Annotated in this window: 94 protein-coding genes, 1 pseudogene and 2 riboswitches (1 of these 97 cut by a window edge); of the genes and pseudogenes, 38 read left to right on the forward strand and 57 right to left on the reverse strand. The window is 71.2% G+C overall.

Going from position 1 to position 90,767, the window contains the following annotated elements; genetic code table 11:
* Positions 1-756, forward strand: partial view of a DUF72 domain-containing protein gene (locus ACLJQF_RS30790; protein WP_410613829.1) — the 3' portion only. Its footprint begins 90 nt before the window's first position; 756 of the gene's 846 nt are visible here — the last part of the coding sequence; its start codon lies beyond the left edge, outside the window; the stop codon is at positions 754-756.
* A 99-nt stretch (positions 757-855) separates the two neighbouring features.
* Here the strand turns inward: ACLJQF_RS30790 and ACLJQF_RS30795 are convergent, their stop codons facing one another.
* A complete protein-coding gene (locus tag ACLJQF_RS30795) occupies positions 856-3,651 on the reverse strand; it encodes a BTAD domain-containing putative transcriptional regulator (protein ID WP_410613830.1) in 2,796 nt (931 codons plus the stop codon).
* A gap of 74 nt (positions 3,652-3,725) precedes the next feature.
* Here ACLJQF_RS30795 and ACLJQF_RS30800 point away from each other — a divergent pair, with 74 nt between their 5' ends.
* Positions 3,726-4,655, forward strand: a complete 930-nt coding sequence (locus tag ACLJQF_RS30800) for an o-succinylbenzoate synthase (protein WP_410613831.1) — start codon at positions 3,726-3,728, stop codon at positions 4,653-4,655.
* A gap of 15 nt (positions 4,656-4,670) precedes the next feature.
* Here the strand turns inward: ACLJQF_RS30800 and ACLJQF_RS30805 are convergent, their stop codons facing one another.
* Positions 4,671-5,438 (reverse strand): DNA polymerase beta superfamily protein, encoded by a 768-nt coding sequence (locus ACLJQF_RS30805; RefSeq protein WP_410613832.1) that lies wholly within the window; start codon positions 5,436-5,438, stop codon positions 4,671-4,673.
* A gap of 122 nt (positions 5,439-5,560) precedes the next feature.
* Between ACLJQF_RS30805 and ACLJQF_RS30810 the strand changes: the two genes are divergently transcribed.
* Positions 5,561-5,776, forward strand: a complete 216-nt coding sequence (locus ACLJQF_RS30810; RefSeq protein ID WP_410613833.1) for a PspC domain-containing protein — start codon at positions 5,561-5,563, stop codon at positions 5,774-5,776.
* A gap of 239 nt (positions 5,777-6,015) precedes the next feature.
* Entirely contained in the window at positions 6,016-6,336 is a 321-nt protein-coding gene (locus tag ACLJQF_RS30815; RefSeq protein ID WP_410613834.1) for a hypothetical protein, read from the forward strand.
* Between the two features lie 67 nt (positions 6,337-6,403).
* Here the strand turns inward: ACLJQF_RS30815 and groL are convergent, their stop codons facing one another.
* From groL to ACLJQF_RS30840, 5 genes are all read right to left on the reverse strand, one after another.
* Entirely contained in the window at positions 6,404-8,032 is a 1,629-nt protein-coding gene (gene groL, locus ACLJQF_RS30820) for a chaperonin GroEL (RefSeq protein WP_013230279.1), read from the reverse strand.
* 221 nt (positions 8,033-8,253) lie between these two features.
* The gene (locus ACLJQF_RS30825) at positions 8,254-9,738 is read right to left on the reverse strand and encodes a serine/threonine-protein kinase (RefSeq protein ID WP_410613835.1); all 1,485 of its coding nucleotides are present in this window, start codon (positions 9,736-9,738) and stop codon (positions 8,254-8,256) included.
* A 64-nt stretch (positions 9,739-9,802) separates the two neighbouring features.
* Entirely contained in the window at positions 9,803-10,009 is a 207-nt protein-coding gene (locus ACLJQF_RS30830) for a cold-shock protein (protein ID WP_003085446.1), read from the reverse strand.
* A gap of 112 nt (positions 10,010-10,121) precedes the next feature.
* Positions 10,122-10,745 (reverse strand): AIM24 family protein, encoded by a 624-nt coding sequence (locus tag ACLJQF_RS30835; RefSeq protein WP_410613836.1) that lies wholly within the window; start codon positions 10,743-10,745, stop codon positions 10,122-10,124.
* Positions 10,745-11,422: a TIGR00266 family protein gene (locus ACLJQF_RS30840; protein ID WP_410613837.1), complete on the reverse strand. Its 678-nt coding sequence runs from the start codon at positions 11,420-11,422 to the stop codon at positions 10,745-10,747. The genes ACLJQF_RS30835 and ACLJQF_RS30840 overlap by 1 nt, the downstream gene beginning before the upstream one ends.
* A gap of 73 nt (positions 11,423-11,495) precedes the next feature.
* Here ACLJQF_RS30840 and glp point away from each other — a divergent pair, with 73 nt between their 5' ends.
* The gene (glp, locus tag ACLJQF_RS30845) at positions 11,496-12,689 is read left to right on the forward strand and encodes a gephyrin-like molybdotransferase Glp (protein WP_410613838.1); all 1,194 of its coding nucleotides are present in this window, start codon (positions 11,496-11,498) and stop codon (positions 12,687-12,689) included.
* Here the strand turns inward: glp and ACLJQF_RS30850 are convergent.
* Positions 12,643-13,896: an MFS transporter gene (locus ACLJQF_RS30850; RefSeq protein ID WP_410613839.1), complete on the reverse strand. Its 1,254-nt coding sequence runs from the start codon at positions 13,894-13,896 to the stop codon at positions 12,643-12,645. The two genes, glp and ACLJQF_RS30850, sit on opposite strands and share 47 nt — an antisense overlap.
* Entirely contained in the window at positions 13,893-14,453 is a 561-nt protein-coding gene (locus ACLJQF_RS30855; RefSeq protein ID WP_410613840.1) for a helix-turn-helix domain-containing protein, read from the reverse strand. The genes ACLJQF_RS30850 and ACLJQF_RS30855 overlap by 4 nt, the downstream gene beginning before the upstream one ends.
* Before the next feature lie 73 nt (positions 14,454-14,526).
* On the opposite strand from ACLJQF_RS30855, the gene ACLJQF_RS30860 reads away from it, so the two are divergent.
* Entirely contained in the window at positions 14,527-14,811 is a 285-nt protein-coding gene (locus ACLJQF_RS30860) for a GlsB/YeaQ/YmgE family stress response membrane protein (protein WP_410613841.1), read from the forward strand.
* A 39-nt stretch (positions 14,812-14,850) separates the two neighbouring features.
* Here ACLJQF_RS30860 and ACLJQF_RS30865 read toward each other — a convergent pair whose 3' ends face one another.
* The gene (locus ACLJQF_RS30865) at positions 14,851-15,090 is read right to left on the reverse strand and encodes a hypothetical protein (protein WP_410613842.1); all 240 of its coding nucleotides are present in this window, start codon (positions 15,088-15,090) and stop codon (positions 14,851-14,853) included.
* A 247-nt stretch (positions 15,091-15,337) separates the two neighbouring features.
* Between ACLJQF_RS30865 and ACLJQF_RS30870 the strand changes: the two genes are divergently transcribed.
* From ACLJQF_RS30870 to ACLJQF_RS30880, 3 genes are all read left to right on the forward strand, one after another.
* On the forward strand, positions 15,338-16,063 hold the full coding sequence (locus ACLJQF_RS30870; RefSeq protein WP_410613843.1) for a phosphatidylserine decarboxylase: 726 nt from the start codon (positions 15,338-15,340) through the stop codon (positions 16,061-16,063).
* Between the two features lie 3 nt (positions 16,064-16,066).
* Positions 16,067-17,011 (forward strand): CDP-diacylglycerol--serine O-phosphatidyltransferase, encoded by a 945-nt coding sequence (gene pssA / locus ACLJQF_RS30875; RefSeq protein ID WP_410613844.1) that lies wholly within the window; start codon positions 16,067-16,069, stop codon positions 17,009-17,011.
* A 180-nt stretch (positions 17,012-17,191) separates the two neighbouring features.
* Positions 17,192-19,453, forward strand: coding sequence for an AAA family ATPase (locus ACLJQF_RS30880; RefSeq protein ID WP_410613845.1), 2,262 nt, complete (start codon positions 17,192-17,194; stop codon positions 19,451-19,453).
* Between the two features lie 86 nt (positions 19,454-19,539).
* On the opposite strand, the gene ACLJQF_RS30885 is transcribed toward ACLJQF_RS30880, so the two are convergent.
* Positions 19,540-20,163: a LytR C-terminal domain-containing protein gene (locus tag ACLJQF_RS30885; protein ID WP_410613846.1), complete on the reverse strand. Its 624-nt coding sequence runs from the start codon at positions 20,161-20,163 to the stop codon at positions 19,540-19,542.
* On the reverse strand, positions 20,160-20,468 hold the full coding sequence (locus ACLJQF_RS30890; protein WP_003101701.1) for a DUF3263 domain-containing protein: 309 nt from the start codon (positions 20,466-20,468) through the stop codon (positions 20,160-20,162). Before ACLJQF_RS30890 ends, ACLJQF_RS30885 begins: the two co-directional genes overlap by 4 nt.
* Before the next feature lie 155 nt (positions 20,469-20,623).
* Here ACLJQF_RS30890 and ACLJQF_RS30895 point away from each other — a divergent pair, with 155 nt between their 5' ends.
* Entirely contained in the window at positions 20,624-21,202 is a 579-nt protein-coding gene (locus ACLJQF_RS30895) for a peptide deformylase (RefSeq protein WP_360163991.1), read from the forward strand.
* 73 nt (positions 21,203-21,275) lie between these two features.
* Here ACLJQF_RS30895 and ACLJQF_RS30900 read toward each other — a convergent pair whose 3' ends face one another.
* On the reverse strand, positions 21,276-23,441 hold the full coding sequence (locus ACLJQF_RS30900; RefSeq protein ID WP_410613847.1) for a glycoside hydrolase family 15 protein: 2,166 nt from the start codon (positions 23,439-23,441) through the stop codon (positions 21,276-21,278).
* Positions 23,442-23,642: 201 nt separating this feature from the next.
* Between ACLJQF_RS30900 and ACLJQF_RS30905 the strand changes: the two genes are divergently transcribed.
* The 3 genes from ACLJQF_RS30905 (at position 23,643) to thiD (ACLJQF_RS30915) (ending at position 27,142) form a co-directional block, all read left to right on the forward strand.
* Positions 23,643-24,554, forward strand: coding sequence for a S1C family serine protease (locus ACLJQF_RS30905; RefSeq protein WP_410613848.1), 912 nt, complete (start codon positions 23,643-23,645; stop codon positions 24,552-24,554).
* Between the two features lie 38 nt (positions 24,555-24,592).
* A riboswitch (TPP riboswitch) is annotated at positions 24,593-24,714 on the forward strand.
* On the forward strand, positions 24,708-26,342 hold the full coding sequence (gene thiC / locus ACLJQF_RS30910; protein ID WP_410613849.1) for a phosphomethylpyrimidine synthase ThiC: 1,635 nt from the start codon (positions 24,708-24,710) through the stop codon (positions 26,340-26,342). It overlaps the preceding riboswitch by 7 nt.
* Positions 26,339-27,142 carry a bifunctional hydroxymethylpyrimidine kinase/phosphomethylpyrimidine kinase gene (gene thiD / locus ACLJQF_RS30915; RefSeq protein ID WP_410613850.1) on the forward strand — a complete coding sequence of 268 codons (804 nt, stop codon included), beginning with the start codon at positions 26,339-26,341 and terminating at the stop codon, positions 27,140-27,142. The genes thiC and thiD (ACLJQF_RS30915) overlap by 4 nt, the downstream gene beginning before the upstream one ends.
* 56 nt (positions 27,143-27,198) lie before the next feature.
* On the opposite strand, the gene ACLJQF_RS30920 is transcribed toward thiD (ACLJQF_RS30915), so the two are convergent.
* Positions 27,199-28,209, reverse strand: a complete 1,011-nt coding sequence (locus tag ACLJQF_RS30920; protein WP_410613851.1) for a phosphatidylinositol-specific phospholipase C domain-containing protein — start codon at positions 28,207-28,209, stop codon at positions 27,199-27,201.
* 103 nt (positions 28,210-28,312) lie between these two features.
* Between ACLJQF_RS30920 and thiD (ACLJQF_RS30925) the strand changes: the two genes are divergently transcribed.
* Both thiD (ACLJQF_RS30925) and ACLJQF_RS30930 read left to right on the forward strand, forming a co-directional pair.
* Positions 28,313-29,131, forward strand: coding sequence for a bifunctional hydroxymethylpyrimidine kinase/phosphomethylpyrimidine kinase (thiD, locus tag ACLJQF_RS30925; RefSeq protein WP_410613852.1), 819 nt, complete (start codon positions 28,313-28,315; stop codon positions 29,129-29,131).
* 59 nt (positions 29,132-29,190) lie between these two features.
* Complete coding sequence (locus ACLJQF_RS30930) at positions 29,191-29,994, forward strand: ion transporter (protein WP_410613853.1); 804 nt, start codon at positions 29,191-29,193, stop codon at positions 29,992-29,994.
* Here ACLJQF_RS30930 and ACLJQF_RS30935 read toward each other — a convergent pair.
* The 4 genes from ACLJQF_RS30935 to thiO form a co-directional block, all read right to left on the reverse strand.
* Positions 29,991-30,419 carry a MarR family winged helix-turn-helix transcriptional regulator gene (locus tag ACLJQF_RS30935; RefSeq protein WP_410613854.1) on the reverse strand — a complete coding sequence of 143 codons (429 nt, stop codon included), beginning with the start codon at positions 30,417-30,419 and terminating at the stop codon, positions 29,991-29,993. The genes ACLJQF_RS30930 and ACLJQF_RS30935 overlap by 4 nt on opposite strands.
* A gap of 94 nt (positions 30,420-30,513) precedes the next feature.
* Positions 30,514-31,272, reverse strand: a complete 759-nt coding sequence (locus ACLJQF_RS30940) for a thiazole synthase (RefSeq protein ID WP_410613855.1) — start codon at positions 31,270-31,272, stop codon at positions 30,514-30,516.
* A gap of 1 nt (position 31,273) precedes the next feature.
* Positions 31,274-31,474 carry a sulfur carrier protein ThiS gene (gene thiS, locus ACLJQF_RS30945; protein WP_103336358.1) on the reverse strand — a complete coding sequence of 67 codons (201 nt, stop codon included), beginning with the start codon at positions 31,472-31,474 and terminating at the stop codon, positions 31,274-31,276.
* Positions 31,474-32,547, reverse strand: a complete 1,074-nt coding sequence (thiO, locus tag ACLJQF_RS30950) for a glycine oxidase ThiO (RefSeq protein WP_410613856.1) — start codon at positions 32,545-32,547, stop codon at positions 31,474-31,476. Before thiO ends, thiS begins: the two co-directional genes overlap by 1 nt.
* Positions 32,541-32,646: riboswitch (TPP riboswitch) on the reverse strand. It overlaps the preceding gene by 7 nt.
* Before the next feature lie 31 nt (positions 32,647-32,677).
* On the opposite strand from thiO, the gene thiE reads away from it, so the two are divergent.
* The gene (gene thiE, locus ACLJQF_RS30955) at positions 32,678-33,337 is read left to right on the forward strand and encodes a thiamine phosphate synthase (RefSeq protein ID WP_410613857.1); all 660 of its coding nucleotides are present in this window, start codon (positions 32,678-32,680) and stop codon (positions 33,335-33,337) included.
* Between the two features lie 18 nt (positions 33,338-33,355).
* Here thiE and ACLJQF_RS30960 read toward each other — a convergent pair whose 3' ends face one another.
* Positions 33,356-34,093 (reverse strand): hypothetical protein, encoded by a 738-nt coding sequence (locus ACLJQF_RS30960; protein ID WP_410613858.1) that lies wholly within the window; start codon positions 34,091-34,093, stop codon positions 33,356-33,358.
* A gap of 147 nt (positions 34,094-34,240) precedes the next feature.
* On the opposite strand from ACLJQF_RS30960, the gene ACLJQF_RS30965 reads away from it, so the two are divergent.
* Positions 34,241-35,188, forward strand: a complete 948-nt coding sequence (locus ACLJQF_RS30965) for a threonine/serine dehydratase (protein ID WP_410613859.1) — start codon at positions 34,241-34,243, stop codon at positions 35,186-35,188.
* A 106-nt stretch (positions 35,189-35,294) separates the two neighbouring features.
* Here the strand turns inward: ACLJQF_RS30965 and ACLJQF_RS30970 are convergent, their stop codons facing one another.
* Both ACLJQF_RS30970 and ACLJQF_RS30975 read right to left on the reverse strand, forming a co-directional pair.
* Positions 35,295-36,812: an MFS transporter gene (locus ACLJQF_RS30970; protein ID WP_410613860.1), complete on the reverse strand. Its 1,518-nt coding sequence runs from the start codon at positions 36,810-36,812 to the stop codon at positions 35,295-35,297.
* 90 nt (positions 36,813-36,902) lie between these two features.
* Positions 36,903-37,658 (reverse strand): GntR family transcriptional regulator, encoded by a 756-nt coding sequence (locus ACLJQF_RS30975; protein ID WP_086846871.1) that lies wholly within the window; start codon positions 37,656-37,658, stop codon positions 36,903-36,905.
* Positions 37,659-37,806: 148 nt separating this feature from the next.
* Between ACLJQF_RS30975 and ACLJQF_RS30980 the strand changes: the two genes are divergently transcribed.
* On the forward strand, positions 37,807-38,853 hold the full coding sequence (locus ACLJQF_RS30980) for an SIS domain-containing protein (RefSeq protein ID WP_410613861.1): 1,047 nt from the start codon (positions 37,807-37,809) through the stop codon (positions 38,851-38,853).
* On the forward strand, positions 38,850-39,806 hold the full coding sequence (locus ACLJQF_RS30985) for an N-acetylglucosamine kinase (protein ID WP_410613862.1): 957 nt from the start codon (positions 38,850-38,852) through the stop codon (positions 39,804-39,806). Before ACLJQF_RS30980 ends, ACLJQF_RS30985 begins: the two co-directional genes overlap by 4 nt.
* A 110-nt stretch (positions 39,807-39,916) precedes the next feature.
* Here ACLJQF_RS30985 and ACLJQF_RS30990 read toward each other — a convergent pair whose 3' ends face one another.
* A complete protein-coding gene (locus ACLJQF_RS30990; RefSeq protein ID WP_410613863.1) occupies positions 39,917-40,576 on the reverse strand; it encodes a DUF3159 domain-containing protein in 660 nt (219 codons plus the stop codon).
* 268 nt (positions 40,577-40,844) lie between these two features.
* Between ACLJQF_RS30990 and ACLJQF_RS30995 the strand changes: the two genes are divergently transcribed.
* The 6 genes from ACLJQF_RS30995 to ACLJQF_RS31020 all read left to right on the forward strand — a co-directional run bounded on the left by ACLJQF_RS30995 (position 40,845) and on the right by ACLJQF_RS31020 (position 45,727).
* Entirely contained in the window at positions 40,845-41,660 is an 816-nt protein-coding gene (locus ACLJQF_RS30995) for an SGNH/GDSL hydrolase family protein (protein ID WP_410613864.1), read from the forward strand.
* Positions 41,661-42,118: 458 nt separating this feature from the next.
* Positions 42,119-42,850: an OmpA family protein gene (locus tag ACLJQF_RS31000; RefSeq protein WP_410613865.1), complete on the forward strand. Its 732-nt coding sequence runs from the start codon at positions 42,119-42,121 to the stop codon at positions 42,848-42,850.
* 14 nt (positions 42,851-42,864) lie between these two features.
* Positions 42,865-43,272: a hypothetical protein gene (locus ACLJQF_RS31005; RefSeq protein ID WP_410613866.1), complete on the forward strand. Its 408-nt coding sequence runs from the start codon at positions 42,865-42,867 to the stop codon at positions 43,270-43,272.
* Positions 43,273-43,329: 57 nt separating this feature from the next.
* Positions 43,330-43,806, forward strand: a complete 477-nt coding sequence (locus ACLJQF_RS31010) for a DUF6932 family protein (protein WP_410613867.1) — start codon at positions 43,330-43,332, stop codon at positions 43,804-43,806.
* Positions 43,803-44,756, forward strand: coding sequence for a hypothetical protein (locus ACLJQF_RS31015; RefSeq protein WP_410613868.1), 954 nt, complete (start codon positions 43,803-43,805; stop codon positions 44,754-44,756). The genes ACLJQF_RS31010 and ACLJQF_RS31015 overlap by 4 nt, the downstream gene beginning before the upstream one ends.
* A gap of 305 nt (positions 44,757-45,061) precedes the next feature.
* The gene (locus ACLJQF_RS31020) at positions 45,062-45,727 is read left to right on the forward strand and encodes a DUF4190 domain-containing protein (RefSeq protein ID WP_410613869.1); all 666 of its coding nucleotides are present in this window, start codon (positions 45,062-45,064) and stop codon (positions 45,725-45,727) included.
* Positions 45,728-46,011: 284 nt separating this feature from the next.
* Here ACLJQF_RS31020 and ACLJQF_RS31025 read toward each other — a convergent pair whose 3' ends face one another.
* From ACLJQF_RS31025 to ACLJQF_RS31055, 7 genes are all read right to left on the reverse strand, one after another.
* Entirely contained in the window at positions 46,012-48,771 is a 2,760-nt protein-coding gene (locus ACLJQF_RS31025; protein WP_410613870.1) for a BTAD domain-containing putative transcriptional regulator, read from the reverse strand.
* 421 nt (positions 48,772-49,192) lie between these two features.
* On the reverse strand, positions 49,193-50,095 hold the full coding sequence (gene thpD, locus ACLJQF_RS31030; RefSeq protein ID WP_410613871.1) for an ectoine hydroxylase: 903 nt from the start codon (positions 50,093-50,095) through the stop codon (positions 49,193-49,195).
* A gap of 31 nt (positions 50,096-50,126) precedes the next feature.
* Positions 50,127-50,513: an ectoine synthase gene (locus ACLJQF_RS31035; RefSeq protein WP_410613872.1), complete on the reverse strand. Its 387-nt coding sequence runs from the start codon at positions 50,511-50,513 to the stop codon at positions 50,127-50,129.
* Positions 50,514-50,525: 12 nt separating this feature from the next.
* Entirely contained in the window at positions 50,526-51,779 is a 1,254-nt protein-coding gene (gene ectB, locus ACLJQF_RS31040) for a diaminobutyrate--2-oxoglutarate transaminase (RefSeq protein ID WP_410613873.1), read from the reverse strand.
* Between the two features lie 15 nt (positions 51,780-51,794).
* Positions 51,795-52,349 (reverse strand): diaminobutyrate acetyltransferase, encoded by a 555-nt coding sequence (gene ectA / locus ACLJQF_RS31045; RefSeq protein WP_410613929.1) that lies wholly within the window; start codon positions 52,347-52,349, stop codon positions 51,795-51,797.
* A 179-nt stretch (positions 52,350-52,528) separates the two neighbouring features.
* Complete coding sequence (locus tag ACLJQF_RS31050; RefSeq protein WP_410613874.1) at positions 52,529-55,576, reverse strand: patatin-like protein; 3,048 nt, start codon at positions 55,574-55,576, stop codon at positions 52,529-52,531.
* Positions 55,577-55,689: 113 nt separating this feature from the next.
* Positions 55,690-56,670 (reverse strand): zinc-dependent alcohol dehydrogenase family protein, encoded by a 981-nt coding sequence (locus tag ACLJQF_RS31055; RefSeq protein ID WP_410613875.1) that lies wholly within the window; start codon positions 56,668-56,670, stop codon positions 55,690-55,692.
* Between the two features lie 113 nt (positions 56,671-56,783).
* On the opposite strand from ACLJQF_RS31055, the gene ACLJQF_RS31060 reads away from it, so the two are divergent.
* Positions 56,784-57,143: a winged helix-turn-helix transcriptional regulator gene (locus ACLJQF_RS31060; RefSeq protein ID WP_410613930.1), complete on the forward strand. Its 360-nt coding sequence runs from the start codon at positions 56,784-56,786 to the stop codon at positions 57,141-57,143.
* Here the strand turns inward: ACLJQF_RS31060 and ACLJQF_RS31065 are convergent.
* Both ACLJQF_RS31065 and ACLJQF_RS31070 read right to left on the reverse strand, forming a co-directional pair.
* A complete protein-coding gene (locus ACLJQF_RS31065; protein ID WP_410613876.1) occupies positions 57,140-58,375 on the reverse strand; it encodes a DUF445 domain-containing protein in 1,236 nt (411 codons plus the stop codon). The two genes, ACLJQF_RS31060 and ACLJQF_RS31065, sit on opposite strands and share 4 nt — an antisense overlap.
* A gap of 4 nt (positions 58,376-58,379) precedes the next feature.
* On the reverse strand, positions 58,380-59,165 hold the full coding sequence (locus ACLJQF_RS31070; RefSeq protein WP_410613877.1) for an Abi-alpha family protein: 786 nt from the start codon (positions 59,163-59,165) through the stop codon (positions 58,380-58,382).
* Between the two features lie 73 nt (positions 59,166-59,238).
* Between ACLJQF_RS31070 and ACLJQF_RS31075 the strand changes: the two genes are divergently transcribed.
* The gene (locus ACLJQF_RS31075) at positions 59,239-60,060 is read left to right on the forward strand and encodes a maleylpyruvate isomerase family mycothiol-dependent enzyme (RefSeq protein WP_410613878.1); all 822 of its coding nucleotides are present in this window, start codon (positions 59,239-59,241) and stop codon (positions 60,058-60,060) included.
* Positions 60,061-60,120: 60 nt separating this feature from the next.
* Here the strand turns inward: ACLJQF_RS31075 and ACLJQF_RS31080 are convergent, their stop codons facing one another.
* Positions 60,121-60,540 carry a lipopolysaccharide assembly LapA domain-containing protein gene (locus ACLJQF_RS31080; RefSeq protein WP_410613879.1) on the reverse strand — a complete coding sequence of 140 codons (420 nt, stop codon included), beginning with the start codon at positions 60,538-60,540 and terminating at the stop codon, positions 60,121-60,123.
* Positions 60,541-60,586: 46 nt separating this feature from the next.
* Positions 60,587-61,726: a dipeptidase gene (locus ACLJQF_RS31085; protein ID WP_410613880.1), complete on the reverse strand. Its 1,140-nt coding sequence runs from the start codon at positions 61,724-61,726 to the stop codon at positions 60,587-60,589.
* A gap of 100 nt (positions 61,727-61,826) precedes the next feature.
* Here ACLJQF_RS31085 and ACLJQF_RS31090 point away from each other — a divergent pair, with 100 nt between their 5' ends.
* Positions 61,827-62,273, forward strand: a complete 447-nt coding sequence (locus ACLJQF_RS31090; RefSeq protein WP_410613881.1) for a MarR family winged helix-turn-helix transcriptional regulator — start codon at positions 61,827-61,829, stop codon at positions 62,271-62,273.
* Positions 62,274-62,321: 48 nt separating this feature from the next.
* Positions 62,322-62,702 carry a VOC family protein gene (locus ACLJQF_RS31095; protein ID WP_410613882.1) on the forward strand — a complete coding sequence of 127 codons (381 nt, stop codon included), beginning with the start codon at positions 62,322-62,324 and terminating at the stop codon, positions 62,700-62,702.
* Between the two features lie 117 nt (positions 62,703-62,819).
* On the opposite strand, the gene ACLJQF_RS31100 is transcribed toward ACLJQF_RS31095, so the two are convergent.
* The 6 genes from ACLJQF_RS31100 to ACLJQF_RS31125 all read right to left on the reverse strand — a co-directional run bounded on the left by ACLJQF_RS31100 (position 62,820) and on the right by ACLJQF_RS31125 (position 71,451).
* Positions 62,820-64,364, reverse strand: coding sequence for a benzoate-CoA ligase family protein (locus ACLJQF_RS31100; protein ID WP_410613883.1), 1,545 nt, complete (start codon positions 64,362-64,364; stop codon positions 62,820-62,822).
* A gap of 8 nt (positions 64,365-64,372) precedes the next feature.
* On the reverse strand, positions 64,373-65,794 hold the full coding sequence (gene boxB / locus ACLJQF_RS31105) for a benzoyl-CoA 2,3-epoxidase subunit BoxB (RefSeq protein ID WP_410613884.1): 1,422 nt from the start codon (positions 65,792-65,794) through the stop codon (positions 64,373-64,375).
* Positions 65,795-65,799: 5 nt separating this feature from the next.
* Positions 65,800-67,419 (reverse strand): 2,3-epoxybenzoyl-CoA dihydrolase, encoded by a 1,620-nt coding sequence (gene boxC, locus ACLJQF_RS31110; protein ID WP_410613885.1) that lies wholly within the window; start codon positions 67,417-67,419, stop codon positions 65,800-65,802.
* A gap of 31 nt (positions 67,420-67,450) precedes the next feature.
* The gene (locus ACLJQF_RS31115; RefSeq protein ID WP_410613931.1) at positions 67,451-67,876 is read right to left on the reverse strand and encodes a hypothetical protein; all 426 of its coding nucleotides are present in this window, start codon (positions 67,874-67,876) and stop codon (positions 67,451-67,453) included.
* Positions 67,877-67,969: 93 nt separating this feature from the next.
* The gene (locus ACLJQF_RS31120) at positions 67,970-68,872 is read right to left on the reverse strand and encodes a GNAT family N-acetyltransferase (RefSeq protein ID WP_410613886.1); all 903 of its coding nucleotides are present in this window, start codon (positions 68,870-68,872) and stop codon (positions 67,970-67,972) included.
* 152 nt (positions 68,873-69,024) lie between these two features.
* Positions 69,025-71,451: a beta-glucosidase H gene (locus ACLJQF_RS31125; RefSeq protein ID WP_410613887.1), complete on the reverse strand. Its 2,427-nt coding sequence runs from the start codon at positions 71,449-71,451 to the stop codon at positions 69,025-69,027.
* Positions 71,452-71,546: 95 nt separating this feature from the next.
* On the opposite strand from ACLJQF_RS31125, the gene ACLJQF_RS31130 reads away from it, so the two are divergent.
* Positions 71,547-72,128 (forward strand): TetR/AcrR family transcriptional regulator, encoded by a 582-nt coding sequence (locus ACLJQF_RS31130; protein WP_410613888.1) that lies wholly within the window; start codon positions 71,547-71,549, stop codon positions 72,126-72,128.
* 10 nt (positions 72,129-72,138) lie between these two features.
* On the opposite strand, the pseudogene ACLJQF_RS31135 reads toward ACLJQF_RS31130, so the two are convergent.
* Positions 72,139-72,516: pseudogene (locus tag ACLJQF_RS31135) on the reverse strand (PPOX class F420-dependent oxidoreductase); the annotation flags it as partial.
* 28 nt (positions 72,517-72,544) lie between these two features.
* A complete protein-coding gene (locus tag ACLJQF_RS31140) occupies positions 72,545-73,132 on the reverse strand; it encodes a dihydrofolate reductase family protein (RefSeq protein ID WP_410613889.1) in 588 nt (195 codons plus the stop codon).
* A gap of 90 nt (positions 73,133-73,222) precedes the next feature.
* On the opposite strand from ACLJQF_RS31140, the gene ACLJQF_RS31145 reads away from it, so the two are divergent.
* A complete protein-coding gene (locus ACLJQF_RS31145) occupies positions 73,223-73,678 on the forward strand; it encodes a winged helix-turn-helix transcriptional regulator (protein ID WP_410613890.1) in 456 nt (151 codons plus the stop codon).
* 10 nt (positions 73,679-73,688) lie between these two features.
* Here ACLJQF_RS31145 and ACLJQF_RS31150 read toward each other — a convergent pair whose 3' ends face one another.
* Positions 73,689-74,135 carry a MarR family winged helix-turn-helix transcriptional regulator gene (locus ACLJQF_RS31150; RefSeq protein ID WP_410613891.1) on the reverse strand — a complete coding sequence of 149 codons (447 nt, stop codon included), beginning with the start codon at positions 74,133-74,135 and terminating at the stop codon, positions 73,689-73,691.
* 49 nt (positions 74,136-74,184) lie between these two features.
* Here ACLJQF_RS31150 and ACLJQF_RS31155 point away from each other — a divergent pair, with 49 nt between their 5' ends.
* The 3 genes from ACLJQF_RS31155 to ACLJQF_RS31165 are packed head-to-tail and all read left to right on the forward strand — an operon-like array spanning position 74,185 to position 77,479.
* A complete protein-coding gene (locus tag ACLJQF_RS31155; protein ID WP_410613892.1) occupies positions 74,185-74,652 on the forward strand; it encodes a DUF1579 family protein in 468 nt (155 codons plus the stop codon).
* A gap of 41 nt (positions 74,653-74,693) precedes the next feature.
* Positions 74,694-76,607, forward strand: coding sequence for an ABC transporter ATP-binding protein (locus ACLJQF_RS31160; RefSeq protein WP_410613893.1), 1,914 nt, complete (start codon positions 74,694-74,696; stop codon positions 76,605-76,607).
* Entirely contained in the window at positions 76,604-77,479 is an 876-nt protein-coding gene (locus ACLJQF_RS31165) for an alpha/beta fold hydrolase (RefSeq protein ID WP_410613894.1), read from the forward strand. Before ACLJQF_RS31160 ends, ACLJQF_RS31165 begins: the two co-directional genes overlap by 4 nt.
* Before the next feature lie 267 nt (positions 77,480-77,746).
* Here ACLJQF_RS31165 and ACLJQF_RS31170 read toward each other — a convergent pair whose 3' ends face one another.
* The gene (locus tag ACLJQF_RS31170) at positions 77,747-78,508 is read right to left on the reverse strand and encodes a 2-keto-4-pentenoate hydratase (RefSeq protein WP_410613895.1); all 762 of its coding nucleotides are present in this window, start codon (positions 78,506-78,508) and stop codon (positions 77,747-77,749) included.
* Positions 78,505-79,308: a 2-keto-4-pentenoate hydratase gene (locus ACLJQF_RS31175; RefSeq protein ID WP_410613896.1), complete on the reverse strand. Its 804-nt coding sequence runs from the start codon at positions 79,306-79,308 to the stop codon at positions 78,505-78,507. The genes ACLJQF_RS31170 and ACLJQF_RS31175 overlap by 4 nt, the downstream gene beginning before the upstream one ends.
* Positions 79,309-79,447: 139 nt before the next feature.
* Here ACLJQF_RS31175 and ACLJQF_RS31180 point away from each other — a divergent pair, with 139 nt between their 5' ends.
* Genes ACLJQF_RS31180 through ACLJQF_RS31190 form a run of 3 tightly spaced genes read left to right on the forward strand, consistent with a single transcriptional unit; the run spans position 79,448 to position 81,005 of the window.
* Positions 79,448-79,951: a VOC family protein gene (locus ACLJQF_RS31180; RefSeq protein ID WP_410613897.1), complete on the forward strand. Its 504-nt coding sequence runs from the start codon at positions 79,448-79,450 to the stop codon at positions 79,949-79,951.
* Between the two features lie 56 nt (positions 79,952-80,007).
* Complete coding sequence (locus tag ACLJQF_RS31185) at positions 80,008-80,580, forward strand: hypothetical protein (protein WP_410613898.1); 573 nt, start codon at positions 80,008-80,010, stop codon at positions 80,578-80,580.
* A gap of 23 nt (positions 80,581-80,603) precedes the next feature.
* On the forward strand, positions 80,604-81,005 hold the full coding sequence (locus ACLJQF_RS31190) for a CoA-binding protein (protein WP_410613899.1): 402 nt from the start codon (positions 80,604-80,606) through the stop codon (positions 81,003-81,005).
* 54 nt (positions 81,006-81,059) lie between these two features.
* Here the strand turns inward: ACLJQF_RS31190 and ACLJQF_RS31195 are convergent, their stop codons facing one another.
* From ACLJQF_RS31195 to ACLJQF_RS31255, 13 genes are all read right to left on the reverse strand, one after another.
* Positions 81,060-81,593 carry an NHL repeat-containing protein gene (locus tag ACLJQF_RS31195; RefSeq protein ID WP_410613900.1) on the reverse strand — a complete coding sequence of 178 codons (534 nt, stop codon included), beginning with the start codon at positions 81,591-81,593 and terminating at the stop codon, positions 81,060-81,062.
* Between the two features lie 74 nt (positions 81,594-81,667).
* Complete coding sequence (locus ACLJQF_RS31200) at positions 81,668-82,228, reverse strand: GvpL/GvpF family gas vesicle protein (protein ID WP_410613901.1); 561 nt, start codon at positions 82,226-82,228, stop codon at positions 81,668-81,670.
* A complete protein-coding gene (gene gvpJ / locus ACLJQF_RS31205; protein WP_410613902.1) occupies positions 82,225-82,548 on the reverse strand; it encodes a gas vesicle protein GvpJ in 324 nt (107 codons plus the stop codon). The genes ACLJQF_RS31200 and gvpJ (ACLJQF_RS31205) overlap by 4 nt, the downstream gene beginning before the upstream one ends.
* Positions 82,545-82,808, reverse strand: coding sequence for a gas vesicle protein K (locus ACLJQF_RS31210; protein WP_410613903.1), 264 nt, complete (start codon positions 82,806-82,808; stop codon positions 82,545-82,547). The genes gvpJ (ACLJQF_RS31205) and ACLJQF_RS31210 overlap by 4 nt, the downstream gene beginning before the upstream one ends.
* The gene (gene gvpJ, locus ACLJQF_RS31215; RefSeq protein WP_410613904.1) at positions 82,805-83,062 is read right to left on the reverse strand and encodes a gas vesicle protein GvpJ; all 258 of its coding nucleotides are present in this window, start codon (positions 83,060-83,062) and stop codon (positions 82,805-82,807) included. The genes ACLJQF_RS31210 and gvpJ (ACLJQF_RS31215) overlap by 4 nt, the downstream gene beginning before the upstream one ends.
* Positions 83,055-83,789 (reverse strand): GvpL/GvpF family gas vesicle protein, encoded by a 735-nt coding sequence (locus ACLJQF_RS31220; protein ID WP_410613905.1) that lies wholly within the window; start codon positions 83,787-83,789, stop codon positions 83,055-83,057. Before ACLJQF_RS31220 ends, gvpJ (ACLJQF_RS31215) begins: the two co-directional genes overlap by 8 nt.
* A complete protein-coding gene (locus tag ACLJQF_RS31225; RefSeq protein WP_410613906.1) occupies positions 83,786-84,085 on the reverse strand; it encodes a gas vesicle protein in 300 nt (99 codons plus the stop codon). The genes ACLJQF_RS31220 and ACLJQF_RS31225 overlap by 4 nt, the downstream gene beginning before the upstream one ends.
* A gap of 17 nt (positions 84,086-84,102) precedes the next feature.
* Positions 84,103-84,432, reverse strand: coding sequence for a gas vesicle protein (locus ACLJQF_RS31230; RefSeq protein ID WP_410613907.1), 330 nt, complete (start codon positions 84,430-84,432; stop codon positions 84,103-84,105).
* A gap of 184 nt (positions 84,433-84,616) precedes the next feature.
* Positions 84,617-85,297, reverse strand: a complete 681-nt coding sequence (locus ACLJQF_RS31235) for a response regulator transcription factor (RefSeq protein ID WP_004558522.1) — start codon at positions 85,295-85,297, stop codon at positions 84,617-84,619.
* Positions 85,297-86,685 carry a sensor histidine kinase gene (locus tag ACLJQF_RS31240; protein WP_410613908.1) on the reverse strand — a complete coding sequence of 463 codons (1,389 nt, stop codon included), beginning with the start codon at positions 86,683-86,685 and terminating at the stop codon, positions 85,297-85,299. Before ACLJQF_RS31240 ends, ACLJQF_RS31235 begins: the two co-directional genes overlap by 1 nt.
* Positions 86,686-86,842: 157 nt before the next feature.
* On the reverse strand, positions 86,843-87,559 hold the full coding sequence (locus tag ACLJQF_RS31245) for a type 1 glutamine amidotransferase (RefSeq protein ID WP_410613909.1): 717 nt from the start codon (positions 87,557-87,559) through the stop codon (positions 86,843-86,845).
* Positions 87,552-88,781, reverse strand: a complete 1,230-nt coding sequence (locus ACLJQF_RS31250) for a MurT ligase domain-containing protein (protein ID WP_410613910.1) — start codon at positions 88,779-88,781, stop codon at positions 87,552-87,554. Before ACLJQF_RS31250 ends, ACLJQF_RS31245 begins: the two co-directional genes overlap by 8 nt.
* A 56-nt stretch (positions 88,782-88,837) precedes the next feature.
* On the reverse strand, positions 88,838-89,737 hold the full coding sequence (locus ACLJQF_RS31255; RefSeq protein ID WP_410613911.1) for an NADP-dependent oxidoreductase: 900 nt from the start codon (positions 89,735-89,737) through the stop codon (positions 88,838-88,840).
* A 77-nt stretch (positions 89,738-89,814) separates the two neighbouring features.
* Between ACLJQF_RS31255 and ACLJQF_RS31260 the strand changes: the two genes are divergently transcribed.
* On the forward strand, positions 89,815-90,378 hold the full coding sequence (locus ACLJQF_RS31260; protein ID WP_410613912.1) for a helix-turn-helix domain-containing protein: 564 nt from the start codon (positions 89,815-89,817) through the stop codon (positions 90,376-90,378).
* The last annotated feature ends 389 nt before the right edge of the window (positions 90,379-90,767 follow it).

The following is a 90,767-nucleotide window of genomic DNA, read 5'->3' on the forward strand; positions in this document are numbered from 1 at the left end:
CGGCGGGAACTCGAATACCTCTCGCGGCGGATGAACGCCGTCGAAATCAACGGGTCCTTCTACTCGCTCCAGCGTCCCGAGCGGTACCGCGCCTGGTTCGACGAAACCCCCGCCGACTTCCTCTTCGCCGTCAAGGGCGGGCGTTTCATCACCCACATGAAGCAGCTTCGCGACGTCGAGACCGCCCTCGCCAACTTCTACGCCTCCGGCGTTCTCGCCCTAGGCGCGAAACTGGGTCCCTTCCTGTGGCAGCTGCCGCCGAGACTCGCCTTCGACCCCGATCGGCTCGAGAGCTTCTTCGCTCTCCTCCCGCGCACCACCACCGATGCCGCCCAGCTGGCGGCGAAGCACGACGACAAACTGAAGGGCACGCCGTTCCTCGAAGCCGGGGCAAGGAAACCGCTGCGGCACGCCCTGGAAGTCCGCCACCCCAGCTTCGCCGAACCCGCCGCCAAGAATCTCCTCAAAGAACACGGCATCGCCCTCGTCGTCGCCGACACCGCCGGCAAATGGCCGTTCCTCGAACACCAGACCGCCGACTTCGCCTATGTCCGGCTGCACGGCGCCGAAGAACTCTACGTCAGCGGCTACTCCGGCCAAGCCCTGCGCAAGTGGGCCGGGAAGATCCGGGCTTGGCACGACGGCGGACGGCGTGACGTGCACGTTTACTTCGACAACGACGTCAAAGTGGAAGCTCCCCGGAACGCCGAATGCCTCGCCGATTTGCTCGGCGTCGCCCCGATCACGAGACAGTGAGCGGACAGTGAGCGCAATCGGCTTGAGTGGACTTTCGGGCCGGGCCGGCTTGCGTGCTGCCACTGGGGGTCGGCACGTGAGCCGGCCGGTTCCGAAGACTCAGGCCCCCACCACGACCAGCGCCGCCAGCTTGGCGCGCACGTCGTCCGCGTCCGGGTGCCCCAGCTCCGTCAGCAGGCGCACCGAACGGAGCCAGCACTCGCGGGCCGGCGCCGCGTCGCCGTGGCGGAGGTGGATCGTGCCCAGCTGGGCCAGGACGTCCGCCGCCTCGTACTGCTCGTCCATGGCGAAGAACATCTCCACCGAGTCGCGGATGCACGCGATGCCTTCCGCGAACCGGCCGAGGCCGATCAGGGCCAGGCCGCGCGTGTGCTGGGTGAACCGGGTGTCCACCGGGCGCCCGTCCGATCCGAGGATCGCCAGCGCCGCGTCGGCCAGGCGCAGCGCCTGCTCGTGATCGCCCATCGACGTGCAGATGTCGCCCAGCGCCCGCAGCACGCTCGCCTCGAAGTGCCCGAGCCCCAGCTCGCGGACGATCTCCAGCGCCTGCATGCCGTGTTCGTATGCCCAGGCGCAGTCTTCGAGGTTGTGCGCCGCCATCGCCAGGTTGTACTGCGCCCGCGCCTCGCCCTCGCGTGCCCCGAGCGCGCGCTGGATCGCGAGCACCTGCTCCAGGTACCGCCGTGACTCGGGGTACTGCCGGGCGACGCCGTTGACGACGCCGAGCCCGCTCAGGATTCCCGCCTCGCCCGGCCGGTGGCCGCTCGCTCGCGCGGCTTCGAGCGCCACCGCGAACACCGACCGCCAGTCGTCGAGGCGCGAGCGTGTCATGAAATAGCTCTGCAGGAGCCAAGCCAGCTTCCAGCAGACGTCGTCGCGGCCCCGGCGCCGCGCCAGGTGCACCGCCGCGATGAGGTTGCCGCACTCCTCGCCGAACCAGTCCAGCGCCTCGTGGTACGACCGGAACACCAGCCCGCCCTCGAGGTCGTCGAGTTCCAGCAGCCGGTAGTAGCGCTCCGGCCGCATCAGCCGGGACGCGTTCAGCGCCGACGCCGAGTACCAACCCAGCAACCGGTCCAAAGCGGCGTCACGCTGCGAAGCCGAGTCCACCTGCGAAGCCGCTTCGCCGGCGTACGCCCGGATGAGGTCGTGGAACTGGTAGCGGCCCGGCCGCGGCTGGGCGAGCAGGTGCGCGGCGGCCAGGGTTTCGAGCATCGGCCGGGTCGCGGCGACGTCCAGCCCGGCGACCGCGGCCGCCGCCGGCGCGGTGAAGTCGACGCCGGTGAGCAGGCCGAGCAGCCGCAGCAGCCGGGCCGTCGACGGCTGCAGTGCCTGGTAGGAGTACGAAACCACGGACCGGATGTTGGTGCCTTCGCCGTCGGCGAGGTCAAACGAACCGAGCAGGTCGCTGTCGAGGGAGCCGACGAACTCGTCGAGCGGCAGGTCGGGGAACTGGGCCGCGCGCACGGCGAGGATCCGGATGGCCAGCGGCAGCCCGCCGCAGTACCGCACGAACCGCTCGGCGGCCGCCGGATCGCGGGCGACCCGGTCGAAGCCGATCGTGGCCGCCAGCAGCGCGACGGCGTCCTCGTCGCCGAGCTCCTCCAGCGCGATCCGGTGCGCGCCGTGCGTCGCGACCAGCGCGCGCAGCTGCCAGCGGCTGGTGATCACGACCAGGCAGCCGGGCCCGGGCAGCAGCGGGCTCACCTGCTCGGTGCGGCTGGCGTTGTCCAGCACGACCAGCAGCCGCCGTCCCGCGGTGTGCGTCCGCCAGCTCGCCGCGCGGCCGTCGAGGTCGCCGGGGATCGCCTCGCACGGGACGCCGAGCGCGGTGAGCATGGCCTCCAGCGCCGCCGACGGCTCGACCGGATCGCACGGGCCGTAGCCGCGCAGGTTCAGGTAGACCTGCCCGCCGGGGAACCGGTCCGCGATCTCGTGCGCGAAGTGCACGGCCAGGGTCGTCTTGCCGATGCCGCCCATGCCTTCGACGGACGCGATCGGTGTCGACGCGCCGGCGTCGACCGCCTCCGGCAGCAGCGCGTGCAACGCCTTGAGGTCGCATTCGCGCCCGGAGAAGGTCCGCAGGTCGGCGGGCAGCTGGTGCGGTACCTGCGGCTCGACGCCGAGCCGGTACCGCGCGAGCCGCACGGGATCGCCGTCGTCCGCGCCGGTCAGGATCGCCTGCCGGGTGCGCTGCAGCGACGGCCCGGGATCGAGCCCGAGCTCGTCGGCCAGCACGCCGCTGATCCGGCGGTAGACGTCCAGTGCCTCGGCTTGGCGGCCCGATCGGTACAGGGCGATCATCAGCTGCTCGTGCAGCCGCTCCCGCAGCGGATTTTCCCTGGTCAGCCGGGCGAGCTCGGGGACGACGGTGCCGTCTTCGCCGACTTCGAGCAGCGCGTCCGCCCACTGCTCGCGCACGCGCAGCCGTTCCTCGGCCAGCTGGCCGGCCTCGTCGCGGTGCAGCGCGTCGGACTCGACGTTCAGCAGCGCCGGGCCGCGCCACTGCGCGAGCGCCTCGGCGAAGTGGGTGGCCGCCCGCCGGCTTTCGCCACGGTCCATCGCGGCTTTGCCGCGGACGGCCAGCGCGCGGAACCGGGTCAGGTCGAGCAGGTCGTCGTCGAGCTCGATCAGGTAGCCGCCGCTTTCGGTGCGGATCGCGACCTGGTCGCCGAGGGCTCGGCGCAGGCGCAGCACGTACGTCTGGAGAGCGCCCTTGGAGCGGCGGCGGTCGTCGGTCCACAGCCAGCGGCCGAGCTCGTCGACCGGCACCACCCGGTTCGCGCGCAGCAGAAGGCCGGCCAGCACGATCAGCGGCCGGCTGCCCCCGAGTGGTACCGGGCGGCCGTCGGCCGTGACCTCGGCCGGACCCAGCACGCGGAAATCGAGGACCACGGACTCATTCTTGCCGGAAACGCGCAGTTCGGCACCTGTTTGCGAGCCTCGGCACGGTGGCATGATCGGCCTCGATGAAGGTCTACGCGATTCCCCTGCGCACCCGGTTCCGCGGTATCACCGTCCGTGAGGGCGTGCTGCTGCCCGGCCCGGCGGGCTGGGGCGAGTTCTGCCCGTTCGCCGACTACTCCGACGCCGAGAGCGTGCCGTGGCTGCGGGCCGCACGGGAGGCAGCCGACACCGGCTGGCCCGCGCCGGTCCGCGACCGGATCGAGGTGAACACGACGGTGCCGGTGGTCGGGCCGGAGCAGGCGCACGCGCTGGTCCGCGCGTCCGGCTGCCGCACGGCGAAGGTGAAGGTCGCCGATCCGCGTGTCTCTCTGGCGGACGACTGCGCGCGGGTGGAGGCGGTCCGCGACGCGCTCGGCCCCGGCGGCGCGATCCGCGTCGACGCCAACATGGCGTGGGACGTCGACACGGCGGTGCGCGCGATCGCGGACCTCGACCAGGCGGCGGGCGGGCTGGAGTACGCGGAACAGCCGTGCCCGTCGATCGAGGAGCTGGCCGCGGTCCGGCGCCGGGTGGACGTCCGGATCGCGGCCGACGAGTCGATCCGCCGCGCGGAGGACCCGTTGAAGGTGGCGGTCGCCGGGGCGGCGGACATCGCGGTCCTGAAGGTCGCCCCGCTCGGCGGTGTCCGGCGCGCGCTGGAGGTCGCCGAGGCGTGCGGGCTACCGTGCGTGGTGTCGTCGGCGGTGGAGACGAGCGTCGGCCTGGCGGCGGGACTGGCGTTGGCCGGCGCGCTGCCGTCGCTGGAGTTCGCTTGTGGACTCGGGACGCTTTCCCTGCTGGAAGGGGATGTCTGCACGGAGCGACTGTCCCCTGTGGACGGATACCTCCCGGTTCTCCGGACCGCTCCGGAGCCCACGACGGCCTACGAGGCGTCGCCCGGGGTCGCGGCGGCTTGGGAAGACCGGCTGAGCCGGGTCCGCGCGCTGGGCTGAGCGCGGACCCGGCGTTCAAGGCCGCCAGGCTGAGTCGTAGGCGTGTACCAGCCACCGGTCGGCCCAGTCGCGATCGGGCTCTTCCGGCAACGGTGACGCACACCGGGTCAGCCGGTCGAGCCGATCTTCCAGCTCGGCCGCGGCAGCGACGGCTTCGTCCTGGGTGTGCTTCCCGCGACGCAGGTCACGCAGCCAGGTCAGCCACGGCTCGGCGATCGGCAGCGTCATCCGGCCGGTCTCCAGCAGCTCGACGCCCTGGACGCCCAGGCGGACCATGTGCATGGCGTACTTGGTGTCGAAGCCGTACTTCGCGATCAGTTCGGGCCGGTTGACCCGCAACGCACCTTCGAGCATCCGCGTGCGCTGCGTCCGCAGGTACCCGGCGAACCGCAGGCCGGCCAGCCGCGACACGACCCGATCGGCGTTGGCGCGCAGTTCGTGGCCGAGCTCGGTGATCCGCACGATTTCCGCGTCCGGCACGAAGAGCGGCAGCAGGATCGTGGGATTTCCGGTCAGCGCCAGGCGCATCCACTTGCGCAGCGAGTAGACGATGAGGTCGAGGTCGCCGGGGCCGGACCGCACGCCTTCCGGCTGGGTCCGGAAGACGTACTGCTCGAACCGCCGGAGGCCGGTGACGTACTCGGCGGGTTCGACGCACAGCCCCATTTCGTCGCGGTCGTCCTGACCGTCGACGGCGGTGCCGTGCAGGCCGGAACCGACCTGGCAGCGCAGGATCGTGCCCTGCTCGGCGATCGCGGCGAACTCGGGGGTGTCGTGCTTCATGTCGACAGTTGTAGCGGGCCGGCCGCGGTGCGAGCACCTGGTTTTCCCCGAGGGCAACTTCAGGGTCGGGGTCCGGGCCGTTCCCGATGTGGGCGACCACCCGCGAGAGACACCATTGAGCCATGACGAACAGCGTGTACACCCCGGAAACCAAGAAGCTCCGCCGCAGCCGGAGCGACAAGATGCTCACCGGTGTCTGCGGCGGGTGGGCCACCTACCTCGGCATCGATGCCACCGTCCTGCGGCTCGGCCTGGTTGCTGCCGTGTTCCTGTCGGTCGGGATCGCCATCCCGGTCTACATCGCCGCCGCGATCCTGACGCCCGAAGAGGACTCCTGAACGCGGGCGGGCTCCGGCTCGCAGGGGGAGCCGGAGCCCGCCGGAGGCCGGGGGTGCGCTGAAGACACTCGCGCCGGGGGGCGCGGGTCGGGGGGACTGCCGCCGTCGGGGGACGCGGCAAGTCACGAAACGAACGGCCCGGACGTCAGGGGACGTCCGGGCCGTTCGGCGGCGGTCGTTGGGCCGGGTGGCCCAAAACCTCACCGCGAATCCCGTTCGAGGGGTTAGGGTTCGCGCTTGTGGATCACGGAAACACCGCCCCCAAGGTCGTCGTCGGGATCTTGGGCGGGTTGTACCTGATCACCGGGCTGGGGCTGACCGCCTTCGCCGCCTACGCCGTGCTGTCCGCCGGCGACACCGGCGGCGTGCGAGCCGGTCGGCTCGTGCTCTACACCGCCGCGGGGCTGGCGATCTGGGTCATGCTCACCGGGATCGGCGCCATCGTCGTCGGGCTGGAAGCGGACGACAAGAGCACCGCCTGGCTCGGGGGCCTCGGCGTGCTCGCGCTCGGCGTCGTGATCGTCGGCGCCTACGCCGTCTGGTTCTTCACCAAACCATGAGACCGTGCTCATAAAGAAAGCCCGGCCCGCCGAAGCGGACCGGGCTTTCCCAGTCAAGCGACCGGACTCAGAAGTCCATGCCACCCATGCCACCGGACGGGTCGGCGGGAGCGGCCGAAGCCTTCTCCGGCTTGTCCGCCACGACGGCCTCGGTGGTCAGGAACAGCGCCGCGATGGACGCGGCGTTCTGCAGCGCGGAGCGGGTGACCTTCGTCGGGTCCGGCACGCCGGCGGCGAGCAGGTCCTCGTAGACACCCGTGGCGGCGTTGAGGCCGTGACCCTGCGGCAGGCCCTTGACCTTCTCCACCACGACGCCGCCTTCGAGGCCGGCGTTGATCGCGATCTGCTTGAGCGGGGCCTCGACGGCCACCTTGACGATGTTGGCACCAGTGGCCTCGTCGCCCTCGAGCTTCAGGCCCGCGAAGGCCGCCTCGGCAGCCTGGATGAGAGCGACGCCACCACCGGCGACGATGCCCTCTTCGACGGCGGCCTTGGCGTTGCGCACCGCGTCCTCGATGCGGTGCTTGCGCTCCTTGAGCTCGACCTCGGTCGCGGCGCCGGCCTTGATGACGGCCACGCCGCCGGCCAGCTTCGCGAGCCGCTCCTGCAGCTTCTCGCGGTCGTAGTCCGAGTCCGAGTTCTCGATCTCGGCGCGGATCTGGTTGACGCGACCCTGGATCTGGTCGGCGTCGCCCGCACCCTCGACGATGGTCGTCTCGTCCTTGGTGATGACGGCCTTGCGGGCCTTGCCCAGCAGGGACAGGTCCGCGTTCTCCAGCTTGAGGCCGACGTCCTCGGAGATGACCTGGCCACCGGTCAGGATCGCGATGTCCTGCAGGATCGCCTTGCGGCGGTCACCGAAGCCCGGGGCCTTGACGGCGACGGACTTGAAGGTGCCGCGCATCTTGTTGACGATCAGGGTGGCCAGGGCCTCGCCCTCGACGTCCTCGGCGATGATCAGCAGCGGCTTGCCGGACTGGATGACCTTCTCCAGCAGCGGCAGGACGTCCTTGACGGTGGAGATCTTGGAACCGAAGAGGAGGATGTACGGGTCCTCGAGCTCGGCTTCCTGACGCTCCGGGTCGGTCACGAAGTAACCGGAGATGTAGCCCTTGTCGAAGCGCATGCCCTCGGTGAGCTCGAGCTCGAGACCGAAGGTGTTGCTCTCCTCGACGGTGACGACGCCTTCCTTGCCGACCTTGTCCAGCGCCTCGGCGATCAGCTCGCCGATGGTGCGGTCAGCGGCCGAGATCGAGGCGGTAGCAGCGATCTGCTCCTTGGTCTCGATCTGCACGGCGGCCTTGTGCAGCTGCTCGGTGATGGCCTCGACGGCCGCCTCGATGCCGCGCTTCAGGCTGATCGGGTCGGCGCCGGCCGCGACGTTGCGCAGGCCTTCCTTGACCAGGGCCTGGGCGAGCACGGTGGCGGTGGTGGTGCCGTCACCCGCGACGTCGTCGGTCTTCTTGGCGACCTCTTTGACGAGCTCGGCCCCGATCTTCTCCCACGGGTCTTCGAGCTCGATCTCCTTGGCGATGGAGACACCGTCGTTGGTGATCGTCGGCGCGCCCCACTTCTTTTCGAGCACGACGTTCCGGCCCCGCGGGCCGAGGGTCACCTTGACGGCTTCGGCGAGGATGTTCAAGCCGCGCTCAAGACCGCGGCGGGCGTCCTCGTCGAACGCGATCAGTTTGGCCATTGCGGTGTGGTCCTCCGGTATTGGGCGCCACCGCCGCGCTGTCCACAGCGGCGGCAGCAGGACTCTTCCTCGGCCAGGCTCGGTGCCCGCGACGGACGACTGACCCGGGTGGGGGTCAGCCTCACCGTCCCGACCTTTGGCACTCGACGGCGTCGAGTGCCAAGTCCGTGTTTAGCACTCTCGGGGTGAGAGTGCAAGAAGACCTGCTCAGCGCCGCACGATCAGGAGCTCGGCTTGATGCTGATCGACGTCGGGGGCGCGTTCAGCGAGGAAGTCGGGTTGGTCTGCGAGTCACCCGGGCCGACGGGGATGTTCGGCGCCGTCGTCTGGCCGCCGCCACCGCTGCCGCCGTCGCCGAAGAGGAAGATCGCGCCCACCACCAAGCCGGCCACGACCACCAGGCCGAGGACGATGAAGAGCCACTTCTTGCCACCGCTGCTCTTCGGCTGGTGGAACGCGCCCGCACCACCGGCGGGCATCGGCGGGCGCAGCCGCATCGGGTCGCCGGGCGGGCCGTAGCCGGGCGGCGGGCCCTGCGGGGGCATGCCCTGCTGCGGCGGGTAGCCGTACCCCGGGGGTGGGCCCTGCGGCGGCATCCCGGGCGGCGGCCCCTGTGGTGCGCCCTGCTGCGGATAGCCGTAACCGGGCGGCGGCCCAGGCGGCCCCGGCGGGCCTTGCGGGCCCTGCGGTCCGGGCCCCTGGCCGTAGCCGGGCTGCTGTCCTCCGTACGGGTGCACGGGGGCCCCCTCTCCCTGCGGTGCGCTGTTCTGATGCGGCCCCTGTTGTACCTGACCAGGACGCTGCGGCGCGGGGATTCCGCCCGAATGGGACCCGGGCGGGCCGGGCGGGGTGTCCGAGTTCGCCAGGGGCCCGAGCGCGCGGCGCGCGGCCGCGACCATCTCGACGCAACTGGCGTAGCGGTCGGCCGGGCTCTTGGCCATGCCGCGCCGGATCACCTCGTCGATCGCCGGCGGCAGCGCGACGGCGCGGGAGATCGCCGGCGGCTCGCCGTTGAGATGACCCTTGATCACCGTCGGGACGTCGCCCTTGAACGGCGGGCTCCCGGTGAGGCAGGCGTAGAGGACGCACGTCAGCGCGTACTGGTCGGTGCGCCCGTCCAGTGGCTCCCCGCGCAGGTGCTCGGGGGCCGCGTACGTGGGCGAGCCGAGGAAGTCGCCGCCGCGCGTCCGGTGCCCGGTCGCGCCGCGCCGGGTCAGCCCGAAGTCGGCGACGTAGACGTGCTCGCGCGAGGTCTCCTTCTTCGTCACCAGCACGTTCGCCGGCTTGACGTCGAGATGGACCAGACCACGGTTGTGCAGCGTGTCGAGGGCGTCCGCGACCTGGTCGAGCATCGTCAGGGCGCGGGACGGCGCGATGGGTCCCCCCGAGATCAACCCGGCGAGATCGCCGCCGTCGACCATGCGCATGGCGATGTAGAGCATGCCGTCGAGCTCGCCGAAGTCGTACAGCGGCACGACGTTGGCGTGGTCGATCGCGGACGTGTTGCGCGCTTCGTCGACGAACCGTTCGCGGAACTCGGCGTCGGCCCCGAGGTGGTCACCGATGACCTTCAGGGCCACCTTGCGGCCGAGCCGCACATCCGTGGCCTTGTAGGTCACACTCATGCCGCCCTTGCCGAGCACTCCGTCGATGCGGTAGTTGCCCAGCCGGCGACCGGTGAGGTCCCCCGACACATCGCCTGTCACGCCCGCAGCCTAACGCCCCTGGTTCGGCGCCTGCCGGGGGTTCACCGATCAGCTGACAGGCGTGTTACGAAACCTTTCGAACGTCGGCTGCCTGGCTCCGGCCATCCCGGCCCGACTGGACTTCGAACTCGACGCGATCGCCTTCGTCCAAAGTGCGGAATCCTTCGGACTGGATGGCCGAATAGTGGACGAACACGTCCGGCCCCTCCGTGGATTCGATGAACCCGTAGCCTTTTTCCGAGTTGAACCATTTGACGGTGCCGACAGCCACGGCGCCCTCCCTCAGCACAAAGGATCCGCTGGCCCGAGCGGATGCCAGCGGCGGAAGTGTCAATCACGCTACCGGAATTATTCCCCTCGGCAATGGGCAATTCGTCCGAAGATCACGAACCCGAAAGGCGTCGGTTCCGCGCGTGCACGAGCACCGTCCCGGGACCCGCGAAGTCGAGAGCGAGTCCTTCGCCGGTGCGCAGTGACTGCGGCCCGCCCGGGTCGAGGGCCCGCAACCGGCACTGGATGGTGTCGGGATAGGCCAGCAGGTAGTCCGGCCGGACCGTGACCAGCTCGCCCTTCCCGAGGTCGAACGCGTCCACCGGGCCCGGCGCGGCCAGCACGAGCGGCCCGGTCCCGCTGTAGTGCTCGAGGAATCCCGAATCGGCGCCGAAGAGCTGCTGCAGCGGCCCCCAGCCGGCGTCGTGCCGGACCGACGAGGGCCGCACCAGCACCGCGTCGCGGTGCACCGACCAGCCCGTGCCGCCGCCCACGTCGAGCGGGTAGACGTCGCCCGGGCGCAGCGGCGCGAAGTCGATCCAGCCGCCGTCGGCCGGTGCGGTGTAGACCACTGCCGTGCTCTTGCCCGCGCGGACACCGCCGCGGCCGGCCGGCGTCTCGGTGACCCCGAACCGGCTGGCGAGCAGGGTTTCCGGCGCGGCCTGCACGGCCTCGCCCGGGTCCAGCAGGACGCGGGCGACGCCGAAGGTGGGCGTGTGCCGGGTCTGGACGCGCATCAGCGCGACGGGACGTGGGAGACGATCCAGCTGATCAGCGCCGACGGGTTGCGCGTCTGCGTCATGATCTGGCCGGGGCCGACGAAGTCGAACACCAGGCCTTCGCCGCTCTTCATGGACTGGATGATGCCCTGCGCGACCTTCCGGATCTGGTACTGCACGGTGTCGGCGTACGCGACGACGTGCCCGGTGTCGATGGTCACCATCTCGCCCTGCTGCAGCGTGATGGTCTCGACCGCGCCGTAGCAGCTGACGAGCAGCTGACCCTGGCCGGTCGCGTGGGTCAGGAAGCCGCCCTCGCCGCCCATCAGGTTCTTCATCCCGCCCCACTTGGTCTCGGTCTGCACGCCGTGCGACGACGCGAGCCAGCAGCCGCGGGTGACGGCCCAGCCGGTCCGGCCGTCGAGGGTGATCACCTGGATGTCGCCGGGCAGGTTGGCGGCGACGTCGACCCAGCCGCCGTTCTGCGGCGCGGTGAAGGTGGAGATGAAGAAGGACTCGCCGGAGAGGAACGCGCGGCCGAGGCCCTTCATGATCCCGCCCTGCGCCTGCGACTGCACCTGCACGCCGTAGCTGGTGGCCATCATCGCGCCGGACTCGACCTGGCACGGCTCGCCGGGCGCCAGCATCAGCCGGGCGACGGCGAACGAAGGCTGTTGACGGATTCCGACCTGCATGCGTGCTCCCCTGAGGCGTGCCTGTGACGGGGCAGAGTCTTGCATGCGTCCCGCAGGCGGGGAGGATGGTCCGGTGATCTCCGTCGACGACTACCGCGACCGCGTCGCCGCGCTCCTCGGCACGGCCCCCGCGACCATGCTGCCCCTCGCCGCCGCGGCCGGCCTCGTCCTGGCCGAAGACGTGCGCGCCGGCGTCTCGCTGCCACCCTTCGACAACTCCGCGATGGACGGCTACGCGGTCCGCGCCGATGACGCAGCCACCACCCCGGTGACCCTGCCGGTGGCCGACGACATCCCGGCGGGCCGGGTCGACGTCCGGCCGCTCGAACCGGGCACCGCGCACCGGATCATGACCGGCGCGCCGCTGCCACCGGGCGCGGACGCCGTCGTGATGGTCGAGGACACCGACGGCGGCACGTCGCAGGTGACCATTTCCGCTCCCGCCCGCGAGGGCGCGCACATCCGGCGCGCCGCCGAGGACGTCGTCGCCGGCGACGTCGCCCTGCACGCCGGCACCGTGCTGGGCCACTCCCAGCTGGGCCTCGCGGCCGCGGTCGGGCTCGCCGAGGTGCGGGTGCACCGGCCGTTGCGGGTCGTGGTCGCCTCGACCGGCACCGAGCTGATCGACGCGCCGGCCCCGCTGCGCCACGGCCAGATCTACGAGTCCAACAGCGTGATGCTCGCCGCGGCGATCCGGGGCCTCGGCTGCGAGGTCGACGTCGTCCGCAGCGTCGTCGACGACGTCGAGGAGTTCCGCAAGGTCATCGAGCCGAAGCTGGCCGGCGCCGACCTGCTGGTCACCTCCGGTGGGGTCAGCGCGGGCGCGTACGAAGTGGTGAAGGACGCGCTGACCGGGCAAGGCGTCGAGTTCGCGAAGATCGCGATGCAGCCGGGCGGGCCGCAGGGCAGCGGACGCTGGCAGGGCGTGCCCGTGGTGGCGCTGCCCGGCAACCCGGTCAGCGTGCTGGTGTCGTTCGAGGCCTTCCTGCGCCCGGCGCTGCTGGCGGCGATGGGCCACACGGACGTCTCCCGGCGGCGGGTGCGGGCCCGGCTGACCGAGGCGATGAGCTCGCCCGCCGGGCGCCGCCAGTACCGGCGGGGCGTGTTCACCCCGTCCGACCGGGAGGTCACCGGGATCGTCGGACCGCGCGGCGGGCCGGGCTCGCACCTGCTGGCCGCGTTCACCCAGGCCAACTGCCTGATCGTGCTCCCGGAGGACGTCACGTCGGCTGAGGAAGGCGCCGAGGTGGACGTCCTGCTGCTCTGACTGGGAAGTCCCGCAGCTTCCGGTAGGGCGCGAGCAGCGGCAACGCGAGGATCGAAATCCCCGCGGCCGCCCAGAGCGTCTCGCGGATGCCGATCGCCTCTCCGAGCACGCCGCCGAGGACGCCGGCCAGCGGGATCGAGCCGTAGTTGACGATCGACATGCTGGAGTTGACCCGGCTGAACAGCTCGGGCGGGCAGTACTGCTGCCGGAACGTCGTGACCAGCACGTTGCCGGCGACGACACCCCCGCACACGCCGAACAGCGCGAGCCCGAACGGCACCAGGCCCCACCCGGGCCCGCTCAGCGGCCCGAGCAGCAGCATCGGCGCCGCCAAGACCTCGCACAGCAGCCACGCGCGTGCGGCGCCGAGGCGTGCGGCGAGCCGTCCGGCCACGGCCGCGCCGAGCACCCCTCCGGACGCACCCAGCGCCAGGACCAGCCCCACGAGCCCGGGTGCAGTGCCCAGCGTCCGGGACAAGAACACGATCTGGATGGCGCTGTAACCGGTGAGCGCGAGGTTCGAGACGGCGCCGAAGGTGATCAGCGACCGCAGGTACCGGTCGCCCACGACGAATCGGAGCCCCTCGGCGATCTGGCTGCGCAGCGGCGAGCGCTCGGCGGGAACGACGGTTTCGCGCGCCCGGATCGACCGCACGCACAGCACGGAGACACCGAAGCTGACCGCGTCCGCCAGGATGCCGCTGACCGGGCCGAACGCCTGGGCCAGCAGCCCGGCCAGGCCCGGCCCGGCGACCTGCGTCGCGGACTCGCTGCCCTGCAGCTTCGCGTTGGCTTCCAGGAGTTCGCCATCGCCGACGAGCGCCGGGAGGTAAGCGCGGTAGGCGAGGGTGAAGAACACCTTGGCGACGCCGCCGAGCAAAGCCGCGGCCAGCAGGTACGCCATGGTGAGCGCGCCGAAGGCGGCGGCGACCGGGACGCTGCCGAACACCGCCATCGAGACCGCGTTGCAGGTCAGCATGACCGGGCGCTTCGGCAGCCGGTCGACCCACGCACCCGCCGGCAGGCCGATGACCAGCCACGGCAGCCAGGCGGCCGCGGTGAGCAACGCCACTTGAAAGGTGCTCGCCCCCAAGGTGATGACCGCGACCAGCGGCAACGCCGTGCTCGCCACCATGCTGCCGAGCATGCTCGTGGTCTCGCCGGTCCAGAGCAGCCGGAAGTCCCTGTTCCCCCAGAGCCCCGTCACGGCTTGCCCAGCGACGCTCGCGCGGCGAAGAAGACCGGCCGGCGTTCGATGCCGTCGCCGGGTTCGGTGCGGTTCTCGAACTCGCCGATCAGCAGGAAGATCCGCTCGTTGAGCTCGTCGAGCTCGTCCTTGGACAGCCGGACCCAGGTGTCGATGCTGAACGGCGCCCCGCGCCACTCCTCGGGGTAGGTCTCGCGGTTCGCGATCCATTCGCGGGCGACCGCCGTCTGGTGATCGAGCACGAGGACCTCGGCGGCTTCGGCGACCGGATCGCCCGGGAAGTTGGCAGCGGCCCACCGCAGCGTCTTCGCACTGCGCTTCCACCAGCGTTCCCGCTGGTCGCGGGCCAGTTCCGGAGCCTCCTCGACCAGCTTCGCGGCGGCCAGGACCTTCATGTGGTGGCTGACGTTGCCGACCGCCTGGCCGGTCTTCGCGGCGAGCATCGACGCCGTCGCCGGGCCGTCGAGGTGCAGCAGTTCCAGGAGCCGGCGCCGCAACTGGTGGGACATGGCGGCCAGCACCTTCGAATCCCGGATCTCCCGGATGTCATCGGTCATGACGCACAAGAGTAGTTGTACAAGAGATCTTGCGCAATGACGCTTGTACATCTCCCTCACGTAAGCTTCGGCCATGGGTTTCGTCGCATGGGTGATCTTCGGCGCCATCGTCGGCTGGATCGCGAACCTGGTCGTCGGCGGGCGGGCGCGGCAACGCCTGGGTTGCCTGGTCAGCGTGCTTGTCGGGGTCGTCGGCGCGGCGCTGGGTGGGCTGGTCTACCGGCTCGCGACCGGCCAGGCGCAGGCGTTCGACTTCGACTTCCCGAGCTTCGGCGTGGCCATCCTCGGCGCGGTCGTGCTCCTGGCGATCCTCCGGCTCGCGAGCGGTCTGGCCCGGCGCCCGAGTGACCGTTGGTAACTTTCGCCGAACGAACCGTGATCAACGGGCCGGTGGACGCTAAAGTGCGTCCTCACGCGCATCTCCCGGTGGCCGGGTGCGTGCGCCGTCGGGGGGCGGATGCACCCGGCCGCTTTTCTCTTCCTCCCTCGCCTTTCTCGCCTTCTTCGCCTCGATGACGACGGCGGCCGCGCACACCGGGTCGACGAGCGACGGCAGAGGCACCTCGTCGATCTCCCGACACCACGCGCCCAGGAGCTCGCGAAGCCGGGCTTCGGCGGGATCGTGGCGGTCGTTCATCGGTCCTCACAGGTCAGGCGGGGCAGCGCCCCGAACGGCGGCAACTACTTAGAGTTATCGGCGAAGTCGACCTTGCGTTACGACGAGGCGATCATTCCCACCCGCTGCGGTGACCCCCTCCCGGAGGAGTCCGGCAGGGGCGCGCGGACACCCTCACCTGGGGCAGCGGTAGCGTGGGGACGCCCGTACGCGGCCGCCGGATTCCGGCGCCCACAGTTCTTCCGACACGAAATCAGGGGACCCGACCATGAGCGGCACCCGGCCGGAGCCCGCCGGCAACCCAGTCGCCCACGCCCTCCAGCTCGCCCGCGAAACACTGCCGCCGATGCACCCCGCCGGTCGCCCGTTCGTGGCGGGCGGCGCGGTCGCGACGCTGGTCGCCCGCCGGTTCTCCAAGCGCCTCGGCGTCCTCGGCGCGCTCACGACCGTGGCGATGGCCGCGTTCTTCCGCGAGCCGAAGCGGGTCCCGCCGCCGCGTGACGGCGTCGCCCTCGCCTCGGCCGACGGTCTCGTGTCGCTGATCGAGGAGGCCGTGCCGCCCGCCGAGCTCGGCCTGCCCGCCGAGCCGCGGATGCGCGTGTCGGTGTTCCTCTCGGTGTTCGACGTGCACGTCCAGCGCGTGCCGGCGAACGGCGTGATCGAGCGCGTCGCCTACCGGCCGGGCAAGTTCCTGTCCGCGGACCTGGACAAGGCGAGCGACGACAACGAACGCAACTCCGTGCTGATGCGCACCGAAGACGGCCACGAGCTCGTCGTCGTGCAGATCGCCGGCCTGGTCGCCCGCCGCATCCTCTGCGAGATCCGCGAAGGCGACAAGGTCGGCGCCGCTTCGACGTACGGCATCATCCGGTTCGGCTCGCGGGTCGACCTCTACCTACCGCCGGGCTCGACGGTGCTGGTCAGCAAGGGCCAGCGCACGATCGGCGGCGAGACGGTCATCGCCGAACTCCCTGCCGCGCCTGCGAAAGGCTGATCGATGGTCCGGGTGACCACCCCGGGCGTCCGGCTGCTGCCGAACGCCATCACCGTGCTGGCGCTGTGCGCGGGCCTCTCGGCCGTGCAGTTCGCGCTGACCAAGAACTACGGGATGGCGATCGCCTCGATCGGCATCGCGGCGGTGCTCGACAGCCTGGACGGCCGGATCGCCCGCCTGCTCGACGCGACGTCGAAGATGGGCGCGGAGCTGGACTCGCTGTCCGACGGCATCTCGTTCGGCGTCGCGCCGGCGCTGGTGATCTACGTGTGGCAGACGGGCGCGGACCGGATCGGCTGGGTGGCGTCGCTGATCTTCGCCGTCTGCATGATCCTGCGCCTGGCCCGGTTCAACACGCTGCTCGACGACACCGAGCAGCCGCCGTACGCGAGCGAGTTCTTCGTCGGCGTCCCGGCGCCCGCGGGCGGCCTGCTGGGGATGCTGCCGCTGGTGGCGTACCTGCAGTGGGGCGAGGGGTGGTGGTCGTCGCAGTACGTCGTGTGGGCGTGGACGGTCGCCATCGCGGCGCTGCTGATCAGCCGCATCCCGACGCTGTCGCTGAAGACGGTCAAGGCGCCGGCGAGGGCGATCGCGCCGCTGCTGCTCGGCGTCGCCCTCCTGGCGGCGGCGATCATCCAGTTCCCGCTGGTCGCCCTGTTCGCGGCGATGGTGCTGTACCTGGCGCACATCCCGTATTCGGTCTACCGGCACCGCTGGCTGGCGGCGCACCCCGAGGCCTGGGCGGCCCCGCCGCGCGAGCGCCGCGCGATCCGCCGGGCCCGCTCCCCGCGCCGCCTCGGCCTCCGCCCGCCGCTGCGCCGCCGCGTCGCGGGCGCGGCAATGCGCGCGGTCCGCCTCCCCCGCGAAACGGCCCGAACCCCCCGCGTCACCTCCGAAAACGGCCAGCGCCGCCGCTCCTGGCGCCAGATCGGCCTCCGCCGCAAGTAGCCGTGTCGACCCTCCAATCACGCGAGATGCCCCTTCAATCACGCGAGTTACGCCTTCAATCACGCGAGACCCGGGCTGGATCACGCGAGCGTCCGTGATCGGGAGGTCGACGCGCGTGGTTGAAGAGACGACACGGGTTCTCACCTCCTCGTGGGGCGATGGCTCGCTAGGGTGAAGGGCGTGAGCCACCCCCAGATCACGCTGACCGTCCGGCACACTCCGTCAGCGCTGGACACGCGCCGCGGCGTCGTCCGGCTGCATCCCGAAGTCCTCGACGCCTTGGGCCTGCGGGCTTGGGACGCCGTCCACCTCACCGGGGCGCGGGTCAGCGCCGCGCTCGCCGCGCCCGCCGACGAGACCGGGGTGCCCGGGGTGGTGCTCACCGACGACGTCACGATGTCGAACCTCGGCGTCACCGAGGGCGCGGAGGTCGTCGTCACGCCGGCCGACGTCGCGGCCGCCAAGACCGTGACCGTCGCCGGGTCGCGGCTGGCCAGCGTCTCGGTCAGCCCGCACATGCTGCGGCTCGCCCTGATCGGCAAGGTGCTCACCGTCGGCGACGCCGTTTCGCTGCTGCCGCAGGACCTCGCGCCGTCGCCGGGGTCGGACCCGGCCGGCCTGCGCGGCCAGCTGTCGCGGGCGATCGGCGCGACCTGGACGAACGAGCTGCTCACCGTCACCGCCACCGAGCCGGCCGGCACCGTCGCGGTCGGACCGTCCACAGTGGTCACCTGGCGCGACGGCGCCCGGCCGGGCGCCGCCGAACCGGCCACGCCGCGGACGGCGACCGCGCTGGTCCGCACCTCCGCCGTCACCGCGGCCGAGGAGTGGATCGACGCCGAGGTCGTCGAGGACGAGGTCGCGGCCGAAGAGGCCGCCGTCCCGCTGGCCGACCTGATCGGCACCGAAGCCGCCGCGCGCAAGCTCGCCGAGTGGTTCGACCTCGCCTTCCACCGGCCCGAGCTGCTGGCCCGCCTCGGCGCGCCCGCCCACCTCGGCGTCCTGCTGTCCGGCCCCGAAGGCGTCGGCAAGGCGACGCTCGTACGCTCGGTGGCCCACGAAGCGGGCATCAAGATCATCCCGCTGGCCGCGCCGAACCTCGCGGTGCTGGACCCGAACGTCGCCGTGGCTCGCCTGCGCGATGCCATCCGAAGCGCTGACGGCCCCTCCGTCCTCCTGTTCAGCGACGTCGACGCGCTGCTACCCGCGACGACTCCCCCGCCGGTGGCCACGGTCGTGCTGGAGGAGCTGCGGACGGCGTTGCGGCGCGAGCGCTTCGCCGTCGTGGCGACGACGGCCCGTGCCGAGTCGGCCGACCCGCGGCTGCGCGCCGCCGACCTGCTGGACCGTGAGCTCGGCCTGGCTCTCCCGGACGCGAAAACCCGCCGCGAGCTGCTGAACGTCCTGCTCCGCGACGTGCCGCTCGACGCCGGGATCGACTGCGGCGTCCTCGCCGAGCGGACGCCGGGCTTCGTCGCGGCGGACCTCATCGCGCTGCGCCGGGACGCAGCCCTGCGAGCGGCGCTGCGCCAGCGCGACACCGACGAGCCGCGCATCTCGCAGCAGGACCTGCTGGACGCGCTGGCCACCGTCCGGCCGGTCTCGATGTCCACTTCGGACAACCTGGCCACCGGCGGGCTGACCCTGGACGACGTCGGCAACATGGTCGACGTCAAGCAGTCGCTGACCGAGGCCGTGCTCTGGCCGCTGCGATACCCGGACTCGTTCGCCCGGCTCGGCGTCGATCCGCCGCGCGGGGTGCTGCTGTACGGGCCGCCCGGCGGCGGCAAGACGTTCCTCGTGCGGGCGCTGGCCGGCACCGGTGCGCTGAACGTCTTCGCGGTCAAGGGCGCCGAGCTGATGGACAAGTGGGTCGGCGAGTCCGAACGCGCGGTGCGGGAGCTGTTCCGCCGGGCCGCGGAGGCCGCGCCCGCGCTGATCTTCCTGGACGAGATCGACGCGCTGGCCCCGCGTCGCGGCCAGTCGTCCGACTCCGGCGTCGCCGACCGCGTGGTCGCCGCCCTGCTCACCGAGCTCGACGGCGTCGAGCCGATGCGCGAAGTCGTCGTCCTGGGCGCGACGAACCGGCCCGAGCTGGTCGACCCGGCGCTGCTGCGGCCCGGACGGCTCGAGCGCCGCGTCTACGTGCCCCCGCCGGACGCCGAGGCCCGCGCGGCGATCCTCGCGGCCAGTTCGAAGAACACCCCGCTGGCCGACGACGTCGACCTCGCCGCGGTGGCGTCCACTCTGGACGGATACTCGGCGGCCGACTGCGCGGCCCTGATCCGCGAAGCGGCGTTGACGGCGATGCGCGAGTCGCTGGAGGCCCGCGAAGTCACGGCAGCGCACCTGGACGCGGCCCGGAAGACGGTCCGGCCGAGCCTCGACCCCGGCCAGCTGGCCACCCTCGAGGCCTACGCGAAGACCCAGGCTGGTGATTGAAGGGGCAGCACGCGTGATCAGAGAGGCGTCACGCGTGATTGAAGGGGCATGACACGTGATGCCTGCTCAAGCACGCGAAAAGCCCGTCAGCTGCCCTTGTGGCCGGCCTGGTACTCCTTCGTCACTATGACGATGACCCCGGGGCTCGCGCTCTGGATGCCCTCGAAGCGGGGCTCGGCTTTGATGCCGAACTCCTGCGCGAGCTGCTTGGCCGCGGCTTCCTCGTCGGTGCCCGGGCGGTAGAACGCCGTCGTCGTCGGGATGATGCCCTGGGAGTAGTTGCTGACCTCGTTGACGTTCCAGCCGCTGCCGCGGAAGTCCTCCGCCGCGCGATCCGCCAAGCCCTTGATCGTCGAGTTGTTGAACACCCGGACGGTCACCCACTTGTTGGACGCCTGCTGGTCGCCACCCGGCTGGCCGGGGGCGGCCGACGTCGGCTGGCCGGGCGCCGGCGAGCTGGGGGACGGCGGGACGGGCGACGAAGAACTCGCCGAGGTCGAGGTCGAGGGCGGCGTCGCCGAAGAAGACGTCGAAGGCGGCGCCGAAGACGAGCCCGGCTGCGTCGGCGTCCCGCTCGGCCCGGCTTCGTTCGACCCGTTGCCCCCACCCAGCGCGGAGATCCCGCCGATGACCGCGGCGATGATCGCCACGCCGATCAACGCGACGCCCGCGGCCTTCATCGGCCGGGACATTCCGGAAAACACACTCATTTCAGCTCGATCCCCAGTCGGCGGGCGCCTCGCTTGCGCTGGCGGGCGGCGCGCGTCTTGCGCAGCCGCTTCACCAGCATCGGGTCGGCTTCGATCGCCTCCGGCTTCTCCAGCAGCTTGTTGAGCAGCTGGTAGTAGCGCGTCGCAGACAAGTCGAAGCGTTCGCGGATGGCGTTCTCCTTCGCCCCGGCGTGTCGCCACCACTGGCGCTCGAAGGCGAGGATCTCGACCTCGCGTTCGGTCAGGCCGGGTACGGGCTTCGGCGGCGACGGCTGCGGCTCAGCCATCGACTCCGCGGCGTCCATCCGAGTCCCTCTCAATCGGGCGTCATGGCGAATCAGATCCAGCTCTTCCGCGGGCGCCATTCAACCACGGAAGCGGCCGCCGACGTGGGCATCGACGTCGGCGCGTCACGGTCTGATGCAGGTCTACCAGAGGGGGCCGACTAAACTGGCTCGCCGTGACCATCCACCCCATCGTTATCGCCGGCGAACCCGTGCTGCACCAGCCGACTCGGGAGATCACCGAGTTCGACGAGAAGCTGCGCACGCTCGTGGACGACATGTTCGAGACGATGTACGCCGCCGAGGGTGTCGGCCTCGCGGCCAACCAGATCGGCCTCGATCTGCGGGTGTTCGTCTACGACTGCCCGGACGACGAAGGCGTCCGGCACAAGGGCGTCGTGGTCAACCCGAAGCTCGAGACCTCGGAGATCCCGGAGACCATGCCGGACCCGGACGACGACTGGGAGGGCTGCCTCTCGGCGCCCGGCGAGTCGTACCCGACGGGCCGCGCAAAGTGGGCGAAGGTGACCGGCTCCGACGTCGAGGGCAACCCGATCGAGGTCGAGGGCACCGGCTACTTCGCGCGCTGCCTGCAGCACGAAACCGATCACCTGGACGGGTACATCTACCTCGACCGCCTGGTCGGCCGCCACGCGCGCGCCGCGAAGAAGATGCTGAAGTCGAACAAGTGGGGCGTCCCCGGCAACTCGTGGCTGCCGCCGCGCACCCCCGAGGACGACGGCGCGGTCATCTGACCCGGCCCGCTCGTGAGTGGTAATTAGGGTTAGAACCCTAATTACCACTCACGACAGCCGCGGCAGACTCGGGTCAGCAGCCGAGGAAGTGGCAGCGGACGACGCGAGGCGTCTCCAGCACCGAGCCCGCCTTGACGTCCCAGGCGAGGCGGACGTACTGGGCGTGCGTCCAGGCCAGCGGGGTCGCCGACGTCGTGGGCGTGCCGGCCGGGAAGCCGGTCTGCCCGGACGGCGGGTTCTCGTCCCACACCTGCTCCGGCATGGTCCCCGCCGAGCTGCTCACCCGGCCGAGGTCACGCAGCCGCCGCGCGGCCGACGACGGATCGCCGAGCGCCAGTTCGTACTCGCCGCGTTCGCCGGCGAGCAGCGGCCAGAGCCGGCCGAACGTGGTGCGGCTCTCCGCCGGGAACGTGTAGTCCCACGGCGACCCGTCGGCCTGCTCGCCGTAGCCGTCCTTCGTGTAGCGGTGCCAGAACTGGCCGGTCGGCGTGGTGAAGGCGATGTCGGAGTCCGTCACGCGCACGCTGGTGCGGATCACCGGGTCGTCGGCGCGGTAGATGCCGAGCCGGACCAGGTCGAGGAAGCCCGCGTCGGTGACCGCGCGCTGGTCCATCGTCACGCTCGAGTTGCCGAGGTTGTACGTCGTTCCGGCGTTCGCGTCGGCGTCCTTCGTGAGCCGGACGAAGTACGGGTCCTTCGACAGCGGCCCGTTCGTGGTGATCGTCTGCTTGGGCAGGTCGGCCTTCATCTTGTCGGCCGCGGCGAGGTACCGGGCGGCGTCGGCGGCCGCGCCGTTGTGCGAGGCGATGTCGGCGGCGCAGACGAGCCCGGCGATCACCGAGGCGATGGTCGACGGGGACCAGCCGTCCTGCTCCTCCCAGCGCTCCTGCTGGGTGTACGGCGCCGGCTGCCCGTTCGGCCCCTGGTACCCGAGGACGAAGTCGGCGGCCTTGCGGACGCCGGGCCACAGGTCGTTCCGGCCGAGCTGCTGGGCGAGCACGATCGGGAACGCCGTCTCGTCGAGCTGGATCGACGTCCAGTACGGCACGCCGTCGACCCGGCTGTTCTGCGGCAGGTGCCCGTCGGGCTGCTGCTGCGTGCCGAACATGTAGGTGACGGCGCGGTTCGCGGCGGCGGTGTCGCCGCCGGCGGCCAGGCCGGTCGCGATCTGGTAGAGGTCACGGGGCCAGACGAGGTGGTAGGTGCCGGACGGCGACCACTCCGGGTCGTTGTTCCCGAACCGCCACGGCATGCTCGGCGACGCGATGAAGGCGCCCGGGTGGTGCTTGTCCTCGCTCGCGGCGAGCGTCAGCATCGACGCCTGGTAGAGGTCGCGCTCGGCGCCCGTCTTCAGCGACGACGGCGGCCTGCTGATGCCGCGCAGGTACTGCTGCCAGCCGCGGTCGTACGCGCGCGTGATGTCCCGGACGCCGCGCCGCTGCGACGCCTGTGCATTTCCAAGCGCGTCGGCGGCCTTCGCGCCCATGCCGAGGGCAAGGGTGACGTGCCGGTTCCGGAGCCCGTCGGCGTTCGTCTGCCCGGTCAGCACGACGTTGCCCTTGGTCGCGGTGTCGTACGTGGCGAGCTTGAAGGTCTTGGCGAGCTGCGTGTTCCCGTCGGACGCGCCCGCGTAGCCGACGCTGGTCTTCGTGAACGCGGGCTTCGCGGTGAGCGCGGCGGCGTTCGAGGCGTCCTGCGCGGTGACGGCGTCACGTGCGCGGGCGGCCGAGTCGTCGGAGCCGTCGTTGGTGAGGTCCGGGTCGGCGACCGCGTAGAGCTGGTAGGGCCGCCCGGTGAGGGACTGGAAGTCGACGTCGACCAGCACGGTCGTGGCGGCCGGGTCGGTGACGTAGGTCTTGCGGAGGCGCCAGCGGTGCTGGTCGTCGGTGCTGGTCTGCTCGTAAACCAAACTGTCGTCGTCGGTCCGCCGCACCTGCTGCGACTTCGCCGAGTAGTCGGTGACGGCGAAGCTGCGGCCGTCCGTGACGACGAAGTTCATCGAGCGGACGCTCGGTGTCGACAGGTCCGGGTAGTAGACCTCGGACAGCTGCCCGCCCTGGAGGGTGAACCAGACGTTGCTGGACCGGTCGTGCGCGGTCCCGAACCCGGTCTTGTTCGCGGGTAGCCAGCTGGGATGGGCCCCGGGCGTTCCGGGAGCCTCACCCTGCGCCGCCGCGGTCGCCGGGATCAGGCCGGTGACCAGCAGCCCGGCGAGGGCGCCGAAGATGAGTTTTCGCATATCAACCCCACAGAAGATCGCTTCTGCACCGTTACAGAAGCGACTTGGGAGTCTGCCGCCGATTCTTCACCGGCGCATGGTCCGATCCGGTGAACCACTGACCGTCACTGGTCCGGCCGCCGGTTCACGGACAGCGAACGGAGTTCCCGCCGAACCGGGCGCAGAATTGTATTACCTGCAACGGTGTAATCGGGGGCTGCCATGGACGAGGCGATGGACGCCTACTCGCGCGCGGTCAGCACCGTCGCGAAGACCGTCACCCCGCACGTCGCCGGGGTCCAGCTCGCGCGCGGCAGCGGCTCGGCCGTCGTCTTCGCCGAGGACGGGCACCTGCTCACCAACGCCCACGTCGTCAGCGACCACCGGCGCGGGGTCGCCACCTTCGCCGACGGCAGCGAGGTGCCCTTCGACGTCGTCGGGGCCGATCCGCTGTCCGATCTCGCCGTGCTGCGCGCCCGGGGCGCGACGCCGGCCGCCGCGGTGCTGGGCGACGCCGATCGGCTCGTCGTCGGGCAGCTCGTCGTCGCCGTCGGAAACCCGCTCGGGTTCTCCGGGACCGTCACCGCCGGGGTCGTCAGCGCGCTCGGGCGGGCGCTGCCGGTGCGGCAGGGGCGCACCACCCGCGTGATCGAGGACGTCATCCAGACCGACGCCGCGCTCAACCCCGGCAACTCCGGCGGCGCGCTCGCCGACTCCGCCGGCCGGGTCGTCGGCATCAACACCGCCGTCGCCGGGTTCGGCCTCGGGCTCGCCGTGCCGATCAACGCGACGACGCGGCGGATCATCGACACGCTCGTCGTCGAGGGCCGCGTGCGGCGGGCGTACCTCGGCGTCGTCGGGGTGCCCGCGCCGCTGCCGGACGACGTCGCCGGGCGCACCGGGCAGAACGCCGGACTGCGGGTGCACGAAGTCGTCGCCGGCGGTCCCGCCGACCGGGCGGGACTCAAGGCCGGCGACCTCGTGCTGACCGTCGGGCGCACCCGCGTGTCGGACGCCCAAGGCATCCAGCGGCAGCTGTTCGCGGAAGTGATCGGCACCGCACTGCCGATCACCGTGCTGCGCAACGGCGCCATGGTCGACGTCTACGCCACCCCGGCAGAGTTGGTCGGCTGACTTGAGTATCGCGCGTCGGCGTGGCATGGTCGGGGACACAACACCAACGCGGGAGCTCGCGCCATGGCGGGCTGAGAGGGTGACTTGCGTTTCGCAGGCGTCACCGACCGCATGAACCTGACCGGGTAATGCCGGCGTAGGGAGTGAAAGTCGTTGACGACGCTGGAAAACAAGGACGTCTCCGTGACCACGGGACCGATCACCGGCTCGCACAAGGCGTACAACCAGACCGAATCCGGGCTCCGCGTCCCCGTCCGGCGGATCGATCTCTCCAACGGTGAGCAGTTCGACGTCTACGACACCTCTGGCCCGTACACGGACCCGGAGGTCGAGATCGACGTCCACAGTGGACTTCACCGGCTGCGCGCCGGCTGGGCCGACGGACGTGAGCACAACACCCAGCTCGGGTGGGCCAAACAGGGCGTCATCACCCGGGAAATGGAGTACATCGCCGCCAGGGAACGGGTTTCGCCCGAATTCGTGCGCGACGAGGTCGCCCGCGGCCGCGCGGTGATCCCGGCCAACCGGAAGCACCCCGAGGCCGAGCCGATGATCATCGGCAAGAACTTCCTGGTGAAGATCAACGCCAACATGGGCAATTCGGCCGTCTGGTCGTCGGTCGAGGAAGAGGTCGACAAGATGGTGTGGGCGACCCGCTGGGGTGCCGACACGATCATGGACCTCTCCACCGGCAAGCGGATCCACGAAACGCGGGAGTGGATCATCCGCAACTCGCCGGTACCGGTCGGCACCGTGCCGATCTACCAGGCGCTGGAAAAGGTCGACGGCGAACCGGAAAAGCTGTCGTGGGAGGTGTACCGCGACACCATCATCGAGCAGTGCGAACAGGGTGTCGACTACGTCACCGTGCACGCCGGCGTGCTGCTGCGCTACATCCCGCTGACCGCGCGGCGCGTCACCGGCATCGTCAGCCGCGGCGGCTCGATCATGGCCGCGTGGTGCCTGGCGCACCACCAGGAGTCCTTTTTGTACACGCACTTCGAGGAACTCTGCGAGATCCTCCGGCAGTACGACGTCACGTTCTCCCTCGGCGACGGCCTACGCCCCGGCTCGATCGCCGATGCCAACGACCGCGCCCAGTTCGCCGAGCTGGAGACCCTCGGTGAGCTGACGCACATCGCGCGTTCGCACGACGTCCAGGTGATGATCGAGGGCCCCGGCCACGTGCCGATGCACAAGATCAAGGAAAACGTGGAGCTCGAGGAAAAGCTCTGCGGTGAAGCACCGTTCTACACCCTCGGCCCGCTCGCGACGGACATCGCGCCGGCGTACGACCACATCACGTCGGCCATCGGCGCGGCGCAGATCGGCTGGTACGGCACGGCGATGCTGTGTTACGTGACGCCGAAGGAGCACCTCGGCCTGCCCAACCGCGACGACGTCAAGACCGGCGTCATCACGTACAAGATCGCCGCGCACGCCGCGGATCTGGCCAAGGGGCACAAGTACGCGCAGGAATGGGACGACGAGCTGTCGAAGGCGCGGTTCGAGTTCCGCTGGAACGACCAGTTCAACCTGTCGCTGGACCCGGACACCGCGCGTTCGTTCCACGACGAAACCCTGCCCGCCGAGCCGGCCAAGACCGCGCACTTCTGCTCGATGTGCGGCCCGAAGTTCTGCTCGATGCGGATCACGCAGGACGTCCGCAAGTACGCGGAGGAACACGGACTGTCCACTGTGGAGGCCATCGAGGCCGGCATGGCTTCGAAGTCGGCGGAGTTCTCCGAGTCCGGCGGCAAGGTCTACCTGCCCGTGGTGGGGCAATGACCCCACGGACCGCCCTCACCATCGCCGGCTCGGACTCCGGCGGTGGTGCGGGCATCCAGGCCGACCTGCGGACGTTCTTCGCGCACGGAGTGCACGGACTGGTCGCGCTGACCGCGGTCACCGTGCAGAACTCGTTGGGCGTGCAGGGTTTCACAGAGATACCCGCCGACGTGGTCACGGCGCAGATCAAGGCGGTGGCGTCGGACATGGGCGTCGACGCGGCCAAGACGGGCATGCTGGCGACGGCGGAGATCATCCGCGCGGTCGCGAAGACCCTGGACGAGGTCGGGCCTTTCCCGTTCGTGGTCGACCCGGTGGCGGCGTCGATGACGGGACACGCCCTGCTGCGCGAGGACGCACTGGAGGCGATCCGCACGGAGCTGTTCCCCCGGGCGACGCTGATCACGCCGAATCTCGACGAAGTCCGGCTGCTGACGGGTGTTTCCGTGGTCGACGCGGCTTCGCAGCGGACCGCCGCCGAGGCCCTGCTGGAGTTCGGCTCGCAGTGGGTCCTGGTCAAGGGCGGCCACATGCAGGGGACGACCGAGTGCGTCGACCTGCTCTCGGACGGCCGTGAGTACATCTCCCTCAGCGGCCCGCGCTACGAGACGGAGAACACCCACGGCGGCGGCGACACCTTGGCGTCGGCGATCACGGCATCGCTGGCGAAGGGCGCCTCGGTGCCGGACGCCGTCGCCGCGGGGAAGAAGTTCATCGAGAGGTGCGTGGCGGAGGCCTACCCGCTGGGTGCGGGTGTCGGCCCCGTCTCCCCGTTCTGGGTCCTACCGCACTTGTCGTGAGTGGTAATTAGGGTTAGAACCCTAATTACCACTCACGAGGACCGCGGCAGACTGTCTTAGCCGCGCGCGAGTACCTGCGGCAGGACCGTCGTCAGCCCGGTCCAGTCCGCGGTGACCACCGACGCGTGCTGCTTCGCCAGGTCGGCGACGCGCTGGTTGGCCTGGTCGACCGTCGGGTTGTGGCCGTCGATGGCCGGCGCGACGTTCTGCCCGTCGGTCATCACGACGTAGTAGTGGTTGGCGTCGTACCACCACGGCCCGGTCTGGGTCACCCACGCGTTCGCGTCGCCGTCGAAGACCACGAACCACGGCTTGAGGTCGGCGGTGTACTTGTCCCGCGGGTCACCCCCGGCCGCGCCGTGCACGGTCGGGAAGATGTTCGCGTCGCCGAGCTTGCCCACGTTCTTGAGGCCGACCAGGTAGCGCGCGTACTCGACGTCGGTCTTGAGCGTGTCGGTCGGGTTCCCCTCCTCGACCGTGCCCGGGATGATCTCGGTGATCACCCGGCCCCGCAACGCGTCCACGGACGGCCAGTTGTCCGCTTTGGCCGCGTCGTCGAGCGTGCCGTAGCTCCCGAGCAGCTCGGCCGGCCGGAAGGCGACGCTGCCGAGGTGCGCCCGGAACGTGGCGTCCAGCTCGTCCGGCCCCATGCCGGTGTTGTCCGAGAAGCCCGTCTTCATCTCGAGCTTCAACGTGACCGGCGTGTGCCCGGGATGGGCGGCCAGCCAGATCCGGATGTCGTCGAGGCAGTACTCGAGGTTCTTGTTCTTCCCGCCCGAGTACAGCTGCGACGCCGAAGTCGCCGCGACGCAGTTGTTGTTGTTCCCCAACGGGTTCGAGTGGCTGACCTTCCATTCGTGGGTGAAGAAGTCCGGCCAGACGTCGAGCTCGATCAGCGACGACCCGGCGTCGAGCGCGCGAGCCAGGTAGTCGTAGGCCGCCGGGTCGTAGGTGTTGTGCACACCGACGGTCGTGACGTGGGAAAGCTTGGGACTGTCGGCGTTGGCGGCGGTCGCCCCGGAGAGCGTGAGCGCGGCCGTGAGGAGTGCCACCGAGAAGAGCTTCATCCAGGCTCCTTCGAACGTGAGTAACGTTCACAATGTCCCACCGTGGTTGACTGTTGATGAAGCAAAAGCGGCCGATTGGCCTAGACCAGAAGTCGGGAAAACCATGATCCCTTCGGCGTTGACCATCGCCGGGTCGGACTCCGGCGGTGCCGCCGGCCTGCAGGCGGACCTGCGCACGTTCCTGACCTGTGGCGTGCACGGCCTGGTCGCGGTCACCGCCGTCACCGTGCAGAACACCCTGGGCGTGCACGACCGCGCCGATCTGCCGCCGCACATCGTGGCCGGGCAGATCGAGGCGGTGGCGGCGGACATGGGCGTCGGCGCGGCGAAGACCGGCATGCTGGCCTCGGCCGAGATCATCCACGCCGTCGCCGCGGCGTGCGACAACGCCGAAATCGGGCGGAACGAGAAGATCCCGTTCGTCGTCGACCCGGTCGCGGCGTCGATGCACGGCCACCCGCTGTTCGACGAGGCCGGCCTGCACGCGCTGCGCGACGAGCTGCTACCGCGCGCGACCGTGCTGACGCCGAACCTCGACGAGGTCCGGCTGCTCACCGGGATGACGGTGAAGGACCGCGAGGGCATGCACACCGCGGCGGTGGTGCTGCACCGGATGGGCCCCCGGTACGTCCTGGTCAAGAGCGGTCACCTGCAGGCCGACCCGGAGTGCGTCGACCTGCTGTTCGACGGTTCGACGTTCGTGGAGCTGCCGGGCCGGCGGTACGCGACCCCGCACACGCACGGCGCGGGCGACACGATGGCGTCGGCGCTGACGGCGGGGTTGGCGAAGGGGATGTCGGTGGTGGAGGCCGCGCGCTACGGCAAGTGGTTCGTGTCGCACGCGGTCGAGCACGCGTATCCGATGGGCGCGAAGGTCGGCCCGGTCTCGGCCTTCTGGCGGCTGGCTGCCGAGGAGCGCTGAGTACCCACCCGGTTACCATCCCTGCGTTTACTCATCCTTGAACTGAGCAGGGGGCGGCCTTGACCGGGCGCGAGCGGATGACGAAGGTCCTCGAGGGCCGCCGCTTCCAGAACTTCATCATCGCCGTGATCGTCTTCAACGCCGTCACCCTCGGCATGGAGACGTCGACGTCGCTCATGGACGGCTACGGCGGCCTCCTGCACGTCCTCGACCACCTCGCGCTGGGCATCTTCGTCGCCGAGCTGCTGGCGAAGTTCTACGCCTACCGCGGCAGCTTCTTCCGCGACAACTGGAACGTCTTCGACCTGCTGGTGGTCGGCATCGCGGTGATCCCGGCGACCGGGCCGTTCGCGGTCCTGCGGTCGCTGCGCGTGCTGCGTGTCCTGCGGCTGATCTCCGTCGTGCCGTCGATGCGCAAGGTCGTCTCCGGGCTGCTCGCCGCGATCCCCGGGATGGCCTCGATCGCCGCGCTGCTCGGGCTGATCATCTTCGTGGCCGGGGTGATGGCGACGAAGCTGTTCGGCACCATCGACCCCGGCGACTTCGGCGACCTCGGCACGTCGCTGTTCACCCTGTTCCAGGTGATGACCGGCGAGGCGTGGCCGGACATCGCGAAGACGATCATGGAACAGGCACCGATGGCCTGGATCTTCTTCGTCGTCTACATCCTGGTGTCGAGCTTCGCGGTGCTGAACCTGTTCATCGCCGTCGTGGTCAGCGGGATGGAGGACGAGCTGCGCCAGGACATCCGCGAGGAAGAGGCGAAGCAGGCCGAAGCGCAGGCCGCCGCGAACCAGGAAATCCTCGACGAGCTTCGTGCCCTGCGCGCGGAGCTCGCCGAACTGCGGCAGAAAGCGGCTTAGTCGTCCGCGATCAGGGCCTCGAGCGCCGGCAGCGCCGCCAGCAGCGCGTCCCGGTGGTCGGGCGAGAGCCGGTCGAGCCGCCGGTTGAGCTCCTGCACCCGGGTCGACCGGACGCCGGACACGAGCCGCTCGCCCTCTTCGGTCGCCTTCGCCAGCCACGCCCGCCGATCGACCGGGTCGGACTCGCGGCTGACGTAGCCAGCCTCGACCAGGGACGCGATGATCCGCGACATGGTCGCCGCGGCCACGCCCTCCTTGGCCGCGAGGTCGCCGAGGCGGAGCTGACCCGCGTGCACCAGCGTCGCCAGCGCCGAGATGGCGCCGTGGCCCGGCCCCGGCACGCCCGCCTGCCGCAGTGACCGGGACAGCCTGCCCACGGCGAGGTACAACCTGCCCGAGACGTCCTGGACCGATGTGCTCGTCACGGCTGGCTCCTTCTGCCCTGCCCCGCCGCGGGTGCGCCGGAAATGCCGTCCACCTTACGGGTTCGCGGTTACGGTCGGTGTTACCAACCCTGGTTCACCGGGGTGGGCTCGACGCCTTCGCCCAGAAGCGCTGCGGCACCCGCCCGGCCTCGCGGGCCAGGCGTCCGGCAACGACGGCCGAACGCATCGCCGCGGCCATCCGCTCGGGATCGGCCGCCCGGGTGACGGCGGTGGACAGCAGCACGGCGGCACAGCCGAGCTCCATCGCCAGCGTCGCGTCCGAGGCCGTGCCGATTCCGGCGTCCAGGATCACCGGGACGCCCGCCCGCGACACGATCAGCTCGATGTTGTGCGGATTCCGGATGCCGAGGCCGGTGCCGATCGGCGCGCCCAGCGGCATCACCGCGGCGCAGCCGGCCTCCTCCAGGCGCAGCGCGAGCACCGGGTCGTCGTTCGTGTAGGCGAACACGGTGAACCCGTCGGCGGCCAGCCGCTCGGCAGCGTCGAGGGTCTCGAACGGGTCCGGCAGCAGCGTCCGGTCGTCGGCGTGCACCTCGAGCTTGATCAGGTCGGTTCCCAGCGCCTCGCGCGCGAGCTGCGCGGTGAGCACGGCTTCGGCCGCCGTCCGGCAGCCCGCCGTGTTCGGCAGCAGCTCGATGCCGAGCCGGTTGAGGAGTTCGAGGACACCGGAGCCGCCCTCGGCGTCGGCGCGGCGCATGGCGACCGTGGTCAGCTCGGTGCCGGACGCCACCAGAGCGCGTTCCAGGACGGCGAGGTTGGCCGCGCCGCCGGTGCCGATGATCAGCCGGGACGTCAGCTTGCAGGTGCCGATGACCAGCGGTTCCTCGTCCATTTCAGCCTCCTTGGACCGCGGTGAGCACGTCGACGCCCGCCCCCTTGGGCACGGCGGTGGCAGCCCAGTCGGCCCGGCGGACGACCACGCCGTCGACCGCGACGGCGATGCCGGGCCGCTGCCCGCCGGTGGCGTCGAGGACGTCGGCGACGGTCGCGCCGTCCGGGAACGCCGTCCACTCGCCGTTGAGCTTGATCTCCATCACACGTGCTCCTTCTGGTGCAGGCGGGCGGGGGACGCGGCCGCGGTGTCCTCGGGCGGCTCGTCCCCCTCGAGCCAGGCGACCACGGCGTCCGCGGTCACCGGGGCCATCAGCAGGCCGTTGCGGTGGTGCCCGGTCGCGGCAAAAACCCTGCCGTCCAAGGCGCCGAGGTACGGCAGCGCGTCCCGGCTGCCGGCCCGCAGGCCGGCGGCGATCTCGGTCAGCTCGTACTCGGTGATCGCGGGGAAGACGCGCTCGGCGCCGTCGAGCAGCTCGCGCACGCCGCGGGCGGTGACGGCCTGGTCGAAACCGGCCTCGTACTGGGTGGCGCCGAGGACGAGCTCCTGGTCGCCGCGCGGGACGAGGTAGATCGGCCGGCCTTCGACGAGGGCCCGGACGGTGTGCGTGGGCGGCGGCAGGCAGCCGCGGCGGGGCCTGAGCCGCAGGATTTCGCCCTTGAGCGGGCGGACGGCGTCGGCGAGCAGCGGGTGCAGCCGCCCGGTCCAGGCGCCCGCGGCGAGCACGACGGCTTCGGCGTCCGGGAGTTCCTCGACGCGTTCGCGGACGAACCGGACGCCTTGCCCGGTGCAGGCCGCGTACAGCGCGTCGAGCAGTTTCCGGTTGTCCACGGCCAGGTCACCGGGCACGCGCAGTCCACTTCGGACGGATCCGACGCCGGGTTCGAGCCGCTTGACCTCCCGGCCGGTGAGCCGCTCGGCCGCGCGGCCGAGCTCGTGCAGGTGGCCGGCCAGGATGTCCAGGTGGCCGGCGTCGGCGCTGTCGAAGGCGACGACGAGCGTCCCGTGCCCGGCCAGCCCGGGGTCGACGCCCTCTTTTTCGAGGTCACGGGCGAAATCCGGCCAGCGTTTCAGCGACGCTTCGCCGAGGCGGAGGACGTCCTCCTCGCCCGGCCAGGCCTCGGTGACGGGAGCGAGCATGCCCCCGGCCAGCCAGGACGCCCCGCCGCGGGCGGGTTCGGGGTCGTACAGGGTGACTTGGTGGTTTTTCGCGGCGGCTCGCCACGCGGCGGACAGGCCGATCACGCCGCCGCCCACCACTGCCAGGTTCGTCATGGAATCACGCTCCCTGCGCCGGCATGACCCGGATCAGGTTCCACGGTCGGAGCGGCAGCTCCCTCTCAGCCCGTGCCTCGGGCTCCCGTGCGGACGACTCCACCCTAACGCGCGCGGTACGGTCCCCGCTATGCCCGCCCTTTCCGGTGACAAGATCCGCGCCCGCCTCGATTCGGCGCGCCTGTACCTCTGCACGGACGCCCGCACGGCGCGCGGTGACTTGGCCGCGTTCGCCGACGCGGCCCTGGCCGGCGGCGTCGACATCATCCAGCTGCGCGACAAGACGGGGGCCCTGGAGGCGGCCGGCGAGATCGCGGCGCTGGAGGTGCTGGCGGAAGCGTGCGCCCGGCACGGCGCGTTGCTGTCGGTGAACGACCGCGCCGACGTGGCGCTGGCGGTCGGCGCGGACGTGCTGCACCTGGGCCAAGACGACATCCCGGTCCCGCTGGCCCGCCGCATCCTGGGCGACGACGTGGTGATCGGCCGCTCGACGCACTCGCTCGACCAGGCCCTCGCGGCGGCCGCGGAGCCCGGGGTGGACTACTTCTGCACGGGCCCGTGCTGGCCGACGCCGACGAAGCCGGGCCGCCCCGCGCCCGGCCTGGACCTGGTGCGCGCGACGGCGGCCTGGACCCCCGACCGCCCGTGGTTCGCGATCGGCGGCATCGACGGGCCGCGGCAGCCTTCGGTGCTGGAGGCGGGGGCGTCCCGGATCGTGGTGGTCCGGGCGATCACCGAGGCCGAAGACCCCGAGGCCGCGGCGCGGGAGCTGCGAGCCCGCCTGCCCTGAGGGGCACCCTCATGGACTTCACGGCGTGGGCGTCGCCGCGGCGCCCTTGCTGGTCGGCGGGGTCGCCGTGGTGGCCGGGGCCGAGGTCGACGGCTGGTCCGTCGTCGTGCTCGGGGTGCTGGTCGCCGGGGTTTCGGACGACGTCGTCGGCGGGGTCGATGTCTCCGTCGTCTCCGTGGGGGACACCTGGGTGTCGTTCGTCGAGGTCGGCGGGGTCGTCGATGGCGTCTTGTCCTCGTGGCCGGACCCGCCCGTGAAGATCTTGCCGATGCTCGAGCCCGTCCCGCCGCCGATCGGGGTGCCCGTGGCCGACTCGAAGCCGACGATCGACAGGATCGCCACCGCGAACGCTGCCACGCTCGTACCGATGATCAACGGCCAGCGCAGCTTCTTCAGCCGCGCGGACAGCCGCGACGGCTCGACCTCCGGCGGTTTCAGCTGGACCGTCGGCTGCTCGGTGATGTCCACGTCCACGGGCGCCTCCGCCGGCCCGCGCCGCCGGATCCCCGACGTCGCCAGCTGACGCGCCCTGAGCGCCGCCTCGCGAGTGCGCTGCAGCGAGCGCAGGTACAGCTCGCTGCCGACCGTCGACACCACGCTCGCGACGCCGGCGCCGGCCACCGTGCCGGCCACACCCAGTGTCGAACCGAGCAGGGCCGCGGTGACCGCCGCCAGCGCCGCCGCCAGGACCTGCGCGATCCGCAGGCCCGACTTCTCTTCCTTCTCTTCCGAAGTCGCTACGTTCTCCTTGGTCATGATCCCGTTCTGGGTAGTCCGTGTTCTCCCCTGTCCAACGTGTAAGGCGCGCGAGTGACTCCCCTCGTTGCCGCAGCGTGAGGAGGACCACTCCGTCTGTCCACAGTAGACACTCCAAACCGAACGTTTTCTTGACATACTCGGCACATGGAACTGGTGACGATCTCTGACATCGAGTCCGCCGCGAAGCGCGTCCAAGATGTCGCCGTGCGCACACCCCTGCTGCTCCAGACCTGGGATCCCCGCAAGACCCTGTGGCTCAAACCCGAAAGTCTGCAGCCGGTCGGCGCGTTCAAGGTGCGTGGCGCGTTCAACGCCATCGCCGCCCTCGACGACGCGGCCCGCGCCCGCGGCGTCATCGCGTACTCCAGCGGCAACCACGCGCAGGCAGTCGCGTACGCGGCGCAGCGGTACGGCGTGCCCGCGGTGATCGTCGTGCCGGACGTCGCGCCGCGGATCAAGGTCGAGGCCACCCGCTCGTACGGCGCCGAGGTCGTCGAGGTCCCGATCGGCGAGCACGAGGCCAAAGCGCACGAACTGGCCGCCGAACGCGGGCTGACCCTCGTCCCGCCGTTCGACGACGCGGCCATCATCGCCGGGCAGGGCACGGCGGGCCTGGAGATCGCCGAGGACCTGCCGGACGTCGAGGTCGTGCTCGTCCCGATCAGCGGCGGCGGGCTGGCCGCCGGCGTCGGCACCGCGCTCAAGGCCCGGTGCCCGCGGGCGCGCGTGATCGGCGTCGAGCCCGCGCTGGCCGCGGACGTCGCCGACAGCCTGCGGCAGGGCCGGCTGGTCCGGTGGCCGCAGGCCGACCGCGCCCGCACGATCGCCGACGGCCTGCGCTCGCAGCCGTCCGAACTGACCTTCGCCCATTTGCGGGAAGTCGTCGACCAGATGGTCACGGTCACCGAAGACGAGATCCGCGAGGCCGTGCGCGTCCTCGCCCGCCAGGCCCGGCTGGTCGCCGAGCCCAGCGGCGCGGTGACGATGGCGGCGTACCTGTCCCACGCCGACGAGCTGCCGGCCGGCAAGACGGTCGTGCTCGTCTCGGGCGGCAACGCCGACCCGGCCCTGTTCGCCGAGATCCTCGCCTGACCAGCACCCGCCTCAAGCGCCCCAAGGCGGCCTTGGTTGCGTCTGGCGCACCGAAGGCCGCCTTGGGTGCGTCTAGCGCACCGAAGGCCACATTGGGGCGCTCGGGCTAGGAGCCGGCGACGGAGGAGCCCCGGCGGATGTGCGTCGGCGGGCCCTCGACGCCGCAGTGGTAGCACTCGCCCAGGTGCGGACTCTCGTCGGATTCGGGGCCGGTGGGCGGTGCGAGGACGCCGTTGTGGATGCCCAGCGCGATCAGCCCGCCCGCGATGGCCAGGGCCGCGCAGATGATCAGCGCCGTCCGCCAGCCCGCCGTCAGCGCGACCGGGTCGGTGTACGCCTCGCCGGTCAGCCCGGCCGCGGCGGGGAGCACCGCGACCGCCAGCAGGCCGCCCGAGCGGGCGATGGCGTTGTTGACGCCGGACGCGACGCCGGCGTAGCGGTCCGGGGCCGCGGCGAGCACCGTCGCGGTCACCGGGGCCACCACCGTCGCCAGGCCGAGCCCGAAGACCACCACCGCGGGCAGCACCGTGCCGAAGTAGGACGCGCCGGGCGCGATGCGCAGCATCAGCAGCATCCCGATGCCGACGACGATCGGCCCGACCACCAGCTGCGTGCGGGGGCCGATGCGCTGCGCGAGCGCGCCGGAGCGGCCGGAGAGCAGCAGCATGATCACCGTCAGCGGCAGCCCGGCCAGCCCGGACGCGGTCGGCGAGTAGCCGAGCGAGACCTGCAGCTGCATGACCAGCAGCATCATCACGCCGCCGAGGGCCGCGTAGACGACGAAGGTCAGCGCGTTCGAGAGCGTGAACGTGCGGTCGCGGAACAGCGACGGCGGCACGAGCGGCTCGTGCGAGCGGTGCTGGACGAGGACGAACCCGGCCAGCCCGGCGATCCCCAGCAGGCCCGCGCCCAGCACGAGCGGGTCGCCGACGCCGCGGGCGGGCGCCTCCACCAGCGCGCCGGTGATCCCGGCCAGGCCGAGGGCGCCGAGGGCGGCGGCGCCGAAGTCCGGGTGCCCGGTGGCGTCCGGGTCGCGGGATTCGGGGACGAACTTCCGCGCCATCAGCACCACGGCGACCGCGATCGGCACGTTGATCAGGAACGCCAGCCGCCACGACCACACCTGCACGAGGAAGCCGCCGAGCAGCGGCCCGGCGGCGGCCGCGATGCCGCCGAGGCCGGACCAGGCGCCGATCGCGCGGGCGCGGGCGTCGTGCGCGAAGGACGCTTGGAGGATCGCGAGCGACCCGGGCGTCAGGAGGGCGCCGCCGATGCCCTGCAGGATCCGCATCGCGACGAGCATTTCGGTGGACGTCGCCGCGGCACACAGCCCGGACGCGACGCCGAACCAGATGACTCCGACGAGGTACATGCGGCGCCGGCCGTACCGGTCGCCGAGCGAACCGGCGACCAGGATCAGTGCGGCGAGCGCCAGCAGGTAGCCGTCGAGGATCCACTGGAGCCCCGCCACGGACGCGTTCAGCTCGGCGCCGATGCGGGGCAGGGCGACGTTGACGATCGTGCCGTCGAGCATCGCCATGCCGGAGCCGAGGATGGTGGTCGCGAGGACACCGCGCGCGGCGCCGGTCCCCCAGCGGATCCCGGTGTCTTCAGTGGCAGTCACCCGGTCACCTTCACCTTGACCGCGGACCCCCGTCAACCCGGCTGTCGTGAGTGGTAATTCGGGTTAGAACCCGAATTACCACTCACGACGTCAGGGCAGCAGCGTCGTCACGAACTTGTAGCGGTCGCCGCGGTAGACCGAGCGGGCGAACTCGACCGGCTTGCCGTCGGTGGCGAACGAGTGGCGGGTCAGCATCAGCACCGGCATGCCGACGTCCGCGCCGAGCATCTCCGCTTCCTGCGGCCCCGCCAGCGACGTCTCGATCGTTTCTTCCGCGCGTTCGAGTTCGACGCCGTAGTGCTCGCGTAGAACGGCGTACAACGAACCGCCGGCCGAGACGTGCTTGCGCAGCCCGCGGAACCGGCCGAGCGGCAGGTGCGTCGTCTCGAGCGCCATCGGCTGCGAGTCCGCCAGTCGAAGCCGTCGAAGGCGAAGGATTTTCGCGCCGGTCCGGATTCCGAGCAGCTTCGCGAGGTCGCCCTCGACCGGCATTTCCTCGACTTCCAACAGTTTCGACGACGGCTTCAGGCCCTGCTTGCGCATGTCCTCGGTGTAGGAGGACAGCTGGAGCCGCTGGGCGAGCTTCGGCTCGGCGGCGAAGGTGCCCTTGCCCTGCACCCGGTGCAGCCGGCCCTCGGCGGTCAGGTCGGCCAGCGCCTGGCGCACGGTGGTGCGGGAGACCGTGAACTCCCCGGCCAGCGCGCGTTCGGTCGGGATCGGCGACCCCGGCGGCAGCACGTCCAGCAGGTCGAGGAGGTGCTGTTTCAGCGCCCAGTATTTGGGCTCGCGCTGCCCGCGCATCCCGGCGACGGCGCCCGCCTCGCCCGTGGTGGTGGTCTCCAACATGCCCGGCTCCCTATGTCTTCCCTCATCGCACGCCACGTCCCCGTAAGAAACGTACCCTTTTCCCCAAACGCGCCGCCCCTATAACATTGGTCTAGACCTGACCGACGCCGCCTGAGTCCGGTACATAATGCCGGAGGTGGAGAGGAAAATGATGACCGAACAACGGCCCGGCGCACACATGGCCGCGGAGATCGCCCAGCAGCCGGAGGTCCTGGCCGGACTGGTGGCGCGTCAGGCGGAAATCGCCGAAGTGGCGGAAAAGATCTCACAACGCCCTCCGCGGTTCGCTTTGCTCGCCGCGCGTGGATCGAGCGACCACGCAGCGTTGTATGCGAAGTACCTGATAGAGGTACTTCTCGGCCTTCCGGCTGGTTTGGTTTCCCCGTCCACGGCGACGCTGTACGGCGCCCGGCCCGATCTGCGGGACGTGCTGTTCGTCACGGTCAGCCAGAGCGGTGGCTCGCCCGACCTGATCGAGGTCACCGAAACGGCGCGGCGCCAGGGCGCGCTGACGGTGTCGGTCACCAACACGCCGGACTCGCCGCTGCGGGCGGCGTCCGAGCTCGGCGTCGACATCGGCGCGGGCGTCGAAAAGGCCGTCGCGGCCACCAAGACGTACTCCGCGACGCTGATGGCGCTGTACCTGCTGATCGACGCGGTGCGCGGCGGCAAGGCGGCCGACGCCGAGAAGATCGGCGAGCTGGCGCAGCAGACCCTCGACGGCGCCGAGGAGGGCGTGCAGCGCGCGGTCGACCGGTACCGCTTCGTGGACCGGGTCCTCACCACCGGCCGCGGCTACTCCTACGCCAGCGCGCTGGAGGGTTCGCTCAAGCTCGCCGAGACCAGCTACCTCGCCGCCCGCGCGTACAGCGGCGCGGACCTGCTGCACGGCCCGGTCGCGGCGGTGGACGGCGAGACCGCCGTGCTCGCGGTGACCAGCAACGGCCAGGGCGGGCAGGCGATGCACGAGGTCCTCGAAGCCGTCGGCAAGCGCGGCGCGGACGTCCTCGCGGTCGGTTCGGCCGCCGCCGAGGTGCCCGCGGCGCTGCGCATCGACGTCGCGCCGACGGTCGAGGAGCTGGCGCCGATCCTGGAGATCCTGCCGATCCAGCGGATCGCGCTCGGCCTGTCGCTGGCCCGCGGCGGCGACCCGGACAGCCCGCGTGGCCTCCTGAAGGTGACCAAGACGAGGTGAGCTTCGCGATCGGCGTCGACGCCGGTGGAACGTCGACCAGGGCCGCACTGGTCGACGCCGCCGGCGTCGTGCTGGGCACCGGACGCGGCGAAGGAGCCAACCCGAACGCGCACGCGCCCGAGGTCGCCGCGGGCCGGATCGCCGGCGTGATCACCGCGGCGCTCGGCAGCCACGACCCCCGTGCGGTGCGGGCGTGCGTCGTCGGCATGGCCGGGGTCAGCAAGCTGAGCGACCAGGGCGTGGCGGCGGTCTTCGCCGCGGCGTGGGCGCGGATCGGCCTCACCTGCGCGGTCCGGACCGTCGCCGACGCCGAAGTGGCGTACGCGTCGGCGACCCCGGCACCGGACGGGACGGTCGTCGTCGCCGGCACCGGCTCGATCGTGGGCCGGATCCGCCGGCGGCGTCTCGCGGGCACGACCGGCGGCTACGGCTGGCTGCTCGGCGACGAAGGATCCGCGTTCTGGCTCGGCCGCGAAGCCGTCCGCTCCACTTTGGAGGCACTGGGCCGCGGGCTGCCGCTCGACGGGCTCCCGTCGGCGGTGCTCACCGCCGCACTCGGACCGTCCGCTTTGGACGTCGACGGCGACGCCGGGCGGCTGGCCGCGTCCCGGGCGTTGATCACGGCTGCCAACGCGGAGGCGCCGGTCCGGCTCGCCCGGTTCGCCCCGTTGGTGAGCGCGGCGCACGACGCGGACGAGCCGGCGGCCCGGGAGATCGTCGCCCGCGCGGCCGGGCACCTGGCCGAGAACGCCCTCGCGGCGCGCGAGCCCGGCGAATCGACCCCGGTCGTGCTCGTCGGCTCCGTGCTGACCGGCACCAGCCCGGTCGGCGAGCTCGTGCGCCGCCGCCTGACCGGCCTCGAGGTGCTGACCAGCTGCGATGGCGTCCTCGGAGCGGCGTGGCTGGCCGCCGTGGACGCCTTCGGCGAGGGGACACCGAGACCCCGGGCGTAAGGATATTGAGCAAAACGCGGCGCAAAGACGCGAAACCGTCGACTGAACCCGGGTAGTCCGGGTACCGTAGGCAGTGGCCCCCGGACCCTCCCCCCTCGCCGGGGGCCGCCTTATGCCCCGGGTACGTCGTCCGAGCGGGTTTCCGGAGCCAGGCGCAGGCCGGGATGCTCCGGCGGCAACGCCCGGTAGAGCACCCAGCCACTGACCGCGACGGTCAGCGCGACGAGCGGCCACGACAGCACTGTGCGGGCGACGCCGAGCGCGAGCACCTGGCCTGCCGACCACAGCAGGCCGTAGACGACCACGCGCAGCGTGTACTGGAGCACCCACACCCAGCTGGCCCGCGAGTAGGCCTTGAGCAGCACGGCGTCGCGGCGCCAGCGCGTCTTCTGGCCCAGCAGCAGGCCGACGACGACGCCGAGCAGCGGCCAGCGCACGACGATGCTGGCCGCCCAGAGCAGGGCGCTGGCCACATTGGACATCAGCTGCAGCAGGAAGAAGTCCTGGGCACGGCCGGTGTGCAGGGCGATCAGCGCGGCCGCGACGACGGCGGCCAGGCTGACGACGAGCGCGCGGACCTTGCCACCGCCGGCGATCCGGAAGATCCCAACCGCGACGGCGACCACGACGGCGGCACCGGCACCCCAGGCGACGGATTGACCGGCGGCGAGCCAGCCGGCGACGAAGCCGACGGGCGGGATGCTGGCGTCGAGCGCGCCCCGGCGGCCACCGAGGATCTGCGCGAGCGATTCACGGGGTTCTCCGGACACGTGTCCAGCCTGCCGGATCGCGTCCGGCAGGCCCCGGGGAGGGAGATTTTCGCCACATCGGGTGCCGGGTTTGCCTCCCAGTGTGCTGTTTCACGGCATGCCGAAGGTGAAGACTGCGTAATAGAGAGGCGCAGAAGGCCGACAAGATAAGACACTGTTACCGCAGGCTGAACGCCCGGGGGTGGAGCGGGTTTGCGGCCGACGGTTAGTTGAGGTGTACAACTACATGTCGGGGTGTGTCGGTCGCAGGATGGGAAGGGGACCCAACGTGTTCGGAATCGACAGCTACGTAGCCCTCGGTGACAGCTTCACCGAGGGCCTCAACGACGACCTGCCGGACGGCTCCTTCCGCGGCTGGGCCGACCGGCTGGCCGAGGTCCTGGCGGCCGGCCGCCAGGACTTCCGGTACGCCAACCTGGCCCTGCGGGGCAAGATGCTCGACGAGATCCTGGACGAGCAGCTGCCGATCGCCCTGGAACTGAAGCCCGACCTGGTCACGCTCTGCGCGGGCGGCAACGACATCATCGTGCCGGGAGCGGACGTCGACGCGGTCACCGAGCGCCTGGAGGAGGGCGTCGCGAAGCTGCGCGAGGCGGGCATCCCGGTGCTGATGTTCAACGGCCCGGACACGAAGGTCCTGTCGGTGATGTCGGTCCTGCGCGGCAAGGTGGCCATCTACAACACGAACCTGTGGGCGATCGCGGAGCGCCACGGAGCCCGCATGGTCGACCTGTGGACGATGGGCCCCCTGCACGACCGCCGAGCCTGGAGCGACGACCGGTTGCACTTCTCCCCGGAAGCCCACCACCGCATCGCCCTGAGGGCGGCGGAGGTCCTGGGCATTCCGCTGGAGACGGACTGGCGCGAGCCGTGGCCGCTGCAGGAGACGCCCAGCCGGTGGATCGACTCGCGGCGGTCGGATCTGACGTGGACGAAGGTGCACCTGCTGCCGTGGATCCGGCGGCAGCTGCGGGGCGAGTCGATGGGGGACGGGTTGTCGCCGAAGCGGCCGCAGCTGGCGCCGTTTGCGCCGTTGGACGTGCTCGAGGTGCCGGACCAGCCCCGGCAGCAGCAGGCGAGCTGAGGCCGCTGCTTTGGCTCGGTGAGCTTTCGGCTCCGTGAGCCTGCTACCTCGGCGCCCCTTCCGCCGTCAGGCACGCCGGCGACAGCCACCGGCGCCCCGGCAGGCGCGTCCGCTCCGCCTCGACTGGCCCCAACACCAAGCCGGGCCCGTTCGAGGCGTCAGCCCGGGTGAACCCCGACCACGGGTGTCTTGAATGACTCATTCAGGACCTCCGACGCCCTGAATGAGTCATTCAAGACACGGCGCGGGCCCATCTCGGCTTGAGCGCGGCCGCGAAGGCGGGACTTTGCGTGGGGCTGCGCCCCCCGGTCTCCAGCCTAGCGACCACTACCGACGGAAAGTGGCCGAACGATCACGATCCCCCGAGTTGTCCACATGTCGACTCGGCTGGGGACAACTTGTGGATCGCCACCCGGATTCAGCTCGCCAACCCGCCAGCCCCGGCTTACAGTCCCTTTATGCGTCAGCGCTGGATCCTCGTGGTCCCGGTTGCGGTGCTGGTCACAGCGCTGCTCGCGGGGGTCGCCACCTGGACTCAGTCCGGGAAACTCGAGCGTGACCTCACCGCGCGAGCCCAGGCGGCGCTCTTCCAGGCCGGCCTGCCCACCGGGGATGTCCGCTTCGACGGCCGGGACGCCACCCTCAGCGGCTTCCCGCCCGGCCAGGCGCTGAGAGCCCTCGAAGTCGTGCAGAGCGTCGACGGTGTCCGGGCCGCCCAGGTCGACGGCGATGTCACGCCCATGGCGCCGAGCACCGTCACGAGCCCTCCGTCGCCGGCACCCACCACGAGCCCGCCGCCGCCGCCGACCACCAGCACCACCGCTCCGCCTCCCACCGACAAGGCCGGCGTGCAGGCCGAGATCGATCGGATGCTCACCGAGGTGCCCATCGCCTTCGAGCCCGACACGGCGAAGCTCACCCCCGAAGGCGAGCAGGCCGCGCGCAGCGTCGCGATCGCTCTCGCCAAGGCGCCCGCCGGCTTCCGGTACCGCGTCACCGGGCACGTCGCGCGAGGACCGGGCAGTGAGAGCGCCGCCCTCAAGCTCTCCCGGGACCGCGCCCGGGCCGTCGCGCGGATCCTCACCACCAACGGGCTGGCGGCCAAGCGCGTGACCTACCGGGGGCTGGGCGACACCCGGCCCGCCACCGGTGGCGAAGAAGACCGGCGTGTCGAGATCACGGTCGTTTGAGGGGTGATGAGCTGATGTTCTGGCTGTTCGGGCAGATCTGGCTGTGGCTGATCGTCGCCTTCGCCTTCGGCGCGCTCACCTCGTGGCTCGTGCTGCGCGCCGCTCGACGTCCCAAGGCCGGGCCGGAACCCGGACCGGACGAAGACCTCGAAGAAGAGCCGCGGTACGAGCCGCCGCCACCGCTCTCGACGGAGCAGACGCAGTTCATCCCGGCCGCTTGGGCCCAGCACGCTCCCGATCGGCGATTGGCCGTACCCGACGACGAAGAAGAAGCCGAGCCCGTGGGCCACCGTGAAGGGCACTTGCCGCTGCCGCCGCAGCGCGGGGCGCAGGCCGAGGACTGGCCCACCGAAGAAGAGCCCGCCTGGCCGGAGGCCGAAGAGGCCCCGCAGTGGCCGCACCAGCCTGGGCGCGGTGGCTGACACCCATCCTGGTAAGTTCGGCTACGCACTGTGAGCGAGGGCTGAGGAGGGGGTGGAGTGGCGCTCCCCCATTGGACGCCGCAGCAGGTCCTGCCGCCGGGCCGGCACGCGGGTGATCTCGCCGACGTCTACGAACGCCTGGTGTTCGACGCCCCGCACCAGAACGACCGCGAGATCCTGTTCAGCGCGCTCAACAGCTACCTCGGCGTCGCCCGGCGGATCATCCCGTCCGGCCGCGCCTGGATCGGCGGCGAGCTCATCACCCGGACCGCCCACCCACCGCAGAGCCTCGACGTCGTCCTCATCCCCGACGAGTGGGGCGCGCTCAAGCGGCTCGACGACGCCGGCCGGTCCGCGCTCTACGGCCTGCTCACGCTGCGCGGCGTGATCGTCGGGCAGCCGGCGATGTACCTCGACCAGGTGCAGCCGGTCGGCGGCATGCTGGACGGCTTCCTGTGCCGGCCCGGCGACGAAGACGTGTGGGCCGAGGTCTGGGCCGAAGGCGGCAGGGGCTACCCGGAGATGATCTGGTGAGGAACGAGTTCCGGCGCATCGCCGACGAGATCCCCGGCGGCACGTGGCTCGACGACCTGGCCCGCGCCTCGGCGATGGCGGCCAACGCCAAGTTCGAGCGGACGTCCCGCGCACCGCTGCTGCACGTCTCGGTGATCGGCGAGCAGACCATCGACGCCTACACCTTCTCCGACATCAGCCGCGCCCTGCAGGACGCGACGGCGAAGATCGGGCACATCATCCGGAACCCGTCCGGCGAGGTCACCCAGGTCCAGCAGACCGACCGGGACAAGGCGCCGCTGATCCAGCGCGGCCAGGCGGGCAACGCGATCTTCTTCGGCTTCCCGGAGCCGCTGGCCGACGACGCCCTGATCGTCGACGGCATCGAGACGCTGTCCGAGCGCGCGGTCAAGGAACTGTGCGACTTCCTGCCGGCGAACGGCTCCGACGACGGCGCGCTCGACGCCGTGCTGCTGCAGCGCGACACCGTGCGCAACGCGGTGAGCGACATCGTCAACGCCGTCGCGAAGAACGCCGGCATCGGGATGGCGCTGACGCCGACCGCGGGCGAGCAGGTCACCCGCAGCATGACCACCGAGCAGGCGCGGATCCTGCAGGGCAGCCTCCGCGAGTCCCGCGAGGAGGTCGGCTACGAGACGGTCCGCGGCCGGCTCGACGGCGTCCGCACCCGGCGGCGCATCTTCTACCTCGACCGCGAGTCGGGCGGCACGATCCAGGGCGCGGTGGCGCCGGACCTGCTCGACGAGATCAAGGAGAACCTCGACCGCGAGTCGGGCGGCACGATCCAGGGCGCGGTGGCGCCGGACCTGCTCGACGAGATCAAGGAGAACCTCGACCGCCCGGTGACCGCCCGGTTGCGCGTCGTGCGCACGACGACGATCGACGGCCGTCGCGGCCGCCCCGTCTTCGAGCTCCTCGAAATCACCCCGGAAGTCAGCCTTTTCGACTGAGAAGTCCGTTATGCGACTTTCGTCTTGAACGCTGTACCGACGGTCGTCGTAGGCCTCACGGTGGTGCCAAGCTGCCCGTACGGTATTTACGATACCGGCTGCGAGGTCGCAAAAGGCCGCGTCGAACAGTGGGAACTCCGATATTCTTCCCATTGATCACCGGGCCACGCCATGCCCGCGATGTCAGGAAATATCGACACCTGGCCGCAAATGGTGGGACAATGACTTTTTCCAGAATGTAACAATTTCGTTCTGGGCCACACTTATGGGTTAACGTCGTCGCACTCCCACCCGAAGGGGTTCGCATGATGACCGACCCGCAGTACCCGCCGGCCACCGCGCGCCACGGCCGGCCCGCACCGCCGGTGACGGCCACGGAGCGTCGTCAAGCCAATGCGAGGCCCGCGCGGAACATCCTGGCGATCGTCGGCCTGCTGCTCGGCTTGGCCGCACTTGTCGTCACCTTCGTGCCGGACATCGAGTTCGTCGCGTGGCCGCTGGGCGGGATCGGGCTCGTCCTCGCGGTCACCGGGCTGGTCCAGGTCAAGAAGGGCACCGTGGGCGACCGCGGGGTGGCGATCACCGCCACCGGCGTCACGGCCGCCGCGCTGCTCACCACGGCCGGGATGCTGCTGTATTCGACCTTCTTCGACGGCGGCGAGGCCGGGCTGCACCTGCCCGCGGTCGCCGCCGACAAGCACTCCGTGACCTTCCAGGTCACCTCCGCCGGCGGCGCGACCGTGCGCTACGGCAGCCTCAACGACCAGCGCACCGAAATCGCGCCCGCCAGCACCGACGCCTGGCAGGGGCAGGCGTCCTACAACAATGGCTCCTACCTGCTGACGCTCACCGCGGACACCCGCAATGCGACGGTCACCAACGAAATCGGCTGCGCCATTCTCGTCGACGGCAAGAAGGTCGCGGAAAACAACGGTACGACGATCGCGCTCTGCACGGCGAACGTCGGCTGAGCGGGCGCGGCACCCCGCCTGGCGACCGGCCGGCCTACCCCCATCTCGGCCGGCCGGGCCGCCACGAGCCGCTCCTGGCGACTCCGGGCCCCGCGAGGAGTTTCCCGCGCGGAGCCTGGCACCGGCGTCTCCGCCTGCCCCTCCCCTAGGGCTCAGCCGGCACCGCCGAACCTACGCGGACAGCGCCCGCGCCCACTAAGAATCCACTAAGGATTCAGCGTACGGGCGGGGTTGTGACCCATTCGCAATGAAATTCCGACAACGGCGAAAGCGTCGAAAAGCCTTCACTGCAGATCGGCGAGTTCGGTGCGCACCTCACCGACGAGCTTCGGGTGCACGCGTTCGTAAATGCGCACCGACAACGCCAGTTGTTCACGCGCGCCGTCGATGTCGCCCCGGGCCCGCAGCACCCGGCCCAGGGTCAGCCGCAGCGTGCCTTCCCGCGCGACGAACTCGCGGCTGATCGCCAGGTCGATCGCCTCCCAGGCGTACCGCTCGGCCGCCTCGTGGTCCCCGGCCCGCAGGCTCAGCTCGGCCAGCTTGTCCAGCGAGCCGACGACCTGGTCGTCGTCGCCCAGCTCGCGATCGATCCGCAGGCCGGCGCGCTGGTGGGCGATCGCGTCGGCCAGCCGGCCCGCCCGCTTCTCCGCCTGCGCGCAGCTGCTGAGCGCCTGCCCGCGCAGGGTGACGTCGGGGGCGTTCGCGACGGCCTCGGCCAGCCGCTCGATGGCTTTCCCGTGTTCGCCGAGCCGGCTCAGCGCGCGCCCGAGGTGCAGGTCCACCGACGTCCGCAGCCGCTGGTCGGCCGACGCGGCGGACAGTTCCGCCGCCCGCTCGGCGTCGGCGAGCCCGAACCCCGGCAGCTCGAAGGCCAGCGCGATCTCGCACCGGGCCATGCGCAGCCAGCACTGCCCCGCGACGTCGCCCGCGGCTTCGGCGGCGGCGACGCCGAGGTCGGCCATCCGCGTCCATTCGTCCAGCAGCGGGCAGGCGACGCGGTAGGTGTGCGCCAGCCGGGCCAGCCGCCAGACGTCGTCGTGGCGGCCCGCGGCGTACGCGGCGTCGAGGACGGCCAGGAGGTTCGGCCACTCGGCCGCGAACCAGTCGTGCGCCTCGGCGAAGCCGGGGAGCGGCGGCATCGCGTCGTCGGCGAGCCAGGCGGAGAAATCGAGCGGGTCGGCGACCCGGCCGAGCCGGCGCCGCGCCCGGTCCGCCACCGCTTGGTAGTACCGGACCGTCCAGCCGAGCGCTTCGTCGCGCTCCTTGTCGCCGAGTTCCTGCTCCGCGAGCTCCCGCAGGTACAGCCACACGAGGTCGTGCGGCACGAAGACGTCGCGTTCGGTCTCGGCGATGAGGTTGTGCGCGGCCAGCGCGCGCAGCCGCCGCCGGGCCTCGGCCACCGGGATCTGCCCGACCGCGGCCAGCACGTGCGGCCCCGCCATCACCCCGGGCACCGCGCCCAGCTGCAGGAACGTCTCGGCGACTTCGCCGGGCAGCCCGCGGAACGAGACGTCGAACGCCGCGCGGACGCTGTCGTCGGCGCCGTCGACCTGCAGCCCGGCGAGCCGGGTGCGTTCGTTGCCGAGTTCGTCGACGAGCTCCTCCGCGGTCCGTTGCGTGCTCGCCGAGAGCCGCGCACCCGCGATCCGCAGCGCCAGCGGGAGGTAGCCGCAGAGCCGGGCGAGGGCGTGGTTGAGGCTCGCCGGGCCGGCGAGCTCCTCGATGAGCGCCACGGCGTCGTCGGGCGCGAGCGTGCCGAGCACGCGCTGCTTGGCCGCGTTCGACACGGCGAGCCCGTCGAGGCGCGAGCGGCTGGTGACCACCGTCATCGTCCGCGCGCTCGGCGGCAGCAGCGGGCGCACCTGCTCGGCGGTGCGGGCGTCGTCGAGCAGCACCAGCATCCGCCGTCCGGCGATCAGCGACCGGTAGAGCGCGACGCGTTCGTGCAGCAGCTCCGGGATCTTCGCGGTTTCGACGCCGAGGCCGAGCAGGAACTGGGTGAGCAGCTCGGCCGGCTCCAGCGGCGGGTGGTGCGGGTCGAAGCCGCGCAGCGACGCGAACAGCACGCCGTCCGGGAACCGCCGCGCGACCCGGTGCGCCCACCACACGACGAGCGTGCTCTTGCCGACGCCGGCGGTGCCGGTGACCACGGCGATCGTCGTCTGCCCGGCCTCGGCCCGGGTCACCAGGCCGTCGAGCCAGGCGAGCTCCTCGTCGCGCCCGGCCAGGCTCGGCACGGCCCCAGGCAGCTGCGAAGGCGCAGCGCCGCTTTCACGTGAAAGCGGCGCCCCCAGGTGGGAGCTTTCACGTGAAAGCGGCGGGAGGTCGTCGTTGAGGACGCGCTCGTGGAGCCAGCGCAGCTCGGCACCGGGCTCGACGCCGAGGGTGCGCAGCGTCGCGCGGGAGACGGTCCGGTACAGCTCGAGTGCGTCGCCGCGGCGGCCCGCGTGGTACAGCGCCCGCATCAGCTGCCCCGCGGTCCGCTCGGACCGCGGATCGGCCCGGACGATCGGGCTGAGCTCGACGATCAGCTCCGCGTGCCGGCCGAGTTCGAGGTCGGCGTCGACGCGGGCGCCGTGCACGGCAAGGCGGAGGTCCTCCAGTTCGGGCGCCCGCAGGGAGTCGGGCACCCCACCCAGCGCGGGGCCCTGCCACAGCGCGAGCGCCTCGGCGAGCAGCGCGGCGGCGACCTCCGGGGTGGCCACCGAGGCGCGGTCCAGCAGCGTGCGCGCCCGGTGGACGTCGATCCGGTCGGGCTCGACGTCCAGCCGGTAGCCCGGCGGGGTGGTGAGGATGCGCGGGCCGTCGAGGTCGCGCAGGACCCGCCGCAGGTGGGAAACGTTGCCGTGGACGATGGTCCGGGCGGTCGCCGGCGGGTCATGGCCCCACAGGGCGTCGATGATCTCGTCGACCCCGACGACCTTGCCGGGCTTCAGGGCCAGCAGCGCGAGCAGGCCACGGACCCCGGGTCCGCCGATCGGGACGGGTTCGCCGCCGTGGAAGAGCTGAACGGGCCCGAGCAGCTGGAGCCGGGTCTGGGCCATGCTCGCGCCCACCTCCCCGGGTCCACGGTGTCCCCCGGCGTCGCCCTCGCCGGAAAAATCAACCTACCGTGATCGCCGGTCGCCGAATACCGCCCCACCGGGCCGGGACCAGGACGTTTCGTGACACTCCGAATTCCGCAGCCGGGGTCCGGCGGGCCTCCGATTGCCGCGGACGTAACAGGACCCCGCACCACCGGTCCCGATCCGGTGGTGCGGGGTCACTGGCAAAACTTCCGGCCGGGCCGCCAGGGGCCGTCCGCCCGTCCGCCACCGTGGGCAACCGGGCGGGTGAGCTCACCCCGAGCGAAGTACCCGCCGCCGGCCGTCCGCGAAGACGTGTTGCGCGGGCCACACACCCACGCGGTGGCGACACGGTAACAAAGCGCACCGGATCAGTCACCGCCGGGTGGCGGCAGGTCTCTCAGCGCGTGATCGGCGTCGAGTTCCGGCCGGCGATGAACGTCGGCCGCGGCGCGCCGGCCGCGAACGGCTCCTGCAGGGCGTTTTCCACGCTGTTGAACACCAGGAAGATGTTCGAGCGCGGGTACGGCGTGATGTTGTTGCCGGAGCCGTGCATGATGTTCGAGTCGAACCACAGCGCCGAGCCCGCCTGGCCGGTGAACTGGTCGATGCCGTGCTCGGCCGCCATCCTGGTGATGTCGTCCTCGCCCGGCACGCCCACCCGCTGGCTCTTGAGCGAGCTCTTGTAGTTGTCGTCCGGCGTCTCCCCGGCGCACTGGACGAACGTCCGGTGCGAGCCCGGCATGATCATCAGCCCACCGTTGAACGGGTGGTTGTCGGTCAGCGCGATGGAGCAGCTGACCGCGCGCGGCGACGGCATGCCGTCCTCCGCGTGCCAGGTTTCGAAGTCCGAGTGCCAGTAGAACCCGGTGCCCTTGAAGCCGGGCATGTAGTTGACGCGGCTCTGGTGGATGTAGACCTCGGAGCCGAGCAGCTGCCGCGCCCGGTCCAGCACGCGCGGGTCGCGCACCAGCTCGGCGATCAGGCCCGAAATCTCGTGGACGTCGAAGATCGACCGGACCTCACCGGTCTTCGCCTCGGTGATCACGCGCTCGTCGCGGGCGAGCTCCGCGTCGGAGGACAGCCGCACCAGCTCCTGCCAGTACGTCTGGACCTCCCCGACGGAGAGCAGGTCTTCGACCACGGTGTAGCCCTTGGTCTCGTGGTTCGCCAGCGTGGCGGCGTCGATCGGGCCGTCGGCTTCGGTACCCCACACCGTGGGGTGCACGCGCGGCAGATGCGCCGGCGTACCGGTGATCCGGGTCGGGTAACCGTCGTCGACCCGGGTGTCCGTCAGCGTCACGGGCTTCGCCTCCTGTGTTCCTCTCCGGTTCCTACTCGGTGATCAGCGGGTACACGCCGTTTTCGTCGTGCACCTCGCGGCCGGTCACCGGCGGGTTGAACACACACACGCACTTGATCTCGGTCTTCGGCCGGACCTGGTGCTTGTCGTGGTCGTTGAGCAGGTAGAGCGTGCCGGGCTTGAGGTCGTACACCTGGCCGGTGGCCAGGTCCTCGATCTCGCCCTCGCCGGAGGTGATGAACACCGCCTCGATGTGGTTGGCGTACCAGAAGTCGTTGACCGTCCCCGCGTAGAGCGTGGTCTCGTGCACCGAGAAGCCGACGCCCTCCTTGGCGAGGATGATCCGCTTGCTGCGCCAGTTCTCCGACTTGATGTCGGCGTCGGTGTCGGTGATCTCGTCAAGTGTGCGGACGAGCACGGGCGAACTCCTTTACTTCTTCAGGACGGCTTTGACGGACTCGTCGATGATCGACAGGCCCTGGGTCAGCTCGTCGTCGGTCAGGGTCAGCGGCGGCAGCAGCTTCATGACTTCGCCGTCGGGGCCGGAGGTTTCCATCAGCAGGCCGCGGGCGAAGGCTTCGGCGCAGACGCGGCCGGCCAGGTCGCCGTTCGCGAACTCGAGGCCACGCGCGAGGCCGCGGCCCTTCGCGAGCAGGTTCGCCTCGGGGTAGGCCTCGACGAGGCCGCTGAACGCGGTCGCGATGCGCTCGCCCTTCGCCTTGGTCGACTTCTCGAGCTCGTCGTCGCTCCAGTAGACGTCGATCGCTTCCTTCGCGGTGACGAACGCCGGGCTGATCCCGCGGAAGGTGCCGTTGTGCTCACCCGGCTCCCAGACGTCGAGCTCCGGCTTGATGAGCGTCAGCGCCATCGGGAGGCCGTAGCCGCTGATGGACTTCGACAGGCAGACGATGTCCGGCGTGATCCCGGCGTCCTCGAAGCTGAAGAACGGGCCGGTGCGGCCGCAGCCCATCTGGACGTCGTCGAGGATCAGCAGGATGTTGTGCCGCTTGCAGAGGTCGTCGAGGCCCTTCAGCCACTCCAGGCGCGCGGCGTTGATGCCGCCCTCGCCCTGGACGCCTTCGACGATCACCGCGGCCGGCTCGTTGAGCCCGCTGCCGGAGTCCTTCAGGAGCTTCTCGAAGTAGAGGAAGTCCGGCATCGCGCCGTCGAAGTACTTGTCGTACGGCATCGGGGTGGCGTGCACCAGCGGGACGCCGGCGCCGCCGCGCTTCATCGAGTTGCCGGTGACCGACAACGCGCCCAGCGTCATGCCGTGGAAGGCGTTGGTGAAGTTGATGACCGATTCCTTGCCGGTCACCTTGCGCGCCAGCTTCAGCGCGGCCTCGACGGCGTTCGCGCCGCCCGGCCCGGGGAACACGACCTTGTAGCCGAGCCCGCGCGGGTCGAGGACCTTGTCGCGGAAGGTCTGCAGGAAGTCGCGCTTGGCCACGGTGTACATGTCGAGGGCGTGGGTGACGCCGTCGCGCTGGATGTAGTCGATCAGGGCCTGCTTCAGCTGCGGGTTGTTGTGCCCGTAGTTCAGCGCGCCGGCCCCGGCGAAGAAGTCCAGATAGGGCTTTCCGCTCTCGTCGTGGAGCCAGCTGCCTTGCGCGCGGTCGAACACGACCGGCCAGCCGCGGCTGTAGCTGCGTACTTCGGATTCGAGCTCTTCGAAGATGCTCATGACGTTTCTTTTCTCCTACTCGCCCGGATCTTTGCGTAGCGTGAGCGGACCGATGCGGTAAAGCTCTTCGGCCAGGTGCCCGGATTCGGGGAAATCCTCGCCGTCGAACAGCACACTGGTTTCCGTCGCGGCGTTCCACCGCTTCGCGAACGATGCGAACAGCCGGATGGACGCTTCGTTGTCCGGGGTGATGGTGGTCTCGAGGTAACGCACACCGTTGGCGACGAGTCTCGTGTACAGCGCGTCCAGCAGAGCTCCCGCCAGGCCTTTTCCGCGCTGGGACGCGTCGACCGCGACCTGCCAGACGAGCGCTGCCTCGGGCTCGTCCGGTCTGCGGTAGGCGATGACGAATCCGACTGCTTTGCCGTCCTCGCGCGCGAGGGCCGAGGACTCGGCGAAATCGCGGCACCACAGCATGTATGCGTACGGCGAGTTGAGATCCAGCTTGGCGGAATCGCGCGCGATTCGCCACAACTGCGCGCCGTCCGCCTTGGTCGGGGATTCGATCAAGTGCGTTACGGACATACTCAGGAAACGTAACAGAGAATTTTCCGCTTGCCAGCGACGCAGCTCACGACCCCCACGATGACCTGCGGGGACGCGATGTACCCGGTGAGCAGTCACACAAACCTGTTTGAAGTGGCCGCCACCTGGGCATACGGGCGCCCGGGGCGCGGACTCACGGCCCGTGACCTACCCGCACGATGAACCTTCCCGCCCGTGATCGCAAGGCGACGGGCCGAATTCGCTCAGCGCGGACTCGCCGCCGGGGTGCGCTCCAGGGTCTTCTTCTGGGACGCACGCCCGGCCACTTCGAGCACGACGGTCTTCGCTTCCCGGTTCCGGGCGCGGCGGTGGCCGAGCCGACGCCAGAGCGCACTCACCGGCGTCACGACCGCGGGCAGGATGAGCAGCCCGGAGACCACCAGCCACCAGACCGCGCCCTCACCGCGGCGCCAGCCGGCCACGACGGCACCCAGCCAGCCGAAGAACGGCCGGGCGAGCGGGGGCAAGAACGCGGCCAGCAGCAGCGCCGCCACGACCAGGGTCCCCAGCGCCGTGCACAGCCACCGCGCTTTGCGGCCCGTCGTGAGCAGCGCCGTCACCAGGTAGACGGCCGCGCCCGCGAGCACCGGGAGGCCGACCCACTGCAGGATCGCGCCGCCGTTGTTGCCGAGCACCAGCCCGGCCAGCAGCGCCAGCACGCCCGCGGCGAGCGAACCCGCCGTGCCGAGCCGGGACGCGCCCTGCGACACCCTCGCCGTGCTCCTCGCGACCGTCCGCAGCAGGCTCGCGACGGTCTGCGGCCAGCCGCCGGGCAGCCGGAACGCGACCGTCCCGGCGTTGACCGTGGCGGCACCGAGCGCGACGAGCGTCCGGGTCAGCCGCGCGGTGCCCTGCTCGCCGGCGATCTTCTCGGCCGAGACGCGGCAGGCCTGGAACTGCGCCTGCGCGGCGTCGACGTCGACGCGCGGCAGGTCCTCGGCCAGCGCCTTCTCGATGCCCGAACGGTCGTCGGCGTCGTAGCGCGCCGCGAGGGTGACGACCGGCAGCTCCTCCGCGGCGATTTCGGCCTGCCGCGCCCGCGCCAGCACCATGGCGGTCACCGGCAGGCTGACCGGGCGGTGGTCGCCGAACGCGACGGGCTCGAGGTCGGCGTCGAGGCCCAGGAACGCCAGCTCGGCCGTCAGCTGGTCACGCAGCTGCCCGGCCTCGGCCGGCGTGCACCGGTCGCGCTCGTCCGGCTTGCGCCAGGCGGGCTTGAGCGCGGCGACGAGCTCGTCGCGGAACCGCTCGGGCCCGACGAGGTCACGGAGCGTCTCGAGGCGGACGGGGTCGAGCAGGCACTGGACCAGCCAGCCCGCGCCGTCGACGCGGCCCCACATCCAGTCGCTGGCCCGCCACGACGCCTTGTAGAACGCGCCGAAGTAGCTTGCCTGCATCCCGGTCAGCTTGTCCCACGACCGCTGTCGCGTCATGTCCAGCAGCGTCCGCGAATCGGCGCTGACCTGCACGAGGTCGACCCGCTGGTCGACCGACGGCGCCTGCGCGAGCAGCCCGCGCGTGGCCACGTGCAGGGTGAGCAGCCGTGCCTGGACGACCTCGTCGCTGCCCGCGGCGTCCGGGCCGAGCGCCAGCCAGTTCAGCAGGGTCGTGACGGTGCCGGACTGCTCGGGCGCGGCGTCGGCCAGGGCGCGCAACGTCGGCGCCGCCGCCCGCAGGGCCGCGACGACCTTCGGCCACGCCTCGGCGACGGCGTCCGAGCGGCCCAGCCCGGCCCACTCCTCGGCGAGCTCGCGGATCCACACCTCGAGGGTGCTGCTCGCGCCGGGACCGAGGTGCGCGGCCACCCACTGCGCCAGCCGCACGCCGCGGCCGGCGGTCCGGCGCGCCGCGTGCAGCCGGGCGCGCGCATCGTTGAGGCTCGCTGCGCCGGTGGCGTCCGGCCGGAGCCGGAACCCCGCGTTGATCAGCTGCAGCCCGGTCGCGACGGCGTCGTCGAGCGCGGTCGTCCGGTAGCCGACCAGGTCCGGCACGGCCAGGCCGGCGGCGGGCGGCCCGGTGGGGACGCCGCTGCTCAGCCCGGTCACGGCGATCGTGCGCAGCTGCCGCGACATCCCGGACGCCCAGTCGCGGTCCGGCGTGTCGGCGTCGGACAGCGCGTACCGGCGGGCGGCGACCCGCACCAGCTCGGCGGCGTCCTCGGCGGTCCGCCGCTCCAGGTAGGCGGCGGCGATCCGGGCGTCGACCAGGCATTCGGGGCCGCCGCGCAGACCCAGCGCGGCCAGCGAGACACGGGTGTCCCGCGCGCGGAGCACGGCGTCGTTGTGGCGGGTCAGGTCGTCCAGCTCGGCGCTGATCGACTGGCTCATCACGGTGTTGACGACCTTGGCCATCGTGCTCGACAGCAGTGGCGGGTTCGCGGAATCGCACTCGACGGCATCGGTCACGCCTTCGCCGGTCGGCACGACGTAGAGCAGCAGCCGCCGGACGTCGGCGTGCGACGGCCGCTCGAAGATCTCGCGCAGCGCGGGCCGCAGGGGCTTGTTGAGCAGCACCCCGCCGTCGGTCAGCCAGTGCGAGCGGGTCAGCTCGGTGTACGGCGTCATGTCGGGGTGCAGCCGGTCGGTACCGCCGGTGCCGATCGGCATCCGCGACAGCTCGAACGCGCCGGGGAAGGACGCGGTGGAGCGGGCCGCCAGCGCGAGCGGCCCCTCCACCCCGATCGTCCACAGTGGACCACAGAACCGGAAGAGCATCCGGTGTTCGGTGTCCCGCACCAGGTTCCCGAGCGCGTCGTCGAACCGGGTGGTCTCCCCGTCGATCATCGTGCCGGTGAGCAACACGGTGATGTCGGGTTCATCGGCAGGCGGCGTCCCCTCCGCGGTGATCTGCCGCAGCGCCCGTTCGACGTCGCCGAGCAGCACGCGGTCCCCGTCCAGCACCGACCGCGGCTGCGCCTCCTTCGCGTCCCGGATCAGGTTCTCCAGCGAACCGGTGGTGATCCAGGTGTCCCGCAGCACCTGCGGCGACGAGTCGAAGGCCTCGGCCAGCCCGAGACAGGCGGCGTTGATCCCACCGGCGCTGGTCCCGGTGAGGACGTCGATCGAGACGCTCGCCCGCAGGAGGTCGAGCAGCTTGCGGTAGAGCCCGCCGCCGCCCTCGGTCCGCGACTCCCGCAGCAGCTGCGACGTCTCGGTGGCCACCCCGCCCATCCAGATGGCCAGGCTGGCGCCGCCGACCATGGTCATCGCGAGCCGGATTTCCTGCTGCCACGGTTCCGCGGTCCCGTCCATGGGAATCTCCCGGCGAATCGGTCTTCCTGACGCAGAGTAGAGGCGAAAGGTGACGACCGGGATACGTCCGGAGGTACGGCCGTTCGGGTGGACTTGTTCGCCCGCTCAGCCCCTCACGCGGTGACCACGACCTTGCCGAACTGGCCGTTCGCCTCGAGGTAGCGGTGCGCCCCGGCGATGTCGGCGAGGTCGAAGGTCCGGTCCACGCGCGGCCGGAACGTGCCCGCCCGCACCCCGGCGCGGATGAAGTGCTCCGCGCGGGCCAGCCGGGCCGGATCCAGGGTGAGGTCGAACGCGTTGAACAACCGCATGGTCGGCACGAACCACAGCGGGAACGGGGTTTCCTTCGTGTCGAGCGCCCCGTAGACGACGAGCGCCCCGCCCTTGGCCGTGGCCTGCGCCAGCTTGCGGACACCCTCGCCGGCGACGGCGTCGAAGACGAACTCCGCGCCCTTGCCGTCGGTGATTTCGAGCGTGCGCTCGGCGATGTCCTCGTCGTCGGTGACGATCACGTGCGCGGCACCCGCATCGAGGAGGCGCTGCTTCTTCGACGCGGTGCGCGTCGCGGCGATCGGGATCGCGCCGATGTGGTTGGCGACGTCGATCGTCGCGAGCCCGACGCTGCTCGAGGCCGCCGTGATCAGCACGAAGTCGCCGGGCCGGACGTGCCCTTCGTCGACGAGCGCGCCGTACGCGGTGAGGAAGGGCCCCCACAGCGCCACGGTTTCGGTGGCGTCGAGCCCTTCCGGGCGCCGGAGGACGGCGGACGCCGGGACGATCGCCGCCTCGCCGTAGACGCCGTAGTTCCGCATCGAGAAGCCCGCGATGGTGCTGACCGCGTCGCCGATCTCGAACCCCGCGACCCCGTCGCCGAGGGCTTCGACGATCCCGGAAGCGGAGTAGCCGAGCTTGGCGGGGAACTCGCCGGGACGTTCGAAGTAGAGCCCGGCGCGGAACATCGCCTCGGCCCGGTTGAGCCCGATCGCCTCGACCCGCAGCCGCAGCTCGCCGGCTCCCGGCTCGCCGAGGTCGACGTCCACGAGCTCCAGCACTTCCGGTCCGCCTTCGGCCGCGAACCGCACTGTCTTGGTCATCCTGGTTCCTTTCCCCGGTTGCCGGAATCGATCGTGCCCCGGTGGCGTTCCTGCTGGAAGACGGCACTTTCCTGGTACGACGGCACACGTCTGTTACGAACGAGGTCACGGCGATGGACAACGGCGAAGTTCCCGCGGCGGAGATGTGCTCCCTGCGCGAGGTGCTGGATCTGGTGGGCGACAAGTGGGCGATCCGGGTCCTGGTCCAGCTGGGTTCCGGACCCCGGCGGTTCAGCGAACTTGAGCGGGCACTCGCCGGCGTCTCCCGCCGGATGCTGTCGCTGACGCTCCGGGGGCTGGAGCGGAACGGCTTGGTGACGCGGAAGGTCTACCCGGAGGTCCCACCCCGGGTCGAGTACACGATGACCCCGCACGCGGCGGAGCTGGACGAGCCACTGCACGCGCTGTCGGCATGGGCGGCGAAGCACCGGGCGAAGGTCGCCGAGGCGCGGCGGACGTACGACTTCGCCTAAGCCGCCAGGTGCTCCAGTACCAGCACCTGGGCCTCACCGACCGCGAAGCCCAGCACCGCGCCCGTCGCGATCAGGATCCACTCGTCCTGCTCGAACGCCGGGCGCAGCAACCGCTCGAACTCCTTCGGCGACAGCTGCTTCATCTTCGACACCAGCACGTTGCGGATGTCCATCGCGTCGGTCGCGTAGTCCTCGATGTAGCGCATCGTCTCCGGCAGGCGCGACATGATCTGGGACGAGATCGCCAGCTTCATGTCCTGGTACTTGCGGCTGCCGACGGCGAACACCAGCAGCGGCTTCGCGACGCTGCCCAGCTCCCGGTCGAGCTGACGCTGGATCAACGCCAGCACCCGGTCCGACAGCGGGCCGTTCAGGATCGCCTCGATGACGTTGTGCGGGGTGATGATCTCCTTCGCGATCAACGACCCGTACGCCTCCGCGACCTCCGCGCGCCGTTTCAGGAACAGGCCCTGCCACCGGACGCCGAAATAGCGGCGTGGCTCGATCGGGTAGAAGATCATCCGCAGGGCCAGCCAGTCCGTGAACCAGCCGGTGAACAGGCCGAAGACCGGCATGATCGGCGGGAACTTGAACAGCATCCACGCCACCATCTGGACGACGCCGATCGCGCCGCCGAACACCAGGCCGGACCGGGCGATGAACTTGAACTCCTTGGCTCCCGCTTCCTGGAAGATCCGGTTCAGCAGGCGCTTGTCCTTGACCAGGCTGGTGACCACCATGCCCTTGAGGTCGAACACGCTGTCCACATCGGACTTGATCAGGTCGAGCACGGCCGCGACCATCCGCGGTGACTCGTGCTGGACGCGCTCGATCACCAGCCGCTGCACCCGCACCGGCAAGGACTCCCACAGCCCCGGCTGGTAGTGCCCCGCCACCCCGCGGACGATGTCCTCGACGCCCGCGAGCAGCGGTTTCTCGATCTCCTTCGCGATCCGCCCGGCGTCCAGCCGCGCGACGATCTCGGCCGGCTTGATCAGCTGCTCGGTCATCGTGTCGCAGGCGATGCTCGCCATCCGCGCGGCGCGCTTCGGGACGATGCCCTGCCAGCCCAGGAACGGCCTGACGCCGATGAACTCCACCGGCTGGAACATCATCCGGATCGCGACGAGCTTCGTGCCGTAGCCGATCAGTGCCGCGACGATCGGGATCGAGACGTAGAGGGGCCAGTGCTGGGCGAAGTCGGCGACGATGCCGGCGAAAAAGGGCCCCATCCCGCTAACCCAAGCTCGGGTCGCAGGCCTGCCAGAACTGCGCGCCCAGGCGCGAGACGTGGATCGTCCGCCGGACGAACTTCGCGCGCCGGACGTGCTTCTCCGCCTCGCGCACCGTCTCGTCGGTCAGCAGGATCTCGTACTGCGTCTCCAGCGACGGCACCTCTTCGTCGAGGTCGATCAGGCCGAGCCCGATCAGCCGGGTGACGTACCCGGGCACCTGGTCGGGCAGCGACACCCCGGCCGCCTTGCCGACCGTCGAGGCGTTGCGCAGCACGACCCGGCCGTTGCCGCCGAGGCCGGTCCGCTCGACGACGTCGATGGCGGGGTACGGCGAGCCGTCGGACAGCGCGGACAGGATCCGGGCCTCGTCCGGGGTCAGCTGGCGCAGGATGATCGCGTAGAAGTACTCGCGGGCGCGCTCGCGGCCGAAGCCGATGGAGTGGTTGAGCAGCTCGGCCATCGCCGCGCGCAGCGGCTCGGCGTGGTTGTCGCGCACCGGCACGAGGGTGACGGTGGCTTCGCGGGGTACCGTCGCACGGTTCATCGCCGACGCCGCGGTGAGCGCCGCGTGGTACGGGTCGTCGACCTCGTCCAGCCGGCGGCGCAGCTCGGTCAGCAGCTGGCGCTCCACCTGCCGGACGCCGCGTTCGGCGGTCTCCACGCCGGGGAGCTTGCGGCCGATCGCGAAGCCGGTGCGCGTGGCCCAGCCCGCCAGCTGACCGGCGCGGCGGGCCAGCTCGGCCACGTCGTCGGCGGCACCCCGGCCGTTCGGTCGCTCTGCGTTCACCAGTGGACTCCCCTCTGCTTACGCGAGTGATGCTACCTGCGGGTAGGCCGAATGGAGGTGTTTGGATGCCCACATGAGTCCGACGCGCTGGGGCCCGCCGATCGACGTCCTCCCGTACTTCTCCAAAGAGGAACAGGCGCTGATGACGTTGCTCGGCGCCCTGACCGAGGAGGACTGGACACGGCCCACCATGTGCGCGGGCTGGACGGTCAAGGACGTCGCCGCCCACCTGCTGGGTGACAAGGTCGGCCGGCTGTCCCGCGGCCGTGACGGGCACGCGTCCGAAGGCCCCCGTCCGGGTGAGGCGTTCCCGCGGTTCATCGACCGGATCAACGAGGAGTGGGTCGTCGCGTGCCGCCGGCTCTCGACGGACGTCCTGCTCACGATGATGTACGAGTTCATGGGCCAGACGACCGAGTACTGGGCGAAGCTGGACCTCGACGTCCTCGGCGGGCCGGTGAGCTGGGCCGGCGACGAACCCGCGCCGCGCTGGCTGGACGCGGCCCGCGACTATTCGGAGTTCTGGGTCCACCACGTGCAGATCCGCGAGGCCCTGGAACACACGCCCCTGGAAGCCGAATACGCCGAGCCGATCGCGGACACGTTCCTGCGGGCGCTGCCGCACACCCTGCGTGACGTCGACGCCCGCGTCGGCAAGCAGGTCGGCTACACGGTGACCGGCCAGGGCAAGTGGTACGCGCGCCGCGAGCGTGACGGCTGGGTCCTGAACCGCGGCGCCCCGCCGTCACGCACGCCGCTGGCCACGGTGACGACGGACCTGGACACGTTCTGGCGGCTCTGCACCCGCAACACCGCAGACCTCGACCGCGTTCGCACATCCGGCGACGAAAACGTTTGCGCGCTGCTGCTGGGAATGACCTCGATCATCGTCTGAGCGTCGCTTTCACGTGAAAGCTCCCACCTGGGGGCGTAGCTTTCACGTGAAAGCGACGCCTCAGCGGCGGCGGGCCTGCTTGCGCAGCTGCAGGATCCGGGCCCCGCCGATCAGCGCGACCAGCGCCGCGCCGCCGATCGCCGAGAACAGCATGGCGATGGCCAGCGGCAGGCTGCCTTCGGCGCCGAAGAAGTGCACCGTCGCCGGGTCGAGGTTCTGCAGGATGAAGATCAGCAGCACGACCAGCACCAGCAGGCCGGCGATGACCGCGACCCAGGTGCCGCTGATCCGCGTCGGCCGGGCCTTGCCCGCGGGTTTGGTCGTGGGTTTGGCCGGCGCCGGCCGCACCGGCGTCACTTCTTCCGCGCCCGGCCGGACGTCGCCGGCGCGCAGCTCGGCGGGTTCCAGGGCGCCTTCGGGCAGATCGTGGTGGGTGGGACCGGTGGGGCGGTCGGCCGCGCCCCCGCGCGCGTGCGTCATGTGCTCAGTGTCCGTCCGGCGCGCGCGGAGCGCCGCCTCAAACCCCCTAACGGGCGAAGCCGTCGACCTCCCGCAGGACGCGCAGCGTGTTCCTCCCGGCCAGTTTCGCGCAGTCGTCCTCACTCCACCCGCGCTCGAGCAGCGCCGCGAACAGCACCGGGTACTTGGACGTGTCCTCCAGCCCCTCCGGCAGCGAGCCGACGCCGTCGTAGTCGCCGCCGAGGCCGATGTGGTCGATGCCGGCGACCTCGCGGGCGTGCTCGACGTGCGCGACGACGTCCTCCACGGTCGCCGTCGGCTTGGGCGGGCCGTCCCACTCCTGGACGAACTTCCCGCGCAGCGCCAGGTTCCGGTACTCCAGCCCGGCTTCGGTCATCGCGGTCTCGAGCTGTTCGTTCCAGGCCGCGACCTTCGGCGAGACGAACGCGGGCACGAAGGTGATCATCGCGACGCCGCCGTTGCCGGGCAGCATGGCCAGGACGTCGTCGGGGATGTTGCGGGGGTGGTCGTTCACCGCGATGCAGGAGGAGTGACTGAAGATCACCGGCACCGAGCTGACCTCGATCGCCGTCCGCATCGTCGACGGCGCGACGTGCGACAGGTCGACCATCATCCCGATCTTGTTCATCTCGCGCACGATGTCGCGGCCGAACTCGGTGAGGCCGCCGTGGGCCGGCTCGTCGGTGCCCGCGTCGGCCCAGGTGGTGTTGAAGTTGTGCGTCAGCGTCATGTAGCGGACGCCGAGGCGGCGCAGGATCCGCAGCACGCCGATCGACTCGGCGATGCTGTGCCCGCCCTCGGCACCGAGCAGCGACGCGATCCGGCCGTCGGCGAACGCGGCCTCGGCCTCGTCCGCGGTGGTGACGAGGCGGAGCCGGTCGGGGTAGCGCTCGACCAGCTGGTGGACGACCTCCACCTGCTCCAGGACCGCGGTCACGGCACTGTGGCCTTCGAACTCACAGGGCACGTACACCGACCAGAACTGCATGCCGAGCTTCCCGTCGGCGAGCTTCGGGAAGTCGGTGTGCAGCGCGGGCTGCCGCACGGTCAGGTCGAGGGACGCGGCCGCCTCGACCGGGTTCGGGCCACCGTGCTGCCGCAGCTCCCACGGCAGGTCGTTGTGCCCGTCGGCGAGGATGACGGCGTCCAGCAGTTTCGTAGCACGCTGTAGTGCCTCGTTAGTCATCGGCCGATCGTAGGGACGTCCGGTATACGGTTCGTACAAACGCGCTGACATCTTCCCTGGAAGAAATAATCCGGCGAGGTGTTGCGGTAAAGTACGGGCCGTGGACACCGACGACGACGAGATCGTCACCTGGTGGGGCCTGGTCATCGAGGGCTACCTGGCCACCCAGGACAAACTGATGGGCGAGATCGCCGACCGTTTCGGGCTCGCGCCCGCGTCGTTCGACATCCTGCTGCGCCTGGTGCGCTCACCCGAGCACCGGATGCCGATGACCCGCCTGGCCACCGAGGCGGCGCTGTCCAGCGGCGGGTTCACGAAGGTCGCGGACCGCCTGGTGGCGGCCGACCTGATCTGCCGGATCCCCAGCCCCGACGACCGCCGCGTCACGTTCGCGTCGCTGACCGACCACGGCCTCGACGTGGCGAACAAGGCCCGCGCGGCGGCGGCGGACATCCTGCGCCGGATCGTGCTGACCCCGCTCGGCGAGGACGCCCCGGCACTCGCCGAAGCGATGCGGACACTGCGCGCGTTCAACGACGGCCGGTGAAAAATTCGAGGTCACGTCCGGTGCGTGTGACGGCGCACCATGAGAGCCATGCTGACCGAATCGACCATCACGACGATGCTTCCGGTGACCGACAGTGAACGCGCCGGCCACTTCTACGCGGACTCCCTCGGCCTGAAGCAGACCGGCCAGGGCGAGGACGGCACCCTCTACTTCTCGGCGGCCGGTGGCGCCATCGGTCTCCGGCCGATGCCGGCCGGCTCGCAGAGCGAGAACACGGCACTGAGCTTCGAAGTCGGCGACCTGCCCACCGAAGTCAAAACCCTGGAGGACCGCGGCGTGCGGTTCCAGGACTTCGAGATGGAAGGCCTGAAGACGGTCGACCACATCGCCCAGCTGGGCAACGAGCGGGCGGCCTGGTTCACCGATTCCGAAGGCAACGTCCTCTGCCTGCACGAGGTCCTCGGCTGACGCCGTCGTGAGTGGTAATTAGGGTTCTAACCCGAATTACCACTCACGACCGTTAGGCGAGCGAAGGCATCAGCCGTGGCGTGTGGACGTGGGCGTCGACCACGAAGTGCCCGTCGATCACGAGCTGGGCACCGTCCGCAGCACGTCGCGAACCTGTTCGCGGATCACGTTGCGGCGGATCTTGCCGGTCGCCGTCTTCGGCAGCTCCGCCAGCTCGACCACCCCACGCGGGCGCTTGAATGCCGCCAGTCCCTCGCGGCAGAACTCGATCAGCTCGGCCGGGTCCACCGCGAACCCGGGCGCGGGCACCACGCACGCGACGGGCTTGTCGAGGCCGTCGGCGTCCGGCGCGGCGACCACCGCGACCTCGGCCACCGCCGGGTGCTGCCGCAGCCGTTCCTCCACTTCGGACGGTGACACCCAGATCCCGCCCGCCTTCAGCATGTCCCCGAACCGGCCGAGACACGAATAGGTGCCGTCCTCGTTCCGGACGTAGCTGTCGCCGGTCCGCAGCCACTCGCCCTGGAAGACGAGCTTCGTGGCGTCGTACCGGGCCCAGTACCCGGTCGCCGTCGACGGCCCGGCCACGAACAGCTCGCCCGGCTTCCCGGCGGCGCCGATCACCGCCCCGGCCTCGTCGCGGAGCTGCACGGAATACCCGGGCACGGGGACGCCGGTGCTGCCCGGCCGCACCGAACCGGGCTGGTTCGACAGGAAGATGTGCAGCGCCTCGGTCGACCCGATGCCGTCGAGGATCTCCAGGCCGAAGCGGGCGCGGAACCGTTCGAACAGCGACGCGGGCAGCGGCTCGCCGGCCGAAACCGCGTACCGCACCGAAGAAAACGAGTCGTCCGGGACGTCGCTGGCGAGCAATGCCGCGTAGAACGTCGGGACCGCGAAGAACAGTGACGGCTGTTCCTCGCGGGCGCGTCGCGCGAACAAGGCGGGCGTCGGGCGCGACGGCTCGAGCAGCGTCGTCCCGCCCGCGCCGAGCGGGAAGAAGCACGAGTTCCCCAGCCCGTAGGCGAAGAACAGCTTCGGCACGGACAGGAACCGGTCCGCCGACGTCGTCGCCAGCACACCGCGGGCGTACGTCTCGCAGACCGCGCGGATGCTCGCGTGCCGGTGCATCGCACCCTTCGGCTGTCCCGTCGTGCCCGAGGTGTACAGCCACAGCGCGGGCGAATCCGCCCACGTCCGTCCACTCGGGACCGGTCCGGCCAGCGACGGCCAGTCGTGCGTCCGGACGCCGAACCCGGCCGCGTCACAGCGGTCGAGCACGACGTCGGTGACCTCGGGAGCCAGTTCCAGCGCCGTCAGTGCCTGCCCGGCGAACTCCCCGGACACGCACAGCACGCGCGCCCGCGAGTCGGCCAGCACCTGGCCCAGCTCCGGCCCGGTGACCATGGTCGACACCGGGACGGCGACCGCGCCGGCCAGCATCGCGCCGAGGATGCCGGTGAGCAGCTCGACGTCGTCGACCATGCAGAACATGACCCGTTCTTCGGGCCGCACCCCGAGTCCGGCGAGCCCGCCGGCCACGCGCCGGGACTCCTCGGCCAGCTCGGCGTAGGTGAGCGAGCGCCGGGGCGAGACGACCGCCGTCGCGTCCGGGCGCCCAGCCGAGAGCAGGTACTCCGCGGCATTGAACCCTGTCGCCACCAGGCCTCCTACGTGAGGTACACGTACTCGTAGTCGATGGGCTTCCCGTTGATGCCCTGCCGCGGCGGCGCGACCCAGCTCGCGATCTTCCCCCGCTCGTACACCGGGCGCATCAGTGAACGGACGAACGTGAGGTCTTCGGTCGTGGGCAGCCACTTGCGTTTGCCTGCCTCCCAGGTCGCCTCGTCGACGATCGTGCCGTCGGGAGTGACGTGGTGGCCGGAGTTTATGCCCACTTCGCGGTTGAAGCCAGGGTGCGGCAAGCGGAACGTGAAGTCGACGCCGGCGTCGGCGAGGATCTTGTTCCAGCGTTTCACGCCGGTTTGGCAGTCGGCCACGTACTCGCTGCGCAGGTCGAGGTTGAGCAGCAGGATCGCCTGCAGCTCCTCGGCGGTCCAGGTGCCGTCGCCGGTCGGCCGCTCCAGCGTGCGGGCGTCCTCGGTGAGCTTGTGGTCGTCCTTGCGGCGGGTCTCCTGCCAGCGGCCCTTGAGCCCGGCGGTGTAGTAGTTCGCCGCGTTCGTCGACGTCTCGCTGCCGAACAGGTCCAGGGACACGGTGTAGTGGAAATTGATGTACTTCTGGATGACGTCGAGCGGGATGCCGCCGTGCGGGCCGATGTCGTACGTGTCGTGCTCGCGGATCAGCTCGGCGCTGCGGATCACCACGCGGTCGACGCCGGTGGTACCGACCATCATGTGGTGCGCTTCTTCCTTCAGCATGAACTCGCAGGTGCGCGAGAGCGGGTCGAAGGAGGACTCCTTGAGCGTGCCGAGCTGGTACTTCCCGTCGCGGTCGGTGAAGTAGGTGAACATGTAGAACGCCAGCCAGTCGGCGGTTTCCTCGTTGAACGCGCCGAGGATGCGGGGCGCGTCCGGGCTGCCGGAGTTGCGCAGGAGCAGCCCCTCCGCCTCGTCACGGCCTTCGCGGCCGAAGTAGGCGTGCAGCAGGTACACCATCGCCCACAGGTGCCGGCCTTCTTCGACGTTGACCTGGAACAGGTTCCGCAAGTCGTACAGGCTCGGCGCGGTGAGCCCGAGGAGTTTCTGCTGCTCGACCGACGCCGGCTCGGTGTCACCCTGGATGACGATCAGCCGCTGCAGGTCGGCGCGGTATTCGCCGGGCACCTGCTGCCAGACCGGCTCGCCCTGGTGCTCGCCGAAGGCGATCCGCCGGTCCGGGTCGCGCTCGGCGAGGAAGATGCCCCACCGGTAGTCCGGGACGTTGACGTGGTCGAAGTGTGCCCACCCCTCCCGGCCGACGCTGACCGCGGTGCGCAGGTAGACGCCCTGGGTCTCCAGCGTCGGGCCCATCTCGCCCCACCAGTGCATGAACTTCGGCTGCCACCCTTCCAGGGCCCGCTGCAACCTGCGGTCTTCGGAGAGGTTGACGTTGTTCGGGATCTTGGCGTCGTAGTCGATTTTCTCGGGCATCTGCGCTAGACCCGCTTCCTGTCGAAGACGGCCTTCTGTCCCGTACCGTAGCGGCGCAGCGCGCCTTCCGGCCCGGACGCGTTCGGCCGGGTAAAAATCCAGTTCTGCCAAGCCGCCAGCCGGCCGAAGATCTTGGTCTCGATGGTCTCGGGACCGACGAACCGGTGGTTGGCCTCCATGCCGGTGAGCGCGTCCGGGGAGAGCGACGCGCGGCCTTCGAGGGCGATCCGGATCTCGTCCTCCCAGTCGAGGTCGTCCGGGGCGTCGGTGACCAGGCCGAGTTCGAGCGCTTCGGCGGGGCTGAGCCGGCGGTTCTTCTCGCGGGCGAGCCAGGCGAGGTGGTCGTCGTCGCCGTAGAAGCGCGCCTGGAGGCGGGTCAGGCCGTTGCCCATCGGGAACGCGCCGAAGTTGGCGTCGGTCAGCTCGATCGACGCGCGGGCGTCGCTGTCTTCGTCGTCGATCGGCGGGCCGTCCAGGATGTACTGGCGGTCCGCGGCCAGCGCGATCTCCAGCAGTGCGCCGGTGAAGCAGCTGCCCGGTTCGATGAGCGCGATCAGGCTGCGGCTGGTGACGTCGAGGCGTTTGAGCGTGCGCTTGAAGTAGTGCGTGATCTCGTTGGCGAGCCAGTCCTTCTGCCCCAGTACCGCCTCTTCGTGCACCCGGACCTTCGCGGGGTCGCCCTGGGTGCGCAGGATCCACGTGCCGGCTTCGACCTCGTTGGTGCGCAGCCGCAGGATGGCGTCGTCCAGCTCGCGGGTCATGGCTAGAAACCAGCCGCCGGCACCCTCTTCGTGCAGGTCGCCGGGGTCGTTTTCGGGCCCCTTGACGGTGATCGTGGCCTGATCCTTGGCCACGTCGATGTCGACATAGCGATGTTCGAGCGGGGTCAGCTCGATGCCGTGGTCCGCATGCTTTCCGGACCGCCGGGCGAGTTCCCGCGCCTTTTCGAGGACCTTTTCGCGGAAGTCGTGGCGGGGCACCAGTTCGTCGACCAGGCGCCAGTCGACCGCCGTCTTGCCCTTGACGCCGTCGGGGCGCGTCGCGAAGACGTCGGCGAGGTCCCGGCGGACGCGGCGCTTGTCGACGACCCGGGTGAGGCCGCCGGTGCCGGGCAGCACGCCGAGCAGCGGCACCTCGGGCAACGCGACGGTCGAGGAGTTGTCGTCGATCAGGAAGATCTTTTCGCAGGCCAGCGCGATTTCGTACCCGCCGCCGGCGCAGGTGCCGTTCACCGCGGCCACGTAGGTCTGGCCGGAGTGCTCGGTGGCGTCCTCCATGCCGTTGCGGGTCTCGTTGGTGAACTTGCAGAAGTTGACCTTCCAGTGGTGCTCCGACGCGGCGAGCATGCGGATGTTCGCGCCGGCGCAGAACACCTTGTCCTTGGCGCTGGTCACGATGACCACGCGGACTTCGGGGTGTTCGAACCGCAGCCGCTGCGTGGCGTCGTACAGCTCGATGTCGACGCCGAGGTCGTAGGAGTTGAGCTTGAGCTCGTACCCCGGGACCAGCCCACCCTGCTCGTCGACGTCCAGCTCCAGCCAGGCCACCTCACCGTCGACCCGCAGGCGCCAGTGGCGGTACTCGTCCGGGCGGCGATCGAAGGCAACCGGTGTGGTGGTGGTCACCCCTCGATTGTCTACATGAGTCAGACGGACGTCAATGTTGTGTAGAAACTTGATCTCGGGTGCTCGCCCGGTTGAGCGTGGCCCAGGCCCAGGTGAGGAACACCCACAGCGCCAGGCCGGCCGCGGCGTCGGTGAAGATCGTCACGAACCAGAACGCCGGGATCTGCGGGACGCCGGTCAGGAAGTGGCCGAGCGTGACCATCCCGGCCAGCGAATAGACCAGCAGGAACGCCAGCGCCTTCGGGTACCGGCCTTGGGCGTACGCGCGGTAGCCGAGCCAGCCGAACGCCGTGAGCACCACCCAGGTGACGGCGACGACGATGCCGCCGACAAACGTCGAAACCCCCTCCAGCTGCGGATAGTCCGCATACCGAAGAGTGTTGTGCGCGTAGTGAATCGCCGTGCTGAGCAGCGAGAAGCCGAGGATCACGCGAAGCGGTACCAGTCCCTTGTCCATCACGCCCCCGATTTGATAGATCGCTCTAGCGACGGTACCGCGCGTAGCTTTCACGTGAAAGCTACGCGCGGCACTTTCACGTGAAAGCTACGGTCAGACGAGGTCGATGCGGTGCTGGGTCACCGGGTAGCCCGCCTTGGCGAAGGCCTTGGCCATCGGGACGTTGCCGACGTCGGTGCCCGCGACGATCCGGTCCGCGCCGTACCCGACGAGGTCGTGCGTGGCCTCGACCAGGAGGTCGTAGGCGTACCCGTGGCCTCGCTGCTCGGGCACCACCGCGACGTAGCCGACCACCGGGTCGTAGACGTTGCGGCTCGGCAGCACGAGCCCGGCGAGCTCCCCGTCGGGCGTGTACGCCAGCCGCCACCAGTCCCGCGGCGCCGGCATCCACTTCATGATGTCGAGGTCTTCCTGCGCGGCCGCGTCGAGGCCGTGCTTCTCGACGGTGTCCCGGACGTGCGCGTCGAGACTGCCGACGTGCACCCGCTTGAAGACGCCGAGGATGACGTCGTCGTCCGGCTCCGGCCGGAACTCGAGCCGGCCGGGCTTCTCCGGCAGGCCGTTCTCCGGAGTCCAGCGGAACCGGTAGCGCTCGACGAGCTTGCGGAAGCCCGCCTTCTCGGCCGCCTCGACGCGGCCGTTCACTTCGCGCGCGACTTCCGGATCGTCCTGCCACCCCGGCGGGGTGGTCAGTGCGTACTCCGCGCGCAGCGGTGCCGTCTTCAGCAGGTGGACACCCGCGTCGAAGTCGGTGAAGTCGAACCAGTCCAGCGCGATCGGGGTTTCGTCGCCGGGCTTGGCCCACCAGGCCGCGCGGGCCACGACGACGCCGTCGCGCAGCGCGACCCAGGTCCACTCGGGCCGGTATTCGCCCTTCTTCGCCATCTCGATGAAGTCGTCGCCGAGCAGCGTGCGGCCGACGAGACCGCGGTCGGGCAGGGAGGTGAACAGTGTTTCTTCGCCCGCTTCGAGCGGGCGCACGACCAGATCGGTCATGGAGATCCTTCCAGGAGTACGCGCTCCCGGTCAGACAGCCGGCACCCTCGCTGCGGGGTGGGAGCGCGTGATCGGTTGCGTGATCATCGGTCCCACCTCCTTTCGCTGTTCAAGGTGCCTTCTCGTGACCTTAGGGGATGCGCCCGCGGTGATCAACGGATTTTCTGCAGCACCACCCGCGTGCTCAGCCGCGGTTCGGCGTAGGAGTGCGACGCCTCCACGACGTACTCGCCCGCGATGTGCCGCCAGCCTTCGCGCCAGACTTCCGCCGACCTCGACGTGATGGCGATGTCGGCCTCCACGGTCTCGCCGGGCTGGGCTTCGACGCTCGCGAACCCGGCCAGCCAGCGGTGCGGCCGGTCGCCGCGTTCGGTCGGGACGAGGTAGAGCTGGACGACTTCGCGGCCCTTGCGCGTTCCCGTGTTGCGGATCCGGACGCGGACGCGCGCGCCGCCTTCCTCGTCCGGGTAGGCGTCGACCTCCTCGTAACGCCAGGTCGTGTAGCCCTGGCCCTGGCCGAACCAGTACGCGGGCTGCCGGTCGGCGCGGGCCCAGGCGCCGTAGCCGATGTAGACGCCTTCGCCGTACTCGAGGACGCCCTCTTCCGGCGTCACGTCGGTGACCGGAGCGTCTTCGAGCTTCGCCGGCCACGTCGTCGGCAGGCGGCCGCCGGGCTCTTCGCGGCCGAAGAGGACGTCGGCGAGCGCGTCGCCGCCGGCCTGGCCGGGGAACCAGGTGAGCAGCACCGCGGCGACGTCGTCGCGCCACGGCATCTCCACCGGGGAGCCGGCGTTGACGACCACGACGGTGTTGCGGTTCGCTTCGGCGACCCGCGCGACGAGTTCGTCCTGACGTCCGGGCAGGGCGAGGGAAGTGCGGTCGAAGCCTTCGCTTTCGACCTCGGCGGTCGTGCCGACCACGACGACGGCGACCTCCGACCTCGCCGCCAGTGCCACGGCTTCGGCGAGGCTCGCGTCCGGGTCGAGGACCGGGCCGCGGTGGCCGAGCGCGAAGGTGACCCAGGCGAAGGTGCCCCTGGCGAACTCCGCCATCTCCGACGGGATCCAGTAGGTCAGGCTGAGGTCGACCGGCTCGCCCGCGGTCAGCTCGACCTCCCGGCGTTGCTCGTGGACCTGCATGACGGACGTGAAGATGTCGCCGCCCTCCGGCAGGTTCACCCCGTCGAAGACGGTCTGGCCGGCGACGGTGAGGCGGAGGTCGCCGGGACCGGTGATGCCGAAGGTGTGCGTGCCGCCGAGCTCGGGGAGGAACGTGCCGGCGATCTCGACCGAGGCGAGCGTGCCGATGTCGAGCCCGGCCGGCAGTTCGCCGATCCAGTCGATCCTGGCGCTGCGCAAGGAGAACTGCGCGAGTTCGGTGCCGTCGGCGGCGCGGGCCGTCGCGCGGATCCGGAAATTGTCGGTGGCGGTCGGTAACGTCGTCCGCGGATCGGCACCAGGTGCGTAGACGAGCTCGGTGCCCGGAGGAACGGCCGCTTTCAGGCCGTCGAGAGGGGAGACGATGTGATCGGGGAACACGGTGGCACTGCCACCGCCGAGGATCTTCGGATCCGCGGCGAGCGCGCCGATGAGCGCGATGCTCTGCGGTTCCCGCAGGGGCAGCACGCCGGTTTCGTTGCGGAGCAACACGAACGACCGGTGCGCGACCTCGCGCGCGACCGCATCACCGTCCACATCGGACCCTCCCGGCGCGGGGCCGCCGCCGAGCGCGCCGGTCCGGTGGGCGAGCAGGAGCACGCGGCGGACCATGGCGTCGACGACACCTTCGTCGACCTCGCCGCCGCGAACGGCTTCGGCGAGCCGGTCGCCGAACACCGTGCGAGGGCCCGGCATGGCCACGTCGAGGCCGCCGTTGGCGGAGGCGACGGTGTCGCGCGCGGCCAGCCAGTCGGAGACGACGAAGCCGTCGAAGCCCCATTCGTCGCGCAGCACGCCGTTGACCAGTTCGGCGTGTTGGGTCATCGTGACGCCGTTGACGCTGTTGTAGGCGGCCATGATCCCCCACGGCTTCGCACGACGGACGATGAGTTCGAACGGCGCGAGGTAGAGCTCGCGCAGGGCGCGCTCGCCGACGCGCACGTCGGCGGTGAAGCGTTCGGTCTCGAAGTCGTTGGCGACGAAGTGCTTGACCGTGACGGCGACCCCGCCGTCCTGCACGCCGGTGACGTAGCCGGCGCCGATCATCCCGGTGAGGAGGGGGTCTTCGGAGTAGCACTCGAAGTGCCGGCCGCCCAGCGGCGAGCGGTGGAGGTTGACCGTCGGGGCGAGCAGCACGTGCACGCCCTTGCGCCGGGCCTCCTGCGCAAGCAGCCGGCCGGCTTTGACGGCCAGCCGCGGGTCCCAGCTCGCGGCGAGCGCCGTCGGGCTGGGCAGGGTGACGGAGGGATCGTCAGGGCTCCAGCGCGTCCCGCGGACGCCGACCGGGCCGTCGGAGAGGACCAGCGACGCGAGGCCGATCCGCGGCAACGCGGGCAGGGACCAGACGTCCTGGCCGGCGAGCAGGCTCGCCTTGGCGTCCAGGTCGAGTTCGGCCAGCAGCGCCTCGACGTCGAAGCTCATGCGCATCCTCCGCGGTCGGTCCTGCCGTCACCCTACCTGGCGTCGAGTAGTGAACGTTATGCTTATGTGACATTTTGTCCCGTAGGCTCGGGATCATGACCCGGGCCAGGGGCGCGGACCGCCGAGCCAGCATCGTCCGAGCCGCGTTCGAGGTGATCGCCGAGCGCGGCTACCGAGGCACGTCCCTCGCCGCGGTCGCCGAGCGCGTCGGCCTGACGCAGCAGGGGCTGATGCACTACTTCCCCACCAAGGAAGACCTGCTGACGGCGGTGCTGGAGACCCGCGACGAGTGGGACCTGCTGCACTTCGGCCACGCCCCGGCGGGCGACCCGTCGTCGATGACGGTGAACCAGCTGGCGGAGCTGGTCGACTACAACACCACGCGCCCAGGCATCGTCCAGACGTACACGGTGCTTTCGGCGGACAGCGTCACGGAAGACCACCCGGCACGGAAGTACTTCCAGGACCGCTACGCCCGGGTCCGCGTGGGCATGACGCAGATGCTGGAGCGCCACCGCGACGAGCTGCCACCGGGAACGACCCCGGAACAGCTGGCCCCGTTGGCCATCGCCCTCCTCGACGGCCTGCAGCTGCAGTGGCTCCTCGACCCGGCGGAGGTCGACATGTCCGCCGGGTTCCGCACGTTCCTGACCCTCCTGGGGGTGAAGCCGGACTGACTCCTCTGCGCATCCCGACGCTCTGCCGGTCGACCTCGATCAGCGCGACGACCCGCTGCTGCTCCCGCGAGTACGGGCCCCCGATGTACTTGGTCGCGATCCGGTCGACGATCGCCCAGGCGGCGTCGCCCTCGATCCACTCGGTCACCCGGCCGCGGATGATCACCGGCTCGAACGGGTTGTCCGGCGGGGTCAGCGAGAGCGCGACCCGCGGGTCGCGCCGCAGGTTGCGGGCCTTGCGCGAGTCCGGGCCGGTCAGGATGGCGATGCGGTCGCCCTCCGGGTCGACCCAGACCGGCACCGAGTGCGGCGCGCCGTCGGGCAGGACCGTGGCGAGGTGACCGATCGCGGTGGTGGCGAGGATGCGGCGGACGTCGGCGTCAAGCATGGTCAGCTCCTTGCTGGGGTGGGGGGGTTCAGGCGACGGCGTAGTGGAGGTGGGTGACGCCGGGCGCGGCCACGGCCTCGACCAGGTCGAGCCGCACGTGCGAAGGCAGCTCCTGGAAGAACGACCGGCCGCCGCCGAGCAGGACCGGAACCTGGTGGAGCACGATTTCGTCGACCAGGCCGGCCTGCAGCGCCGAGGCCAGGACACCGCCGCCCATCAGGCCGACGTCCTTGCCGCCGGCCGCCTCGCGGGCCGCCGCGATCGCGTCTTCGACGTTGCCGGCGAGCGTCTGCCGCTCGGTCAGGTCCGGCGCGGGGCGGTGGCTGACCAGGAAGAGCGGGGCATCCGGGTGCGGGCTGCCGCCGCCGAAGTGTTCCGAGTCTTCGTAGGTGTTGCGGCCCGCCACGATCGCGCCCACCCGGCCGGCGAGGGAGTCGAAGACGCGGGCGCTCGGCTCGCTGAGCTTGAAGAAGCCGAAGACCTGGCTCTGGGTGTCCCCGTCGGAGTACCAGTCGAAGAGCGTCCCGCCGTCGCCGAGGCCCTGGCCGGGGCGGGCGCCGCGGCCGGTGAGGTAGCCGTCGACCGACACGGCGTGGGCGCTGAAGACCTTGCTCATCGTGGCATTCCCTTCTGGGTTCCTTCAGGAGACTCCAGAACCGTAGCAGTCCAAGTTCCCTAAGGGAACCCCAAGTGTTAATCTCGTCCCATGCAACGCACGAACTTCAGCGAGCTGGCCGCGTGCTCGATCGCGCGCACGCTCGACGTCATCGGCGAACCGTGGTCACCGCTGATCCTGCGGGACGTGTGGGCCGGGTTCAGCCGGTTCGAGCAGCTCCAGGCCGACCTCGGCATCTCGCGCAAGGTGCTCACCGAGCGGCTGAACCACCTGGTGGACTCCGGGGTCCTCGAGCGTCGTCCGTACGACCGGCGGCCGCGCTACGAGTACGTCCTGACCGAGAAGGGCACCGAACTGGTCGACATGCTGATGGTGATGACCCGCTGGGGCGACAAGTGGCTGGCGGGCGAGGCCGGCCCCCCGGTGCTCTACCGCCACCACGCGTGCGGCGAAGTCAGCACCGTCGACCTGCGCTGCGCGCACTGCGGCGAGCCGATGCACGCGGGAGACGTCGACCTGCTGGCCGGCCCCGGCTCGACCCGCTGAGCGCCGCCGCTCACCGCAGCCGCGGCTGGGCGGCCACCGCACGCAATCGCCGAAGCGTGCGCAGCGTCGTCTCCAGATCCTCCTGCGACACCTCGGCCGCCACGTCCTCCGCCCAGGCGACCTGCGCCTCCCCCAGTTCCCGCATCGCCGCGCGCGCCCGCCGCGTCAACGACAACAGCGGCGCCCGCGCGTCGGCCGGGTTCGGCAGGCGGTCCAGCATTCCGTTGCGCAGCAAGCGGTTCACCGTCTCCTGCACACTCTGCCGGCGCAGCCCGCGGCGGCGCGCCACCTCCGCGGCGGTCGCCGGGCCGTCCTCCAGGAAGCCGAGGACCTGCCACTGCGCCGCGGTCAGCCCGACCGGCTCGGTCAGCGCGTCCCCCGCGGCGAGGAAGCCACCGTTGCAGGCGAAGACCGCGTCGATCACGCGGGTGAACGTTTCGGCTCGTGGCGACCGCATGCGTGCTAGTCTCGCACATCGACAGGTACCTGTCGAAATGGAGACGACCATGGACATGCCCCTCCTCGGCCCCGCCCACGACGCACTGAAGGCGCTCGTCGGCGACTGGACCGGCACCGAAGAGCTCGCCGCCTCGCCGTGGGCACCGGCCTCGACCGCGCACGCGGACTGCGAGTACCGCCTGGCGCTCACCGGGTTCGCCGTGATCCAGCACTACCGGCAGCGCCGCGATGACGGGTCGGAGTTCCTCGGCCACAACGTCTTCACCGCCGATCCGGCCACCGGCGAAACGCTCTGGTACGGCTTCGACAGCTACGGCTACCCGCCCGAGTCGCCCGCCCGCGGCGGCTGGACCGGCGCGACGCTGACCCTGGAAAAGCAGACCGCGCGCGGGGTGGCGCGACACCGGCTCACGCCCGAAACCGGGACGCTGACGCACGAGATCGACGTCCGGATGGGTGAAAACCCGGAGTACCGCCCGTTTCTGCGCGCGCGGTACACCCGGAAGGACCAGTAGCCGATCCGAAACTGTCGGACCCCCGGAGTACAGATGGAGGCGTGACCGCAACCGCCGACCCGCCTCCGCTGATCGGGGTCGAGAACGTCAAGATGCCCGAGTGGGCCCGCGTCGACGAACGCGTGGCCGCGGCGAGCTTCGGCCAGGCCGTGCGCACGCTGCCCACCGCGATCTCGGTCGTGCTGCGGCTGGCGTGGCGGACGTCGCGGCGGCTGACGCTGCTGGCCGCCGTCGTGCACGTCATCTCCGGCTGCGTCACGGCGTTCGGGCTGCTCGCCACCGCGAACGTCTTCACCGCGCTGCTCGAACAAGGCCCGACCCCGGAACGCGTGCTGCAGTCGCTGCCGGCGATCGCGGTCGTCACCGGGTCGTACGCGGCGCGCGCGGTGCTGGACGCGGCCGTCGCCGCCGTCGAGGGGGCGCTGAGGCCGCGTGTCACCGCGGCGGCGGACGACGCGGTGACGGCCGCGGTCGTGCGCGTCGGGCTGATCGCGTTCGAGGACGCGGACTTCCGGGAGCTGGCCCGGCAGGGCGCCCGGTTCGGGGTGCGGGCCATCGAGACGAGCCTGCGGCGGCTGGCCGACCTGATGTCGTCGGTGATCTCGCTGGCGGCGGCGATGATCACGGCCGGGCTGCTCAACCCGTGGCTGGCGCCGGTGCTGCTGCTCGCCGCGGCGGCCGACGGCTGGGCCGCCGCGCGCGTGGCGAAGCTGAACTACCGGCACTTCCTGGACACGGTCGGGCGCAACATCCGCAAGTCGGTCGTCGAAGAGGTCGCCACCTGGCGCTCGATGGCCCTCGAACGCCACGCCCTGACGCTGCAGGAGCCGTTGCTCGGCGAGTACCGGCGCATCTCGCGCAGCCTCACGCGTGAGGAGATCCGGCTGGCGCACCGCAGCAACCTGGTGCGCACCAGCGGGCGGGCCGCGGCCGGCTTCGGCACGGCCGTCGCGTACCTGGTGCTCGGCTGGCTCCTCTACACCGGCGCGATGGAGCTGGCCCTGGCCGGCACGGCGGTGCTCGCGATGCGCACGGCGTCGACGTCGCTGTCCAACACCATGCGCGCGGTCAACTCGCTGTACGAGGACTCCTTCTACATCGGGTTCTACAACCAGCTGCTCGCGGAGTCCCGAAAGCGGCAACCGCCGCCGACGTCGGTGACCGCGCCCGCCGACCCGGCCGAGATCCGGCTGGACGGCGTCACGTTCACCTACCCGGGCCGCGACAGCCCGGCGCTGCGGGACGTCTCGATGACGATCCGGCGCGGCGAGGTGGTCGCGCTGGTCGGCGAGAACGGCTCGGGCAAGACCACCCTCGGGAAGCTGCTCACCGGGCTCTACCCACCGGACGAAGGCACCGTCCGCTGGGACGACGTCGACCTCGCGCGGGCCGACCCGGCGTCGGTGCACGCGAACATCGCGGTGATCGCGCAGGAGCCGGCGGAGTGGCCGATGACAGCGGCGAACAACATCACGGTCGGGCGTCTCGGCCGGCCCGACCCGGATCGGCAGGCGTGGCGCGAAGCGATCGACTACTCGGGCGCGGACGAGGTGATCGCCTCCCTGCCCGCCAAGGAGCACACGATGCTGTCGAAGAAGTTCGACGAGGGCCACGACCTGTCCGGCGGCCAGTGGCAGCGCATGGGCATCGCCCGCGGCATCTACCGCGACGCTTCGGTCCTGGTGGCCGACGAGCCGACGGCGGCGCTCGACGCCCGCGCCGAAGCCCGCGTGTTCGCCGGGCTCCAGCACGCGAGCCGCTCGGGCCGCGGCCGCCGCACGACGGTGCTGGTGACCCACCGGCTGGCCAACATCCGCTCGGCGGATCGGATCCTGGTGCTGGAAAAGGGGAGACTGATCGAAGAAGGCACCCACGACGAACTGATCCGCGCGGGCGGGGTCTACCACGAGCTGTACGAGATCCAGGCCCGCGCCTACCGGAACGGACCACCATGACCGAGCAAACGGTGCGCGTCAACGGCATCGAGCTGTGCCACGAGACGTTCGGCGCCCCCGGCTCCCGGCCGCTCCTGCTCATCATGGGCCTGGCCGCACCGATGATCTGGTGGGACGAGGAGTTCTGCGAAACCCTGGCAGCGCAGGGTTTCCGCGTCATCCGCTTCGACAACCGCGACGCCGGGCGATCGGCCCGGATGCGCGGCCGGGCGAATCTCGCGCAGGCGTACCTCCTGCGCAGCGCGCCGTACTCGCTGGCGGACATGGCCGACGACGCGGCCGGCCTGCTGGACGCGCTGGGCATCCCCGCCGCACACGTGGCCGGCGCGTCGATGGGCGGCATGATCGCGCAGACGCTGGCGTTCCGGCACCCGGCGCGGGTCCGCTCGCTGACGTCGATCATGTCCAGCACGGGCGGCCGCCTGGTCGGCCGGCCGAGCCCGCGCGCGATGTCGATGCTGCTCGCCACGCCCCCGAGCACCCGCGCGCAGTACGTCGAGACGATGCTGCGCACGTTCCGGCTGATCAGCTCACCGGGCTACCCATTCGACGAGAAGAGGATGCGGGACAGAGCCGAGCGCACGTACGACCGCGGCGTACACCCGGGCGGCGCGATCCGTCAGCTGGCGGCAATCATGGCCGACCGCGACCGCACCCCACGGCTGCGCAAGGTCCGCACACCCACCTTGGTGGTGCACGGCGCCCGCGACCCGTTGGTCCACGTCTCGGGCGGCCGCGCAACAGCCCGCGCAATCCCCGGCGCAGACCTCGACGTGATCCCCGGCATGGGCCACGACCTCCCCCGCCCGGTCTGGCCCCGCGTGATCGCGGGCATTACGCGCATCGCCGCCCGCGCCGAGACGACAAGCTGACGCACACCTCGCGCGCCCGGACGCGAGTCCCGCCTCCAACCACGCGAGTCCCGCCCCAATCACCCGAGTTCCGGCCCGAGTCACGCCGACCGACCGGCGCGCACGGGTCGGCCCGCCGGCCCTCCAGGCACGTGGGCCGCCCCTCAAGTACGCGAGTTCGCCGGTCCGGTACGCGTCACTCGCGTGATTGAGCGCAGACCTCGCGTGATTGGGCGGCCATCTCGCGTGATTGGGCGGCCATCTCGCGTGACTGGCGGGGCATCACCGTCAGGTGGCGAGGGTCAGGGAGCCGAGGTGGGAGAAGTGGGCGGCGAGGCGGGAGCCTCGGCGGACGGGGACCGCGTCCGTCATGCCGCCGGTCAGGACCAGCCAGCCCGGTTCCAAGGCCAAGCCGCGCGCGGCCAGGGCGTTCGCCGCGAGGGCCAGCGCCTCCGCCGGGTGGCCCTGGACCGCCGCTCCCGTCGCCGTGTCGACGATCTGGCCGTCGACCTCCAGCAGAGCCGCCTCCAACGACAGGTCCAGCGCGGCAGGCGGCAGACCGACCGGGCCCAGGCTGAAGTACGCCGACGAGCCGTTGTCCGCGACCGCGTCCGGGAGCGTGAACCGGTAGTCCGCGTACCGGCTGTCGATCACCTCGATGCCGCCGTACACGCGGTCGACCGCGGCCAGGGCCGTCGCCGCCGTCACGCCCGGGCCCGCCAGGCGGCGGCCCAGCACGAAGACCAGTTCCGGTTCCGCGCGCGGGTGGATCAACGTCTCGTGCGGCACCGGCGCGCCCGCCGGCAGCACCATCGCGTCCGTCAGCCAGGCCAGCAACGGCGCGTCGATGCCCATCCGCTCCTGCTTGGCCCGGGACGTCAGCCCCAGCTTCACCCCGATCACCGTCTCCCCGCGCGCCCGCCGCTGCCGCAGAGCCTCGTCCTGGATCGCGTACGCCGTGTCGACGTCCAGGTCCGGCCAGTCGGCGGAGAGCGGCGCGCGCTCCGAAACCGTCCCCAGCAGCGCGGTGGCCGCCTCGCGCACGTTCACGATTCCTCCGGAGAAGCAGGGGCGAAGACCGCCGTGACGCTGCCGACGCCGGCGATCGTGGTGACGATCGTGTCGCCCGGCGACACCGGGATCGCCCGGGTCATCGACCCCGGCAACACGACGTGCCCGGGTTCCAGGGTGACCCCCAGCGGCCCCACCGTGTTCGCCAGCCACACCAGGGAATTCAACGGCGAGCCGAGCACCGCGCCGCCCGCGCCGGTCGCCGCCACCGAGCCGTTCTGGTACAGCACACACCCCGCCAGGCGCAGGTCAGCGGCCGAAAGAGACGTCGGGCTGCTGCCCAGCACCACGCCCCCGGACGACGCGTTGTCCGCGATCGTGTCGAAGAGCGAGATCTTCCAGTCCTGGATGCGGGAATCGACGATCTCCAGCGACGGCAGCACGAACTCGACGGCCCGGACCGCGTCGGCGACCGTGACGCCCGGGCCGCGCAGGGCCGAGCCGAGGACGAACGCGATCTCCGGCTCGATCCGCGGCTGCAGGAACGCCGACGTCGGGATCGGCTGGTGCTCCAGGTGGAACATGCTGCCGGTGAGGTGCCCGTAATCGGGCTGGTCGACGCCCATCTGCCGCTGCATCGCCGCCGACGCGAGGCCGACCTTGTGCCCGCGGACGGCGTCGCCGCCGTCGACCCAGTGCCGCACCTGCTCCTGCTGGATCCGGTACGCGTCCTCGACACCCGCGTCGGGATACGTCTTGATCAACGGCTCGATCGGTTCGCGCGTGGCATAGGCCTTCGCCAGTGCGGCCGCGGCCTCCTGCACCTTGCTGACATCCACCACCGGGACTCTGCCGTGCGGGCCCCGCGCACACAAGCGAGGACGTTCCACCCAACGGAACTCTCGCCGGATAATCTCTTGCGCGCGAGATAAATCGGGCGTAGCGTGAAGGACACCACCAGGAAGGGACGTGAGGGACATGGCACCGACCCAGGCCGAGGTCACCAAGCTCGCCGAAGCCCGCGACGCACTGCGCGAGCGCCACCTGCGCCCGGCCGCCGAACGCCCGGCGACGAACGGCCGCGGCATCCACCACACGGCGCTGATCTCCAGCGACGTCGAGCGGACCATCGAGTTCTACCAGGACGTCCTCGGCTTCCCCCTCACCGAGCTCATCGAGAACCGCGACTACCCCGGCTCCAGCCACTTCTTCTTCGACGTCGGCAACGGCAACGCGGTCGCCTTCTTCGACCTGCCCGGTCTGGACCTCGGCCCGTACGCGGAAGTCCTCGGTGGACTGCACCACCTGGCCCTGTCCGTCACGCCCGAACGGTGGAGCGCGATCAAGGACAACCTCGACGAAGCCGGCGTCAAGTACCTGCTGGAGAGCAAGACGTCCATCTACCTGTCCGATCCGGACGGTGCCCGCGTCGAGCTGATCTCCGACCCGCTCGGCGAGATGTACGGCGAGAAGATCGGCTGAAAGCGTGGTCCGGTCGTCGCGCGCCAACTAGCCTGTGCGCGACGTCTGGAGGTCCGATGCCCGACTGGTCGCTCTCCCGCGCGAAGGCGCGGCTCGATCACCGCGAGCTGCTCGACGAACTCACCGCGCGCACCCGGTTCGAGGTCCGGCTGCACCTGAACGAGCCGGCCACGAACGGCGCCTACGACGAGCTCACGAGCATCTTCGCGATCGGGCACGGCGAGTGCGCCGCCCTTCTCCGGCACCACCGGCTGCTGCCGTGGTGGGAACGCACGCTGCTGTTCCGCTACGCGCGGCGGATGCACGGCAAGGCGATCACCCGCAGCGTCGGCGCGGTGCCCGCCGAGGTGGCGCCGCAGGCGGCCCGCGCGTTCGGCGCCGAGATCGCCGAACTGGCCCCCGGTTCCGGGGACACCGGCGCGAAGTACGACCTGCAGGGCCGCGGCCTGCTGACCGTGTTCCGGATCGCCGTCGGCGCCAAGGGCTCGACCTGGGCCGACCGCCACGAAGTCGCGACGACGTCCGCCCGCAACATCCTGACCTGCGCCGCGACCTTCGCCCGCCGGAAGCCGTGGCACGTCGTGTGGCCGGTCTACCGGGTGCGCGGCCTGCGAGTCTGGAAGCTTTGACGCCGATCGCGCGTTCCACCGGCATGAACGCAGAGGAGATCCTCGCCGGCGCGACCACCGTCGCCGTCGTCGGCCTGAGCCGCGACCCGGCCAAGGCCGCACACGGTGTCCCGGCGGTCCTGCAGGCCCACGGCTTCCGGATCATCCCGGTGCACCCGACCGCGACCGAGCTGCTCGGCGAAAAGGTGTACCGGTCGTTGAAGGACATCCCGGAGCCGGTGGACCTCGTCGACGTCTTCCGGCCGTCGCCCGAAGCGCCCGGCATCGCCCGGGACGCCGTCGAAATCGGCGCGAAGGCCCTGTGGCTGCAGCAGGGCATCGTGTCCGCCGAAGCGCGCCGCATCGCCGAAGAGGGTGGGCTGGCCTACGTCGAGAACCGCTGCACCGCCGTCGTCCGCGCGACCGCCGCGATCTCGAAGGCCTGAGCTTCGGCGCGGGTTGTCGTGAGTGGTAATTAGGGTTCTAACGCGAATTACCACTCACGAGGCCGGGGACGCTCCGAAGTGGACGATGCGGTGGTTGCCCGTCTCGGCGACCCAGACACCGCCCGTGCCGTCGTCGGCCATGTCCCTCGGTGAGCTGATCGGCTCGGTGGTGTCGGGCAGCGCGGCGCCGGTGCGGGTGTCGAACCGGGCGATGCGCCCGGTGTCGTCGACCAGCAGCCGCCCGGCTCGGTCCAGCGCGACCGCGCGGGGCCGGGCCAGGCCGCCGAACTCGCGGACGAACCCGCCCTGCCACGAGAACTGCACCACGCGGCGGTTGCCGGTGTCGGCGACGTAGACGTTGCCCGCCGCGTCGAGCGCCACCCCTTCCGGTGCCTTGAGCCGCCCGGCCAGGACGCGCACGAGCGCGCCGCCGCGGGTGAACGCCTGGATCCGGTCGTTGCCGGTGTCGGCCACCCACACGCGGCCGCGGGCGTCGACGGCGATCCCCGCGGGCGCGCGGAACTGCCCCGGCCCGGCGCCGGGTCCGCCGAACGCACGCGGGAGCGCGGCGGCTTCGCTGCTGGTCACGGCACCAGGATCACCGGCCGCGAGCCACGGCGGCCAGGGCCGGGACGAGTGTTCAGCGACTGTTCCACCTCCGCTCACCAGCTCCAGCGGGAGCACGTCCGCCGGTCGAGGAAGCTGTACGCGGGCAGCGGCCCGAGCCAGTCGGCCTGGACGCCGTCGTCGCACGCGAGCCCGGCCACGGTGTCCCGCACGACGAGCAGGTCGCCCAGCCCGACCAGGAACGCCCACCGCTCGTCGGCGCACTCGCCCGCCGGCAGGGCCACGGAGTCGCGGGCCCGTTCGGCGACCCGGGAGAGCAGGACGTCCGAGCGGGCCGCCCGCCACGCCGACCCGGGTTCGGTGAACCGGAGGCAGACGTGCACCTCGGCCAAGCCGTCGAGCCGGTCGAGGTCGGCGCGGTAGGTGCCGGCGGCGGGGGCGAGCACCTCGGTGCGGACGGCGTCCTCGTCCTCGGCCACGGTGCCGAACCGGACCGGCAGCACCGGACCGCCCTCGACGAGCGAGGACACCACCGCCAGGTGCGCCGCCGGGTCGGGCTCGGGGTCGCCGACGACCATGGCGAGGTCCTCCCAGCCGACCGTGCGCGGCGCCCGCGGGTGCCCGGCCCGCACGACGCCGTAGAGCTGCAGCGTCACAGCGTTTTGGCGGGAACGACCTGCTCCACCGGGACGGCGACGGCTTGGGTCGGCGGCGGGGGCGGGATCAGCCCGACGGTCTGCCCGAGTCCGATGGAGACCTGCCCGGGGTTGGGCAGGTTCGCCTGCGCGTTGATCCGCTGCATCGCCTCGAGGTAGCGGATGTAGGTGTCGACGCAGGCGATCACGACCCTGGCCTCGATCGACAGCAGTTCGATCCCGATCACCGACACCTTCACCGAGGCGTCGATCACGAGACCCTTGTCCAGCAGGATGTTGAGCGTTTCGGCGAGCCCGCCGCCCGATCCAGGGGTAGTCACTGCGGTCTTCGTCCTTCCGTAGCAGGGATGTCAGCAGGGATGTCAGCAGGGATGTCGTCGAGGGCGGCGCGGATCTCGGCGAACCGGAGTTCCAGCGCGATGAGGGCCTGGCCGAGCGCTTCGACCTGGGCCGGGGTGAGGGTGCCGGCGTCGAGCCGCCGCAGCGCCTGGCGCTCCAGCACTTCCTTGAGGATGTCGAGCACGGTGACGACGAGGTGTCCGAGCCCGCGGCCGGCGTCGGCGGCGATCCGCTGGGTCATCCGGGCGTCCCCTCGATCCCGAGCAGCAGCAGCCGCAGGTCGAGCCGCACGAGATCGATGCCGGCGAGGGAGATGATGACGTCTCCGGTGACGACGGCGCCGCGGTGCACGACCCGGTCGAGCAGGTCGACGATGGCTTCGGCGGTGTTGGTGCCCGTCGGTGTGAAGACTTCGGCGAGGAGGTCGCCACGGCCCGGCGCTCCGGCGCTCGCGAGGAGGTCGCCGATCGGCACTTCGGTGCCCGCGTCAGCCATTCGCCCTCGCTCCGAGCTCGACGTCGGTGAACGAGTACGGCGGCCAGGGTCCCGAGGTCTCGACCGTAGCCCCCGCCGCGCTCAGCTCGCGGGCGAACCACTCGACCTCCGAGTGGAACTCCACCTCCCGGCCGGTTTCCACCAGGTACGCCGTGTTCATCAGCACGCCGTGCGGCCGGGCGCGCTCCACGCTGTCCGCCGCCTGCCGCCGCAACGCCTCCTCGAGCCGCCCCGCCGAGCCGACCACGTCCTCGCGGGCGCGCTGGATCGCCTTCAGCCGCTCGCGCCGCCTGACCAGGTACTGCGTTCCGGTCAGGCCCGCCGCGTCCGGGCGGGTGGTCACCGCCGGCTCCGTGTGCCGCACCCGGACACCCCACTCGCGGTGCCCGGCCACCTCGTCGAGGCAGTCGCGCGCCTGGTCGTACCCCGCTTGCAGGAGCCGGAGAGCGGCGTCTTCGCCGTCGAGGACCGTGCCGAACCGCAACGGCAGCACCGGTTCGCTGCGGAACACCGCGCGCACGACGGCGTCGTGCTCGCGGGCCAGCTCGGCCAGCGTGCCGTCGACCGGGTCGAGCGTGTCGATGCGGTCGAAGCGCGCCGGCGCCACCTCGGACACGACGACGCCGAGGTCGCGGTAGCCGATCAGCCGCGGCACCGGCCCGATGTCCAAGGTGGACGGACGGTTGCGGGTGATCGCGTACGCGCAGAGCCAGTTTCCGGTGCTCACCGCGGTTCTTCCCTCCCGCCCGGCACGGGCAGCCGGGCCTCCAATTCGGCGACGCGCGCCGCCAGGTCGGTCGTCCCCAGTTCCGCTCGCGCGGCATTCGGGGAGAAGAACGGATCGTTCGTCCACCAGTCCATACCCATTTCCCGGGCGGTCTGCGCGGACGCGATGAACAGCCGGATACGCAGGGTCAGCAATTCGACATTTACAACACTGACGCCGATGTCACCGGCGATGACGACGCCCTTGTCGAGCACGCGTTCCAGAATGTCCGCCAACGAATCGGACGAAGCGGCCAATCGTGTCGACCTTCCTTTCAGGAATCGGTGGCGCCCCGGGTGAAGCGGCGCAGCCGCTCACACGCGCCGAGCTCACCGTCGGCGTCGATGTCCACCCGGTAGCTGGCCATCACACTGGTGGAGTCCGGAATCCGCGTGAGCTCGACGACGTCGACGAGCACGGACCAACCACCGTCGCCACGGCTCCGGATCCCGGTCACGGCATGCGGGGTGAGCCCGGTCACCATGGCGAACTGGTCCTTCGCGGCCCGAATGGCGTCGGCGGCACGCAGCCGGGAAACGGATTTCTCGGCTGCTTCGGGGGAATTCTTGTTTTGGGCAGGGAACGGCAGTGGCGATTCCGTCATCGCTTTCCTTGTCACGGGTGGGTGCCCACCGTAGCAACAGGAAGGGCCACGCGCAGTGCCGTCATGGGACGGCATTTTTCACCGGTTCGCGCGTCCGATTGGGCGATCCGCGGCAACCGGCGGATGCAAACGGCGCAGCGCGCGGACACCCAGCGGCACCAATTTCCGGAAAACGCCCAGTTGATTACGATCGGGTAACGTCTACCAGTCGGTAGCCCACGCCGCGGACCGTCTCGATGGTGTGGGTGCCGAACGGCGCATCGATCTTGCGTCGGAGGTACCCGATGTACACCTCGACGACGTTCTCGTCGCCGTCGTAGTGTGCGTCCCAGACGTGGCCGAGGATCTCGTTCTTCGACAACGCCGTGCCGGCCCGCCGCAGCAGGAACTCCAGCAACCCGAACTCCCGCGCGGTCAGCTCGATCCGTTTTTGTCCTCGGTGGACGGTCCGGGCGGAGGGGTCGAGCCGCAGGTCGCCCGCCTCCAGCACGGCCGGCCGGGCCGGGGCGCCGCGCCGGAGCAACGCCCGCAGCCGGGCGATCAGCACGACGAAGGAGAACGGCTTGGACAGGTAGTCGTCGGCGCCGAGGTCGAAGGCGTCGGCTTCGTCGTACTCGCCGTCCTTGGCCGTCAGCATCAGCACCGGCGTCCAGTTCTCCGCCGCCCGCAGGCGTTTGAGCACCTCGTAGCCGGACAGCTCGGGCAGCATGATGTCGAGCACCACGACGTCGTACTCGTGCTCGGTCGCCCGCCACAGGCCCTCGCGGCCGGTGTGCGCGACGTCGGCGGTGAAGCCCTCGGCGACCAGCCCCCGCCGCAGCGTCTCCGCGAACTCGCGCTCGTCTTCCACGATCAGCAGGCGCACTACTCCTCCTTCGGCAGTTCGATCACCGGCAGCTCGATCACGAACCGCGCGCCCGGCTCGTCGGACTCGGCGTAGCGCGCCCGGCCGCCGTGGCGGGCCGCGATGCCGGCCACGATCGGCAGGCCCAGCCCGGTGCCGCCGTGCCCGCGCTGCCGCGACGCGTCGAGCCGGACGAACCGCTCGAAGATCCGGTCCCGGTCGGCGGCCCCGACGCCGGGCCCGTCGTCGCTCACCTCGACGACGGCGAGGTCGCCGCGCACCGCGCTGCTGACCCGGACGCGCGAGCGCGCGTGCCCGCGCGCGTTGTCGACCAGGTTGCGCACCGCCCGCCGCAGCTGGGCCTCGCTGCCGTGCACCTTCGCCGGCCCGGCCCGGACCTCGACATCCACCGTGCTCTCGCCGCGGAGCCGCTCGGCCTCGGCGCGGACGATGTCGTCGAGGTCGACCTCGGTGCGCTGCGGCCGGTCGGTCGCGTCGTCGGTGCGGGCCAGCATGAGCAGGTCGTCGACGAGCTCGCGCAGCCGCGCGGTCTCCCGGGCGATCACCGGCACCAGGTCCCCGGTGCTCTCCGGGTGCCGCCCGGAGACGTCGAGCGCGGTGCTGATCGTCGACAACGGCGAGCGCAGTTCGTGGCTGGCGTCCGCGACGAACCGGCGTTGCGCGGCCTGGGCCGACGCCAGCCGGGACAGCATTTCGTTGAGCGTCACGGCCAGGCGGTGCACCTCGTCGCCGCCCGGTGGCAGCGGCACGCGCGCGGCGAGGTCGCGCGTCGAGATCTCCGCGACGGTCCGGCGCATCCGCTCGACCGGCCGCAGCGCCGAGCCGACCGCGCGGTACACCGCGAGCCCGGCGATCGCCAGCAGCGGCACGGCGATCAGGCCGAACAGCAGCGTCAACCGGGTCGACGCCTCCGTCACCGGCTCCAGGGAGCGCGCGGAAATCACCGTGAACGGCCCGCCCGGGCCGGTCACCTCCTGCGACACGACGCGGTAGTCGTCGTTGTCGCCGTTCAGCCCGAGCGGCAGCGTCTCGACGATCTCGTGTCCGGCGACCGGGCGGGCCGCGGTCAGCGGCGGGTGCCCGACGATCGCCGGGTCGCTCGCGATCGGCGTCCCCCGCGCGTCGAGCACCTGCGTGACGGCTTCGGTGTCGCCGGTGCTGGCGACGTCGCTCGCACTCAGGTCACGCGCGCCTTCGCGGACGAGCTGGATGGCGACCTGCCGCCCGGTGCTGCGGGCACTCTCGGTGACGCTGCGGTCGAGCGACTCCTCCAGCAGCACCACGACGACCACACCGGCGGCCGCGATGGCCAGCGCGAGCGCGAAGACCGCCACCGCGGTGGTGCGCATCCGGACGCCGGTCGCGGCGATCACCTTGCCCAGTTTCACCAACGCAGCGTAACTGGCCCCGAGCGCCCCAATGTGGCCTTGGTTGCGTCTGACGCACCCAAGGCGGCCTTCGGTGCGTCTGACGCACCGAAGGCCGCCTTGGGGCGCTGGCCGGTGGCCAACAGCGGCGGGTGGGGCGGAGGGCCGGACCACGGGCTCAGCGGCGCCGGCGCGGGACGGCGAGCCGCTCCCCGCGCAGCCGTTCGACCTCGCCCAGGCCCAACGGGACGAGCGGGTGCCCGACCGTCCAGGCCAGCAGCAGATCGGCCAGCGCGGGGTTGCGGGCGAGCGCCGGGCCGTGCAGGTAGGTGCCGACGACCCGGTCGGTCACCGCGCCCTCGGTGCCGTCGCCGTTGCCGGTGCCGCGCACGACCTGCCCGAGCGGCTCGCTGTCGGCGCCGAGCTTGCTGACGCCCAGGTGGTTTTCGAAGCCGGTCAGTGCTTCCCCGGTGAGGATCCGGGACGGCGTCGCGACCAGCTCGGCGACCGCGCGCCGGGCGCCGGGTTCGGTGGTGACGTCGAGCAGGCCGAGCCCGTCGTGGTCGACGCCGTCGAGGCCGCGGAAGCGGGTGCCGAGCACCTGCAAGCCGGCGCACACGCCGAAGACGACCGCGCCGGCCGCGACCGCCCGCCGCAGGCCCGGGTACTTGCGCAGGTGCGCGGCGGCCAGCACCTGGGCGCCGTCCTCGCCGCCACCGAGCAGGTATACGTCCAAAGTGGACGGTACCGGATCGCCGAGGCCGACGGGCACCACCTCGGCGTCGAGCCCGCGCCACTGCAGCCGCTTGGCGAGCACCTGGGCGTTGCCGGTGTCGCCGTAGGTGCCGAGCACCTCCGGCAGCAGAAGTCCGATGTGGACGATCGAATCAGCCACCGGGCAGCCTGCCCACCAGGTCGCGGAACGCGGTGTAGTTGGCGACCAGCTCGACGGCGCCGGGCGGCAGCGCGTCGATCGCGGCGACCGGGTCCGGCTCGGCCCAGTGCGCGACTTCGGCGTAGCAGAGCCGGACGGAGAGGTCGGCGCCGCGCTCGCCGGTGACGACGACCTGGCGCCCGCGGAGCCGTTCGAAGTGCACGTCCCACAGCCAGGACAGGTCCCGCCCGTCGGCTTCCTGGGCGTTGACCGCGACGACGACCGGAGTGTCCTCGTCCAGTACCCGCAGCGTTTCCACCCAGCCGGCCGGGTTCTTCGCCAGCATCACCCGCACGGAGTGCCGGGACCGGCGGATCGTCCGGTAGCGGCCGCCGATGTCGGTGATGGTCCGCAGCCGGGCCGCGGCGGTGTGCGGCGGCACGCCGAGCCGGTGCGCCGCGGCGAGCGCGAGCGCGGCGTTCGCGCGGTTGACCTCGCCGGGAAGCCGCAGGTCGAGATCGACCTCGCGGCCACCGGGCGTCCGGACGAGTTCGCCGTCGAGCGTCCAGCCGGGTTCCGGGCGGGCGAGCCCGCACCCGCAGCTCCAGTGCCGCTCGTGAGTTTCGACGCGGCCTTCGCAGCGCGGGCACGCCGTCGAGTCGCCGGTCCAGCGGCGACCGGCGCTCACCCAGACGGCTTTCGCGGCCGCGCTCGCCGCGGACGTCACCAGGACGTCGTCACAGTTCGCGACGACGACCGTGCCGGCCAGGTTCCCGATCGCGGCCCGCAGCTCGCGTTCGGTGGCACGGACCTCGCCGACCCGGTCGAGCTGGTCGCGGCTCAGGTTGAGCAGCACCAGGACGGCGGGCCGGACCTGGTCGGCCACCCACGGCACGTAGGTCTCGTCGACCTCGAGGACTGCGTAGGGCGCGTCGGGGCGAGCAGTCAGCGCGGCGAGGACACCGTCGGGCATGTTCGAGCCGTCGCTGTTGGCGGCGACCTCGGCCAGCGTTTCCAGCGCGCGGGTGAGCATCAGCGACGTCGTGGTCTTGCCGTTGGTGCCGGTGACGAGCACGACGGTGCGTTCGCGGCCGAGGCGGCGCAAGGCGGCGGGATCGAGAGCCAGCGTGACGCGGCCGCCGATCATGCCGCCGCGGCCGAGCCCCGAACTGCGGGAGAGCCAGGCGGTCAGCCGGCCGGCGGCCACGGACGCGCGGGTGCGGAGGGGACTTCGGACGGACATCGCCCGGATGCTGCCTGCGGGCCGCTGTGATTTTCCTGAGTCCGTGGCGCGGGTCTCTACAGCGTGACGACGACTTTGCCGTGGACGTGCCGCGCGGCCTGCAGGGCGACGGCGTCGCGGATCCGCTCGACGGGGAAGACCGCGGCGATGGGCACGGTGAGCCGGCCGGCGACGACGGCGTCGGCGATCCGCGTGACGGCACCGGGCTCGGCGTCGGCACCGCCGGTGGCGCGCACACCGCCGGGTGGGGTGGGGCCCGCGGCGATCGTGGCGATCCGCTCGGGCGGGACGCCGAGTTCGAGCGCGGCCTCCGCCGTCTCCGTGCCGAAGAGGTCGATGGCCGCGGTCGGCTTCCCGGCCCGCCCGGCCAGACCGGGTCCGTAAGCGACGGGTTCGGCGCCGAGTTTGCGCAGGAACGGGAAGGTGCTCTCGGCGGCGGTCCCGATCACGGTCGCACTGGCGAGGCACGCGAGCTGGACGGCGAAGATGCCCACGCCGCCGGCGGCGCCGCCGATCAGGACGGTGTCACCGGCCCGCAGCCCGACGGCGGCCAGCGCGGCGGCCGCGGAGGAACCGGCGACCGGGAGGGTGCTCGCCACCTCGTCGCTGACGCCGTCCGGCGTGGGGAAGAGCGCGTCGGACGCCGTGACGACCACGAAGTCGGCAACGGCTCGGCCGAGCGCGCCGCCGAAGACGCGGTCGCCGACGGCATGTGCTGCACCGGGCCCCGCTTCGTCGACCACGCCGGCGAAGTCGTACCCGAAGCCGGACGGCAGGGTGATGCCGAACCGCGCTGCGGCCTCGGGGCGCGAAGCGAGGCCCCAGTCCATCGGGTTCAGCCCGGCGGCGGTGACGCGCACACGCACCTCGCCGGGACCGGCGTGCGGTTCCGGGACCTCCCGTAGTTCGAGCACCTCGGGGCCACCGAACTTCTCGTAGACGACGGCTCGGCTCATGGAGACCTCCATCCGATGGGACTTGGTCCCATCACCGTACACCTTCCGACGGGACCAAGTGCCGTAAGCTTGTCCTCATGGGCCGCTGGGAACCGAACGCGCCGGAGAGGCTGAGCCGGGCCGCCCTCGAGCTGTTCGCCGAGCGGGGGTACGAGAACACGACGGTGATCGACATCGCGGCGCGGGCGGGGCTGACGAAGAGCACGTTCTTCCGGCACTTCCAGGACAAGCGGGAAGTGCTCTTCGGGGGCAGCACACTGGCCGGTCTGCTCGCCGCGGCGGTCGCCGGCGCTCCGGAGACGGCCACACCCCTCGAGGCGGTGGCTCGCGCGATGGACACGGCGGGGCGCGAGGTGTTCACGGCCGAGCGGCGGGAGTTCAGCGCGCTTCGACGGTCGGTGATTGCCGCGCATCCGGAACTCCAGGAGCGCGACGCACTGAAGGGGCTGGCGCTGACCGCGGCGATGACCGACGCGCTCCGGCAGCGCGAGGCGGCCGAGCTGACGGCATGCGTGGCGGCGGAGCTGGGGGCGCTGGCGATGAAGATCGCTTATGAACGCTGGATCGACGGGGCGGCTGAGGACTTCGGCGAGGCCGCCCGGCGGGCTCTCGATGAGGTGCGGGCGGCCGTCGGGCGGTAGGAGCCGCGGCGCTCGCCTCGATGCCGGACCGTTGCGTCCACGACGGTTTCCGGCGAAGTCGATCGCTGGGCGCCCCCCTCCCGGGACGGAGGACGTTGGGGGCTGTCGCCGGTGTCGCGAATGACTCATCGGGGACGTCCGGGGGTGCTGTTGGCGAAGTCGTCGGACGCGGTAGTCGGGTGGTCTGCCGCGGCTTGCCGTGGCTGGTGGTCGTGAGTGGTAATTCGGGTTCTAACCCGAATTACCACTCACGAGGGGTGTGGCTAGACGATCGGGTCGTGCACGGTGACGAGCTTCGTGCCGTCCGGTTCAGCCATCATCTACCGGTTCTTGGCCCGGGTCGGTGGTGAGCGAGCCGGCAGCGGCGGAGTCGGCTGCTCGGTATGCGG

The organism is Amycolatopsis sp. lyj-109 (assembly GCF_046548995.1).
Taxonomy (GTDB): Bacteria; Actinomycetota; Actinomycetes; order Mycobacteriales; family Pseudonocardiaceae; genus Amycolatopsis.

Bases quoted from the DNA above. Each gene is read 5' to 3' on its own strand.
- ACLJQF_RS30800 (WP_410613831.1), top strand. From the start codon at position 3,726: ATGAAGGTCTACGCGATTCCCCTGCGCACCCGGTTCCGCGGTATCACC.
- ACLJQF_RS30805 (WP_410613832.1), bottom strand. From the start codon at position 5,438: ATGAAGCACGACACCCCCGAGTTCGCCGCGATCGCCGAGCAGGGCACG.
- ACLJQF_RS30810 (WP_410613833.1), top strand. From the start codon at position 5,561: ATGACGAACAGCGTGTACACCCCGGAAACCAAGAAGCTCCGCCGCAGC.
- groL (WP_013230279.1), bottom strand. From the start codon at position 8,032: ATGGCCAAACTGATCGCGTTCGACGAGGACGCCCGCCGCGGTCTTGAG.
- ACLJQF_RS30835 (WP_410613836.1), bottom strand. From the start codon at position 10,745: ATGCGCGTCCAGACCCGGCACACGCCCACCTTCGGCGTCGCCCGCGTC.
- ACLJQF_RS30840 (WP_410613837.1), bottom strand. From the start codon at position 11,422: ATGCAGGTCGGAATCCGTCAACAGCCTTCGTTCGCCGTCGCCCGGCTG.
- ACLJQF_RS30855 (WP_410613840.1), bottom strand. From the start codon at position 14,453: ATGACCGATGACATCCGGGAGATCCGGGATTCGAAGGTGCTGGCCGCC.
- ACLJQF_RS30860 (WP_410613841.1), top strand. From the start codon at position 14,527: ATGGGTTTCGTCGCATGGGTGATCTTCGGCGCCATCGTCGGCTGGATC.
- ACLJQF_RS30865 (WP_410613842.1), bottom strand. From the start codon at position 15,090: ATGAACGACCGCCACGATCCCGCCGAAGCCCGGCTTCGCGAGCTCCTG.
- ACLJQF_RS30870 (WP_410613843.1), top strand. From the start codon at position 15,338: ATGAGCGGCACCCGGCCGGAGCCCGCCGGCAACCCAGTCGCCCACGCC.
- pssA (WP_410613844.1), top strand. From the start codon at position 16,067: ATGGTCCGGGTGACCACCCCGGGCGTCCGGCTGCTGCCGAACGCCATC.
- ACLJQF_RS30885 (WP_410613846.1), bottom strand. From the start codon at position 20,163: ATGAGTGTGTTTTCCGGAATGTCCCGGCCGATGAAGGCCGCGGGCGTC.
- ACLJQF_RS30890 (WP_003101701.1), bottom strand. From the start codon at position 20,468: ATGGACGCCGCGGAGTCGATGGCTGAGCCGCAGCCGTCGCCGCCGAAG.
- ACLJQF_RS30900 (WP_410613847.1), bottom strand. From the start codon at position 23,441: ATGCGAAAACTCATCTTCGGCGCCCTCGCCGGGCTGCTGGTCACCGGC.
- ACLJQF_RS30905 (WP_410613848.1), top strand. From the start codon at position 23,643: ATGGACGAGGCGATGGACGCCTACTCGCGCGCGGTCAGCACCGTCGCG.
- thiD (WP_410613850.1), top strand. From the start codon at position 26,339: ATGACCCCACGGACCGCCCTCACCATCGCCGGCTCGGACTCCGGCGGT.
- ACLJQF_RS30920 (WP_410613851.1), bottom strand. From the start codon at position 28,209: ATGAAGCTCTTCTCGGTGGCACTCCTCACGGCCGCGCTCACGCTCTCC.
- thiD (WP_410613852.1), top strand. From the start codon at position 28,313: ATGATCCCTTCGGCGTTGACCATCGCCGGGTCGGACTCCGGCGGTGCC.
- ACLJQF_RS30940 (WP_410613855.1), bottom strand. From the start codon at position 31,272: ATGGACGAGGAACCGCTGGTCATCGGCACCTGCAAGCTGACGTCCCGG.
- thiS (WP_103336358.1), bottom strand. From the start codon at position 31,474: ATGGAGATCAAGCTCAACGGCGAGTGGACGGCGTTCCCGGACGGCGCG.
- thiO (WP_410613856.1), bottom strand. From the start codon at position 32,547: ATGACGAACCTGGCAGTGGTGGGCGGCGGCGTGATCGGCCTGTCCGCC.
- thiE (WP_410613857.1), top strand. From the start codon at position 32,678: ATGCCCGCCCTTTCCGGTGACAAGATCCGCGCCCGCCTCGATTCGGCG.
- ACLJQF_RS30960 (WP_410613858.1), bottom strand. From the start codon at position 34,093: ATGACCAAGGAGAACGTAGCGACTTCGGAAGAGAAGGAAGAGAAGTCG.
- ACLJQF_RS30965 (WP_410613859.1), top strand. From the start codon at position 34,241: ATGGAACTGGTGACGATCTCTGACATCGAGTCCGCCGCGAAGCGCGTC.
- ACLJQF_RS30975 (WP_086846871.1), bottom strand. From the start codon at position 37,658: ATGTTGGAGACCACCACCACGGGCGAGGCGGGCGCCGTCGCCGGGATG.
- ACLJQF_RS30980 (WP_410613861.1), top strand. From the start codon at position 37,807: ATGATGACCGAACAACGGCCCGGCGCACACATGGCCGCGGAGATCGCC.
- ACLJQF_RS31000 (WP_410613865.1), top strand. From the start codon at position 42,119: ATGCGTCAGCGCTGGATCCTCGTGGTCCCGGTTGCGGTGCTGGTCACA.
- ACLJQF_RS31005 (WP_410613866.1), top strand. From the start codon at position 42,865: ATGTTCTGGCTGTTCGGGCAGATCTGGCTGTGGCTGATCGTCGCCTTC.
- ACLJQF_RS31020 (WP_410613869.1), top strand. From the start codon at position 45,062: ATGATGACCGACCCGCAGTACCCGCCGGCCACCGCGCGCCACGGCCGG.
- ACLJQF_RS31025 (WP_410613870.1), bottom strand. From the start codon at position 48,771: ATGGCCCAGACCCGGCTCCAGCTGCTCGGGCCCGTTCAGCTCTTCCAC.
- ectB (WP_410613873.1), bottom strand. From the start codon at position 51,779: ATGAGCATCTTCGAAGAGCTCGAATCCGAAGTACGCAGCTACAGCCGC.
- ACLJQF_RS31050 (WP_410613874.1), bottom strand. From the start codon at position 55,576: ATGGACGGGACCGCGGAACCGTGGCAGCAGGAAATCCGGCTCGCGATG.
- ACLJQF_RS31055 (WP_410613875.1), bottom strand. From the start codon at position 56,670: ATGACCAAGACAGTGCGGTTCGCGGCCGAAGGCGGACCGGAAGTGCTG.
- ACLJQF_RS31060 (WP_410613930.1), top strand. From the start codon at position 56,784: ATGGACAACGGCGAAGTTCCCGCGGCGGAGATGTGCTCCCTGCGCGAG.
- ACLJQF_RS31065 (WP_410613876.1), bottom strand. From the start codon at position 58,375: ATGGGGCCCTTTTTCGCCGGCATCGTCGCCGACTTCGCCCAGCACTGG.
- ACLJQF_RS31075 (WP_410613878.1), top strand. From the start codon at position 59,239: ATGAGTCCGACGCGCTGGGGCCCGCCGATCGACGTCCTCCCGTACTTC.
- ACLJQF_RS31080 (WP_410613879.1), bottom strand. From the start codon at position 60,540: ATGACGCACGCGCGCGGGGGCGCGGCCGACCGCCCCACCGGTCCCACC.
- ACLJQF_RS31085 (WP_410613880.1), bottom strand. From the start codon at position 61,726: ATGACTAACGAGGCACTACAGCGTGCTACGAAACTGCTGGACGCCGTC.
- ACLJQF_RS31095 (WP_410613882.1), top strand. From the start codon at position 62,322: ATGCTGACCGAATCGACCATCACGACGATGCTTCCGGTGACCGACAGT.
- boxB (WP_410613884.1), bottom strand. From the start codon at position 65,794: ATGCCCGAGAAAATCGACTACGACGCCAAGATCCCGAACAACGTCAAC.
- ACLJQF_RS31115 (WP_410613931.1), bottom strand. From the start codon at position 67,876: ATGGACAAGGGACTGGTACCGCTTCGCGTGATCCTCGGCTTCTCGCTG.
- ACLJQF_RS31120 (WP_410613886.1), bottom strand. From the start codon at position 68,872: ATGACCGATCTGGTCGTGCGCCCGCTCGAAGCGGGCGAAGAAACACTG.
- ACLJQF_RS31125 (WP_410613887.1), bottom strand. From the start codon at position 71,451: ATGAGCTTCGACGTCGAGGCGCTGCTGGCCGAACTCGACCTGGACGCC.
- ACLJQF_RS31130 (WP_410613888.1), top strand. From the start codon at position 71,547: ATGACCCGGGCCAGGGGCGCGGACCGCCGAGCCAGCATCGTCCGAGCC.
- ACLJQF_RS31140 (WP_410613889.1), bottom strand. From the start codon at position 73,132: ATGAGCAAGGTCTTCAGCGCCCACGCCGTGTCGGTCGACGGCTACCTC.
- ACLJQF_RS31145 (WP_410613890.1), top strand. From the start codon at position 73,223: ATGCAACGCACGAACTTCAGCGAGCTGGCCGCGTGCTCGATCGCGCGC.
- ACLJQF_RS31150 (WP_410613891.1), bottom strand. From the start codon at position 74,135: ATGCGGTCGCCACGAGCCGAAACGTTCACCCGCGTGATCGACGCGGTC.
- ACLJQF_RS31155 (WP_410613892.1), top strand. From the start codon at position 74,185: ATGGACATGCCCCTCCTCGGCCCCGCCCACGACGCACTGAAGGCGCTC.
- ACLJQF_RS31165 (WP_410613894.1), top strand. From the start codon at position 76,604: ATGACCGAGCAAACGGTGCGCGTCAACGGCATCGAGCTGTGCCACGAG.
- ACLJQF_RS31180 (WP_410613897.1), top strand. From the start codon at position 79,448: ATGGCACCGACCCAGGCCGAGGTCACCAAGCTCGCCGAAGCCCGCGAC.
- ACLJQF_RS31185 (WP_410613898.1), top strand. From the start codon at position 80,008: ATGCCCGACTGGTCGCTCTCCCGCGCGAAGGCGCGGCTCGATCACCGC.
- ACLJQF_RS31190 (WP_410613899.1), top strand. From the start codon at position 80,604: ATGAACGCAGAGGAGATCCTCGCCGGCGCGACCACCGTCGCCGTCGTC.
- ACLJQF_RS31210 (WP_410613903.1), bottom strand. From the start codon at position 82,808: ATGACCCAGCGGATCGCCGCCGACGCCGGCCGCGGGCTCGGACACCTC.
- gvpJ (WP_410613904.1), bottom strand. From the start codon at position 83,062: ATGGCTGACGCGGGCACCGAAGTGCCGATCGGCGACCTCCTCGCGAGC.
- ACLJQF_RS31230 (WP_410613907.1), bottom strand. From the start codon at position 84,432: ATGACGGAATCGCCACTGCCGTTCCCTGCCCAAAACAAGAATTCCCCC.
- ACLJQF_RS31250 (WP_410613910.1), bottom strand. From the start codon at position 88,781: ATGTCCGTCCGAAGTCCCCTCCGCACCCGCGCGTCCGTGGCCGCCGGC.
- ACLJQF_RS31255 (WP_410613911.1), bottom strand. From the start codon at position 89,737: ATGAGCCGAGCCGTCGTCTACGAGAAGTTCGGTGGCCCCGAGGTGCTC.
- ACLJQF_RS31260 (WP_410613912.1), top strand. From the start codon at position 89,815: ATGGGCCGCTGGGAACCGAACGCGCCGGAGAGGCTGAGCCGGGCCGCC.